Source organism: Streptomyces sp. NPDC037054 (genome assembly GCF_055606745.1).
Genome location: NZ_JBVJSJ010000014.1, coordinates 53107 through 165852, shown reverse-complemented (window position 1 = coordinate 165852; position 112746 = coordinate 53107). Strand labels below are relative to the sequence as shown.

Below are 112746 nucleotides of genomic sequence, written 5' to 3'. Positions count from 1 at the left end.
CGCTCGCCAGCGACCTCGCGCTGCGGCTGGGCCGGTAGCCGAGCGTCCGCATCGCCTCCAGGACCGCTTCGCGGGTCGTGGCGCGGACGGCGGGGTGGTCGTTCAGCACCCGGGACACGGTCTGCTTCGACACACCCGCCAGCCGGGCCACGTCGTCCATCACGGGACGCGACCCGGCGAAGTTGCGTCTGCTGCGCCACGGGGGGACGGAACCTTCGTCGGCGCTTCGGGTCATGACGGGTGTTTCCTTGATGGGCTCACGGCGGGCACGGCCGGCCCGGCAGGACCACAGCATAGGACGCCGGGGCAGCGGTGCGCCGCCCCGCCGGCCGTCGTATCGGGCGTGCGTTCAGACCTTCGCCGGTCCCAGGTCCGGCCTGTCGGTGAGCAGCGCACGGGCCGCGGTGGTCCCGTGCAGCTCCAGCACGACCAGCTCGTTGCCCCCGGGGCGCAGCACCGGACCGGGGACGTACAGGGCGCGCTGCGGGCCGCGGTTCCAGTAGCGGCCGAGGTGGAAGCCGTTGAGCCAGGCCTGGCCCTTCGTCCAGCCCGGCAGGGACAGGAAGGCGTCGGCGGGCGTGGTCACCTCGAACGTGCCCCGGTGGAAGGCCGGTTCGGCCGACGCCCGCCCGGCGGCCGGCGCGAACGGCACCGCGCCCGGGGTGTCCAGGGGCAGCGGGTGGCACTCCCAGCCGCGCAGGACGGTGCCGTCGAACGAGACGGGACCGAGCAGACCCTTCGGATCGCCGATCCGCGGCCCGTAGTTGACGCCGCCCATGTTCTCGACCAGGACCTCCAGCGCGGCCCCGGCGCGCGGGACGCGGACCGGCAGCGTCTCCTCGTGACGCTCCCGCTCCAGGACGCCCGCGGGGGCGCCGTCGACGAACACCTGGGCGCGGTCGCCGACGCCGCCCGCGAAGCGCAGCAGGCCGGTGCCGGCCGTGGGCACGGTCGTGCGGTACAGGGCGTGTCCGGCCGGCTGGCCGAGGTCGCCCATCGTCAGCGGGTCCTCGGCACGCACCGGTTCGGACAGCGCGCCGGCGTGCGGCAGCAGCGGCGCCGTGTGGTCCAACTCGACCTCCGTGTACGGCAGTTTGGCGCCCGGGGCGGGGACCGGCTCGTCGGGGACCTCGGCGTGCCGGGCGATCACCTCGCGGAAGGCGTGGTACTTCGGGCCCGGGTCGCCCCATTCGGTGAGCGGGGCGTCGTAGTCGTACGAGGTGACGACCGGCGCGTAGGCGTGATCGTGGTTGGCGCCGCTGGTGAGGCCGAAGTTGGTGCCGCCGTGGAACATGTAGATGTTCACGGACGCCCCGGCCGACAGCAGCCGGTCGAGGTCGGCGGCGGCGTCGGCGCCGTCCCGCGTGTGGTGCGGCTCGCCCCAGTGGTCGAACCAGCCGACCCAGAACTCGGTGCACATCAGCGGGCCTTCGCCGACGTGGGCGCGCAGCCGTTCCAGGGACTGCTCGATCCGGCTGCCGAAGGTGCCGGTGGCGAGGGCGCCCGGGACGCTTCCGGCGGCGAGGTGTTCGGCGTTGGCCTGGTCGCAGGTGAACAGCAGCTCCTGGACCCCGCGCGAACGCAGGCCGTCGGCGAGGTGCTTGAGGTACGCCGCGTCGTCGCCGTACGCCCCGTACTCGTTCTCCACCTGCACGGCGACGACCGGACCGCCGGACGCCGCGAAGTGCGGCAGCAGCGGAGGCAGCAGCAGGTCGAGGTAGCGGTCGACGGCGGCGGTGAAGCGCGGGTCGCCGCTGCGCAGCCGGATGTCCCGGTCGGCGGTGAGCCAGGCCGGCAGCCCGCCGCCGTCCCACTCGGCGCAGATGAACGGGCCCGGCCGCAGCAGCACGTGAAGGCCTTCCTCGCCCGCGAGCCGCAGATAGCGGGGCAGGTCGAGCAGACCGTCGAGGACCAGCGGGCCGTCGGGGTCCGGCTGGTGCAGGTTCCAGGGCACGTACGTCTCGACGGTGTTGAGCCCCATGAGCCGCGCCTTGCGCAGCCGGTCGGCCCACAGGTCCGGGTGGACGCGGAAGTAGTGCATCGCGCCGGAGATGATCCGGAACGGCTCGCCGCGCAGCAGGAAGCCGTCGGCGCTCGTGGTCAGGGCGGACATGCGGGAGATTCCCTTCGTGGGCGGGCGGTTGGCGCGGGTGCGGTGGTCGGGTGGCCTCATGGTTCAGTGGCGTCTCGTGCCGCGGATCAGCCACAGCGTCGCGGCCAGGCACAGCGCCGAGGCGCCGCACAGCAGGAGCGGTACCGCGCGGACCCCGGCCCACTCGATGGCCCGCCCGAGCGCCGGACCGGCCGCGACACCGCCGACCATGGAGGCGGCCACGACCAGCGCCCCGGCGCGCCGGGCGCGCGGCGCGGCCCGGTGCAGCCAGGGCAGCCCCGTCGGGAACAGCGGCGCGATGAACAGACCGGCACCGGCGTACGCGTACGGCGCCAACTCCGGTACGGAGGCGGCCAGCAGGCTGAGCGTCAGGCCGGCGCAGGAGACGGTCATGATGGCCTGCGCCGAGAAGCGCAGGGCGAGCGGCGCGACCAGGAAGCGGCCGACGGTCATCATCAGCCAGTACGCGGAGGTCGCGGTGGCGGCGACCCCGGCACCGTGGCCCACGGCCTCCAGGTGGGTGGGCTCCCAGCCGCCGATGCCTGCCTCGACGCCGACGTGCAGCACGTACAGCGCGACGAACACGGCGAGCACCGAGCCGAGGCTGCGCGCGAGGACCCCGCCGCGCTCCCCGTCGTCCTCCCTCACCTCCCCGGCGCCGTCCCCGCCCTCCCCGGCGCCGCTCGTGCCGGCCGGTTCCGGCGCGGGTGTCCGGTCACGCACGCCCCGCAGGCACAGCAGCAGCGGCAGGTTGAGGACGGCGAAGCCGAGGAAGAGCGCCGGGTAGTGTTCCGCGCCGACGACGCCGATCAGGGCGGGGCCGAGGATCGCGCCCACGCCGAAGTGCGCGTTGAGGATGTTCAGCATGGCGGCCGAACGCCGCCCGAAACCGGTGGCGAACAGCTGGTTGAGGCCGTAGTCGACGCCGCCGAAGCCGAGCCCGGCCGCCAGCGCCATGACCAGCGCGAGCGGCCAGGCCGGCGCCAGGGCGAAGCCGGCCGCGCCGGCCGCCATCAGCAGGTAGGAGGCGCCGAGGACCCGGCGGTTGCCGAGCCGTCCGTGCAGCCGGTCGAAGAGCAGCACACCGGCCACCCCGCCGACGAAGTGGGCGCTGAGCGCGAGACCGGCCGCCGAGGGGCTGAGGCCGAACTCCTCCCGCAGCGCGGGCAGCGCCGGACCGTACAGGGCCTGGAGGACGCCGATGAGCACGAAGCCCACGCAGGACGCCACCACGGCGGCGGGACTGAAGGCCGGGATGCGCGCCACCGTCGGCGGGCGGGCGACGGGCGGCGCGGGGGAGGGCTCGGTCACCCGATGAGTGTTACCGGTAACATTCAGCCCGTCAATGGTCCGCGCGAACCCGCGCGAACCCTTGCGCGAACCTTTGGATTTCCCGTCCCCCGATTCCCCTGCTGAAGCGCGCGCGAGTCGCCGCGCCGCCCGGCGTGGGGAACTGATCCGCGAGCCCCGCGGAACCCGCCGCTCCGGAGACGATTGCGCGGAGCCCGCACGGGTACGCGAGGCACGACCGAACCCGGCGACGATCATGCCCGGGCGGTCCGCACGACCGCTGCTACCTGGGGACCTGCCATGGACATACCCGCGAACGACAACAACACCACGCCCGCTCAGCGAGCCCTGGACGCGCTCGCCCTGGACACCGAGGACAGCACGGCGCTGGACACCCTCGCGGGCAGCGACGTGCTCGTGCCCGTGCCGGACGACGCGAGCGACGAGGACGCGGCCGACCCCGGCGCGCTGGCCCTGCCGGTGCTGGAGGAGCCGGGCGGCGAGTCGGTGGTCCCGGTGTTCACCTCGGAGCTGGAGATGGCCGGGCTGCTGCCGTTCGTCTCGCGCTACCGCCTGGTGCCGCTCGGGGCACTCGCCGCCCAGTGGCCCGCCGACGACCTGTCGCTGACGATCGACGGCAGTTCCGCGCACCGGCTCACGCTGACGTCCGAGGGCGTGCGCACCCTGCTCGCGCGCCCCTGAACGGGCCGCCCGGGCGCCGTCGGCGCCACGTCGCCGGCGGTACGGGCCGTCAGCGCACCGCGTCGCCCAGCGTGCGCTCCAGAGCCGCGCGCTGGAGCGGCAGCACCCGTGCGTGCAGGTCACGCCCCTTGGCGGTCAGGGCGACCCACACGCCGCGCCGGTCCTCCTCACAGACGGACCGCTCCACCAGGCCGTCCTTCTCCAGACGGGCGATCAGGCGGGACAGCGCGCTCTGACTGAGGTGGATGCGCCCGGCCAGGTTCTGCACGCGGCACTGGGCGCCCGTCTTCGGCGGCTCGGACGCGAGAATGTCGAGCACCTCGAAGTCGCTCGCACCCAGCCCGTGCGGGTGGAGCACCCGGTCGATCTCGCACATCGTGCGCGCGTGCGCCGCAAGGATGCCGCGCCACCGTTCCTCCAGCCGCGCACCGGCCGTCTCCACTGCCATACCTGCACGGTAACACCGCCCGGGTGAATCATTTACCGTGCAACTACCAAGTGTGCGGGGTCGTGACCGGATCAGGCCGCCGTGTCCTGTACGAGACCGATCAGGTTGCCGTCCGCGTCCCGCACGGAGGCGATCCGCCTGCCGCCGCCCACCTCCTGGACGTCCTGCAGCGTCTGCGCGCCGGCGCCGAGCAGCGCGTCCAGCGTCGCCCCGATGTCGGACACGTGCCAGTAGGGGACGGGACCCGTCATGCCCTTCGCGTGCCCGTTGGGGTCGAGGCCGACGTCCTGCCCGGCGTCCTTGTAACCGACGTAGTACGGCTCGTCCGCGTACGGCTCCACGCCGAGCAGGGCGCCGAACACCGCCTTGGCGCGGTCGAGGTCCTTGACGGGGTAGACGATCGTCCTGAGGCCGTCGGTCATGGCGTGCTCCTGTCGTGAGAGGTGCGGTCGGCGCCCGTTGCGCGCCGTGCTGTCACGTTAGGACGGGGCGGTGCCGGACGGCTTCTCGAAAACTGACCGGTTGCTCCCGTGGCGGCACACCGGCCGACCCAGAGGTCAACGCCGCCCAGGAGGTCACGCCGCCCAGGAAGTCACGTCGACGCCCGCTTCACCAGTTCCGTCGGCAGGATGACCGCGGCGGCCTCCTCGCCGCCGATCTGGGCGAGCAGCACCCGGACCATCTCGGTGCTGATGCGGTCCCAGGGCTGCCGGATCGTGGTGAGCTCGGGGCGGGCCGCGAGCGCGGCCGGCGAGTCGTCGAACCCGCCGACGGCGACGTCCTGCGGCACGCGCCGCCCGGCCCGCTCCAGTGCCGTCAGCACGCCCTGCGCCATCAGGTCGGACGCCACGAACACGGCGTCCACGTCCGGCGCCTGCGCCAGCAGCCGCTCCCCGCCCGCCTCGCCGCTGGCCCGGCTGTAGTCGCCGGACACGATCAGCCGCTCGTCGATCCCGATGCCGGCCTCGGCGAGCACCTCCTTGTAGCCGGCGAGGCGCTCGACACCGCCCGGGGTGTCCAGCGGTCCGGTGACCACGCCGATGCGGCGCCGGCCGGTCGACAGCAGGTGACGGACCATGTCGCGGGCGCCGTCCCGGTCGTCCGCCGCCACGTAGCTCACCTTCGAGCCCAGCCCGATCGGCTTGCCGCACGCGACGAGCGGCACGCCCGCCTCGCGCAACTGCTCGGCCACCGGGTCGCCCGAGTGGCTGGAGACCAGCAGCACCCCGCCCACGTGCCCGGCCGTGATGTAGCGCGTTATGCGCCGCCGTTCGTCCTTGGTGCCGGCCAGCATCAGCAGCAGCGGGATGTCGTGCGCGGCCAGCGCCTGGGTGCAACCGCGCAGCAGGACGTTGAAGTTGGGGTCCTCGAAGAACCGCTCCTGCGGCTCGGTCAGCAGGAATCCCACCGAGTCCGACCGGCCCGTGATCAGCGAGCGGGCGTGCCGGTTGACGACGTAACCCGTCTTGCGGATGGCGGCGTTGACCGCCTCCTGCGCGGCCGGACTGACGTAGTGGCCGCCGTTGAGGACGCGTGACACCGTGCCGCGCGAGACGCCCGCCTCGCGCGCCACGTCGTGGATCGTCGGTGGCTTCTTCCGGCCCCCCGTGGTGCTCATGGTCATGACTTTACGGCCCCGGACAGCAGATCCAGGCTCCAGAACCGCTGGACCACGAGGAACAGCGCGACCAGCGGCAGCACCGCGAGGAAAGCGCCCGTGATCACCAGGGTGTACAGGGCCGGGGTGTTGGCGCCCTGCTCCAGCAGCGTGTAGAGACCGAGCGTGATCGGGAACTTCTCGTCGTCGCTGAGCATGATGAACGGCAGCAGGAAGTTGTTCCACACCGCCACGAACTGGAACAGGAACACCGTCACCAGTCCCGGGACCATCATCGGCAGCGCGATCCGCGTGAAGATCCGCCACTCGCCCGCCCCGTCCATCCGCGCCGCCTCCACCACGTCGCCGGGCACGGCCGCCGCCGCGTAGATCCGCGCGAGGTAGACGCCGTACGGCGAGAGGATCTGCGGCAGCAGCACGGACAGGTGGGAGTCCGTGAGGTCGGCCTCCGCCAGCAGCAGGTACTGCGGGATCGCGAGGATCACCGGCGGCATCAGCACACCCGCGAGCAGGACGTTGAACATGGTCTCGCGCCCGCGGAAGCGGTACGTCGCCAGGGCGTAGCCGCTGCACGCCGACACGGCCGTGGACAGCAGCGCGCCGAGCACCGCGTAGAGGGCGGAGTTGCCCATCCACTGCCAGTACACGCCGTCCCGGTAGGCACTCAGGTCGGACAGGTTCCCGGCGAACCCGGTGCCGGGCAGGAACGTGAACGTGGAGAACAGCTCACGCCCCGACTTGGTCGACGCCATCACCACCCACGCCACGGGCAGCAGGCAGTACAGCGCGCCGATCAGCAGCGTCACCGTCGGGACCAGCGCCACACGGCGCCGCGGCGGACCCTGCGCCGTGCCGGGGGTGGTGCCCGCGGCGGGCTCCGCCTTGCGGACGGCAAGAGAACTCATCGTGCTGCCTCCTGCTTGTTGCGACGGTTCGCGGCCCGCAGGAAGCCGAAGGACAGCAGCAGCGTGGCGAGCGCGATGAGCGTGGCCTCGGCCGCCGCCGCGTGGATGTCACCCTTGCCGAAGGCGTCCTGGTACACCTTCATCAGCGGACTCCACGTCGTGGACACGGAGTTGGTGAGGGGCTTGAGGGTGGTCGGCTCGTTGAACACCTGGAGCGTCGCGATGATCGAGAAGAAGAAGGTGAGCACCAGTGAGGGAGCCACCATCGGGATCTTGATGCGCAGCGCGATCTGCAGTGGTGTCGCGCCGTCCAGCTTCGCCGCCTCGTACACCTCGGCAGGGATGGCCTGGAGCGAGGTGTAGATGACGATCATGTTGAAGCCGGTGCCGCCCCAGACCGCGATGTTCGACAGGGCGAGATACAGCGGACCGCCGTCCAGCAGGTCCGGCTGCGGCAGTCCGAGCCCGTCGAGCGCGTAGTGGAAGGGGCTGACGTCCGGCAGGTACAGGAAGCCCCACAGCAGCGCGGCCACGACACCGGGGACGGCGTACGGCAGGAAGATCGCGAGCCGGGTGAAGGGGGCGAGCCGCACCTCGTCGGAGTCGAGCATCAGCGCGAACAGCAGGGCGAGGCCGAGCATCACCGGTACGACGATGCAGCCGTAGCCGAGCACGCGCAGCGTGCCGTCCAGCAGTTCGCTGTCGGTGAGGGCGGCCGTGTAGTTCTCCACGCCGGCCCAGACCTCCGAGCGGGCCCCGGACCCGAGCCCGAGCCCGGAGACCTTCACCTTGCGGAAGCTGAGCCACACGGCGTAGCCGATGGGCAGTGCGAAGAACAGGACGAAGAGGAGTGTCGCCGGCATCAGGAAGGCGTACGGAGCCCCCTTGACCCCGTACGTTCCCCGGCGTGCCGCGGATTTCACGGAGCGACCTCGAAGCCCTGCTTCTTCAGGTCGGCGACGGTGTCCTCCTGCATGGTCCTGAGGGCGGCGCCGAAGTCCGACTTGTTCTTCGCGGCGGCGCCGAAGGCGTCCTTGAAGGACGTGTAGGCGACGTTCACGTTCGGACCCCAGGCGGACGGCGCCGTCGTCTTCGCGATCTCGGCGGCCTGCGTGTAGAAGTCCGGCTGGTTGGAGAAGTAGGCGGGCGGCTTGGTGAAGGCTCCGCTGAGCTGCGCCGACGTGGACGCCGGGTAGATGCCGCTCTCCTTGGCGAGGGCGTTGAGGGCGTCGCCGTCGGTGTTCAGCCACGCGGCGAACCTCGCGGCGGCCGCCTTGTTCGTGGAGTCCGTGGTGACCGCGGTGGAGGAGCCGCCCCAACTGCCCGTGCGATTCTCGCCCTTGGACCACTGGGGGAGCGGGGCCATGGCCCACTTGCCCTTGGTGTCGGGCGCGGCCGTGGTCAGTGTGCCCGGCGCCCACACGGCGCTGACCCAGGCGATCTGCTTGCCGGTGTTGAGCGCCTTGTTCCAGGCCGGGGTGTACATGGGCTGGTTGTCGACCGCGCCCTCCTCGACGAGGTCGCCCCAGAACGCGGCGACCTTCCGCGTCGCCGCGTCGTCGATGCCGACCTTCCACTGCTCGCCGGTGGTCGTCCACCACTGGGCGCCGGCCTGCTGGGCGAGACCCGCGAACAGACCGGAGTCGTTCGCGGAGAAGGTCGTGAGGTCCTTGTCGGGGGCCTTCTTCTTCAGCGCGCGGGCGGTCTCGGCGAACTCGTCCCAGGTCGTCGGCACCTTCAGGCCGTACTCCTCGAACAGGTCGGCGCGGTAGTAGAACATCATCGGCCCGATGTCCTGCGGCACCGCGTACACCGCGTCCGTGCCGAGCGTGGTCTGCTGCCAGACGCCCTCGGCGAACTTGCCCTTCGCGTCGCCGACCTCACCGGATATGTCCGCGAGCGCGTCGTTGCTGACCAGCGTCGGCAGCGCCTGGTACTCGGCCTGCACCAGGTCGGGGGCCTTGCCCGCCTTGTGCGCGGTGAGGATCTTGGTGACCAGCGTGTCGCCGGACGCCTGCTTCTTCACCGTGACGGTGATCTGCTCCTCCTTGCCCGGGCCCTTGTTCCACAGGTCGACGACCTTGTCCATGCCGGGCGCCCAGGACCAGTACGTGAGCGTGACGGGGCCCGACCGGGCCTCGCCGTCGTCCTCGGACGAGCCGCAGGCGGCGAGCGTGGTGGCGCCGAGCGCGACGGCGACGGCGGAAGTCACGAGGCGGCGGCGCTTCGTGTACGGCATGGATCTCTCCCCTGACCTGGGCCTCCGCCGGTGGCGGAGACCGTGCCATGCTTCTGTGAGCGTTCACAGTAGAGAAACATCCCGGACACTTGTCAATGGTTGTTGCTGTGCGGTTATGTTGGCCTCACGCCACCCGTAACGTGTGTGCACGTTCCCAAAATGATCGATGACCCGGGAGACTTTGATGCCGGACACCACCCCCAGGGGCCTCACCGGGCTCGCCTTCGGTGGGGACTACAACCCCGAGCAGTGGCCGGAAAGCGTCTGGCAGGAGGACGTCCGGCTGATGCGCGAGGCCGGCGTCACGATGGTGAGCGTCGGGATCTTCTCCTGGGCCCTGCTGGAGCCCGAGCCCGGCCGGTACGACTTCGGCTGGCTCGACCGGCTCCTCGACCTGCTGCACGACGGCGGCATCCGCGTCGACCTCGGCACCCCGACCGTCGCGCCGCCCGCCTGGTTCTACCGCGCCCACCCCGAGGCACTGCCCGTCACCGCCGAGGGCGTCCGCCACGAGTTCGGCTCCCGCGGGGCCATCTGCCACAGCAACGCCGACTACCGCGCCGCCGCCGCGAACATCACCACCCGGCTCGCCGAGCGCTACGGCGACCACCCCGCGCTCGCCCTGTGGCACGTCCACAACGAGTACGGCGTGCCCGTCTCCGCCTGCTACTGCGACTCCTGCGCCGCCCACTTCCGCCGCTGGCTGACGGCCACCTACGGCGGCGTCGACGCCGTCAACGACGCCTGGGGAACGGCCTTCTGGGGCCAGCGCTACGCGGACCTGGACCAGATCAACCCGCCGCGCGTCACGCCGACCGTCGGCAACCCGGCCCAGGCGCTGGACTACAAGCGGTTCGCCGACGCCACCATGCGCGAGAACTTCGTGATGGAGCGCGACATCCTGCACCGCCTGTCACCCGGCGTCCCCGTCACCACCAACTTCATGACCGCGCTCAGCCAGTGCGACTCCGTCGACTACTGGGCCTGGGGCCGCGAGGTCGACCTCGTCACCAACGACCACTACCTGATCACCGACGGCCGCCGCACCCACGTCAACCTCGCCATGGCCGCCGATCTCACCCGCTCCGTCGCCGGCGGCGCGCCCTGGCTGCTCCTCGAACACTCCACCTCCGGCGTCAACTGGCAGCCCCGCAACCCCGCCAAGGCACCCGGCCAGATGGCCCGCAACTCCCTCGCCCACGTGGCACGCGGCTCCGAGGGCGCCATGTTCTTCCAGTGGCGCCAGTCCCGGCGCGGCGCCGAGAAGTTCCACTCCGCGATGGTCCCGCACGGCGGCACCGACACCCGCGTGTGGCGCGAGGTCGTCGAACTCGGCGCCTCCCTCGAGTCGTTGACGGAGATCCGCGGCACCCGCACCGCCGCCGACGCGGCCGTCCTGTGGGACTGGCACTCCTGGTGGGCGCAGAACCTCGACTGGCGCCCCAGCGAGGACCACGACGCCCGCGAGCGCGCCGACGCCTTCTACGCGGCCCTCTACGACCGCCACCTCACCGTCGACTTCGCCCACCCGGAAGCCGACTTGACGACTTATCCCCTTGTCGTCGTCCCGGCCCTCTACCTGATGACCGAGGCGGCCGGCCGCAACCTCACGGCGTACGTCGAGAACGGCGGCACGCTCGTCGTGTCCTACTTCTCCGGCATCGTCGACGAGCACGACGGCGTGCACGAGGGCGCCCACCCCGGCGCGCTGCGCGATGTGCTCGGCCTCACGGTCGAGGAGTTCTCGCCGCTGCTCCAGGGCGAGCGGGTGCGCCTGACCGGCCCGGACGGCTCCGAGCTCGACGCCGACGTGTGGACCGAGTTCGTCGTGCCGCGGGGCGCCGAGACCGTGTGGACGTACGCCGACGGCCTCACCGCGGGCCGGCCCGCCGTCACCCGGCACCGCCTCGGCGAGGGCACCGCCTGGTACGTCTCCACCCGGCTCGGCGCCCAGGGCCTGGACGCCCTGATCGGCTGGGCCGGAGAGGACGCCCGCATCACACCGCGCGCCGACCTGCCCCGGGACGTCGAAGTGGTCCGCCGCACCGGCGAGTCGGGCACCTACCTGTTCGTCATCAACCACACCGCCGCCGACGCGAAGGTGCCGCTGGAGACCTCCGGCACCGAACTGCTGACCGGTGAACGCGCCGCGGGCCGCCTCGCGGTCCCGGCGGGAGCCGTCCGGGTCGTACGACTCGACGGCTGAGCCGCGACTCCCCTCCGGCCGCGAGAGCACCCCGAGCCGCGGCCGGAGGGGCTCCCGCCGCAGGCCCTGTTCACTCGGGAGACCCCGAGCGGCGCGGCCCCGCGGTGGGAACACCTCAACCCCCTCACGTCGAAGGGACGACGGACGACGATGTTCCATCCCAGACGCACACTCAGGGCCCTGCTGCTGCCGCTCGCGGCCGGGCTCGCCCTCACCACCCTGCCCGCCCAGTCGGCGCAGGCGGCGAGCACGCTCACCAACGGCGGCTTCGAGTCCGACGGCGCCGGCTCGGCCACACCGGCCGGCTGGTCCGAGTACGGTTCGGCCGCGGCCTCCTTCTCGGAGTCCGGTGGCCACAGCGGCGGCTACCGCCTCAGCCACTGGTCCTCCGCCGCCTACAAGGTGGAGACCTACCAGTACCTGTCCGGACTCACCAACGGCAACTACAAGTTGACCGCGTGGGTGCGCTCGGGCGGCGGCCAGAACGCGGCATACATAGCCCTGAAGAACTGCGGCGGGGCCGAACAGCGCACGGATCTGCCGGTGTCGGCCGGCGGGTGGATCAGGATCGTCGTGCCGGTCAACGTGACCAGCAACCAGTGCACGATCAGCATCAACAGTGACGCGAACGCGGGCAACTGGATCAATGTTGACGACCTGACCTTCGCACCGGGCACGTCCGGCACGTCGATCAAGGGTGCCGACATCTCGTCCGTGCCCAAGAGCGAGGCCAAGGGCGGTGTGTACCGGACCGGTTCGGGCACGGCCGGCGATCCCGTCGCGATCCTCAAGTCCGCCGGCATGAACTACGCGCGCCTCAAGGTGTGGGTCAACCCGGCCGACGGCTACAACAACAAGGCGCGCGTCCTCGCCATGGCCAAGCGCGTCAAGGCTCAGGGCATGAAACTCCTGGTCGACTTCCACTACTCGGACACGTGGGCCGACCCCGGCGCGCAGTCCAAGCCGACCGCCTGGGCGGGCCATTCGTACAGTCAACTCAAGACGGACGTGTACAACCACACGTACGACGTGTTGAACGCGTTGAAGGCCCAGGGGACCACCGCCGACATGGTCCAGGTCGGCAATGAGATCAATGGCGGCATGCTGTGGAACGAGGGTTCCACCAACAACTGGACGCAGCTCGCCGGACTGCTCAACAGCGGCTACAACGCGGTCAAGGCGGTCAACCCGTCCACCAGTGTCGCCCTGCACCTCGCCAAGGGCGGTGACCTGTCCGGCACCCGCTGGTGGTTCGACAGCGCCCTTGCCAACGGCGTGAAGTTCGACGCGATCGGCCTGTCCTTCTACGGCTACTGGCACGGCACGCTCCACGACTTCCAGACCACCCTGGACGACGCCGCCGCCCGTTACGGCAAGCCGGTCTTCGTCGCCGAGACGGCCTACCCCTTCCGTCTGGACAGCAAGGACACGCACGAGAACATCATCGACACGGCCGACGAACTGGTCCCCGGCTACCCGGCGTCCACGTCCGGGCAGACCCGCTGGATGAACGACATGGCCAGCATCGTCGAGGCGGTCCCGAACGGCCGCGGGCTCGGCCTCTTCTACTGGGAGGCCACCTGGACCGCGGTCGACGGCAACGGCTGGGACCCCGCCGATCCGTCCTCCGGAAACGGCTGGGAGAACCAGGCGCTGTTCGGCTACGACGACAGGGCACTGACGTCCATGTCGTGGTTCCGCCACCGCTGAGCCCCCGACGCCCGACGTCACACACCGGGCCCGGCCGCGCACCAGCGGCCGGGCCTGCCCGTTTCCCGGCGCCGGCCGGGCCGCGCGGACGCCCGGCTGCCCGGTGTCGGACAAGCGCACGGAGTCCGGGACGCGGCGGCTTCGGCCGCGGGACAGTGGGAGGACGCGGTTCGAGGAGGCGCCGCGAAGGACGGAGGCCACATGCTGAGAACTCCCGTCGGCGACACCCGGCTGCGCATCCTCGCGTGGCTGCGCGAACCACTCCACGACGAACACGGCCGACGCGGCGCCACCGCGGACGCCGTCGCCGCCCACTTCGGGCTGTCCCTCCCGGTGGCCGTCACCCACCTCCGCCTGCTGACGTCCCTGGGGCTCCTGCACTCCGACACCGGCACCGACGCCGCCGAGGGCCCGCCGCACTACCGGCGTGACGAGGTGCGCATCGCCCAAGTCACGAGGATGCTCGAAAAGGGCTGGTAGAGGCGCCGCACGCCCACACCGGCCGGAGCCGGCCACCGGACGACCCGACCCGACGAAGGGCAGGCGACGCTCACCATGAACGCCCCGGCAGCGAGCCCCGCGACCCCGACCCGCCCCCACACACGCGTCCCGCGCCACTACGTCGCCGTCGGCGGCCGGGGCCCCGAGGACGTCGTCACCGACCGGCGCGGGAGGGTCCTCACCGGCGTCGCGGACGGCCGGATCCTGCGCCTGGACCACGTGGCCGACCCCACCGCCGTCCGTGTCGAGGAACTCGCCGACACCGGCGGCCGGCCGTGGACGACGAGGGGACCGTCGTCCAGTACCTCACCCGGCGCCGTTCCGGCTTCCGCATGGTCACCAGCGTGTGCGAGGCCGACGGCCACCTCGTGCTGGGCAGCGTCCGGGAGCCGGGAGTGGCGGTGTGCGAGGCACCACCCGGGAGATGAACCGGGCCGAGCCGGTCACGCCGCGGGAAACCCCGCCGCGCGGGGCGCCGCCGGATGCCCGGCATTACCCTGTTGACCGGCCGCGACCGGCGTCGCGGCGCGGCGGTGGGGCCCGCCGTACCCGAACCGCGGCATCCGCGCCGCCAACGGTCCCTGCTTGCGACGGAGGGCACGCGCGTGCCCGAGCCCCGGCGAGTGGGAGACGTACGACCATGACAGTCCCGGAAACCCGGAGCGCCGGCCCGCGGCCCGCGGCGCCGCGCCCCACCGCGTGGCGCGAGCAGGCGCCGGTGGTCGCGGCTGTGGCGCTCGGCGGGGGAGCGGGAGCGGCGGCCCGCTACGGGGCCTCCCTGGCCTGGCCCGTGCCGCCCGGCGGATTCCCGTGGACGACGATGTGCGTCAACATCGCCGGCTGCGCCCTGATCGGCGTCCTCATGGTGGCCGTCACCGAGATCCGGGCCACGCACCGCCTCGTGCGGCCCTTCCTCGGCACCGGGGTACTCGGGGGCTTCACCACCTTCTCGACGTACGCCGTGGACGTCAGGAACCTCCTCGACGGCGACCGGGTCGCCACGTCGCTGGCCTGCCTCACGGCGACGCCGGTCGCCGCGCTCCTCGCGGTCTGGTGCGCGGTCACGGCGACCCGGCGGGCACTCGGGGGAGGCCGGTCATGAACTGGCTGCTGGTCGTCACGGGCGCCATGATCGGCGCCCCGCTGCGCTATCTCACGGACCGGGCCGTGCGGTCCCGGCACGACTCGGTCTTCCCCTGGGGAACTTTCACCGTGAACGTCGTCGGCAGCCTGGTGCTCGGTCTGCTGACCGGCGCCGCTGCGGCGGGCGCAGCGAGCTCCCACGTCCAGCTGCTCCTCGGCACGGGCCTGTGCGGCGCGCTCACGACGTACTCGACCTTCTCCTACGAGACCCTGAGGCTCGCCGAGGACGGCGCGCCGGGGTACGCAGTCCTGAACGTGGCCGGGAGCGTGGCGGCGGGCCTGGCGGCGGTCTTCGCTGGCGCGGCGCTGGCCGAGTACCTTTGGTGACGATCAACATTGACCGACGTTGACGGACGTTGAACGGGCCGGCGGTGACGGGCGCCGTGGTTGACAGCGTCGGCCTGTGACCCGCAGGATCAACCACTGTGAACCTGTCAGACAGCCAGACAGGTGGCCGTCCGCGGCGCGTCAGCGCCATGGAAGCGGTGCTCGGCCACCTGCGCGGCAGCATCGAACGCGGCGACTACGCCATCGGGGACAAGCTGCCCTCCGAGGCCGAGCTGTGCCGCACGCTGGAGGTCTCCCGGCCCGTGCTGCGCGAGGCGCTGCGCGCCCTGCAGACCATGGGCCTGACAGTGTCCCGGACGGGGAAGGGCACCTTCGTCGTCGCCAACGCCGTGGAGGACCCCAGGTTCGGCGACTACGCGGCCAGCGACCTGCTGGAGGTGCGCCGCCATGTCGAGATCCCGGTCGCCGGATACGCGGCACGCCGCCGCACCCCGGAGAACCTCGACCACCTGAACCACCTGCTGGACCGGATGGAGCGGGAGACCGACACCACCGCGTGGGTCGCGATGGACACGCTGTTCCACCTGGCGATCGCCGAGGCCTCGCAGAATCCGGTGTTCCGCCGGGTCATCGAGGAGATCCGGGACGCCCTGGCCCGCCAGTCCGCGTTCCTCAACGAACTCGGCGGCCGGCGCGAGCACTCCAACCGCGAGCACCGGGCGATCGTCGAGGCCCTGACCGGCGGCAGCGAACACGACGCGGAACAGGCGATGGCCCACCACCTCGACCGCGTCGAGACCACCCTCACCGCCCTCGTACGGGACCTCGGCACGTCCTTGCCCTCTTGACCCCTTCGACCCCTAGGCAGTCATGCACAGCAGTACCCCCGCGGACGCACCCCGGATCCGCGAGCCCCGCCACGCGCCCGTCGCCCACCTCATACGCGGCGGCGTCGTCGAGGGCGTCCACTACGGTTCCGTCGTCGTCCTCGACGCCGACGGGCACGTACGCCTCCAGCTCGGCGACATCGAGGCGGCCTGCTACCCGCGCTCGGCGCTCAAGCCCGTCCAGGCGGTCGCCATGGTGCGCGCCGGTCTGCCCCTGACCGGCGAACTGCTCGCGCTCGCCGCCGCGAGCCACTCCGGAGAGGACCGACACCTCGCGGGCGCCCGCCGCGTCCTGGAGACCGCCGGACTCACCGAACAGCACCTGCGCAACGTCGAGGACCTGCCGCTCGATCCGCCCGTCCGCGATGCCTGGGTGCGCGAGGGCCGCACCCGGTCCCGGCTCGCCCAGAACTGCTCCGGCAAGCACGCGGCCATGCTGCACACCTGCGCGCTCAACGGCTGGTCCCTCGACGACTACCTCGACCCCGGCCACCCGCTCCAGCGGGCCGTCGCCGAGACCGTCGAGGACCTCACCGGGCAGCGCGTCGCCGGGGTTACCGTCGACGGCTGCGGCGCGCCCCTGTTCGCGATCTCGCTGCACGGCCTCGCCCGCGCCGCCGCCCGCATCGCCACCGCCGCCCCCGGCAGCCCCGAGGCCCGGGTGGCGGACGCGATGCGCGCGCACCCCGAGATGGTCGCCGGCTCCGGCCGGGACGTCGCCGCCCTGATGCGGGCCGTGCCCGGACTGCTGACCAAGGACGGCTACGAGGGTGTCCAGGTCGCCGCCCTGCCGGACGGCCGGGCCGTCGCCGTGAAGATCGCCGACGGCGCGAGCCGGGCCCGCGTCCCGGTCACCGCCGCGGCCCTCGCCCGCGCCGGCGTCGACCCCGCGCTGCTCACCGAATTCGCCGGCGAAGCCCTCCTCGGCGGCGGCCGCCCCGTCGGCGAGATCCGCGCCGTACGCGCCCTCGACGACGTCGCGCCCAGGCCGACGCTGGGCTGAGCTACCGCGGCGTGATCGGCACATGCCCGGTGCCGATCACACGCCGGACACACGCAGTCCGCCCACCGGGCAGCGGCGTGTCAATTCCCGGCCATCCTGTGTTGTCACGCTGCGCGGGTGCTGGCCATGGCTTTCCCCGTCGATCTCCGCCGCTGCCAGGTGCTCGGACTGGCCGGTACCGCCTGCCTCGCGGCGGGGGGTGAGACGGCCGGAGCCCTGCCCGTCCGCGAGTTGCCGGCCCCGTCCTCCGCGCACGCCGCCCTCGGCCTGGTCGGCGTGTACTTCGGCGTCGTCCTGCTGATCGCGGCCTGGGCACTGCTCGGGCGGCTGGTCCGGGGGCCGGAGCCGCCGACGCCGCGCGCGCTGCTGCTGGTCCTCGCCGTGTGGGCGGCGCCGCTGCTGCTCGCGCCGCCCCTGTTCAGCCGGGACGTGTACAGCTACCTCGCGCAGGGCGCCATGGTCGAGGCGCAGATCGACGTGTACGCCCACGGCCCGTCCCGGCTCGGCGGTCCGCTCGCCGACGAGGTCGCCCCGCTCTGGCAGCACACCGGCGCCCCGTACGGCCCGGTGTTCCTCGCCGTGGCCGCCGCGCTGTCCGCGCTGACGGAGGGCGACCTGCCCGCCGGGCTGGTCGGCATGCGGCTCGTGGCGCTGGCCGGCGTGGCGCTGATGGCGGCGGCGCTGCCCCGCCTCGCCCGGCACAGCGGCGCCGACCCGGCCGCCGCGCTCTGGCTCGGCGCGCTCAACCCGCTGGTGCTGCTGCACCTGGTCGCGGGCGCCCACAACGACGCCGTCATGCTCGGCCTGCTCGGCGTCGGCCTGGTCGCCGCGCTCGGGCGGTGGCCGGTGCTCGGGGCCGCCCTGGTCACCCTCGCGGCGCTGGTGAAGGCGCCCGCCGTGCTCGGTCTCGCCGCCGTCGTCGCGCTCCAGGTGCGCGCGGGCCGCCGACCCGCGCGAGCCGTCCTGACGACCACCGCCGCCGCCGGTGCCACCACCGTCGCCGCCACCGTCGTCGCGGGCACCGGCTACGGCTGGATCGCCGCCCTCAACACCCCTGTCTCACCGCAGAACTGGGCTTTGACGAGCCTGCTCGGCCGGGCGACCCGCGCGCTGCTGGAACGGCTCGGCAGCGACCTCGCGCCGCTCGCCGTCCCCGCCTGGCACACCGCGGGCATCGCGACGGCCGTCGTCGCGGTCGTCGTCATATGGCTGCGGCTGCGCCCGCACCCCGTGTACGCGCTGGGCCTCAGCCTCGCCGCTGTGGCGGCCCTCGGACCGGCCCTGCGCCCCTGGTACGCGCTGTGGGGGCTGTTCCTCATCGCCGCCGCCGCGCCCAACGCCTCGGCCCGGCACCGCACGGCCGCCGTGACCGGGGTCCTCGCACTGTCCGTCCTGCCGAGCGGCGGGCAGGCCGACACGGGCCAGCTGGTGCTGGCCGTCTCGGGCGGAGTCCTCGCCGTGGTCGTTCTCTGGCAGGCCCACCAGGCGCAACTCGCCCCGGCGTTGGGACGCACGGCATGACGCCCCGCACCGACCGGGGCAGGCTCGTCACGGCCCTCGCGGCCGTCCTCGCCGTGGGTGTCTTCACGGCGACCGTGCCGCTGCTGCGCGACTGGTTCGACCTGCGCGTCTACCACGGCGCCGTCGACCACTGGATCCACGGCGGCGGCCGGCTCTACGACTACCGGGTGCCCGGCACGACGTACGGCTTCACGTACCCGCCGTTCGCCGCCGTCGCCATGCTGCCGATGGCGCTTCTCGCGCTGCCGGCGGCGATCGCCGCGGCCCTGCTGCTGAACCTGGGCGCGCTGGCCCTGGTGGTGCGGGTGCTGGCGGGCCGGGTCCTGCGCCGGTACGGCTGGTACGGCTGCGTCCTCGGGGCGTGCGCGCTCGCCCTGTTCGAGCCGCTGCGCGACACGTTCAGCTTCGGTCAGGTCAACGTCCTGCTGCTGGCCCTCGTCCTCGCCGACGCCTGGCTGCTGGCCACCGGCCGAGGCCGGTTCGCGGGCGTCGGCATCGGCCTGGCCGCGGCGGTCAAGCTCACCCCCGCGCTGTTCATCGGCCTGCTGCTGCTCGCCCGGCGGTGGCGGGCGGCCGGCGTCGCCACCGGGGTCGCCGTCGGAGCGACCGCCTTCGCGGCGGCGGTGGCTCCGGACGCCTCCCGGTTCTACTGGACCGTGGCGATGTGGGACACCACGCGCGTGGGCCGCCTCGACTACGTGTCGAACCAGTCGGTTCAGGGCGTCCTGGCCCGGCTCGGCGAACCGGACCGGGCGGTGTGGGCGGCAGCGGTGCTCCTGGTCCTGACCGTCTGGGCGGTACGGGCCCGCCGCGCGGTGGCGGCGGGCGACTGGACGGCGGCGTTCGCGCTGACCGGGCTCACCGCGTGCCTGGTCAGCCCGATCACCTGGGTGCACCATCTCGTGTGGCTGCTGCCGTCGTTCGCGGTGCTGTGCCGCGCCGGGCACCCGCGCGTGGCGGGCGCCCTGTACGCGATGCTGTGCACGAGCGTGGTGTGGCTGTGGTTCGACGACGCGTCCGGCGTGGACGGTTTCCTCGGAAGCAACACCTACGTATGGATCACGCTCGGCCTGCTGCTGTGGCTGCCGGCCGGTCAGCTCCCCTCCGCCGGCGGCACCTTGGCCCGCAGCACGAGTGACACCGCCGCGGCGCCGAGCACCGCGGCGCCCGTGATCGCCGCGGCCTCCGGCCAGGACGACCCGGGGTCCGGCGCCACCGCGGCGGCGGGCACGGCGGCCGGCGGCCCGGCCTGCGGCGCGACCTTCCGCGCGTCCAGCGAACCCACCGGTTCGACGCGCCCCGCGGCGGCGAAGCCCCAGTCGAGCAGCTGACGGCTCTCCTCGTACACGGCACGGGCGCCGCCCGACTGAGGGTTCATCACCGTCACGACGAGGGTGCGCCCGCCGCGCTCGGCGGCGGAGACGAGGGTGTGGCCCGCCTTCGACGTGTAGCCGTTCTTGACGCCGATCAGGCCGGGGTAGCGGTCCACGCCGCCGGCGCCGGTGAGCAGCCGGTTGGTGTTCTGGATCTGGTACGCGCCCCGCCGTCCGCCCGGGAAGGTGGTGCGGACCGTGGCGCAGTAGCGCGCGAAGTCGGGGTTGCGCAGCCCCGCCCGGCCGAACACCGCGAGGTCGAACGCGGACGACACCTGGCCGGGCGCGTCGTAGCCGTCGGGCGACACCACGCGCGTGTCGTGGGCGCCGAGGGCACGCGCCTTGGCCTGCATCCGGGCGGCCGTGGAGCGCCAGCCGCCGCTGAGTTCGGCGAGGACGTGCACGGCGTCGTTGCCGGAGTTGAGGAACACGCCGTGCCACAGGTCGGCGACCCGGTAGGTGGTGCCCTCGGCGATGCCGACGAGGCTGCTTCCGGCGCCGATGCCGCGCAGTTCCCGTTCCTCGACGGTGTGCCGGACACCGCCGGGCAGGACCGGCAGCACCGTGAGCGCGAACAGCGTCTTGAGGGTGCTGGCCGGCGGCAGTCTGCGGTGCGCGTCGTGGGCGGCGAGCACCTCGCCGGTGTCGGCGTCGGCGACCAGCCACGACAGTGCGGAGACGCGCGGGACCTTCGGTGCGTCGGCGCCCGGCTGGACCTGGATGCCGGGACGGTGCAGCCGGGACGGCTGCTGTGCCGCGGCGTGGCGGCCGTCGGGCCCGGCGGGGTCCGACGCCTCCGCGCGGGAGGCCGCCGCCGCGGGCGTGAGCGCGAGCAGACCCGCGGCGCAGAGCGCGCAGGCCGACACGACAGCCCGGGAAGTAAGTCCGATAGTCATACCGCAAAACGTAGGAACGGACGTGCCGAACACCGTGACGACCGGGCCGGACGACGCTCGCGAGCACCCGGATGCCGCACGCGGCGGCGGGCCGGTCCGTGGACGGCGGGTCAGTCCGCGGGCAGGGTGGGCTGGACGAGGCGCAGGAAGGACGCGTTGTCGGGGGTCTGCCGCATCCGTTCCAGGAGCGTCTCGAGACCCGTCTGGCCGTCCCGGCCCCGCAGTACCCGGCGCAGCCCGTGCACGGCGGTCAACTCGGCGCGCGTGAGCAGGATTTCCTCGCGGCGCGTGCCGGAGCCGTCCAGGTCGACGGCGGGGAACACGCGGCGGTGGGCCAGCTCGCGGCTGAGCCGGAGCTCCATGTTGCCGGTGCCCTTGAGCTCCTCGAAGTAGAAGTCGTCGGCGCGTGAGCCGGTCTCCACGAGAACGGTGGCGAGGATGGTGAGCGAGCCGCCCTCCTCGGCCTGCCGGGCGGCGCCGAAGAACCGCTTGGGGCCGTGCAGGGCCGCCGCGTCGACGCCGCCGCTCAGGGTGCGGCCACCGGAGGCGGCGGCGTTGTTGTGGGCGCGGCACAGCCGGGTCAGGGAGTCGAGCAGGATGACGACGTCCTCGCCGGCCTCGACGAGCCGCTTGGCCCGCTCGATGACGAGCTCGGCGAGGGCGATGTGCTCCTTGGGCGCCTTGTCGAACGTCGAGGCGTACACCTCGCCGCGCACGGAGCGCCGCATGTCGGTGACCTCCTCGGGCCGTTCGTCCAGCAGGACGACCATCAGCCGGCAGCCGGGGTGGTTGCCCGCGACGGCGGCGGCGAGCTGCTGGAGGAGGACGGTCTTGCCGGTCTTGGGCGGGGCCACAACGAGCCCGCGCTGGCCCTTGCCGACGGGCGCGATCAGGTCGGTGACCCGTCCCGTGAGGGCGGCCGCCGGGTGTTCGAGCCGCAGCCGCTCGTGCGGGTGCAGCGGCGTCAGGTCGTGGAAGCGGCGACGGCCGCGCGCCTCCTGGGCGGGGCGGCCGTTGACCCGGTCGACCTCGGTGAGGGAGCGCCGGTCGCCGCGCACGCCGTCGACCAGGTCGCCCTTGCGCAGGTCGTACCGGCGGATCAGCGCGGGCGCGACCTGCGGGTCGGCGGGGCCGGGCAGGAAGTCCGCCGCGCGCAGGTGTCCCTTCCCGGCCGCGTCGATGTCGAGGACGCCGGTGACGGCCCGCACGGGAGCCTGCTGCTGGACGGGAGGGTGTTCGAGCGTGGTGGTCATGAGGGTCGGTCCTTTCACGGACGGAAGGGGTGAGGCATGCGCGGAGCGAAGGGGGAGAAGCCGCGCGGGAGGCTGACAGCGCTCCTTCGGGGCGGCGGGAACAGCACCTCGACGCGTACTGCTTGCTGCGGAAGGTGCTCGGAAGCCGCTGAGCCGGTGCGTGTGGCGACCGCGGTCAGCGAGCTGAAGGAGAGATGATCGGCACCGGCGCCCGAACGGGGGCGTGCACAGGTGCTGACTGCACTTTACCACCGGACGGGCCGGTTCAACCGTGAAGCCGGTCTCAGCGGGTCTCAGTCGGTCTCGGCGTCTCGGCCGGTCTCAGCGGCTCGCGAGCATGCCGTACATGAGCGGGATGCGCGGCTCCGGCAGCCGCCACCAGCCCGAGTCGGTGCGCCGCATGTGCGGCCAGCGCGGCCAGGGGAGTTCGTCCGTCTCCCGCAGGGCGCGGACGGTGAGTCCCGCCCGGGTCAACGCGTTGAGGACCTCGCCCATTCCGTGCATCCACTCGTAACTGTCCGTGGCGCCCTCGACGGCGGGCCCGTCGGTGTAGGTGCGCGTGGCGTCCCGGTGCACGGGGCCGGCGCCGCCGAGGTAGTCGTGGCGCAGCAGCAGCTCGGGGCCCTCGCCGGGCGCGGGGACCGGGCCCAGGGCGTTGAGCAGGGGGTGGAACTCCACGACGTAGAACCGGCCGCCGGGGCGCAGGAGCCGGGCGACGACGTCCGCCCAGCGGTCGAGGTCGGGCAGGTAGCACAGCGCGCCCTTGCCGGTGTAGACGACGTCGAACTGCCGTCCCTCCAGGGCCTGGACGGCGTCGTACACATTGGCCCGGACGTAACGCACGTCCAGGCCCGCCCTGTTCGCGATGTCGGTGGCGGCGGCCACGGACGCCGCCGAGAAGTCCAGGCCGGTGACGCGCGCGCCGCGCCGGGCGAAGGCGAGCGTCTCGGTGCCGAGGTGGCACTGGAGGTGGAGCACGTCCCGGCCGGTCAGTTCGCCGAGGTCGGCCCACTCGAAGGGCGCGAACCAGCGGGCGGGGTCCAGGTCCTGGTCGAGCCCGTAGAACCGGCTGGCGAGGTGGACGGGGGTGCGGGCGTCCCAGTTGGCCTGGTTGGCCCGCATCATGCGCGCGAGCTCGTCGGAGGTCATGCGGCCATCAAACACCCCGTGTCCGGCGCGCGGGGCGCGGAACGCCGGAACGGGCCGCGGGAGGCGAGTGGTTCAGGCCGACTTGGCCGCCGCCTCCTCGGCGATCCGCTCGAAGCGCGCGCCCATCGCCTCGGCCAGCGCCTGGGCGCCGGACAGCGGGCGGACCATGACCATCAGCCGGTCGATCCGGCCGTCGTCGTCGAGGTGGATGAAGTCGCAGCCGTCGAGCCGGCGGTCGCCGACCCGGGCGGTGAACACGAGGGCGTGGTCGCGGCCGTCCGGGCTGCTCGTCTCCGTCACGTAGGCGAAGTCCTCGAAGACCCGCGCGACGTTGCGCAGGATCGCCGTCGTGATCGCCTTGCCCTCGTACGGCTTGAACACCACCGGGCTCGTGAAGACGACGTCCTCCGCCAGCAGCGCCTCGACGGCGTCGAGGTCCTGGGCCTCGACCGCCTCGCGGAACGCGCGCATCGGATCACCTCATAGTCAATTAGTTGAGTAGGTGCGAAGGAGAATAATCGACGACTGTTACCGTGTCCACATGTCCCTCAAGTACGCCGTTCTGGCCGCCCTGCTGGAAGGCGAGGCCTCGGGCTACGAACTGTCCAAGGTCTTCGACGTGTCCCTGGCGAACTTCTGGCCCGCGACCCCGCAGCAGCTCTACCGCGAACTGGAGCGCCTGGAGCGGGAGGGGCTGATCCGTGCCCGGGTGGTGCAGCAGGAACGGCGGCCCAACAAGCGGATGTTCACGCTCACCGAGGCCGGGCGCGAGGACCTGCGCGCCTTCGCCGTCGAGCCGCCCCGGCGGCCCCTCGCCCTCCGCGACGAATTCATGATCAAGATCCAGGCCATGGACGGCACCGACCCCGAGCGCACCCGCGCCCTCGTCGAGGAGCGCATGTCCTGGGCGCGCGGCAAGCTCGGCCGCTACCAACGGGTCCGCGAACGGCTGCTGGACGGGCGGACCGAGGAGGAATACCTGCGCGAGGGCGAGCGCGTCGGCCCCTACCTCACCCTGCTGGGCGGGATCGCCTTCGAGGAGGAGAACCTCCGCTGGTGCGAACGCGCCCTCGCCGTCCTCGCGCAACGCGCCCCGCTGGTGTGACGCCGATGTTCGGCCCCGAAGGCCCGAGCCTGCGCGAACTCGCCGTCCAGGCGCTGTCGTCCGTCGAGCGCGGCTACGACCTGCTGGCCCCGAAGTTCGACCACACGCCCTTCCGCACACCCGACTCCGTACTCGACGCCGTCTCCGGGGCGCTCGCACGGCTCGGGCCCTTCGACGCCGGACTCGACCTGTGCTGCGGGACGGGCGCCGGACTCGACGTGCTGGCCGGGGTGTGCCGGGGTCGCGTCACCGGCGTCGACTTCAGCGCGGGCATGCTCGACATCGCCCGGGACCACGCCCGCGCCGCGCGTCCGCCGGTCTCCCTGGTGCGCGCCGACGCCCGCGCCCTGCCGTTCGGGCCGGCCTTCGACCTCGTGGTGAGCTTCGGCGCGTTCGGGCACTTCCTGCCCCGCGAACTGCCCGGACTCTTCACCCAGGTCCACTCCGTGCTGCGCCCCGGCGGCGTCTTCGCCTTTCCGGTGCTCGCCCCGCCGAGGCCGAGCAGCCCCGTGTTCTGGATGCTGCTCGGCTTCGACGCCGCGATGCGGGTGCGCAACGCCGTGTGGCGCCCGCCGTTCGTCATGTACTACCGCGCCTTCCGACTCGGCGACGCCGCACGGGAGTTGGGGCGCGCCGGCTTCGACGTCGGACACCAGCCCCTGCCGGAGTTCGGGCACCGCCCCGACGGCAGCCCCCGCGCCCGGCTGGTGGTGGCCCGGCGTACGGCGTGAGCCCCGGCGGCTCCCCGGACGGAACGTCACCCCCGCCCCGCCCGCTCACAACGCGCCGTACACCGCCTCGACCAACGCCATCTTCCGCGGGTCGTCCGCGATCCGCGGACCCATGCTGTTCATCACGTACCCCAGGGCGACGCCCGCCTCCGGGTCGGCGAGTCCGCAGGAGCCGCCGGCGCCGTCGTGTCCGAACGCCCGCGGGTTGGGGCCGTACGAGCCGTGCGGGCCGCTCAGCCACAGGCCGAGGCCGATCTCCATCTCGCGGTCGAGCCCCATGCCCAGCACCAGGTCCCGGCAACTGCCCTGGCCCTCACGGACCCGCTCGGCGGCGTCCCGGGACAGGACGCGGTGGCCGTCGAGGGCGCCGAGGCCCGCGAAGACGCCGTACAGCGCCGCGACGGCCCGTGCCGTTCCGTGCCCGTTCGCCGCCGATATGTCGGCCGACCGCCACTCGGGCGAGTTGGCCTGCGCCGCGCCCACCGGCGGGTTCGCCAGCGCGGCGATCGCCACCGGCGGCAGCTTGGCGAACGCCTCGGCCCGGCCCGGCGCCGGCGCGTGCGTCAGCTCCGCCGCGCGCCCCCACTCCTTCTCCGGCAGGCCGACCGTGAAGTCGATGCCGAGCGGCCCGGTCACCTCCCGCGCGAGGAACGCCCCCGGCAGCAGCCCCGACACGCGGCGCACCACCTCGCCGACCAGGAAGCCGAACGTCAGCGCGTGGTAGCCGGAGACGGTGCCCGGTTCCCACCAGGGTTCCGTCGCCGCGAGCCGCTGCGTCGTCAGTTCCCAGTCGCAGAGCTGCGCGAACGAGTGCGGTTCGCGCAGCCCGGCGAGCCCCGCCCGGTGCGACAGCAGATGCCGCACGAGGACGTGCTCCTTGCCCGCGGCGGCGAACTCCGGCCAGTACGCGGCCACCGGCGCGTCGAGGTCCAGCAGCCCCCGGTCGGCCAGAATGTGCGCGCACAGCGCCACCGGGCCCTTCGTCGTGGACCAGACGTTGACCGGCGTGTCCCGCTCCCACGGCCGGGTGCGGCCCGGGTCGGCCCATCCGCCCCACAGGTCCACGACCGTCGTGCCGTCCACCACGACGGTCGCCGCGGCGCCCAGCTCGCCCCGGTCCCTGAAGTTCTCCTCGAACGCCGCGCGCACCGCCGCGAACCGCGCGTCGCAATGACCGTGAACGTGTGTCTCGTGCCCGGGCACGGGCCCTCCCTCGTCGCAGGAACCATTCAGCAGGAACATCGCGGAAACATCCGCGCGAAAGACCCGGGCCGCGAACGCGACCCGGGCCGAACGTACCGACTGGTCGGACTGGAGGGAAGTCCGGCGACGCGACCGGGGCCTGAATCAGATGCGCGACGCCAGCCAGCGCAGCTTGGCCGCCTCCTGGAACGGACCGCCGCCCTCGTGGTCGTTGAAGTCGTACACCTCGATCCCCTTGTCCTCGTGAGCCCAGGCGTTGAACGCCGCGAACACCGTCGACGGCGGGCACGTCTGGTCCTCCAGCGCGGCCGAGAACAGCGCGGGGGCCGTGCCGCGCGACGCGAAGTGCACGCCGTCGAAGTAGGAGAGGGTGCGCAGGATGTCGTCGGTGCGACCGCGGTGCGTCTTCAGGTAGAGGCCGATCTCCCGGTACGGGTGCTTGTCCGTGAGAGTCACCGCGCGCGGGTAGTCGCACAGGAACGGCACGTCCGGCGCGATGCCCGCGAGGTCCGGCACCAGGCCGCCCACGGCGATGGTGATGCCGCCGCCCTGGCTGCCGCCCACCGCGACCGTGCGCGCGGCGTCGGTCAGCGGGTGCGAGCGGGCCGCCTCGACGGCACGCACCGCGTCCGTGAACACGCGCCGGTAGTAGTAGTTCTCGGGGGCGTCGATGCCGCGGGTCATGAAACCGGGGTACGCGGGCGCGCCGCCCACCGGGTCCGGGGTGTCCCCGCCGGCGCCCCAGGCGCTGCCCTGGCCCCGGGTGTCCATCACGAAGTGCGCCCGCCCCGAGGCCGCCCACAGCAGATGCTGGTGGGGCAGGCCCCGGCCGCCGCCGTAGCCGATGAACTCCACGACCAGCGGCAGCGGTTCCCCGGCCCCGGCGGGCAGCGTCAGCCAGCCCTTGACCGGGTGTCCGCCGAATCCGGCGAACGTCACGTCGTACACCCGCACCTCGGTCAGCCCCGTGTCCACGGGTTCGAAGCGGGCGTCCAGGTCGTGCGCGCGGGCCTCCTCGAGCGTCTTCGACCAGAACGTGTCGAAGTCCTCCGGCTCGGTGGACGCGCTGCGGTAGGCGCGGAGTTCGTCGAGAGGGAGGTCGAACAGGGCCATCGGGACCGCCTTTGAGGAAGGGACCGGTGAGTGATCGCTCACACCGTACGTGGGCGTTCGCGACGCTCACCAGCCCTTTCTCGACTGATGGAACGACGGTCGACAGGTCGAACGGTGGTGAGGGCAGCGGGCCCCGGCGGGGGGAGTGGGTTACCGCCGTCCTCGCCCGTCACGCCCGCCGGCGGTGCGTCCACTGGGGCTCGGTGCGCGCCCAGGCCTCTTCCCACTCCGCCAGCCGGTGCCGCATGGCGGTCCGGCGCACGGCCCAGTGCCCGCACAGCACCACGGCGACCGCGCCGCCCGCCGAGCAGACGCCGAAGCTGATCGCGTGCTGCCAGACGGCGGCGCCGTCCACCGGCGGCGGCGCGGTGCGGCCCTCGGAGTCGAGCCAGACGTCGACCTTCTCGCCCTCCCGCGTGCCCGACGGCACCCGTGCCGTGGCCGTCCGCGGTTCCTCGCCCGGCTCGCTCCAGCGCACCGTCGCGCGGTACGAGTGCTGGGTGCCGGTCTGCGCCGACGACAGCGAGTCGGCGGTGGCGGCCCGCCCGACCACCTCGGCGCGGACGAGTTCCCGCTCGGCGCGCTGCTCGGCGGCCACCGCCCGCGCCTCGCCGTACGCCCACCACGCGGTCAGGGCCCCGACGAGGGGCGCGCCCACGAACAGCAGCACGGCGACGGCCAGCGCCGTCCACGCCTCGACGACGTCCGACCGGCGCCGCAGGGGATTGGGCCGGCTGCGCCGGCCGCGCACCCGGGTTCGCATGTCGACCTCCTCGCCGTCCGAGCGGTCGGAGCTGCGGTGCCGCCGCACAGGGCGGCGCACCGGCTCCGCACCGCGCACACGAGCGCCCGCCCCCTGCGGGTACCCCGTCCTGGAGGATTTCCCCCGCCCTCGCGGGCACGCGTTCGCGCGCGCTCCCCGGCCGGGGTGCCCGGGCAGGCCGCGGCGAAACGGACCGGACCGGCCGCGCCGTTCGGCCGGTGCGGCGGTCAGCCGAAGCGCTCGATGCGGATGCGGTCGACGGGTTGCCCGGCCGCCACCAGCAGGCGCGAGGCGTGCTCGGCGAACGCGTTGGAGCCGCACACGTAGGCCTCCCACCCGCCGGGCGGGGACGCGGCCAGGGCCGGTGCGAGGTGCGCGGCCGCCAGTCGTCCCACGGGTACGCCCTCGGGCGCGCTCCGGGTGAACACGGGCGTGGTCTCCGCGCCGAACTCCCGCGCGTAGATCAGATCCTCGGGGCTGCGCGCGGACACCAGCAGCCGCAGCGGCACGTCGAGGCCGCGCGCCCGGTGGTGGCGGACCATCGACATCAGCGGGACGACCCCGGACCCCGCGCCGACCAGCAGCGCGGGCCGGTCGCCGGGCCAGGCGAAGAAGCCGCTCACCGGGCCGCGCACCTCGACCCGGTCGCCGACCCGGGCCGCCGTGTGGAACCAGCCGGAGACCTCGCCGTCCGCCACGTGATCCAGCGTCAGCTCGACGTGCCCGCTGTCGTCCGGCGCGGACGCGAGGGAGTAGTGGCGCTGGGCCGTGTAGCCGTCCGGGGCGGTCAGCCGCAGCAGCAGGTGCTGGCCGGGCAGGTGTCCCGGCCAGCCGGGCACGGCGAACCGGAAGGTCGCGGCCCTGGGCGTCTCGCGGCGGATCTCCGTCAGCGTCGCCGTCCGCCACACGGCGGCCGTCTGCTCGCCGACGGCGATGCGGCCGGGCACGGCGAAGCCGGTCGGCGGGGTGAAGGTCTCCGTCATGGCGCGTGTCTCAGTCACCCGCGTACCGCTGTTCTTCCCAGGGGTTGCCGCGGTCGTGGTAGCCGTTGCGCTCCCAGAACCCGGGTTCGTCGTGGTCGAGGAGGTGGATGCCGGCGATCCACTTGGCGCTCTTCCAGAAGTACAGGTGCGGCACCAGCAACCGCGCCGGCCCGCCGTGCTCGGCCGGGAGCGGCCCGCCGTCGTACTCCCAGGCGATCCAGGCCCGGCCGCCGGTCAGGTCCGCGAGCGGCAGGTTCGTGGTGTAGCCGGTGTGGGAGTAGGCGACGGCGTGGGTGGCCGACTCCTCGGGCCGTACGGCGTCCAGGAAGACGTCCAGGGACACGCCGCCGAACCGCACCCCGAACTTCGACCAGCTCGTCACGCAGTGGATGGCGCCCTCGTACGCCGAGGCCGGCAGCTCGTGCGCCTCCTGCCAGGTCCAGGTGCGGGGCGCCGCCACGAGGCCGTCGATGCGGAAGGTCCAGTCGGCGGGGGCCAGCTCCGGGGTGACCTCGGCGGACAGGACGGGCCAGGTGTCGCCCGCGTCGTACTGACCGGGCGGCAGCCCGGGGTCGGGGACGCGCGGGCGGCCGGTGAAGCCTCGGGTGACGTGCATGCCGGTGGTGCCTCCAGGCCGCCGCGCGGGCGGCCCGCCGATCGACGAGTTGCTTACATGTTCAACCGTACGGGGCGAGGCGCCGTGCCCGCACACCGGCGCAGGGGAGCGGCGCCGGAGGGCCGGTCAGCGCCGAGGGCTCTCCGGCGGGTCAGTGCCGGGGGCGCTCCGGCGGGTCGGTGCCGGGGCCCTCCGGCGGTTGCCACGCGGTGTATCGCAGCAGGTACGCGGCGAACCGCTCCAGGTCCTCCGCCGGCCCGCCTGGCGTCAGGTGCGGCACATGGTGCGACTTGGTCTGCCGGGCCCGTGCCCGAGCCGACGGCCGGGTACGATCGCTGCACCCCGGCCTGAGGAAACGTCCCGGCCGCCCAGGGACACGAGGAGGTGAGACCCGTTGACGCCGTGTCAGACAGGGTGCGCTCACCTCGACGCAGGACGGATCGCCGACGGCAGGTGATCGTCAGGGTCCGACCGACCCAGGGCGCGCCTCGGCTTCCGAAAGGCTCTCGTTCACCATGCCCGCCGTTTCCCCCTCGTCCCCGTCCTCGCCGCCCTCCCCGTCGTCCGTCGTCGCCGCGCTGCGCGCCGCGGGCTGTGTCTTCGCGGAGGAGGAGGCGGACCTCCTCCTCTCCGCCGCCCGCACCCCTGAGGAACTCGCCGCCCTCGTGGACCGCCGCGTCGCGGGCACACCCCTCGAACACGTCCTCGGCAGGGCCGAGTTCCGCGGCCTGAGCATCGCCGTCGAACCGGGCGTCTTCGTGCCCCGCCGCCGCACCGAGTTCCTCGTGGAACAGGCCCTGGCGCGGGCGCCGCACGCCGCGGTCGTCGTCGACCTGTGCTGCGGCTCCGGAGCCGTCGGCGCGGCCCTCGCCGCCGCCCTCGACGGCGTCGAACTGCACGCCGCCGACGTCGACCCGGCCGCCGTGCGCTGCGCCCGCCGCAACCTCGCCGCCGCCGGCGGCCGGGTGCACACCGGTGACCTGTTCGGGGCGCTGCCCGACGACCTGCGCGGCCGCGTCGACGTCCTCGCGGCCAACGTGCCCTACGTGCCGTCCGGCGAGGTGCCCCTGCTGCCCCCCGAGGCGCGCGAGCACGAGCCGCTCGTCGCCCTCGACGGCGGCGCCGACGGCCTCGACGTGCTGCGCCGCGTCGCCGCCGGGGCCCGCGACTGGCTCGCGGCCGGCGGCTGCCTGCTGGTGGAGACCGGCGAACGGCAGGCCCCGGCGGCCGTGGCGGCCTTCACCCGGGGCGGCCTCACCACCCGCGTCGCGGTCTGCGACGAGCTGTACGCCCACGTCGTCGTCGGCGTCCGGCCCTGAGCGACGTCGGCGGCGCCGGGCCCCGGACGACCGCGTGCCTACGGCAACTCCCGCGCGCACGCGATGAGCAGGGCCACGTCGTCGGAGTTGTCGGGCTCCCGCAGCGTCCGCAGGAGGAGGTCGCACACCTCCTCCAGCGGGCGGTCCGGGCCGTCGAGCAGCGTCAGCAGCCGGTCGAGCCGCTCGTCCAGTGAGTGCCGCCGGGTCTCGACCAGCCCGTCGGTGTAGAACACCAGCCGGTCGCCGGGCTCCAGGTCGACGGTGGTGGTCGAGAAGGCGACCCCGCCGACGCCCAGCGGGGCCCCGGTGGGCAGGTCCAGCAGTTCCGGCGGCCGTCCGGCGCGCACCCGGACCGGCGGCAGATGCCCGGCGTTGGTGATGCGGCACTGCCGCAGGTGCGGGTCGTGCACGGCGTACACGCAGGTCGCGAAGGCCTGGTCCAGGCCGGAGACGATCCCGTCGAGGTGGTCCAGGAGCCGCTCCGGCTCCAGGGACAGGGAGGCGAGCGTGTTGGTGGCGGTGCGCAGCCGGCCCATCGTGGCGGCGGCGGGGATGCCGCTGCCCATCACGTCGCCCACCACCAGCGCGGTCCGGTCCCCGTCCAGGGGGATCACGTCGAACCAGTCGCCGCCGACCTCGCTGGTGGCGCCGGCCGGCTGGTAGCGGGAGGCGACCTCCAGACCGCCCGTCACCGCAGGATGACTCGGCAGCAGACTGCGCTGCAGCGTCAGGGCCGTCTCGCGGGCGTTCTGGTACCAGCGCGCGTTGTCGATCTGCACCGCCGCGCGGGCCGCCAGTTCGCGGGCCAGCAGCAGGTCGTCGGGGCTGAACGGCAGCGGGTTGCGGGTGCGCTTGAGATCGAGGGCGCCGAGCACCTCGCCGCGCGCGATGAGCGGCACGGCGAGATACGAGTGCACGCCCGCGCGGGCGAGCAGCGCGGCGGCCTGCGGCGAGCGGGCGATGCGCGGCAGGTCCTCGGCTCGGACCTCCGGCACCACCACCGGGTCGCCCGTGCGCACGCACTCGGTCACCAGGCGGTCGGGCTCGTAGCGGGCGACCTTGCCGGGCGGGTCGGCCGCCGCGAGGGCGTCCGGCGCGTCGTTCGCCCGGACGGCCAGGGCACGGATCGCCGCCGGCTCGGAGGGCCCCAGACGACAGCTGCGGCCCTCCACCACCGACTCCAGCAGGTCGACGGCGGCCACGTCGGCGAGCTCCGGCACCGCGACCTCGGCCAGCTCGCACGCCGTGCGCTCCAGGTCGAGCGTCGTGCCGATCCGCGCCGAGGCGTCCGCGATCAGCGCCAGCCGCCGCCGCGCCGCCTCGGCCTCCACGCCGGCCCGGTACTGCTCGGTGACGTCCACGACCGAGCAGGCCACGCCCAGGACGTTCCCGACGGTGTCCTCCAGGCGGTACAGCGACGCCGCCCAGGCGTGCTCCTCGTCGGGATGCGCGGGGCTGCGGCCGATCCACTGCCGGTCGATGAGGGGCCGTCCGGTCTCCAGCACCTGGCGCAGCGCGGCCTCCACGGGCGCGGCGTCCAGCGCCGGCAGGACGTCGCTCACCCGCCGTCCGATGTGCTCGGCGGCGGGCACGCCGTTGAGGCGCTCCAGCGCGGGGTTGACCGAGACGTACCGCAGATCCGGGTCGAGCACGGCGAGGCCGATCGGCGACTGCGCCACCATCCGCGTCGACAGCGCCACGTCCTGCTCCAGCTTCAGCACCGTCGACTGGTCGGCCGCGAGACCGAGGGCGTACACGTCGCCCCGGTCGTCCAGGAGCCGCATGTTGCGGAACTCCACGAGGCGGGTCGTGCCGTCCCCGCGCCGGATCGGGAACGCGCCGGCCCAGCCCTCGCCGGTCGCCATGACGTCGGAGAACAGCTTCACGACCAGGTCGAAATGCCGCTCGTGGACCATGATCCGCGCGGCGTACTGCCCGAGCGCCTCCTGCGCCGGATGGCCGAACAGCTCCTCCGCCTGCGGACTCCACAGCACGATCCGTCCCTCGGCGTCCAGCACGATCGAGGCGACACCGAGCACGTCGAGCAGCCCGCTGGGCCCCACGGCCCCGCGAGGCGTCCCGCCACGGGACTCCGGCCCGGTGGCACCGGGGGCCGGGCCCGGCGCGCCGCGGCCCTGGTGCGCGGCACCGTGGCCCGGGCCGCCCACGCCCGCCCCCGGGCGCGGCGGTCCGCCGGCCCGCCGGAACCCCGCGCCGTGGTCCATGGGAGACCCGGCGCTTCCCGGGGGAGACCCGGCTGCACTCATCGCACGCCCCGCCTTCGCCGTTCCTCGCGGCACGCCTCCCGGGTGCCGATCCCCTTGTCCTGCCGTGCGCGGCGCGGTTCCTCCGCCCGATCCGCTGTCTTCCTCCACCATCCCCCAACGGCGCGGTGAGCGCCGCGCAAATTCCTCCGGACAGGACGAGGCATGGCCCTCATTGGTCTGTACATGACCGACGGTGCGGGCCAGACTGGCGCCGCACGCCTCCCACCCCCACAAGGAGCCGCCCCATGCCGCTGCGCGCCCGGCAACGTTGTCGTGCCGTCCTGGCCGGACTCGTCACGCTCGCCACCGCCGCCGTCCTGGCCGCCGCCCCGCCCGCCTCCGCCGCCGACGTCTGGACCGAGGTCGGTTCCGACCGCGCCGATCCGCTGACCGAGAGCCAGGGTCTGACGTCGGTGGAGGTCCCGGCGAACAGCCCCAACCGCTACACCGGCATCGGCACCATCCCCGTCGGCGTCTCCGGCCGCGGCTGGAACCACGTCGGCGACCCCGACGCCTCCTACGACGGCCACTACATCGAGCCGTACCAGCGGGACTCGGGCGGCGCGAAGATGTTCCGCGTGCAGGCGCCGGGCGGCGGCTGGGCGGAGTACGTGCACGCCCTGAGCCCCGGCGAGGCCCTCAACAACTCCTGGGTCGCGATCTCGCCCGACGGCCAGTGGATGCTGTCGGGCGAGTGGGGCACCATGAACCGCCTCCTGGTCTTCCCCACCCCGGGCGTCAACGCCGCCACCTCGCCGTCGGCGAACCTCCCGCAGGCCGCCACCGTCCACCTCGACCGCGCCGTGCGCGACGTCCAGGGCTGCGACTTCGTCACCGCCACCCGGCTGCTGTGCTCCTCCGACGACCCGGAGGGCGCCCTGTTCGGCATGACCAAGCCGCTCCTCCAGATCGACCTGTCCGCCGCGCCGAGCGGCGCCTCGGACGTGTCCGGGCAGGTCACGGCGGTGCGTCAGGTGCCCCTGCGCAGCTCCTGCTCCGGCAGCTTCGAGACGGAGGGCATCGACTACGACCGCCGCAGCGGCACCCTGCGGGTGATCGTCGTGTCGCCCGGCTTCTGCGTCCTCACCGACAGCAAGACCTATCGCTTCACCCGCGGCTGACGGCCGCACCGCCGCTCGGTAGTGGCCGGACGCGGATGGTGCTTGGCTGGGGGTGGGGCGGGCGTCCCGGGGCACTCGGGGCACCGCACCACCCGGCCACGGAAGGAGCGATTCCGATGGACAGCGAGCGACCGCACCCGGACCACGTCTCGGTGGAGATCAGCGGCTGCGACAAGGACGACGCTCGGGTCGTGTTCGACGCGCTGTGCGCGTGCTTCGCGTCCGACCGGTGCGCCGACGACGTGCCGGAGGAACTCTCGGACACCCGCCCGACGGTGTGGCTCGGCACGTTCGACGTGACCGACACCCGCGAGGCCGCCCGGCCCGCCGCCCGGCTGTCGTCCCCCGTCGTCGCCGACGCGCACGGCGGCTACTGGGCGATCGACCGGTTCCGCACCACCCTCGACTCCCTGTTCACCGTGCACCACCTGAGCACGGTGCCCGGCGACCAGGAGGAGGAGCTGCACGTACGGCTGGAGAGCCGCTGAATACGTACCGCCGGTAATGCCGGCACCGGGTCCGCCCGCAGGTCCGTCACGGGCCCGCGGGCGGACCCGCTCCGTGTCCGGAGTCACCCCGGACCCATTGTGCAACTAGTTGCAAAAGGTGTCCGCCCTGCCTTAGAACTGAGGGCACGACACCGCGCACGGAGGGTCCGATGAGCCGTTTCCCGCATCTGCTGAGCCCGCTCGACCTGGGTTTCACCACACTGCCCAACCGCGTCCTGATGGGCTCCATGCACGTCGGCCTCGAGGAGGCCGAGCGGGGCTTCGAGCGCATGGCCGCGTTCTACGCCGCCCGCGCCCGCGGGGGAGTGGGCCTCATCGTCACCGGCGGCATCGCGCCCAACGACGAGGGCCGGCCCTACGAGGGCGGCGCCCGGCTCACCACCGAGGACGAGGCCGAGCAGCACCGGGTCGTCACCGACGCCGTGCACCGCGAGGGCGGCCGGATCGCCCTGCAGATCCTGCACTTCGGCCGGTACGCCTACCACCAGGACCTCGTCGCCCCCAGCCCCCTCCAGGCGCCGATCAGCCCCCACGTGCCGCGCGAACTCACCGACGCCGACGTCGAGCGGACCATCGAGGACTACGCCCGCGCCGCCCGCCTGGCCAAGCGGGCCGGCTACGACGGCGTGGAGATCATGGGCTCCGAGGGCTACCTCATCAACGAGTTCATCGCCGCGCGCACCAACCACCGCACCGACCGCTGGGGCGGCTCGTACGAGAACCGGACGCGCTTCCCGGTCGAGATCGTCCGGCGGGTCCGCGAGGCGGTCGGCGACGAGTTCATCGTCATCTACCGGCTGTCCATGCTGGACCTGGTGCCCGGCGGCTCCACGCTGGACGAGGTGGTCACGCTCGCCAAGGCCGTCGAGGCCGCCGGGGCGACCCTCATCAACACCGGCATCGGCTGGCACGAGGCCCGCATCCCCACCATCGCCACGTCCGTGCCGCGCGGCGCCTACACCTGGGTCACCAAGCGGCTCATGGGCGAGGTGTCCGTCCCGCTCGTGACCACCAACCGCATCAACACCCCCGAACTCGCCGAGCAGTTGCTCGCCGACGGCGTGGCCGACATGGTGTCGATGGCCCGCCCGATGCTGGCCGACCCCGACTTCGTCGCCAAGGCCGCCGCGGGCCGCTCCGACGCCATCAACACCTGCATCGGCTGCAACCAGGCCTGCCTCGACCACACCTTCAGCGGCAAGATCACCTCCTGCCTCGTCAACCCGCGCGCCTGCCACGAGACGGAACTCGTGCTGTCCCCGACCCGGCGGCGCAAGAGCGTCGCCGTCGTCGGCGCCGGACCGGCCGGCCTCGCCTGCGCGGTCACCGCGGCCGAACGCGGCCACGACGTCACGCTGTTCGACGCCGCCGCCGAGATCGGCGGCCAGCTCAACGTCGCCCGCAAGGTCCCCGGCAAGCAGGAGTTCGACGAGACGCTGCGCTACTTCCGCACCCGCCTCGCCGAAGAGGGCGTCGACGTCCGCCTCCACACCCGGGTCGGAGTCGACGACCTCACCGGCTACGACGAGGTCGTCGTCGCCACCGGCGTCACCCCCCGCACCCCCGACATCCCCGGCGTCGACCACCCGAGCGTCGTCGGCTACCTCGACGTGCTCCGCGACGGCGCCCCTGTCGGCGACCGCGTCGCGATCCTCGGCGCGGGCGGCATCGGCTTCGACGTCGCCGAGTTCCTCACCGACGGCGGCGACAAGGCCCACGAGGACCCCGAGACGTACTTCCGGCTCTGGGGCGTCGACATGGACTACCGCGCGCCCGGCGGCCTCGCCGAGCCCGAGCGGCCCGCCCCGCCGCGCACCGTCCACCTCCTCCAGCGCAAGCCCACCAAGGTCGGCGCGGGACTCGGCAAGACCACCGGCTGGATCCACCGCACCGAGCTGAGGCACCGCGGCGTCACGATGGTCCCCGGCGTCCGCTACGACCGCATCGACGACGCCGGACTGCACGTCACCGTCGGCGGGGAGAGCACGGTCCTGGAGGTCGACACCGTCGTGCTGTGCACCGGCCAGGAACCGCGCCGCGACCTGTACGAGGCGCTGCTCGCCGCCGGGCGTACCGCGCACCTCATCGGCGGCGCCGACGTGGCCGCCGAACTCGACGCCAAGCGCGCCGTCAAGCAGGGCACCGAGCTGGCGGCGGCCCTCTAGTGCCCCGGCAGGGCTCCCTAGGATGAGGCCATGTCACTCCCGCACGCCATCCTCACCGCCCTGCTGGAGAAGCCGTCGTCGGGGCTGGAGCTGACCCGTCGGTTCGACAAGTCGATCGGGTTCTTCTGGCCGGCGACGCACCAGCAGATCTATCGCGAGCTGGGGAAGCTGGAGGCCGAGGGCTTCATCCGCGCCCTGCCGTCCGAGCAGCCGGCCCGCGGGCAGAAGAAGAACTACGAGGTACTGCCCGCCGGCCGCGCCGAACTCGCCCGCTGGACCGCGATCCCGCAGGACCCGAGGCCGATGCGGGACCCGCTGGCGGTGCGGCTGCGGGCGGCGGCCGTCGTCGGCACCGCCGGCATCGAGGACGACCTGAGGCGCCATCTGGAGCTGCACCAACGGCAGTTGGAGCGGTACCGGGAGATCGAGGAGCGGGACTTCCCACCCGGGCAGGACGGCGCGGAGGACCGGCTCAGACACCTCGTGCTGCGCGCCGGCATCGACCTGGAGACGTTCTGGACGCAGTGGCTGCGCCGGGCGCTCGCGGACTTCCCTGACGTCCCGGGCGAGGAGCGCGACGACGTGCCGGGCGAGGGCCACGCGGACATCCGGGGAGAGGACCGCGACGCGACCGGGAAGGACCCGGCATGACGGCGGCCGCCCGTCCGGAGCACCTCGGACGGGCGGCCGCCGTCATGCCGGACGCACTGTGCACATCGGTACCGCTCACCTGCCGAACCGTCAGAAGCGGTACGGCTTCTGACGACGCTTCAGGTACCAGGCCGTGGCGAGCACGCCGGACCCCACCAGGAGTCCGCCGCCCACGAGCGTGACGGTGCCGTAGTCGCGTGCCGCACCGCCGATGCCGCCCATGACGCCGCGCGACGGTGACGGCGAGGCCGTGGGCGATGCCGTGGCCGAGATCGTCGGCGTGGCGGGCGGTGAGACGACGACGGACTGGGTGCCCGCCGTGCTGTTGTTGGAGCACTGGACGATCACGGTGTAGGTGCCCGGACTCACGTTCGTCCAGGACGCCGACTGGCCCGAGCTGGTGCCCGACAGAGGGGCCTGACGCCCCTGGGCGAAGCTCGACTGGCCGCTGCTGAGCAGGGAAGCCGTGCCCCAGTTGCCGTTCAGCTGGGCGCAGGCACTGGTGTTGACCGAGACCGTGGACCCGGTGGTGCTCACCGAGATGCCGGGCCCCGCGTGCGCGGACCCGGCGGCCAGGGCGATCGGCAGCGCGGCGGCGGCCGCCACGGCCAGGCCGGTGCGAAGGTGTGGCGATGAGTTGCGCATGTGGACTGCCCTCCGGCGGCACGGTTGGCGGTACATCCCTTGCGCCGCCGAGGTCGGGGTCGCCCGTGCTGCCTCGGGGCCAGCCAACGCGCCGCCGGGCGGGACCGCACTCCGACCGCACCCGTGCAGGTGACGCGTTCCTTCGGCCGGCGCATTCCGGCGGGCGTCAGCGCGCGCCCGTCGTCACCGTCCGCTCCGCCGAGAAGCCGCCCCACGTGCCGTCCGGCAACTTGGCCCGGACGCGCACCCGGTGGGTGACGCCGGCCTCCGTCCCGGCGTAGAAGCTGTGCGTGGCCCGCCCGCGCGGCACGGTGCCGCCGAAGACGAGCGAGGTGGCCGGGCGGCCGTCGAGCTGGATCTGGTACTCGGTGACGACCCCGTCCGTGCGCGGCGGCACCCAGCTCAGGTCGATGTGGTACGCCCCGTCCGCCCGGCGGACGGACGCCCGGAAGTCGCCGGGGGCGGTGGCGCGTCCGTCGTCGGTGCCCGGCGTGGTGAGCCGGACGGCGGCGCCCGCGGGGGAGAGGTTGTCGGCCGCGTCCCGGGCCCGGACCGTGAACGCGTACCGCGTGCCCGGCCTGAGCCCCGTCACCACGGCCGCCGTCTGGGTCCCGCCCACACTGTGGACCTTCGTGTCGCCCTGATAGATGTCGTACGACACCACGCCCCGGTCGTCCCTCGACGCGGACCAGGACAGCTGGACCACCCGGCTCCCGACCGCCCGGCCCCGCGCCGAGCCCGGCCGGGTCGGAGCCGAACGGTCCGCCTTCCCGGCCGCGGGAGTGGTCGCCCGCACCTCCCTGCTGGGCGGCCCGAGCCGCCCGTCGGCGTTCCGCGCCCGCACCGAGAAGGCGTACGCGGTGGACGGCCGCAGCCGGGTGACGTCCACCATGTGCCGGGAGGCGGGCACCTCCACCACCTTCCTGGCGCCGCGGTACACCTCGTACCGGCTGATGTCGTCGGCCTCGGGCAGCGCGTTCCACATGACGTGCACGCTGGTCGCGCTGCCCGCCTCGGCGGTGACGCCGGTGGGCGCGCCGGGCAGCCGGCCGCCCCCGCCGTCGTCCGCGCCGGCCCAGCCGCAGGACGCGACCAGCACGAGCGCCGCGCAGCACGCGGCGCGGCGGTGGCGGACAGGGGGAGAGGGCACGCCTCGCACGACTCGGCCTCCCGGTACGGGTCCGACGCTCACTGCAATGGTCCGGACCAATATGGACTGCCTGGCGCGCTCACATCAAGAGGGCGGCCGTTGGTGACCACCCGGACGCGTTACGTATGCTGAAGCTCCGTACGGCTGAACTCGTCGGCTGCGCCGCCGAGTTCACGCCCATGGGCGCGGACCGCTGTCGTCGCTGTCACCGCGCCGACGCGGGCGGCCGGGGGCCGGAGCCGGCACCGGCTCGGGCCCCCGGCCCCCGCCGGGACGACCGGGGATGCACCGTACGGCCCTCCAGCGGTGGCCGGGCCGACGGGCCGGGGCCAGATTGGGCCGAGTGTCCCTCAGTGTCCCCCGGAGAGGCCCTACATCGTGCGTGCCCAGTACCTGATGCTGGCCGCGGCAGGTGCCGTCCTGCTCGCCCCCACGGCGCTGCCCACCCCGCCCCCGCACCCCGCGGCGGAACCCGTGCTGCCGCGGGCGGGCGCCGTCCGCGCCGCCGACCTGCTCGCCAGGGCGCGCGACTGCGCACCGGTCTCCCGCGGCCGCTACCGCAGCGACTTCGGCGAACCGGCCGACATCCCGGTGTGCGGCACCCGTGACACCGTCCACTGGAAGGCCGACCTCGACATCGACTGCGACGGCCGGCCGGGGCCCCGCTGCAACGCCCGCACCGACCCGCTGTTCTCCGACGCCACGGCCTACGCCCAGTCCGACGGCCGCCCGCCCAGCGCCGAACACCTCCCCTACGTCGTCGTCCCCGGGCCGAGCCGCGTCTGGGACCACCGCGAGCACGGCGTGGGCGGCGGGGCCGTCGTCGCCGTCGTCCACCGCGACCGCGTGCGGTACGGCGTCGTCGCCGACGTCGGCCCGCGGGAGGTGATCGGCGAGGCCTCCCACGCCATGGCCCGCGCCCTCGGCATCCAGCCCGACCCGCACGGCGGCGGAACCGACGACGAGGTCACGTACATCGCCTTCAAGGGCAGCCGCGTGGCGCCGATCGAGGACCACCGGGCGGCCGTGCTGACCGGAGAGCGGCTGGCCCGGCAGTTCCTCCGCGGCGGCTGAACCGCCCCCGCCGATCGCCTCAGACCTTGCGGTAGGCGTACGCCTCCGCTGCTGCCGCCTCCACCGCCGCGAGGTCCGCACCGGTGGCCGCCGTGACGACCGCCGCCACCGCGCCCTCGACGAACGGGGCGTCGACGAGACGCGTGCCCTCGGGGAGTTCGTCGCCCTCCGCGAGCAGCGCCTTCACCGTGAGCACCGCGCTGCCGAGGTCCGTCAGCACGGCGACCCCGGCGCCGCGGTCCACCGACGAGGCCGCCGCCGCGATCAGCTCGGCGCTGGTGCCGAGACCGCCGTCCTCGGTGCCGCCCGCCGGGGCGATCGGCACATGGCCCCCGCCCCCGGCCAGCCCCTTCGCCAGTTCGGCCACGGAGGCCGCCACCTGCGCGCTGTGCGACACCAGCACGATCCCGACCAGCTTCTCGTCACTCACCGCGGTCCTCCGCCGTCTCGGCCAGCGCGGCGACGAGCAGCGCCGCCGACGTGGCACCCGGGTCCTGGTGACCGATGCTGCGCTCCCCGAGGTAACTCGCCCTGCCCTTGCGGGCCTGCAACGGCGTCGTCGCCTCCGCGCCCCGCTCGGCCGCGGCCCGCGCCGCCGCGAAGGACTCGCCGAGGGCGTCCACGGCCGGCACCAGCGCGTCGATCATGGTCTTGTCGCCCGGGGCGGCTCCGCCCAGCGCCATGACCGCCTCCACCCCGGTCCGCAGCGCCCCGGCCAGCTCCTCCTCGCCGACCTCCGCACCGTCCCCGAGCGCCTTGCCGGTGCGGCGCAGCAGCGTTCCGTACAGCGGGCCCGAGGCGCCGCCGACCGTCGACACCAATTGCCGCCCGGCCAGCATCAGCACGGCGCCGGGCGTGCCGGGACCCTCCTTCTCCAGCACGGCCGCCACCGCCCGGAAACCGCGCTGGAGATTGCTGCCGTGGTCGGCGTCGCCGATGGGCGAGTCGAGCGCGGTGAGGTGTTCCGCCTCGCGGTCCACGGACGCGGCGGTCGCCGTCATCCAGCGGCGGAAGAAGTCGGCGTCGAGCACGGGATCTCCTTGCCTGGTGGGTACGTCGTGGTCGCTCACGGCTTCACATGCCCCAGCGCAGGCCCGGCGTGCTCACCGGCGCGTCCCACAGCCGCAGCATGTCCTCGTCGATCTGGCACAGGGTGACCGAGGCGCCCGCCATGTCGAGGGAGGTGACGTAGTTGCCGACGAGCGTGCGGGCGACGGCGACACCGCGGGCGGCGAGCACCCGCTGCACCTCGGCGTTGAACCCGTACAGCTCCAGCAGCGGCGTGGCGCCCATGCCGTTCACCAGGACCAGGACCGGGTTGCTCGGCGTCAGGTCGGCGAGGATCGCCTCGACGGCGGCGTCGGCGATCTCCCCGGACGTCATCATCGGCCGCCGCTCCCGGCCGGGCTCGCCGTGGATGCCGATGCCCAACTCCAGCTCGCCGGGCGGCAGGTCGAAGGTGGGGCTGCCCTTGGCGGGCGTGGTGCACGCGCTGAGCGCCACACCGAAGCTCCGGGAGTTCTCGTTGACCTGACGGGCCACGGCCTCCACCCGCTCCAGCGGCTGCCCCTCGTCGGCCGCGGCGCCCGCGATCTTCTCCACGAACAGCGTCGCGCCGGTGCCGCGCCGCCCCGCCGTGTAGAGACTGTCGGTCACCGCCACGTCGTCGTTGACCAGGACCTTCGCGATCTGGATGCCCTCGTCCTCGGCGAGTTCGGCGGCCATGTCGAAGTTGAGGACGTCCCCGGTGTAGTTCTTCACGACGAACAGCACCCCGGCCCCGCTGTCCACGGCCGCCGCCGCCCGCACCATCTGGTCGGGCACCGGCGACGTGAACACCTCACCGGGACAGGCCGCCGACAGCATGCCGGGACCCACGAAACCGCCGTGCAGCGGCTCGTGCCCGGAGCCGCCGCCCGACACCAGGGCGACCTTCCCGGCCACCGGCGCGTCCCGCCGCACGATCACCCGGTTCTCCACGTCGACGGTCAGCTCGGGATGGGCGGCCGCCATGCCGCGCAGCGCGTCCGCGACCACCGTCTCGGGAACGTTGATCAGCATCTTCATGGGTACCTCCTGAAGAGATCGGCAGGCCCTGGATCCGCGTTTCACCAGGTCAGAGCGGCATGGTCATGAGTGCCCGTCAGGTCCTGCCGGTGGTCGACCGCCGGGCGGCTGCTTCTCCTGTCTACGGCAGTATCCGTCTTGCCGCGGCGAAGGTCACGCCGTCGGTGCCCCGAGCGGCGACGGAAGGGCCCGCGAATCCGGAGGATCAGCGGTTCGGGACTGCCGACGGCTGCCCGGGCAGGAAGGTCACCTGAGGTGCGCCCGTGCGTGGATGGACGGCCACCTCGCTCGACACGCCGTACACCTCGGCCAGCAGCCGGGGTGTGAGGACCGCTGCCGGGGGGCCGTCGGCGGCGATTCTGCCGTGGTCGAGCACGTAGAGGCGGTCGCAGAAGTGGGCGGCCAGGTTGAGCTCGTGCAGGGAGACCAGAACCGTGGCCGGCAAGTCCCGCAAGGCACCCAGGACTTCGAGCTGGTGACGTATGTCGAGATGGTTGGTCGGCTCGTCCATGACGAGGAGGGACGGTTGCTGGGCGAGGGCACGGGCGATGAGCACCCGCTGGCGTTCGCCGCCGGAGAGCCGGTCGAAGGGGCGGTGGGCGAGGTCGGCGGCGTCCACCGCCGCGAGCGCCGACCGGATCAGGCCGGCGTCCTCGCCGGTGTCGCCGTCGAGCAGCCGCTTGTGCGGGGTGCGGCCCATCGCGACGACCTCCCGCACGGAGAGGTCGAACTCGGCGCCCGGCTCCTGTACGACCGCCGCCACCGTCCGGGCGAGCCGGCGCACGGGCAGCGACCAGGCGTCGGTGCCGTCGACCCTGACCCGGCCGCTCGCGGGGCGCAGGACGCGGTAGACGGCGCGCAGCAGGCTCGACTTGCCGCTGCCGTTCGGCCCGACCAGGCCGATGACCTCGCCGGGCCGGGCGCTCAGGGAGACGTCCTCGATCAGACGGTGGGCGCCGGCGGTGAGGGTGACCCCGTCGACGACGAGTTCCGTGCCGGTCATGCCGCGCCTCGAACGGTGCCGCGCCGGGCGTCGCGGCGCATGAGCCACAGGAAGAACGGGCCACCGCACAGGGCGGTGAGCACGCCGACGGGGATCTCCATGGGCGCGGCCACGACGCGGGCGGCGATGTCGGCCCAGATCAGGAAGACCGCGCCGCCGAGCGCGGCCGTGGGCAGGACGCGCCGGTGGTCGCCGCCGACGACGAGGCGCACGATGTGCGGCAGCATCAGCCCGACGAAGCCGATCGGTCCGCACGCCGCGACGAGGACGCCGGTGACGAGGGAGAGCAGGACGAACATGCGGGCGCGGAAGCGGGCCACGTCCAGACCCATGGTGGTCGCGGCCTCCTCGCCGGCGAGCAGCAGGTTCAGGTTGCGGGCCTGGACCGTGAGGATGCCGATGCCCAGGAGCAGGGCGGCGCCGGGCAGCCACAGGGCGCCCCAGTCGACGCCTCCGAGGCCGCCGAGGGTCCAGGCGAGGACGGCGCGGGTCTCGTTGCCCCGGTCGGTGGTGAGCAGCACCAGGTCCAGCACGGCGGTGAGCACGGCGGCGACGGCGACACCGGAGAGGACCAGCCGCGCGGACGTGATCCGACCGCCGGTGCGGGCGGTGGAGTAGACGAGCAGCAGCGCTCCGAGCGCACCCGCGAACGCGGCGACCGACAGCGACACCGGCCCGAACCAGGTCACCCCGAACACGATCACCGCGACGGCGCCGAGGGACGCCCCGGAGGAGACACCGAGCAGGTAGGGCTCGGCGAGGGGGTTGCGGATCAGGGCCTGCAGGGCGGTGCCCACGACCGCGAGTCCGGCGCCCGCCACGGCCCCGAGGAGCACGCGCGGCGCGCGCACGTCCAGCACGATGGTCTCCCGCGCGCGAGACCAGTTGGGTGCCGACCAGTCGGCGCCCAGCGCGTGCGTCACGATGCCCCACACCTGCCCGGGCGGGACCCGCACCGAGCCGATGGCGAGACCGGCCGTGACGGACACCACCAGCAGGACGGCCAAGAGGACGAGCGTGACCGCGAGACCGGCCGGGCCCACCCGTCCGTCGCCCTGCCGCCGCCCGCTCACGGTCCGCTCGGTACCGGTACCGGTACCGGTACCGGCGACCGGGGCCGTCACGCGAAGCTCTCGGGGTGCAGTCCGCGGGCCAGATCCTCCACCGCGTACGCGGACCGCACGCCGACCAGGGTGGCGGTCAGCGGCAGGACGACGAACCGCTTGTTCTTGATCGCGGGGACGTCCTTGAGGGCGGGCCGGGAGAGCAGGAACTCCTTCTTCCGTTCGACGCTTCCGGCGCCGGCGTAGTCGTAGACGGCGATGACCTCCGGCTTGCGCTCGACGACCTGCTCCCACGAGACGTCACCGAAGACGTCGTCGAGGTCGGCGAAGACGTTGCGGCCGCCGGCCAGCCGGATGAGGTCGGTGCCCAGGCTCTTGCCGCCCGCGGTGAACGCGGCCTTGTCACCGCTGTCGTAGACGAAGACGGGTACCTCGGTGGCGCCCTCGACGGCGGTGGTGGCCTTGTCGACCCGCGCCTGAAGCGCGGAGACCAGCTTGTCCGCCCGGTCGGGCACGCCGAAGATCCGGCCGATCGTGCGGACTTCCTCGTAGGTGTCCTTCATCGTGACCCGCTCCTTGCCGCAGTATTCGCGGTTGAGGTGGGTGTCGATGCCGGCATCGGCGAACGCCTCGCGGGAACGGCCCTCGTTCTCGGTGAAGGCGCTGCCGTAGCCGCCGTAGACGAGGTCCGGCTCGGCCTCCAGGACCGTCTCGAACGACGGTTCCCTCTGGGCCAGTTGCGGGATCGCCTCGTAGTCGTCCTTCAGTTCGGGCAGGACGGGGGAGTCGGGGAAGGCGGTGCCCACCATGCGGTCCTTCAGACCGAGGGAGAGCATGAGTTCCGCCGGGTGCTGGTGGATGGTGACGACGCGGGAGGGCGGCCCGTCGTACGTCGTCCTCACACCGCAGTTGTCGATGGTGACGGGGAAGCCGTCGGCCGGAGACGCCGTGGCCTTCGCGTCCTGGCCGGTGTGCTGCGACGAGCCGCAGCCGGCGCTCAGCAGGGCCGCCGACAGGGCGACGGCCGCGGCGCGCAGGGCGTGGCGCCTTCGGACACGGGTGAACAGCGGGGGACGGAACGTGCCGTCGTACACGTGAAGCCTCCTGGGGAGTCCGCGCTCCTCGGAACGGGCCCGCGACAGGCCAGTGTCCTGACTCCCGGATCGACGCTCCCCCCTGCCTTCCCGCGCGGTGCGCAGTGGCGTGGAGAAGGGGTGCACTCCCCGGTCACAGTGGCGGGACCGTGCCGGATTCGCACCGGCTTCCTGTTCTCCCGTCGCGGCGATGACCCGGTGATACTACGGTCCGTCGAGCTCAGGTCAAAAGGGCGCGGGGGCTCGCTCGCACGCCCCGAGCCTGCCGTCAAGCCTCGCGGACCGCCCGCAGCACCAGCCGTCCGGCGTGCTCGTCGTGGGGGAAGCACGAACCGGGCTCGGTCGGCCCCGAACTCCAGGTCCCGCGCCCGAAGGGCCCAGCCTGGGTCACGGTCATGCTCGGTCTGCTGCGGTCCGGGCCGGGCCCCGCCCGGTTGCCGATGTCCCCGCGGACAACTGGTGCGCTGCGAGGCCCCGTTGGCGTGGGCCGAGCGACTGTGGGTGGGTTTCGCGGACACTCGGCGGAGAGCGACGTCTGCGTCGAACCGGGCTCGCAGTTCGTCATCAACCGCCAGGGGTGAGGCCCATGAGAACCTCGGAAACCTGACAACCCCGACGGGACTCCGCCCTCGGGTGAGCAGACCCGGCGCCCGCCGCACCACGCGGCGCCCGCCGCACCACGCGGCGGGCGCCGTACTGCTCACTCCTTCGGCAGCTCCAGCTCGAACCACACCACCTTGCCCGTGCTCACCCGCGTCGCGCCCCAGCGGTCGGCCAGCTGGTCGACCAGCCACAGGCCCCGGCCGCCCTCGTCGCTCAGCTGCGCCTCGCGCATCCTCGGCACCTGCGGCGAGTCGTCGCCGACCTCGCAGCGCAGCACGTCCGTGCGCAGGATCCGCAGGCTGATCGGGCGGTTGGCGAACCGCACGGCGTTCCCGATCACTTCGCTGACCAGCAACTCGGTGGTCTCCAGCAGGGAGTCGAGGCCCCAGCGGCGCAGCGCCCTGCGGGCCAGCCGGCGGGCCTGGCCGGCGGTCCGCGGATGGGGCGCCAGATACCAGTACGTCACGGTCGCCGGCTCCACGCCCTCCAGCCGGGCGGCGAGCAGCGCCACGTCGTCGTGCCGGTCGCCGTGGCCCAGGGTGCGCAGCGCCTCGTCGCACAGCGACTCCAGGGGCGGCGGCCCGGCCGGGTGGGCGGCGGCGTGGTCGTCCAGCCGCGCGACCAGCTGCTCCACGCCGGTCTGGAGGTCCGAGCCGCGCGACTCGACGAGGCCGTCCGTGTACAGCAGCAGCGTCGCCCCGGCCGGCGCCGGCATCTCCGTCGACTCGAAGGCGCAGCCGCCGACGCCGATCGGCACGCCGGTCGGGATCTTCATGATCTCGGCGGTGCCGTCCGGGTGCACGAGCAGCGGCGGGGGGTGGCCCGCGTTGGCCATCAGCAGCCGCTGCCGCACGGGGTCGTACAGCACGTAGAGGCAGGTCGCCATGTGCTGGCCGCCCAGCCGCTCCGCCTGTTCGTCCAGGTGGTGCATGACCTCGGCCGGGGGCAGGTCGAGGCCGGCCAGGGTCTGCACGATGGTGCGCAGCTGGCCCATGATCGCCGCGGAGGTCACGGAGTGCCCCATCACGTCGCCGATGACGAGGGCGACGCGGCTGCCGGGCAGCGGAATCGCGTCGTACCAGTCGCCGCCGACCTGCGCCGTGCGGGAGGCCGGGAGGTACCGGCTGGCGAGCCGCACGCCGGTCGGCTCGGGCAGCGACTGGGGCAGCATCGTGCGCTGCAGCGCGTCCGCGACGAACGCCTCGTGCCCGTGCCGCTCGGCCTTGTCGATGCCGAGGGCGGTGAGGGTGGCGAGCTGGGAGGCGACGAACAGGTCGTCGTCGGTGAAGGCCGGGCGGTGGGCCTCGCGGGTGAGGACGACGACGCCCATGGCGTGGTCGCGGCCGAGGAGCGGCGCGACGATCGAGCGGCGCCCGCGCGGGCCCGCCTCGGCTCCCAGCATGTCCGCCAGGACGGCGGCGGTCGCCGGGGAGTCCCCGAACACGGGCCGGCCGCCCCGCAGCAGCCCGGCGAGGCGGCGGGCCACGTCCGGGGGCACGGCGCCACCCGGGTGCGACGTGCCGTGCGCGCGCAGGACGACGGCGGTGTCCGGGGCGCCGTCGGCCAGCGGCAGGGGATGACGCAGGTAGACGTGCGCCCGGTCGGCGTACCCGGGCACGGTCGCGGCGGTCAGCTCGCGCAGCGTCTCGTCCAGCTCCATGGAGCGGGCGATGCGCCGCGTGGCCGTGTCCAGGAAGCGCAGCCGGTCCGCGCGGGCCCGCTCGACCGCCGTCCTGTCACCCGTCGTGCGCAGGGCGTGCGTACCCGCGGCCCGGATCCGGATGACCGAGCCGTGCGGCCGCGCGGGGCCCGCCCCGTCGGGGTGCGGCGGCATCGCGCCGCGGCCGACGGGCGCGGCCGGCGCTTCCGCGTCCGGCCCGCCGTGCGGTGGCAGCGACGCGGGGGAGAGGGGCGCCGCCGCGGGGCCGCCCGGGCGGCCGGCCCCGTCGGCCCCGCTGCCGGGGTCCGCGTGTGCCGAGCGATGGTGCGTCACGCGTGTCCTTCCCTCAGTGCTGCGCCCGTACGGCGGGCGGGAACCGGTGTGTCAGTCGCGTCGCCTGCAGCGGAGGAAGATGTGCTCCTCCGGCTGCACCTCGGTGCTGGCCGGGGCGTACGAGTAGGAGGACTCGTCGACGACCTCGAAGCCCGCCGACTCGACCACCTGGCGCAGGTCCTCGCGAAGATAACCGGAGACCCGGATGCGCCGCCCCAGGAACGGGATCGGATAGTCGTCCACGTCGGCCTCCACCATCGACAGGGCGAGCAGCCCGCCCGGCGTCAGCAGGTCGTGGACCGTGCGCAGCGCCAGCGGGATCTCCGCGCGGGGCAGCATCAGCAGCGAGAAGAACGCCACGGCGGCGTCGAAGCGCCCCAGGTCGAGGGGTCCGCCCGGCCGCAGGTCCGCGATGTCCGCCCGGTGGAACGTGGCGCCAGGGACGTGCGCCTCGGCCAGTTCGACCATCCGGGCCGACAGGTCGACGCCGACGACGTCCAGACCGGCCTCGGTCAGCTGGCGCGCCGTGGGCACTCCCGTACCGCAGCCCACGTCCAGCACGCGGGCCCCGGCGTCCAGGGAGCCGACGAGCCACTCGGCGGCCGCGAGCTGCCCTTCCTTGTGGGGGAAGGCCTCGTCGTAGCGGTCGCCGATGACGTCGAAGGCTTCTGCCTGGCCCGTGCGGTCGAGCTGCAGGTCGCCGTATTCGAGACGGCCAGCGGGGTCACTCATGTGTGGTATCCACCCTTATGGGCTCGTGATGTGATTTTGTCACATTTCGCTTGATCGCGAGATGTGTGGCGCCGGGCAACGAGGGAGCAGGGCCCGCATCCCGGGGGCACGACCTTATTGCCCCGCTCGCGGAAACTCCCGCGGTTCGTCCGACCAGCTCTGCCGGGTACCCGGCAAACGGCACAGGGTGGGACGTAAGGACCCGCCGACGACCCGGCCGCCCCCGACCCGGAAGGGAACCCACGATGTCCGCCGACCCGCAGCAGGCGCCCCTCGCGCCCTCCCCGCTCACCGACGACGAGCTGAGGACGCTGGACGCCCACTGGCGCGCCGCGAACTACCTGGCCGTCGGCCAGATCTACCTCATGACCAACCCGCTCCTCACCGAACCCCTGCGCCCGGAACACGTCAAGCCGCGGCTGCTCGGACACTGGGGCACCTCGCCCGGCCTCAACCTCGTCCACACCCACCTCAACCGGGTGATCAAAGCTCGCGACCTGGACGCCCTGTGCGTCTGGGGCCCCGGCCACGGCGGGCCCGCGGTGGTCGCCAACTCCTGGCTGGAGGGCTCGTACACCGAGAAGTACCCGGACGTCACACGGGACGCGACGGGCATGGCCCGGCTCTTCAGGCAGTTCTCCTTCCCCGGCGGCGTGCCCAGCCACGTCGCGCCCGAGACACCGGGCTCCATCCACGAGGGCGGCGAGCTCGGCTACGCCCTGTCGCACGCCTACGGCGCCGCCTTCGACAACCCGGACCTGCTCGTCGCCTGCGTCATCGGCGACGGCGAGGCCGAGACCGGCCCGCTGGCCGCGTCCTGGCACGGGAACAAGTTCCTCGACCCCGTGCACGACGGTGCCGTCCTGCCGATCCTGCACCTCAACGGCTACAAGATCGCCAACCCCACGGTGCTCGCCCGGCTCCCCGAGGCCGAACTCGACGCGCTCCTCAAGGGCTACGGCCACGACCCGATCCACGTCACCGGCGACGACCCCGCCGCCGTGCACCGCGCCATGGCCGAGGCCATGGACCTCGCCCTGCACCGCATCACCGCCTTCCAGCGCGCCGCCCGCGACGACGGGGCCACGCAACGGCCGCGCTGGCCCGTGATCGTGCTGCGCACCCCGAAGGGCTGGACCGGCCCCGCCGAGGTCGACGGACTGCCCGTGGCCGGCACCTGGCGCGCCCACCAGGTCCCGCTGGCCGCCGTCCGCGACAACCCCGAGCACCTGCGCCAGCTGGAGGCCTGGCTGCGCTCGTACCGGCCCGAGGAACTCTTCGACGCGGACGGCCGCCCTCGCCCCCACGTGCTGGCCTGCGTCCCGGACGGCGAACGCAGGCTCGGCGCCACCCCGCACGCCAACGGCGGACTGACACTGCGCCGACTGCCCCTGCCCGACCTGGAGCCGTACGCCGTCGCCGTCGCCGAACCCGGCGCCACCCTGCACGAACCGACCCGCGTCCTCGGCGACTACCTGGAGGAGGTCATGCGGGCCACCGCCGACCGGCGCGACTTCCGGCTCGTCGGCCCCGACGAGACCGCCTCCAACCGCCTCCAGGCCGTCTACGGCGCCAGCGGCAAGGCCTGGCAGGCGGGGACCCTCCAGGTCGACGAACACCTCGACCGGCACGGGCGCGTGATGGAGATCCTCTCCGAACACACCTGCCAGGGCTGGCTGGAGGGCTATCTGCTCACCGGCCGGCACGGACTGTTCTCCTGCTACGAGGCGTTCGTGCACATCGTCGACTCCATGGTCAACCAGCACATCAAATGGCTGCGCGTGACCCGCGGGCTGCCCTGGCGCGCGCCCATCGCCTCCCTCAACTACCTGCTCACGTCCCACGTGTGGCGCCAGGACCACAACGGCTTCTCCCACCAGGACCCCGGCTTCGTCGACCACATCCTCAACAAGAGCCCCGAGGCCGTACGCGTCTACCTGCCGCCGGACGCCAACACCCTGCTGTCGGTCGCCGACCACGCCCTGCGCAGCCGGGACTACGTCAACGTGATCGTCGCCGGCAAACAGCCCTGCTTCGACTGGCTGCCCCTCGACGCCGCCCGCGCCCACTGCGCACGCGGCGCCGGCGTCTGGGACTGGGCCGGCACCGAGGACGGCAGCCGCGAACCCGACGTCGTCCTCGCCTGCGCCGGCGACGTGCCCACCCAGGAAGTGCTGGCCGCGGCCCGCCTGCTGCGCGAACACCTCCCGGAACTGGCCGTGCGCGTGGTCAACGTCGTCGACATCGCCCGCCTCATGCCCAGTGAGGAACACCCGCACGGCATGAGCGACTTCGAGTACGACGGACTGTTCACCCGCGACCGGCCGGTGATCTTCGCCTACCACGGCTACCCCTGGCTCATCCACCGCCTCGCCTACCGCCGCACCGGACACGCCCACCTCCACGTGCGCGGCTACAAGGAGATCGGCACCACCACCACGCCGTTCGACATGGTGGTCCGCAACGACCTCGACCGCTACCGGCTCGTCATGGACGTCGTCGACCGCGTCCCCGGACTCGCCGTGCGCGCCGCCCACGTACGCCAGCGCATGGCGGACGTCCGCACCCGCCACCACGACTGGATCCGCGTCCACGGCACCGACCTGCCCGAGGTCGCCGACTGGACCTGGGACGGCTGAACACGCCACCCGGCCGGAATCCGCCCTGCTCACAGCGGTGCCACACGGCGCACGGGCGGGGCGGACCGGCGCAGGGCGGGAGCAGAGGAGCGGCCGGCCGTGCGCCCTGGCAGGTGCCCCACCGGGCGCCTACAGTGAGGCCCCCGCCGATGACAAGCCCACGCGAGACGCACCACCCCGTGAGTCGCCCGGGCCGCGTCACCCAGGGCGCGGCCCAGGCGCGTCGATCGTCGCTGGAGGCTGCCGTGTCCCGACCCCGCATCGCCCTGATCGCGGACCCCACCTCGTCCGAAGGCTGCCGGGAGTACCTCGCCCGCGCCGTCGAACTGCTCACCGGCGCACCGCCGGTCCGCGTGGCCGCCCGGCACTTCGCCGCCGGCGGAACCGGCCGCGCGATCCCCGCCGGGAGCCGCTTACGGCTCCAAGTGCCCGAAGAAGACCTGGACTTCGTGCCCGACGTCGTCCTGCTCTACGAGATCCCGCCGCACCGCAGGGCCGCGCTCGCCGCGTTCCAGAACCTCCTGCACCGGCACGGCGTGGTCACGCTCGACGCCGGCCCCGAGGCCTGGCGCACGGCGACCGAGAAGAACCTGACCGTCGAACGCCTCCAGCGCGACGGCGTCGCCCAGATGGAGACCGTCGTCCTGTCCCGGCCCACCGCCGAGGAGGCCGAGGCCGCCCTCGACAAGCTCGGCGGCGACGCCTGGGCCCGGCCCGTGGTCGGCACCGGCGGCGACGACACCTTCCACGTCACCACCCCCGACGCCCTGCACGGCGCCGCCGCCTACTACGCCGCGCGCGGCAGCGACTGGCTGCTGTCCCGCGACGCCGGGAACATCACCGCGAGCGGCGGCCGCCACCAACTGCGGGTGTTCGTCCTGCACGGCCGCGTCGTCCACGCCCGCGAACACCTCCAGCCCGCGCCCGACACCCCCTGCAACACCTGCCGCGGCGCCACCCCCGTCCACCTCGCCCCCGGCGACCTGCCCGCGCACCTCGCCGCGCTCGCCGTCGCCGCGACGGAATCCGTCGGCCTGCCGTTCGCCGGTGTCGACCTGGCGCCCGAGAACGGCGGCGTCGTCTTCGAGGTCAACGTCCACCCGGCGTTCGTCGACGGGGAACTGGAGAAGGTCGCCGTGCCCTACGTCCGGGCCCACCTCGACGCCCTCGCCCGCGGCGGCGACCCGGCGGACGTGTTGCCGCGCCAGGCGGGGGAACCCAGGACGACGGGCGCGCCCACCGGGTGACGACAGCCGCGGGGGCGGCACGACACGACGGCGGGAAGGACCCATCCGCTTCTCGCGGATCCTGATTGCGCGGTGCGCGGCTCGAGACCGCTTCTCCGCGTCTTCGCAAGGGCCCTTCCCGTCTTCTTTCAGCAGACCACACCCGCCCCGGAACCGCCAGGCCGGGTGCGGGACGGGGCCGTCCGGCCCGCCCCGGCTGCGTACGGCCCGCCGACGGTGGACGCTGGTTCTGCGCACACGACCCGGCAGGACACGTGAACCGACCCCGACCGGCGAAAGGCGGTGCGGACGATGGAACAACCCGCGCACCCCACCGGCACCACCGGCACGCCGTCCGACGTGCTCGCCCCCGAGCTGCGGGACGTGCGCGGCGTCGTCCTCGACACCGACGGCGTGATCACCGACTCGGCCCGGGTGCACGCCGCCGCCTGGAAGGAGGCCTTCGACGCCTTCCTGCGGGACCACCCGCCCGCCGACCCCGCCATGCGGCGCCCGTTCGACGCGCGGGACGACTACCTGCGGTACGTGGACGGCAAGTCACGGCTCGACGGCGCCGCCGCGTTCCTCGCCTCACGCACGCCCGATCCCCCCGACGACGCCGTACGGGCCGTGGCCGAGGCCAAGGAGGCCCTGTTCACCCGGCGGCTGCGCGAGGACGGCGTCGACGCCTACCCGGGCACCGTGCGGCTGGTGCGGGCCCTGCGCCGGGCCGGAATTCCGCGCGCGGCGGCGTCCGCGTCCCGGCACGCCGGGGAACTGCTGACCGGGGCCGGGGTGCTCGACCTCTTCGACGTCCTCGTCGACGGCGGCGAGGCGGCCCGCCTCGGCCTGCCCGGCAAGCCGCGGCCCGACCTCTTCCTGGAGGCGGCGCGGCGGCTCGGCGTCCCGGCCGGGAGCGCCGCCGTCGTCGAGGACGCGCTGGCCGGCGTCGCGGCCGGTCGCGCCGGAGGGTTCGCCCTCGTCGTCGGGGTGGACCGCGCCGCGACCGAGGAGACCCGCGAGGACCTGCTGCGGCACGGCGCCGACCTCGTCGTGCGCGACCTCGCGGAACTGCTCGGCCCGGCCGACGGCCGCCGACCGGGCCCCGGGTGAGGGAATGAGGAGCACCGACGTGACCGAACTGACCGAACCGACGGGGACGACCGGCGTGACCGACCCGGCAGGACCGACCGACCCGACGGACCTGACCTGGGAGTACGAGGGCTACGACGCCGCCGAGGAACGGCTGCGGGAGTCCCTGTGCACCCTCGGCAACGGCTACTTCGGCAGCCGGGGCGTCCTGCCCGAGTGCACCGCCGACGACGTGCACTACCCGGGCACCTACGTGGCCGGCTGCTACAACCGGCTCACCTCCGAGGTGTCGGGCCGCCGCGTCGAGAACGAGGACATGGTCAACGTGCCGAACTGGCTGCCGCTGCGGTTCCGCCTCACCGGCGGAAAGTGGCTGACCCCGGACACCACGAGCGTCCTCGACCACCGGCAGGTCCTGCACCTCGGCCTCGGCGTACTGGAGCGCCGTACGCGGTTCGACCTCGGCGACGGCCGGGTGCTCGCCGTGCGCCAGCAGCGGCTCGTGCACATGGCCGACCCGCATCTGGCGGCGCTGCGCACCGAGTTCACCGCCGAGGGCTTCTCCGGCGAACTGGACGTCGAGGCGGCCCTCGACGGCGGCGTCACCAACGACGGCGTGCGCCGCTACCGGGACCTGGACGGCCGCCACCTGACCCACGTGCACGCCGGCACCGCCGCCCCCGACCGGGTGTGGCTGCGCTGCCGCACCCGCACCTCCGACATCCGCATCGGCATGGCCTCCCGCCTCACCGCGGGCGCACCCCTGACCATCCGGCACGAGCCGCCCGTCACCCGCCAGCTCGTCCGGCTGGCCCTGGAGCCGGGGCGCACCGTCACCGTCGACAAGACCGTCGCCCTGCACACCTCCCGCGACCCGGCCATCAGCGACCCGCTGTACGCGGCGGTCGACCGGGTCGGCCGCGCGCCAGGATTCGACGCGCTGCTCGCCTCCCACCGCACGGCCTGGGACCAGTTGTGGCGGCGCGCCCGGCTCGACGTCCCCGGCGACGCGGGACGCATCCTGCGCCTGCACCTGTTCCACGTCCTGCAGACGCTGTCCCCGCACACCGCCGACCTCGACGTCGGCGTACCCGCCCGCGGACTGCACGGCGAGGCCTACCGAGGCCACGTCTTCTGGGACGAGCTGTTCGTCCTGCCCTTCCTCGACCTGCACTTCCCCGAGGTCGCCCGCGCCCTGCTCCGCTACCGCCACCGGCGCCTGGAACGTGCCTGCACCGCCGCCCGCGACATCGGCCGCCGGGGCGCGCTCTACCCCTGGCAGAGCGGCAGCGACGGCCGGGAGGAGACCCAGCAACTGCACCTCAACCCGCGCTCCGGCCGCTGGCTGCCGGACCACACCCACCTCCAGCACCACGTGGGTTCGGCGATCGCGTACAACGTGTGGCAGTACTGCGAGGCCAGCGGCGACACCGAGTTCCTGCACACCAAGGGCGCCGAGATGCTGCTCCAGATCTCCCGCTTCTGGGGCGACTCGGCCACCTGGGACAACACCCTCGGCCGGCACCGCATCCTGCGCGTGATGGGCCCCGACGAGTACCACGACGCCTACCCCGGCGCCACGGAACCGGGCCTGGACGACAACGCGTACACCAACGTCACCGCCGCCTGGGTGCTGTCCCGGACGCTGGAGCTGCTGGAGACCCTGCCCGAGCCGCGCCGGCGCGAACTCGTCGAACGCATCGGGCTGGACGACGACGAGACCGAGCGCTGGCAGGAGGTCTCGCGCACCCTGCACGTGCCGTTCCACGAGGGCGTCGTCAGCCAGTTCGAGGGCTACGGCGACCTCGCCGAACTCGACTGGGACGGCTACCAGGAGCGCTACGGCGACATCCGCCGCCTTGACCGGATCCTGGAGGCGGAGGACGACACCGTCAACCGCTACCGGGCCTCCAAACAGGCCGACGTCCTGATGCTCGGCTACCTGTTCTCACCCGCCGAACTCCAGGGCCTGTTCCGGCGGTTGGGGCTGCGGCTCGACGAGGACACCTGGCGGCGCACCGTCGACCACTACCTGCACCGCACCAGCCACGGCTCCACCCTCAGCGGCCTGGTGCACGGCTGGGTCCTCGCCCGCGCCCGCCGCGCCGAGGCGTGGAGGTTCTGCCAGGAGGCGCTGCGCGGCGACATCGCCGACGTGCAGGGCGGCACCACCGGCGAGGGCATCCACCTGGGCGCCATGGCCGGCACCCTCGACCTGGTGCAGCGCGGCCTCACCGGCATGGAGACCCGGGGCGGAGCGCTCTGGCTGGACCCGGTGCCGCTGCCCGAGCTGTCCTCGTACGGATTCTCCGTCCGCTACCAGGGCCACTGGGGCGTCCGGCTGCGACTGGAGTCCGGGCACATGGAGGTCGCCGTGCCGTCCTCCGACCTGCCGCCCATCGACCTGCGGCTGCCCGGCCGGGCGGTGCGCCTGGAACCGGGCGAGACGACGACGCTCGCGCTGTCGCAGTGAACACGGGGGCGCACCCACGCCGGAGGGCCCGGGCAGCCGCCCGGACCCTCCGGCGTGACGATCGGCCAAGTAGCGGCCAGGTGGCGGCCACGTAGCCAGTGGCGGCCGAGCAGCGGGCCGAGTACCGGTTACGTGCGGTCGCCCTTCGGCTTGCCCCGCTGGTCCGGGGTGCCGTGCGGCGGCGGGCTGAACGGCTGCGGCGACGTCGCCGGCGACACCGGCGAACCCGTACGGGCCGCACCGCTCTCGGGCCGCAGCGCGCCCGGATCGCCGGACGTCGGCTCGGCACCGGACCGCAGCTGCTCCAGGCGTGCCGACAGCAGCTCCGTCACCGGCAGCCGGTCGGCGTGCGACCGCTCGTAGGCGAGCAGGTCCTCCACCTCCTCGGCGGACAGCGAGCGCACGCGGCTCTCCAGCCCACCGATCGGCAGGTGGTCGTAGTCGGGCAGCGGCAGGGTGTTGCGGGCGGGGTCGGCCATGGTTCTCACTTCCCTCTGTACGACGGGCCCCCGGTACGACGGGTGCGGTCAGCGGCCGCCGGGGCCACCGCTGCCGAACGATCCGCTGCTGCCCTCGTCCCAGCGCGGCCGGTCCGCGGACGGGCTCGTGCGGCTGCCGGCGGTGCCGTGCGACGGCAGGTCGTGCGGCGACAACCGCTCGTCGCCGCGCGGCATCCCGCCCGGCTCGCGGTTCTCCCGCACTTCACGGACCGGGCCGTCGGCGGGCATGCGCGGCTGCTCCTCGCGCCGGGGCCGTCGCGACTCGCGGCGCATGACACGGACGCCGAACACGAACGCGCCGATCAGGACCGCGACGACGATCAGACCCGCCACCAGCAGTCCACCGCCGATCGCGCCCCGACCTGCGGCGATGTCCATCCATACGGTGTTCATGCGCGGCGAGTACCCCGGGCGGACACCATGAACCCGATCACCGGGACCGGGCCTCGCGGGTCTTCGAACGGTTCGCCTTACGGATCGCGTCCAGCAGTTCCGCCTTCGACATCCGGGACCGTCCGTCGATGCCCAGGTCACGGGCCAGGCCGTACAGGTGCTGCTTCGACGCCTGCTCGTCGACGCCCTCACCGCTGCGGCCGCCCCGCCCGCGCGGTCGCGCCGACTGCGGGTCCGAGGGGCCCTTGCGGCCGGCCTCCTTGCGCTGCCAGTGGTCGCCGACCTTCTCGTATGTGTGCTTCAGCGCCCCGAACGCCACCCGGTGGGCGCGCTCGCCCTCGCCGTACTGCTCCACCGCCGAGTCGTGCGCCTTGATCCAGGTGCGCTGCGCGTCCTTGGCGGACCGCTCCAGGGTCGACGGGAGTTCCTGTCGTCCGGGCACGGGAGCCACCTCCGTCCGTCGTGCGTTCCGTCCCGCCCGAGTGCCCGGCCGGGGGCCGCGAAAACGGTCCGCGGCCCTTGCGAGCACCGGGTTTGACGCCGTCGGCGGCGGCTACCCGCGCGGTGTGACCACGACATCCCAGCAGGAGCTCTTCCGGTTCCTGGAGGACCGCTTCGCCTGTGCCCAGGCGTGCACCGAGTGCGCCAGGGCGTGCGCGCTGCGCGCGAGCCTCGTGGAGCCGGACGGCAGCGAGAAACAGGAACTCGTACGACGCAAGGCGATCATGTGTGCGGAGGTGTGCGACGCGACGTGCCGCGTGCTCTCCGAACAGAACCAGGTGGACGAGGGCGCCATCCGGATGCAGCTGGAGTGGTGCCGGACCGTCTGCCTGGAGGGCGCCCAGGTGCTCGACGGGCACCCGGGCGCGGAGGACACCGCGAAGGCCTGCCGCGAATGCGCCCAGGCCTGCACGGACTTCCTGGCCACGCTCAGGTGACGAGGAAGGGGCGGCCGGAAGCCCCGGCCGCCCCTTCGCTGTCTCACGTTCCCTGTCTCACGCGCCCGCCAGCAGGGCCTCCAGCGCGACGGCGGTCCCGGGATGCCGGCCGAGCAGGGCGACTCCTTCCCCTCCGGCGTCCGGCGCCGCCCACGCGCCGTCGCAGCCCAGCAGCCGGGCCACCGCGTCGCACGCCGCGGGATGCGCCGCGAGCAGGGCGACGCCACCGGCCTTCGCCGGCCGTCCCGGCCGCGCGGCAGCTGGGGACGGCGCCTCCAGCCACGGCGGCACCCACGTGTCCAGCGCCGCAAGCCGGCCGGGGAAGATCCGCCCCGCCTCCCGCACGAGCAGCGGGGCCAGTTCGGCGCCGCCCGACCGCAGTGTGGTGATCAGCGTCGGCAGCCACGGCAGCAGCACCGGGTCCGGCAGCCGAGCGAACGCGTTGGACACCGCCTCCACCACGAAGTCGGTCAGCCCCGGCACCGGCACGAGCGCGTGCAGGAAGCCGCTGAGGTACTGCGGATAGGCGGGCAGCACCAGCGGGTTTCCCAGCAGCTCGTCGCACCGCTCCCGCAGCCGGGCCCGGGACTGCGTGCCGAGGTGGGTCTGCGCCGCCCACAGCAGCGCCGACTTCGCCGGATCCTCCGGATGCGACTGGCCGACCGCCAGCTCCAGCTGGGTGCGGTCGCAGCCCAGCGACAGCGCCAGGCTCTCCATGCCGAACAGGAAGCCCAGCATCGCCGCCACCTGCCCGACCGTCGCGTCCTCGTCGGTGAACGCCGTCGGCAGCAGCGTGCAGTAGTGCGCGTAACCCGCCTTGGTGAACCGCTCGATCCACTGCGGCAGTTCCGGCTCACTGGTGCGGTAGTACGCCAGCAGTCTGCGCACCCGGCGCAGCACCTCCGGCGCGCCGTCCACGCTGCGCTCGGCCGACAGCACCTCCAGCGCGCGCGTGCCGAGCTCGTCCGCGAGCCGCCGGCTGCGCAGGTACAGCGTGGCGTCCTCGACGGTCCCCAGCACGGTGGCCGCCGTGGCCCGAGGCGCGTACGCCGTGCGGCGCAGCCGCTGCTCCAGGACCTGTTCGATGCTGACGCCCTCGTAGCCCAGCTCGATCAGCGCCCGCTGGTGGGTGCCGAGCGCCAGGTCCCAGGACTCCTGGATGGGCCGCTCGCCGAGAGTGCGCTCGCCCATGATCGGCCGTGCGGCCCCGTGCGGCATGAGATACCGCAGCATCCACAGCACGTCCGAGCAGGCCTCCAGCTCCGGCCGGCCCGCGATGTCCAGCAGGGCCCGCTGCACGCCGCGCTGCTGGAGCTTCAGCCCGAGCGCTTCGAGACGGTCGTGCACGTCACGCGCGAGCGGCGGCAGCGCGTCGTAGCCGACCTGGCCGATCCGGTCGCCGCCCATCATGATCTCGACCAGCCTGCGCACGTCCCGCCGGCCCGGCACGACGTCCTTCTCGATGCAGGTGACGGCCGCGTCCTGGAAGTCGTACGGCGTCGGCTTGGCCCGGTCGCGCATCCCGGCCAGCAGGATCGACGTCTCGAACACCGCGATCGCGTCGGCGGTGGAGGCGAGGTAGCCGTTGCGCCGGGCCGCGCGCACGATCTCCACCGACCAGCCGAGCAGCTCCGCCTCGTCCAACCGGTCGATGACCGGCGGGCGTCGCAGGAACCCGGTCAGCCGGTCCGAGGCCTCCTCGGCGGCCACCGGAGCCGCCGCGGCCACGGCCTTCTTCGCCCGGGACTTCTTCGTGCCGGCCTGACCCTCCAGCCGGTACGGCCGCACCCTCGTCCGCTTCAGGTTCTTCGCCCACAGCGTCGCCGCGATCGACACCGAACCGGCGGCGAGACCGAACTGCGCCTCGATCGCCGCGTGACTGGAGGGGATCAGGCCGTGCTGCCACTTCGTCGCCGAGCGCGGGGAGATCGCGAAGGTGTCCGAGCCCGCCACGCCGAACTCCTCGACGCGGCTGGCGGCGTGGAAGGCCCCGCACACGTACAGGCAGTCCTCCGGGTCGGTGCCCGTCGCCGCCAGGTGCTCGCGCATCCGGGTCCACATGTACCGCTCGCGGTCCTCGTCCACCCGCACGCGGTGCGGGTCGCCGGGGGCCAGCCGCCGGAACAGGCTGCCGATCAGCAGCATGACCTGACGGTAGGTGTCGTGGTCGCTGTCGCCGAGGGGCAGCTCCACGTACTGGTGCCACCACTCCGACCAGTGCCGCACCTTGCCGTGCCGCAGCAGGTGTTCCTCCAGCTCGGCGAAGCGCGGCCGGAGGTCGCCGATCTCCACGCCGACGGCGTCGCCGTGCAGCGCGGCCTCCTCCTCGGCGGGCGGCGCGTCCGGGTCGGCCTGCGCGGTCGCCGCCTCGCCGCGCGCGTCCCACTGGAACACGTGGTCCGAGGACCGGTCGACGAGGACGAGCTCGACGCCCGGCGTGTCCAGCGCGTAGGCGATCGCCTGGTACTCGGCGGACGCCTCCGTGATCGGGGCGACCACCGACAGCGGCGCCCACTCGGCCGGGAAGCCGTCGATCTCGGACGCGAACGCCTGGACGGCCACCGGCAGCCGGCAGTTGCGCAGCTCGGTCAGCAGCGGCGCCATGTCCTCGCACAGTTCCAGGTACACGACCTTGGGCTGCTTCTCGCGCAGCCGGCGGGCCATCGCCAGCGCGGAGGCGGGGGAGTGGTGGCAGACCGGGAAGATCTCCAGCGGCTCGGACACCGCCCGGTCCACGTCGTCGACGATGCCGAGCAGGATGCCCTCCAGGGCGCCCGGTCCGTCGGCGAACGTCGCGGCGGCCTCCCGCAGCTGGCCGCGCAGCGCCGCGAAGGCGCTCTCCTGGCCGCCGGTCACGACAGGGTGGCGATCGCGTCGCGGCCGCCCTCCAGGAACTCCGGCCAGGAGCCGCCCTCGTCCTTGCTGCGCGGCTCGACCACGCCGTGCAGGTACTTGTTGAGGATGGCCAGGTCCTCGGGCTCGCGGCGGGCCAGCGACCCCACGAGCGAGGACGCGAGCGTACGGGCGGTCAGGGCGCGCTCGCCGAAGAAGTTGCTGTGCAGGATCGCGTCCTCCAGGACGCCTATCTGCTCGGCGGTGGACAGCGCGGACTCCAGCTTCTCGTCGTCGCTGCCCGCGGCGGCGGCCGAGGCGCGCAGGTCGGCGAAGCTGCGCAGCAGCACGTCCAGCAGCGTCGGCGGCACGTCCAGCTCGATCCGGTGGCGGCGCAGCAGCTCCTCGGTGCGGAAGCGGACGATCTCCGCCTCGCTCTTCTTGTTCGTCACCACCGGGATGCGCACGAAGTTGAAGCGACGCTTCAGCGCCGAGGACAGGTCGTTGACGCCCCGGTCGCGGCTGTTGGCGGTGGCGATGATCGAGAAGCCGGGCTTGGCGAACACGATGTTGTCGCTGTCCTGGTCGCTGCCCAGTTCCGGCACCGAGATGTACTTCTCGGACAGGATGGAGATCAGCGCGTCCTGGACGTCACTGGTGGAGCGGGTCAGTTCCTCGAACCGGCCGATCGCGCCCGCCTCCATCGCCGTCATGATCGGCGAAGGGATCATCGACTCCCGCGACTGGCCCTTGGCGATGACCATCGACACGTTCCACGAGTACTTGATGTGGTCCTCGGTGGTGCCGGCGGTGCCCTGCACGACCAGCGTGGAGTTGCGGCAGATCGCCGCGGACAGCAGCTCGGCCAGCCAGCTCTTGCCGGTGCCCGGGTCACCGATCAGCAGCAGGCCGCGGTCGGAGGCGAGGGTGACGATGGAGCGCTCGACGAAGCTGCGGTCGCCGAACCACTTCTGCGAGATCTCCCGGTCCAGGCCGTCGGAGCGCTCGGAGCCGAGGATGAACAGCCGGACCATCTTCGGCGACAGCCGCCACGAGAACGGCTTGGGGTTGTCGTCGACGGACTCCAGCCAGTCCAGCTCCTCGGCGTACTTGAGCTCGGCGGGGGCGCGCAACAGGTCGGACATGACGGGCCTTTCGGGGTAAGTGGGCAAGAGGGAAGAAGGTGAGGAGCGACGGATTCTGGCGTCGCGTCAGGTGAGGAACGTCTTGAGTTCCTGGACGAGCTTGCGGATGTGCCCGGACAGCACCGGCGTGCCGAGGTCCTTGAACCTCTCCCGGAACCACGGGTTGACGCTGCCGCGGCCGGAGCTGGTCACCGAGCCGACCGGGATGAACTTCGCGCCCGAGCGGTGAAGGGCGGCCATGCTCTCGAAGAGCTGCTCCGTGCGCCATTCGTAGAAGTCGGAGATCCACACCACGACCGTGTTGCGCGGCTCGGCGATCTTGGGCTGGGCCAGCGCCATGGCGACCGTGCCGTCCGTGCCGCCGCCCAGGTTGGTGCGCAGCAGCGTCTCGAACGGGTCCTGCACCCACGGCGTCAGGTCGAGCGCCTGTGTGTCGTACGCGATCAGGTGGACGTCGACCTTGGGCAGCCCGGCGAAGATCGACGCGAGGATGGTGCAGTTGACCATCGAGTCGACCATGGAGCCCGACTGGTCCACGACGACGATGAGCCGCTGCGGGGTCGTTTTGCGCGCCGTGCGCCGGTAGTAGAGGCGGTCGACGTAGAGCCGCTCCTCCTCCGGGTCCCAGTTGGTGAGGTTCTTCCAGATGGTGCGGTCGAGGTCGAGGTTGCGGAACACCCGCTTGGGCGGCACCGACCGGTCCAGGGCGCCGACGCTGGTCTTCTCCACCTGGGTGCGCAGCACCTCGGCGACCTCGTCGACGAACCGGCGGATCAGCGCCTTGGCGTTGGCGAGGGCGACGCCCGACAGGTTGTTCTTGTCCCGCAGCAACTGCTCGATCAGCGACATGCTCGGCGTGAGCTGCGCGGCGAGCTTCGGGTCGGCGAGCACCTCGCGCAGGTGCATCCGCTTGACCAGGTCCGCCTCGATCGAGCCGAGTTCGGGGCCGATCGCCGGGATCAGCCGGCCGAGGTCGGGCGTCCTGCCGCCGCCGGTGCCGACCGGGCTCACACCTCCACCGAGGCCGCCCGTCGCCCGGCCGCCGCGCAGCTCGCCCGGCTTGCAGCCGAGGGCGCGCTCCAGCCAGCCCGCGTCGGACTGCCAGCGCGCGAGCTGACCGGCGGTGACCGTGCCGCTGCCCGTGGAGAACACGTTGAGCAGCACCTTCGACACGAGCGCGGCCCGGCGGACCTCCGCCTCGCGGTCGCGGTCCTCGTCGCCGTCGGGGGTCATCAGCCCGTCGAACTCGTCGGCCAGCTCCGGGTGGCGCTGCACGACGGAGTCGACGGAGGCCCCCGGGTCGAGCAGCGCGGCGGGCAGTCCGATGTCCTCGACGACGGCGAGGCTCGCGGACTCCAGCGTGGCCTGCTCCTCCTGGTCGAAGAGGCGGGCGAGGAGCCGCCAGTACAGGACCTGCCGCCGGTTGGCACCCGCGTCCACGGCGGGAGCTTCGGGCGACTCGGGCGAGTGGGTCGATTCGTGCGTCATTTCCGCAGCAACCTTCCGGCCCGCTCCCGCAGTACGGCCACGGCGTCGGTGGCGGCCTTCTCGGCCTTGACGCCGGCCTTGTCGGTGGTGCCCCCGGCCCACGCGCCCGCGTGCACCGTGACGGGCTTCTTGCGGACCGTCGTCTCCACCGCGAGCGGCTGCACGACGAACGCCCCGGCGTCCCAGCGCAGCAGCCCGAGGCACGCGCCGGACTTGGCGACGGCCTCCGGCGTGAGCGGACCGGCGACCGGGAGGCGGTCGGTGTCCACGGCGAGGGCGTGTCCGGCGAGGGTGAACGTGAGCCCGTCGTCGTCCTGTTGGGCGGCGTAGCCCTCCAGGAACACGGGGACCGCGATGCGCGCCGGGTGCCGGTCCAGGGGCGTGGCCGGTGCGCCGGTGGCCATGGGCAGGGCCACGCGGGCGGTGGCGAACGCGTCGGCGGGCTCGCCGGTGCGCGCCTGCTCGTCGCTCCACACGAGGTCGCCCTCGGCGGTGAGCGGCATGCCGGTGAGCTCCATGGCGCGGCCCTCGCCCACCGCGGCCAGCAGTGACATGTGCGGGCGCAGCAGCTGCCACAGGCCGGCGCCGACGACGGAGTCCGGCTTCGGCGCGGACACGCTCGCCCGGACCAGCCGGGGCGCGGAGCCGTCGGCGGGTTCGAACACGGCGTGCACCTGGGCCTGGACGGCCGTGGCGTGCTCGTGCAGGTCGACGCCGAGCGGCAGCAGCCGGCCGGTGACCGGGACGGTCCCGGGCAGGCCCGCGGCGCCGGGCACCGTCAGCAGCATCGCGCGGGACCACAGGTCGGCCCAGCGGCGCTCCGGGACGCGGTCCAGGGCGGCGCCCGGACAGCACGCGGCGAGTTCCGCCGCGAACCCGTCGAGGAGCGTGGCGAGCCGGCGCAGCGCCGGGTCGGGCAGCATCGCGGAGACGACCTGCGCGGCGCCGGACACCACGTCGTGGTCCATGCCCCGCCATCCGGCGCGCGCCAGGTCGGCGAGCCAGGAGCGGGCGGCGGCCAGCAGGTTCGCCCCGTGCGGCTCCCCGGTGCCCGGGTCCGCCTCGTCGCCCCCGGCCCGGCCGGTCGCCTCGCCGATCCGGGCGAGGAGGGCGTCGTGCACCGAGCCCAGCAGGGCGGTGCGGGCGGCGGCGAGGGCGAGGAGGTGGTCCTCGCCCGCGGCGCCGGTCGCCGCCTTCTCGGCCGCCTCGGCGACCCGGCCGGCCAGCGGCGTCCCCGCCACGGCGTCGGCGAGTTCCGCCAGGCCGGCGGCCTGCGCCGGCTGGGGCCGCAGGAGCCCCGCGACGAGGGCGCCGTCGAAGGCGTCGACGGCCGCGAGGGCCTCCTCGACACCGTCCACGGGCTCGGTCAGCAGATCGGCACGCATCACGCCACCGCCCTGGTCGGCGGGAACCACTGCATCTCCGGCAACGGCGCGGTCGCCGGCGCCAGTTCGAGGTAGGCGAGGTGGCGCAGGAACCGGCTGAACACCTGCGCCGCCGCCGCGCTGTCGCCCTGGGACGGGCGCGTGCTCGTCATGACGTTCATGAGCAGCGGGGCGCTCGGCTCGTGCTCCCCGGGGTCGACGCGCAGATGGCGGGCGACCCGCTCGGCGCCGTACTGCAGCACCGCCTCGTTGAGCAGGGCCCGTATGTGGTTGCAGAACGAACCCCGGGCGCCCCCGCACGGCCGGTTGTTGTTGGTGCTGCACGCGTACGCGTACGTGCCCGCGGCCACCGACGAGACGTAGACCCGCTCGATGTCCGAGCCGCTGGACACCACCCCCTGCAAGCGTCCGTCGGCCAGTTCGACGAACGGGACCTTGGCGAGCTTCCGCGGCCTGGCGGGCGACATCACCCGCGCCGTGCTCGACCTCTCCCAGACTGACAACGCAGCATCTCCTCAACGGCAGCACGAAAGGAAGTCCACGCCGGAGCGGCGCGACACGAATGAACCTATCGGCGACCACTGACAACGCGACGATCACCGCGGACACCGGCACGAGCGACGAACTCCCCCCGGCGCGGCACACCCCTGGCAGACGTGGATCACCCCGTGTTAGCAAGAGCCATGACCGCACACGCAGCACATCGCACCTATGACGCCGTGATCGTCGGCGGCGGCCACAACGGCCTCGTCGCCGCCGCCTACCTGGCCCGCGCCGGACGGTCGGTGCTGGTGCTCGAGCGGCTGGACCGCACCGGCGGCGCCGCCGTCTCCACGAAGCCCTTCGCCGGCGTCGACGCCCGCCTGTCCCGCTACTCGTACCTGGTCAGCCTGCTGCCCGCCAAGATCGTGCGCGACCTGGACCTGGACGTCCGGCTGCTCACCCGCACGGTGTCCTCGTACACCCCCGCCGAACGCGACGGACGGGCGACCGGCCTCCTCGTCGGGGGCGGCGAGCAGCGCACCCGGGAGGCGTTCGCCCGGCTCACCGGCTCGGACCGCGAGTACGAGGCCTGGCAGCGCTTCTACGCCATGACCGGCCACGTCGCCCGGCGGGTCTTCCCGACCCTCACGGAGCCGCTGCCCACCCGCGACGAGCTGCGCCGCCGCGTCGACGACGCGGAGGCCTGGCGCGCGCTGTTCGAGGAGCCCATCGGCGCCGCCATCGAGGAGCACTTCGCCGACGACCTGGTCCGGGGCGTGGTCCTCACCGACGCCCTCATCGGCACGTTCGCCGACGCGCACGACCCGTCGCTCGCGCAGAACCGGTGCTTCCTCTACCACGTCATCGGCGGCGGAACCGGCGCCTGGGACGTGCCGGCCGGCGGCATGGGCGCCCTCACCGACGCGCTGGCCGCCGCGGCACGCGCCGCGGGCGCCGAGATCGCGACCGGTCACGAGGCGGTGCGGATCGACACGGACGGCCGCTCGGCCGAGGTCGCCTACCGCACCGCCGACTCGGAGGGCACCGTCACCGCCCGGCACGTCCTGGTGAACGCAGCGCCGCGCGAACTGGCCGCCCTGACCGGCGAGGCGCCCCCGCCGCCCGCCGAGGGCGCCCAGCTCAAGGTGAACATGCTGCTCAAGCGGTTGCCCCGGCTCCGCGACACGTCCGTCGACCCGCGCGAGGCGTTCGCCGGCACCTTCCACATCGCCGAGGGCTACGAGCAGCTCGCCGTCGCGCACGCCCAGGCCGCGGCCGGGCGGCTGCCCGACGCGCCGCCCTCCGAGATCTACTGCCACTCGCTCACGGACCCGACGATCCTCGGCCCGGACCTGGTCGAGCAGGGCTGCCACACCCTCACCCTGTTCGGGCTGCACACCCCGGCCCGGCTGTTCGACCACGACAACGACGCCGTGCGCGAGGAACTGCTGGCGTCGACGCTGGCCCAGCTCGACGCCCATCTGGCCGAACCCCTCGCCGACTGTCTGGCCACCGACGCGGACGGGCGGCCCTGCATCGAGGCGAAGACGCCGCTCGACCTGGAGCGCGACCTCGGACTGCCCGGCGGCAACATCTTCCACCGGGAGCTGTCCTGGCCGCACACCCAGGACGGCACCGGCCGCTGGGGCGTCGAGACCCGGCACCCGAACGTGCTGCTGTGCGGCGCGGGCGCGGTACGCGGCGGCGGCGTCAGCGGCGTCCCCGGGCACAACGCGGCCATGGCGGTGCTGCAGACGCCGGGCGGCTGAGGGGCGCCGCCGAGGACGGCGCCCCGAAAGACCGCCGACTCAGTCGGCCGACGCCGTCCAGCCGACCGTCTCGACGCGCGCCGCGTCCGCCGGGCGCGCGTCGGCGAACAGCACGTCGCCGCCCGCCTCCACGCGCACCCCGTCGACGTACACCCCGCGGCCCACGTACAGCCGGTCCGTCGCGTACCGCCAGCGCAGGGTGAGCCGGCGGGCGGCCGGCAGGTCGGCGGCGAGGCGGTGCCAGACGCGGCCCGACCAGCCGGTGACCGACCCCGTCGGCCGCTCCTGCGACTCCCCGCCGCGCGGCGTGGTCGTGAACGGCACCGGCTGCCAGGCCTCTTCGCCGTCCGCTGCGGCCTCCAGCACCAGCGTGTCCGCGCGCGGCTCGGTGTCCCACCACAGCGCGCACACCAGCCGCGCGCCGCCCGCCGAGGTGTCGAGCGCGGGCAGCGTGAGCGTCGCGGCCGTGGCGTTCGCCATGCCGGAGAACCACGCCGACCGTCCGTGCGCCGGACGCACCGGCACCGCCCGCGCCAGGTTGTTCGCCGCCGCCACCCGGGGCGCCGAGCCGGAACGCCAACTGCGCACCGGATGCACCGAGTTGCCGAGCACCACCAGGAACGAGTCGGTCGTCGGGTCGAGGACCAGGCAGGTGCCGGTGAAGCCGGTGTGCCCGGCGGTGCGCGGCGTGGCCATCGCGCCCATGTACCAGTGCTGGTAGAGCTCGAAGCCGAGGCCGTGCTCGTCGCCGGGGAAGGCGGTGTTGAAGTCGGTGAACATCAGCTCCACCGACTCCGGGCGCAGGATGCGCGCCCGGCCGTAGGAACCGCCGTTGAGCAGCGCCCGGCCCAGCACCGCGAGGTCCCACGCCGTGGAGAACACCCCGGCGTGGCCCGCGACGCCGCCCAGGCTGAAGGCGTTCTCGTCGTGCACCTCGCCCCACACCAGACCCCGGTTCAGACCCGACCACGGCTGGCGCGCGTCCTCGGTCGCGGCGACGCGCGGCTTCCAGGACGCGGGCGGGTTGAAGCGGGTGCCGCTCATGCCGAGCGGGCCGGTGATCTCGTCGTGCAGCAGCGTGTCCAGGGCGCGGCCCGTGACCCGCTCCAGGACCAGTTGCAGGGAGATCAGGTTCAGGTCCGAGTACAGGTACACGGTGCCCGGCGGGTTCAGCGGCGCCTCGTCGTACACGCGCTGGATCCTCGCCTCGTACGTGGGCGCGCTGTAGAGCGGGATCCAGGCGCGGAACCCCGAGGTGTGCGTGAGGAGCTGACGGATCGTGATGTCCTGCTTGCCGGCCTTCCCGAACTCCGGGACGTACGAGGCGACGGTCGCCTCCAGGGCCAGCGCGCCGCGCTCGATCTGCTGCACGGCGAGGATCGAGGTGAACAGCTTCGACACCGACGCCAGATCGAACACCGTGTCCTCGGCCATGGGGATCTGCTGGTCGGCCGGGAACTCGACGCCGGTGTCGGTCTTCTCGTCGTACGCCCGGTAGCGCACCGCCTTGCCGATCGGCTGGTGCAGCGCGACGGTGCCGCCCCGCCCGGCGAGCAGGACGGCGCCCGCGTACCAGGGGTGCCTGGGGGAGGGGCCGAGGAATGTCTCGGCGTCGGTGACCAGTTGGCGCAGGTGGTCCGGGAGCAGCCCGGCCTCCTCGGCGGTGCCGCGCCGCAGCACGGTGTCCCGGCCGCCCGTCTCCTCCGCCGCCGCGGCCGGTCCGGCCGGCAGCGCGGCGAAGGCCACGGCACCGCCCAGCGCCACGGCCGCGCCGCCCAGTTGACGGCGGGTCAGGCCCCCGCCCGCTCTGCCGCTCACCGCGTCCTCGGTCATCGAGAGCCTCCCGTCGCACCTGACTGAAAGTATCTTTCGGAACTGCGTCGCGCGATGAAACTTTCATGTCAGTGGTGGGCGGTGTCAATGGTGCGTACGCGTCCGGATGTTGACGCACCGATGTCCGCGGCCCGCTTCTCAGCGTTCGCGCACCCGCACCACCCTCAGCTCCGGCGAGGCCAGGACGTCCTTCTCGCAGAACCGGGACGTCACCCACCGCCCCTGCGAGTACAGCCGCGTCTGGTCGCCGAAGTGGGGCGACGCGGGGTTCGAGGACTGGGAGTACGTCAGCAGCGTCCGGGCGACCGGGCAGCGGCCGCCGTCCCAGCCCACGGCCTGGATGTAGCTGGAGCCCGTCGTCACCTCCGTGTAGCCGCGCTCCCTGTCCCACACCGGCTCGATCTTGTTCCACACGCCCAGTGACTCCGTGCCGCCGTGCACGGGGACACGCACGCCGTCGCGCACCACGAACTGGTGGTCCCCGAGCGGCGCGTCCAACGGCACGCCCGCCGCCCGCAGTTCGGCCACCGCGTCCGCGAGGGCCGTCGCGAAGCCCGGCGCTGTCGTGTCGAGCGTGTGCGGCGTGCCGACCGGGTCGTCCGCCGAGAACGGCACCTTCCACAGCCGCGCCGCCGGCACCGTCGCCGTCAGCTTGCGCCAGAACCGGTCGAACAGCAGCGCGCCCCGGCTGCCGGTGTTCGTCGTGCGGTCCCAGGCGCCGAACACGGCACACGCCTCGGACACGTCGACCGCCCGGCGGTCGCTGCCCGTCGCCGTCCCGCCCGGCAGCGCGGCACACGCCGTCGCCGCGTCGGCGGCGGCCAGGTCACCGGCGGGCGCCCGGTTGGCGAACTGCTGCCGCTGCAGGTCCCGTACGCTCAGACCGCCCCGCTCCGCCATCGCCGCGACGTCCTCCAGCGCGCCCCGCGTCCTCAGCGACCGGGCCGTGCCGACCGTGCCGAACACCCGCTCGTAGCCGGTGAGCCGGCGGTCCGCGTTGGCCAGCCACGCGCTGTCGTTGGAGTTCTCCGCGTACGGCGCGTCCGTCAGCGTCGGCATGCGGGACGGACCGAAGATGCCCGCCTGCACGGCGTCCGGGTCGCGGCCGAGCGCGCAGTCGCCGCGCGAGCCGTCCAGGACGGCCACGCCGGACGCCGGGTACGTGGCCCGGCCGAGCGGCGTGGAGCAGCGCTGCGCCAGGTCGTCGGTGATGCGGGGCAGCACCTGCGACTGCGTGAACAGCGTGCCGCCGCGCGAGTCCGCCGCGATCGTGTTCACCCACGGCAGGCCCTGCGTGCGCCGCAGCGCGTCCAGCACGTCCTTCGTGTCGCGTGCCGTGCCGAAGCCGAGCGCGGTGTCGGAGGCGCGCAGGTTGGCGGCGTTGGGGTCGCCGAGCGCGTACGCCGTCGTGCCGGTCCAGGGCAGCGGCAGCGAGGCGCCGAGCGAGGTGACGACCGGGCCGTACCGGGTCCACCACTGGGTACGGGTCACCGGCGAGCCGTTGTTCACGGCGACGGTCACGGTCCGCTTCGTCATGCGCTCCGGCTCGCCGTCCACCAGGTAGGTCGTCGGGTCGGCCGGATCGAGCGTCAGCTGATGGAGGTTGAGCGTCACACCGGTGGCCACGGTGTGGCTCCACGCGACGTGCGCGTTGTGGCCGATGGACACCGTCGCCGAGCCGAGCAGCGAACCGCCCGCGACGTTCAGCCGGCCCGGGACCGTCTGCTGCGACTGCCAGAAGCGGCGCCCGCCCTGCCACGGGTAGTGCGGATTGCCGAGCAGCAGACCCCGGCCGTTCGCCGTGGTCCCGCCGCCGAACGCGACCGCGTTGGAGCCCATGCCGGACCGGTCGCCCGCGAACAGCTCACGCGCCGCGCGGGCCACCGACGCGGCGTCGGCCGCCTCGTCCCCGGTCCTGGCGTCACCGCGCGCGGCATCCCTCGTGGACGGCGGCTGCGCGGACGTGATGCCGTCGACCGCCCGGCCCTGACCGCCGAGCACGGCGAGCGCGTACCCGCGCGCCGCCACGTCCAGCGTCGTCACCGGCCGCACCCACGCCGCGCCCCGGCACGCAGGGTCGCTGACGCGGTTCTGCGCGAGCCAGGCGTTGTAGCCCGCCGCGAACCCCCGCATCAGGTCCTTCGCCGCACGGCTCGGGCCGCGCGGAGCCGGCTCGGCGAGCAGCTTCTCCACGGTGCCGGACTGCCGTACGCCCCGGAAGTACAGGTCGCTCGCGAGGTTCGTGCCGGCCGAGGAGAGCGCCGAGTCCGCGGGGGCGTCGTGCCCGAAGTACCGTGACCGTTCCCCGCGTACGGTCACGAAGCCGTCGGCGAGCGTGCACACCTGGTCGGCGGCCTGCGCCCAGCCCGTGCCGAAACCGAGGTTCGCGAAGTCCCTGGCGACGATGTGCGGGATGCCGAACTCGGTGTAGCGGACGACGGCCGACAGACCGCCGCGCGCCGGACGCTCCTGCCGGTCCTGCCCGTCGGCGGCCGCCGCCGGCAGCGTGGACAGGGCGGTGACCAGAGCCGCGGCCATGACACCGGCTCGTCTCAGACGGGTGCGCATCGTGCCTCCCAACATCATCGGGGGAAGGAGCGGTTGAGCGTAACAGCGCGTATCCGGCACGTCAGCGCTCCGGAGCGACTGTGGCAGCCTCCGGCCACGCGCGGTGTCTTGACCTGACCGGACGGCCCGCGCAGGATCGGCTGACATGACGTCCGGACACGGCAGCACGGTCGACGGGGTGCTGCGCCGCAGCGCCCGGCGCACTCCGGCCCGCACGGCGCTGGAATACGGCAAACGCACCTGGACCTACGACGCACTCGACACCGCCGTCTCCCGCGCGGCCGGCCTGCTCCGCGCGCGGGGCCTGTCCCCGGGCGACCGGGTCGGCGCCTACGGCCACAACTCCGACGCCTACCTCATCGCGTTCCTCGCCTGCGCCCGCGCGGGCCTCGTGCACGTGCCGGTCAACCAGAACCTCACCGGCGACGACCTCGCCTACATCGTGCGGCAGTCCGGCAGTTCGCTGGTGCTCGCCGACCCGGACCTCGCCGGCCGGCTCCCCGACGGCGTACCGGTGATGCCGCTGCGCGACACCGACGACGCGCTCCTGAACCGCCTCGCCACGGCGGCGCCGTACGACGGACCCGAGCCGTCCGCCGAGGACCTGGTGCAACTGCTCTACACCTCGGGCACCACCGCCCTGCCCAAGGGCGCGACGATGACGCACCGCGCGCTGGTCCACGAGTACGTGAGCGCCGTCACCGCCCTCGACCTGCGCGCCGGAGACCGGCCCGTGCACGCGCTGCCGCTGTACCACTCCGCGCAGATGCACGTGTTCCTCCTGCCGTACCTCGCGGTCGGCGCGACCAACGTCGTCCTCGACGCGCCCGACGGCGACCGCGTCCTCGACCTCGTCGAACAGGGCCGCGTGGACAGCCTGTTCGCGCCGCCCACGGTGTGGGTCGCCCTCGCCAACCGGCCCGACTTCGCCACCCGCGACCTGGACGGGCTGCGCAAGGCGTACTACGGCGCGTCGATCATGCCGGTGCCGGTCCTGGAGCGGCTGCGCGAGAGGCTCCCGCGCCTGGCCTTCTACAACTGCTTCGGCCAGAGCGAGATCGGCCCCCTCGCCACCGTCCTCGGCCCCGACGAGCACGAGGGCCGCATGGCCTCCTGCGGACGCCCCGTCCTCTTCGTCGAGGCGCGCGTGGTCGACGAGGACGGCAAGGACGTCCCCGACGGCACACCGGGCGAAGTCGTCTACCGCTCACCGCAGTTGTGCGAGGGCTACTGGGACAAGCCCGAGGAGACCGCCGAGGCCTTCCGGGACGGCTGGTTCCACTCCGGCGACCTCGCGGTGCGCGACGCCGACGGCTACTTCACGATCGTGGACCGCGTGAAGGACGTCATCAACTCCGGCGGCGTGCTGGTCGCCTCACGACAGGTCGAGGACGTCCTGTACACCCACGAGGCCGTTGCCGAGGTCGCCGTCGTCGGCCTCCCCGACGAGCGCTGGATCGAGGCGGTCACCGCCGTCGTCGTCGCCCGCGGCGAGATCACGGAGCCGGACCTGATCGCCCACGCCCGCGAGAGGCTCCCCGCGTTCAAGGCCCCGAAACGCGTCCTGTTCGTCCCCGAACTCCCCCGCAACGCGAGCGGCAAGATCCTCAAACGAGAACTGCGGGACCGCTTCGCGGACACGGCCTAAGGGGCTTCGGGCGCTTCGGGGCCGTACGCCCTCATGAAGCGGTCGCGGAAGTGGTGCATGCCCCAACGCGGCGCGTCCGGCGCCGGTTTGAGGCCCTCGGCCCAGCCCCAGTCCGCGACGCGGTCCAGCACCTCGGGGTCCTTGGCGACGATCGTGACCGGCACGTCCCGGCTGGTGCTGCCCGCCGTGACCGTCGGCACGGGCTGGTGGTCGCCGAGGAACACCATCACCGTGTCCTCGTCGCCGTAGCGCTCCAGCCACTCGGTGATGCTGCGCAGCGAGTACTCGATCGCCTTGCGGTACTCCGTCCGCACGCTCTCGGGGTCCTTCCAGACCTCCTTGGGGTCCTTGCCCTGCTTCTTGATCCCGTGGAACACCGAACCGTCGCCCAGCTCCTCCCAGTCGATCATCCGCGCCATCGGCGCCCACGGGTTGTGGCTGGACGCCAGGATGATCTCCGCCATGATCGGGTCGCGGTCCTTCCTGCCGTGCTCCAGGCGCTCGAAGGCCTCCATGCTGAACTGGTCGGGCACCGGCGTCCAGCTGAAGTACGGCCCCCGGTAGCCGAGTCGCTCCGAGTCGTAGACGTGGTCCAGGCCGAAGTACTCGCCCTCCGGCCAGGCCCGCCGCACCCCCGGCACGATGCCGACCGTGCGCCACGCCCCGGCCTTGCGGAAGTAGTTCGTGAGGGTCATGCGGTCACTGGTGGTCAGGGTGCGGTACCGCTGCTGGTTCTTGATCCACAGGCCGGACAGGAACGTCGAGTGTGCGAGCCAGCTCCCCGCGCCCGTCACCGGCGAGGTGAGCCAGCCGCTGCGCGCCGCGAACCCGGCCGCCTCCAGCGACGCGGTGCCCTCCCGCAGCACCGCGTCGGTGCGCTCCGCCATCGCCGGGTCGTCGATCGCCGTACGGCCGTAGGACTCGATGAACGTGAACAGCACGTCCTTGCCGCGCAGCCCCGTCAGCAGCCGGTCCGGCGGCGTCCCGGCGAACGCGTCGACGGCCGCCTGCCGTTCGAAGACCCGCGCGTCCCGCAGCCCCGCCCGCACCTGCCTCACGCGGTTCTCGAGGAACTCGGCGTTGCCCTTGGTCGCCACCTGCACGCCCCCGACCTGCACGCCCAGCGTCACGCAGGTGATCCACGCCGTGCCGAGCACCACCGTGGTGCGTCCCGCGACGGCGCGGTGGCGGACCATCAGGTTCGTCAGCCGCACCACGGCCAGCGTCGTGAGCACGAGCAGCGCCACGAACAGCAGCAGCACCCCGGTCACCGCCAGCACCTGCCCGGTGCGCCCGAACGACTCCCGCAGGAAGTCCGTCGCGTGGCCGAGCAGGATCCAGTCCAGCACCAGGTCGAAGGGGCGCGCCAGCACCTGGTGGAAGCCCATGTCGACGAGCTTCAGCACGGTGAGCAGACCGAGGAACACCCCCGCGAGCACGGCCGCGATCCGCCGGGGCCTCGGCGGCAGCACCAGCAGCAGCCCGGCGAGCAGGACGCCCTCGGCGGGGAGGCGCAGGAAGGTGCCGGCCCCGAGCCGCTCCAGACGGTTGGGCAGCAGCAGCGCGAAGAGGACCAGCGCGCCGGCCAGGACCGTGGTCGCCACCCCCGCGCCCCGCGCGAGCCCCGGCCACCTGCGGCGCGGGTCGAACCGGCCGAGAAGCCCCCCGCCCACCGCGCCCTTCGCGCCGTCCACGTCCTCCCCGGGGGAGGCCGGGGAATCGTCCGACGTCTCCGCGAGACCGGTCTCCACACGCGACACCCGAAGTCCTTCCCTGCCCGGCGACGGCACGACGAGCGGGCCCGTCCGGTCGGGCCCGCCACCTCCAGTACGTCGGCGCCCGCCCCGTCGTTCAACCACCCCACGAGCCGATTCACCCGCTCGCCGCGCCCAGCCGGACACCTCGGCGACCACACGACCCGAAGGGTTCGCGAAGGAGCCCTTCACACGGCCTGTCCGCGTCACGAACCGATCGCTAGGCTGACCGCGGACGACGCAATCGGGAGGAGCACGGACGTGGCCGAGAGCATCACTCAGCAGCGCCCGCTCACGGGCTGGGACAAGCCGGAGCTGGACCTCAGCAACGCGCAGTGGCAGTCGAGCAGCCGGGGCCTGGGGGACGTCCAGATAGCCTTCGTCGAGGGCTTCATCGCCATGCGCAACAGCGCCCGGCCGGAGAGCCCCTCCCTGATCTTCACCCCGGCCGAGTGGGGCGCCTTCGTGTCCGGCGCGCGAGAAGGCGAGTTCGACCTCACCTGACCCGCCCGAACCGGGTGTGTCACGGCCGAATTTCCGGAACACGCGACCTCGAGCGCCGCCCCGGGGCCACGCCTTTGCGAGGCTGGCCCCAGGCCGCGTCCTCGACGGGCGCGGAACAGCGTGATCCGGAGGTGAGGGACCATGAGCACTCTGCCGGTCGTCGCGGCGGTCGACGGTTCGGACGACAGCCTGCGTGCCCTGGACTGGGCCGTCGACGCCGCCCGACGGCGCGGCGCCCCGCTCCGGGTGGTCCACGTACGGCAGTACGCCGCGTGGTCCCAGCTCGACACCCTGTCCACCGCGCCGCCCGCCGCCGACGACGACCCGGTCCTCGACCGGGCCCGCGACCGGCTCGCGGAGCACGCGGACGCCCCGGCCGCCGAGTACGTGCTGCTGGACGGCGCCCCGAGCGCCGTCCTGCCCGAACTGGGCGCCACGGCCCAGCTGTTGGTGCTCGGCTCCCGGGGCCGGGGCGGCTTCGCCAGTCTGCTGCTCGGCTCCAACGGCATGGCCGCCGCCCGCGACGCCGAATGCCCCGTCGTCGTGGTGCCCCGCCCCGGCCGCGAGGTGCACGGCACGCGGCCCGCCGGACCCGGCCCCCTCGTGGTGGCGGGCCTGAACGTGGACAGCCCCGACGAGGCCACGCTCGCCTTCGCCTTCGCCGAGGCCGCCCTGCGCGGCGCCCGCCTGCTGGCCGCCGTCGCCTACGCCTGGCCCCCGCCGGCCTGGCTCGTCCCGGGCGAACTCGCGCCCCCGCTGATCGACCAGGCGGCCATCGAGAGCGAGACCCGCTCCCTCGCCGAGGGCTTCCTCGCCCCGCACCGCGCCCGCCACCCCGACGTGCGGGCCGAGGCCCACGTCGTGCCGGGCGACGCGGCCGGCGCGCTCGTCGCCGCCTCCCCGGGCGCCGACCTGGTCGTCGTCGGCCGCCACCGGCGCCGGCTGCTCGCCCCGGCCCGTCTGATGGGCTCGGTCACGCACGCCGTCCTGCTGCACGCGGCGAGCCCTGTCGCCGTCGTACCGCCCACGCCGCCGGAGGAGTGAGGCACCCCGGCCGCGCCCCCCGCGGACCGCGCCGGACCTGCCGTTCGCCGTCCGCCCGGACGACACCGAGCGGCCTCCTGCACGTACCATGTCGGCATGTCGTTCCTCCGCCGCCGCAGCGCAACGCCCGCCGGGCCCGACTTCGACGTACTGGCCATGGACCCCGGCGACTGGCCCGGGAACCTGGGCGCCGGCCTGCTGCCCGCCCCCGACGGCACCTGCCAGGGCGTCTTCCTGCGCTACGACCTGTTCGGCGGCCGCGGCCCCGCGATGATCATCGGCAATCTGCCGGAGGGCTCCCCGGCCCGCGAGGTCCCGGAGGGCCAGGTCCCCTTCGAGGTGGCCCAGCTGCTGCTGGCCCTGGAGAACGACGAGGAGATCACCGTCGTCGGCACCGAGGACGTGCCGGTGATGCAGGGCGACAACCTCCTGATCGTGCGGCGCGTCAAGCTCTCCGAGAGCCGGATCTCCTGCGTCCAGTTCGACCGCAGCGACAACGTCCTCGTGACCATCGCCGCCTGGGACCGCCCCATCACCGACGACCTGTACGCGCTGCTCAAGCCGCTGCCCGCGGAACTCTTCCAGCAGGGCTGACCCCCGGGACCGCACCCACCCGACCGCGCCCACCGGACGGCACACCACGGGCCGGGACCCCCGCGAGGGTCCCGGCCCGGGTACGTGCGCGTGTCCGCGTGCGTGTCCCGACGGGGCCTAGCCCGCCGACGGCATCAGCCGCACGTCCGCCGCCCGGACGAAGCCCACCCGGTGACCGAACTGGATCTCGTAGTACATGTCCTTGCCGGTGACGACCTTGTGGGACGCCTCGTCGAAGGTGACCGCGTAGTAGTACTGGCCGGGCACCTTGTCGCCCACGACGTACTTCTGCCCCGCCGGCAGCTTGTACTGCAGTGGCGACACCGACTGCGCGGGCACCCCCTCCGGATAGGCCTCCGCCTCCGGGTAGGCACGCCCGTACACCGGCACGCTCTCCCGGCCCTCCTTCGGCGTCACGACCAGGCCCTTCGCGGGCACCGCCGTGGGCTGCTTCGGCGGGTTGCGGAACCAGGCCTTCTGGCCCAGGTACCAGATCGCCGTCCAGTCGCCCCAGCGGTCGGCGACCGCGTACTGCTGGCCCGTGGACACCCGCGAGGAGATGTCGTTCACGCCCTTGGTCGGAGCCGTGCCCCGGCCGATGTCCGTGATCAGCGGGGAGTTCTCGTCGTGGTCCGAGTACAGCCGCACCGCGCTCGACCCGTGCGTCGCGCACGGTTCACCGGCGGTGGCGCAGCCCGTGAACACGGGCCGGTTCGCCGCGTAGTCCGGGCGGATCGTCACCATGCCGCCGCCCGGGCCCGCCGTCGGCTCGAACGGGCGGCCGAGCAGCTGGAAGTAGTGGTCCCAGTCCCAGTACGGGCCGGGGTCGGTGTGCATGCCCCGCACCGTCGAGGCGGTCGGGCCCGGCACGTTGTCGTGGCCGAGGATGTGCTGCCGGTCCAGCGGCACGTCGTACTTGGCCGCGAGGTACCTCACCAGGCGGGCCGACGAGCGGTACATCGCCTCCGTGTACCAGGAGTCCGGGTTCGCCAGGAAGCCCTCGTGCTCCAGGCCGACCGACTTGGCGTTGACGAACCAGTTGCCCGCGTGCCAGGCCACGTCCTTCGCCTTCACGTGCTGGGCGATGTGGCCGTCCGTGGAGCGCAGCGAGTAGTGCCAGGACACGTAGGTCGGGTCCTGCACCATCTTGAGGACGCCCTCCCAGGCCCCCTCCGTGTCGTGCACGATGATGTAGTCGATCGACTGGGACTCCGGCCGGTTCGCCCGGTCGTGGTTGCCGTAGTCGCCGTCGCCGAGCTGCTGGTAGGGCGCCGGGATCCACTCGCAGGACACCGTCGTCGGGCACTCCGTCCCGGCGGCGGAGGCCCGGCGCAGGCCCGTCCGCGCGAGCTGACCGGTGTCGGGCGCCAGGTCCGGGCGGGCCGCGAGGGCGATCCGCTGGCCGGCGTCCGTGGTGCGTTCCCCGCCCGACCGGATCAGCTCGAACACGTCGTTCGCGTACGCCGACGCCGTCGAGGTGTCGTCGGCGCCCGAGAAGCGGGCCACCGCCCCGTACCAGTCGGCCGGGTCGTCGCTCAGCGGCTCGCCCAGCTCCTTCTGCGCGGCGGCCAGCAGCGCGGCACCGCCCGCCACGTTGGCCGCCGGGTCGGTGCGCAGCCGCTCGGGGCTCAGCCCCGTCAGCTCGGCCGCCTTCGGCAGGGTCCGCAGCCGCGCCGGGAGTTCCGAGGTGTCCGGAAGATCGGCCTCCGGGTACAGCGGCGGGCGGGCGCTGTCGCCGCGCGGGTCCTCGGTGCCCTCGCTGTGGTGCGGGGCGGCGGAGGCGAGCGCGGTCCGGGCGTCGGTGAGGTGCATCGGGCCGTAGCCGCCGGTCACGCTCGGGGCGCCGGCGTGCGCGTCCCAGCGGGACTGGAGGTAGGAGACGCCGAGCAGCACGCTCTGCGGCACCCGGTACTCGGCGGCGGCGGACGCGAACGCCCGCTGGAGGCCCTCGCCAGCCGGCGCCGCGCCGGACGGGGCGGCGCCGATCAGCGGCAGCAGCAGCGCGGCCGCCGCGACGGCGCTCGCGGCGCCACGGGCGCGTCTGCTCCCGGCTGCTCGGACGGGGTCGGTGGTGGTTCCTCGCAATGCAGCCTCCTGGGACGGACGGGCGCGATGAGCCGTACGGGGCCGGGTGTGCGTCAGTGGTACCGGCTGGCCGACGATCCGTCAATCATGCCCAGAGGCAGGCGTTTTCCCACGTCAATCGCTACGCCCGGGAGTTTCGCTCCGACCCGTCCCGGGCCTGCGGGGCGTCAGTGGAGTACACCAGTGGCTGCGGCGGCGCGGCCCGTGAAACCCGTGGCGGCGACCGCACGGCGAAGGCCCGCGCCGCGTCCCTGTTCCGGACGTGCCGCGGGCCTGCGCGCTCCGTCAGCGAGTACCGACCGCCGCCCGTACGGCCCGCCGGGCCATCTGGACGTCGTCGTGCAGCCGCCGCAGCAGCAGCCGCTGCTCCTCACCGGACGGCACGGCACCCGGGTGAGCCGTCCCCGGGGCCGCCGGAGCCGGGTCGTGCATCGAACGCTGCACCGCCGTCTCGTACGTACGGATCTCGCGGGTCAGCACCAGCATCAGGTTCACCAGGAACGCGTCGCGCGACGCCGGTCCCGCCGACTGCGCGATCTGGCTGATCTGACGCCGTGCCACGGGCGCGTCCCCGAGGACCGACCACAGCGTCGCCAGGTCGTAGCCCGGCAGGTACCAGCCCGCGTGCTCCCAGTCGACCAGCACCGGACCGGCGGGCGACAGCAGGACGTTGGAGAGGAGGGCGTCGCCGTGACAGAACTGCCCCATGCCGTGCCGGCCCGCGGAGTGCGCGATGCCGTGCAGCAGCTTCTGCAGGTCACCGAGGTCCCGGTCGGTCAGCAGGCCCAGTTCGTGGTAGCGGGAGATGCGGGCCGCGTAGTCCAGCGGCGCGTCGAACATGCCCGCCGGGGGCCGCCAGGCGTTGAGCCGGCAGATCGCGCCGAGCGCCGCCCTGATGTCCGCCCGCGGCGGCGCCTCCACCGGGTGGCGCTGCAGGGCCGCCGTCCGTCCCGGCATCCGCTCGATGACGAGGGTGCAGTTGTCCGGGTCCGCCGCGATCAGCCGGGGCGCACGCACGGGCGGGCGGTGCCGGACGAACGAGCGGTATGCCGCTATTTCGTGCCGGATGCGCTCGGCCCACGCGGGGGAGTGGTCCAGTAAACACTTGGCGACCGCCGTGCTGCGCCCGGTCGTTCCGACCAGGAGCACGGACCGGCCGGTGCGGCGGAGCACCTGCACCGGGGCGAACTCCGGGCAGATCCGGTGCACCGACGCGATCGCCGTGCGCAGCTGCGCGCCTTGCGGGCCGGACAGGTCGAGTCGGCCGCTGAGCGGCTGCGTGCCGGGCCCCGAGGGGCGTCGCGTCCTGCCCGTCCCGAGGCCGGGGGCCGCCGTTCGCGCGGGGGCCAGGTAGGGGCCGCTCCCCGCCGGACGGGCGTGCAGCGACCGGGGCGGGGCGGACACGGAGGACGATGCTGCGTACATGGGCGATACAGATCCCTTCGTGTGCCTGCTGTGCCTGCCTTGCGTGCACGCCGTCCCGGCCCGGCCCCGCGGGGTGCACCCTGGGGAATGCCCGGCGGAGACCGGGTCGGGGTGGCGCATTCCTACCTGACACCCGGGGGCCACTGGCACACCATCTGGCGCACCCTGGCGAACCGTGGCGAACCGTGGCGAATAGTCGCCCGGCATGTCTGCCGGGGCTACTGTCAACTCAGCCGAGAACCTGGGGGCTTGACGTGAGCGGACAACCCAACACCCGGCTCGCGGACCTGTTCGGCCTGGCCGGCTGGTCCAAGGGCGAACTCGCGAGGCTGGTCAACCGGCAGGCGGCGGCCATGGGCCATCCCCAGCTGGCGACCGACACCTCACGGGTCCGGCGGTGGATCGACATGGGAGAGATCCCGCGCGATCCGGTGCCCCGGGTGCTGGCGGCCCTGTTCACCGAGCGTCTCGGCCGTGTCGTGACCATTGAGGACCTCGGTCTGGTCCGGCACCGGCGTGCGGGGAAACGGCAGGGCGCCGGGAGCGAGGAACATCCCGACGGTGTGCCGTGGGCGCCCGAACGGACTGCCGCGGTCCTCACCGAATTCACGGGAATGGACCTCATGCTCAACCGACGCGGTTTGGTGGGCGCGGGTGCCGCGCTCGCCGCGGGATCCGCACTCAGCAGCGCCATGCACGACTGGCTGCGCACCGACCCGGCGCTGGCCGCCGACGCTCCCCGACTCGATCCGTCCCTGCACGCCGACCCCGCTGGGTACGACCGTTACGAGGCCGCCCCCATCGGGTCGCAGGAGATCGAGGAACTGGAGCGCTCGGTCGAGGTGTTCCGGGCCTGGGACGCCGCCCGCGGCGGCGGGCTCCAGCGCAAGGCCGTCGTGGGCCAGCTCAACGAGGTGGGCGGCATGCTCGCCTACCGTCACCCACCCCATCTCCAGCGCCGCCTGTGGGGCGTCGCCGCCAACCTCGCGGTCCTCGCGGGCTGGATGTCGCACGACGTCGGCCTGGAGCCCACGGCGCAGAAGTACTTCGTGATCGCCGCCCACGCGGCCCGGGAGGGCGGCGACCGGCCGCGCGCCGGGGAGGCGCTGTCCCGGGCGGCCCGGCAGATGGTGCACCTGGGCCGGCCCGACGACGCGCTGGACCTGATGAAGCTCGCCCAGTCCGGTTCCGGGGAGCGCGTGATGCCCCGGACCCGGGCGATGTTCCACACCATCGAGGCCTGGGCGCAGGCGTCGATGGGCAAGGGCCAGGCGATGCGCCGCACCCTCGGGCGGGCGGAGGACCTCTTCGTCTCCGAGCAGACCGACATCGAGACGCCGGACTGGATGCAGACCTTCAAGGACGAGGACCTGTACGGCATGCAGGCCCTGGCCTACCGCACGCTGGCGGAGTTCGAGCCGGGCGCGGCGGCGCACGCGCAGTACTACGCGGAGAAGGCCCTGTCGCTGCGCAACGACGGGCGCGAGCGGTCGAAGATCTTCGACCATCTGTCGATGGCGTCGGCCTGCTTCATCGCGGACGACCCCGAACAGGCCGACCGCTACGCGCGGCTGGCGCTGATGTCGATGGGCTCCAACTCGTCGCGCCGCACCTGGGACCGGCTGCGCGAGATGTACCGGCTCACCGCCCAGTACTCCGGCTACCCGAAGATCCAGGAACTGCGGGAGGAGATCCAGTTGGCGCTGCCCAAGCAGAAGGGCAGGCCCGGCGGCGACGCGAAGGCGTAGGCGGGTGGTGTGGTCACCCGTCCCGTCCCGTCCGGACGCCGGTCACCGCGGTGACGGTGTCACGCCGTCACCCTGGCGACGAGCACGCAGGCACTGGTGTCGCGTTCGGTGCCGCCGAACTCCTCCGCGACGACACGTACGCAGTCCTGGGCCTCTTCGGCCCGGGCCAGTCGTGGGGCGAGGCCGAGGAGGCGGTCCGCGGCCGTCGCGCCGCCCGCCGGCGGCAGTCCGTCGGTGTGCAGGAGCAGCAGGTCGCCCGTGCGGAGAGTCTCCTTCGCCTCCGCGTGGGCGGAGGCCGGGTCGTCGCCGGGGACGGTCAGCGCGCGTCCGGTTCCGGCGCGGAACAGCAGGGGGGCGGGGCGCCCGGAGCGCGCCCAGGTCAGGGTGCGGGTGCGGGGCCGGTAGCGGCAGCACACGGCGCCCGCCGGGTCCGGCTGCGCGGACGCCCGCAGTAACTGCTCGGCCAGCTCCAGCAGTCGGCCGGGCGAGGTGCCCGCCAGGGCCATGCCGCGCACGGCGCCGAGCAGCATCGTCACGCCCGACGTGACGGCGACGCCGTGCCCGGTCAGGTCGCCGACGCCGAGCAGGGTCTCGCCGTCGGGCAGGCCGAGCGTGTCGTACCAGTCGCCGCCGGCGAGTCCGCTCGTGGTCGCCGGCAGCCGTCGGGCCGCCACGTCCAGCCCTCGCGTGTCCTGATGCGGGAGCCGCGGGGAGCCGTGCCGCACGGGCACCGCTCCCCGCGGCTCGACCGCGAGCCCGTGCGCGGAGTCTGCGCGCTCCAGCCGGGGCGGGAGCGAGTCACGGGTCTCGCTCACCGCCCGCCGGCGGCGGCGCAGTTCGCTGACGTCGCGCAGCACGGCCCACATGGAGACGGTGCTGCCGTCGGCGGCGAGCACGGGCTCGCCCATCATGTGCACGGTCCGTACGTCGCCGTCCGGGCGCACCACGCGGAACTCCCCGTCGATGGGCCGGGCGTCGACCAGGCAGCCGGTGACCATCGTCGTCAGCTTCGGCCGGTCCGCCGCGGGCACCACGGAGGGCAGTTCGTCCAGGGTGAGCGGGGGAGCGGCGGGATCCCGGCCCAGGATGTCGTACAGTTCGGCGGACCAACGGGCCTCGTCGGTGCGCAGGTTCCACTCGGCGCTGCCGACGCGACTGAGCAGCGAGCCCGGCGACGGAGTGTCGGCTCCGGCTCCGGGGTCGGCCGGCGCGGGCAGCGGCCCGTCCCGCAGCTGCCCCAAGTGCTCGTCCAGATCGTCGAGTTGGTACAGCGCCAGTTCGCACAGGGCACGCTGCCAGCGGCCCCGCGGGTCCGAACCGTCGGCGGGCGTGTCGCGCCGTACGGCGTCCACGTCACCCTTGAGCCGCCGCGTCTGCGATATCAGCGCGTCCACGGGGCCGCGCCCCGGAGGCTGGGCGGCCGGGCGGCCCGCAGACTGAGGGGACGGCATGACGCACTCCGATGAGGGACGGTGGGGCCGGGGTTGACGGGGGTGTTACGACTGTCGCACAGCCCGCGACGCCCTGTAAGGGATTTGGCAAGACACGATACGGCGGTGCATCCGGCATATGCCACAGTCTTCGCGGAGCGCTGTCCGGACGCCCATCGCCGTAGTCCGGCCCGGCCTCAAGTCGTAGGAAATGTACGGCACTTGGCGGGTGACCTCGAAGGAACACCCGGCGCTGCCGCAGGTGTTCGGGGGTCAGGTGTTCCCCTCGGGGTGTTGTCACGCAGCGTCACGCGTACAGGTCCGGTCGCGGGGCCAGGTCGACGGGGGTGCGGAGCCCGGACTCCAGGGACGCGATCCCCGCCTCGGCGACCGCGGCCGCCGCGTAGCCGTCCCAGGCGCTCGGACCCGTGACCGCGCCCCGCCGCACGGAGTCCACCCAGGACTGCACCTCGCGGTCGTAGGCGTCCGCGAACCGGACGAGATAGTCCTGCGGCACCTCCGCGCGGGCGCCCGAACCGGCGGTCACCGTCATCGCCCGCTCCTCGCCGATCCGCGCGGCGCCCCGCTCGCAGACCGCCTCGCAGCGCACCTGGTAGCCGAAGCCGCAGTTGACGAACACCTCGACGTCGACCAGGGCGCCGCCCGCGGTCTCGAACAGCACGAACTGCGGGTCCAGCAGCCCCGAGGGCGCGCCCGAGGAGGAGGCGGGGCGCAGCACCGTCACCGCCGTGACCTCCTGGCCGAGCAGCCAGCGGGCCGCGTCGATCTCGTGCGAGACGGAGCTGTTGATCAGCATGTCGCTGGTGAAGCCGGGCGGCGACGACACGTTGCGGTGCGTGCAGTGCAGCATCAGCGGCCGGCCCAGCCGCCCGCTGTCCAGCAGCGCCTTGAGATCCCGGTACTCGGCGTCGTAGCGCCGCATGAAACCGATCTGCGCCAGCCGCCTGCCCAGTCGCGCCTCCGCCTCCATCACGCGCAGCGCACCCGCCGAGTCGGACGTCATCGGCTTCTCGCACAGCACGGGCAGGCCCCGGGCGAACGCGGCGAGCAGCGCCTCCTCGTGCGCCGGCCCGGGCGAGGCGATCAGTACGGCGTCCACGCCGGGCGCGTCGAGCGCGGCCCCGGTGTCCGCGTGCACCGGGACGCCGTCGATGCCGGTCACGGCGTCGCGGGCCCGCTCGGCGTCGGGGTCGGACACGGCGGCGACCCTGGCTCCGCTCACCACTCTGTCGAGGCGGCGAATGTGATCGGCGCCCATGTGTCCCGCGCCCAGGACCGCCACACCCAGCAGTTCGGCCATGTTCCGTCGACTCCTCTCCCGGCCCGCCCCGCAGACCGGGCCGCGGCCTGCGTGACGATCAGGTTTTCACGGCCGTCAAGTCCCGGTCGGTGGCCGTGGCCGGGGCTGTCGCCGACGCAGTGGCCGTGGCGGCGGTCGTGCCGCCGCCGGCGCCCCTCAGTCGTCGTCCTCGTCCGGGCCGCAGGAGCTGCCGTGCGGCGGCAGCGTGCCGTACAGCAGGAACGCGTCGATCTTGCCGTGCACGCACTTGGAGGACGCGTAACCGGTGTGGCCCTCGCCCTTGTTGTCGAGCACCACGGCCGACGGACCGAGCCGGCGCGCCGTCTGCTCCGTCCAGCGGTACGGCGTGGCCGGGTCGCCGCGCGTGCCGACCAGCAGCATCTTCGGGGTGTCGACGTCCTTGACCCGCTCGCGGATGAAGTCGGTGCCCTTCGGCCGGCCGTGGCACATCAGTACCTGCGTGAGCCGGTAGCGGCCGAACACGGGCGAGGCCTGCTCGTACTGGCCGCGCAGCCGCCGCAGGTTCTCCGCGACCTTGCCGGGGGCGGGGCGGTCGGGGTCGTCCGCGCAGTTGATCGCCATCAGCGCGGCCGGCAGGTTGTCGACCGGGACGTCCTCCTCGTCCACGAGCCCGCGGTGCTTGCGCCCGTCACGGTCCCGCTCGTCGCCGTGCTGGCGGCCGGCCGCCCCGGTCCGCATCGGGATGGCGAAGCCGCCCGACGTGAAGGCCTCCACGCCGCGGGTGTCGCCGTCCTCGACCAGTTGCGCGAGGGCCCGCTCCAGCAGCGGCCACATCTCCTTGCTGTAGAGCCCCTGCCCGATGGCGCCCACCAGGTCCTGGCCGGAGAACGGGGCGCCGAAGCCGGTCGGCACCGGATCCTGGTCGAGCGACTCGACGAGCTGCACGATCTGCACGCGGGCGTCGCGCGCGTCCTGGCCGAACGGGCAGGCGATGTCCTCCACGCACCAGTCGAGGAAGTTCTCCAGCGCGGTCTGCTGCCCCAGCGCGCCCACCCGGCCCTGCTCGGTCAGCGGTTCCGTCAGCGTGTCCACGCCGTCGAACGCCAGCCGGCCCACCTTGTCCGGGAACCGGGCCGCGTACACCGCGCCGAGCCGTGTCCCGTACGAGAAGCCCAGGTAGTTGAGCTCGTCGTCGCCGAGTGCCGCGCGGATCACGTCCAGGTCGCGGGCGCTGTTCACGGTGCCGATGTGCCGCAGGACCGGGCCCGAGTTCTTCTCGCACTCCGCGGCAGCCTTGCGCAGCTGGGCCAGTTCGGGGTGCGGGTCGTTGACGTCGCCGTCCCCGTCGGTCGCCTCCGCGAGGTCTTCGAAACCCTCGCCGCAGCTGACGGGCGAGGACCGGCCGACGCCGCGCGGGTCGAAGGACACCACGTCGTAGCCGTCCGTGAGCTCCATGAAGTCCTTGCCGCCGGCCGCGAGTTCGCTGACGCCGGAACCGCCGGGGCCGCCGAAGTTCAGCACGACCGAGCCGCGCGGCTCGCCGGTCGCCCGGTAGCGGGCCACCGCCAGGTCGAGTGTGCCGCCCTTCGGCCTGGCGTAGTCCAGCGGGACCGTGACCTTCCCGCACTGGAGGTCCTTCGGCGCGTCCTGGCCCTCGCACGCCGTCCACTTCACCTTCTGGCCGTAGAACCGCGACAGGTCGGGCCCGTCGCCCTCCGCCACCGCGGCCGGCAGCCCCGCGCCGAGCAGGGCCAGGCCGACCGCCCCGGTGACCGCGCAGCGCCGGACCGAGGGCCGCGTTGACAGCTTTGCGGGCATGGATGCCTCCAGGGGCGCCCCGGGGGCCGGGTGTGCGGCGCCCTCGATCACCATAAGCGGCCCCCGAAAGCCTCGCCTCCGGACGGGCCCCCGGCCCTCCGTGCCCGCACCCCCGTGAGCAGCACCATCCCGGAATCGCCGTAGTCCGGCAGCGTCGGGTCGGTGTCGATGCGGGTGACGGAGAGCTCGCTCGTCAGGGGGCCGAACACCTCCCTGACGATCTCCGGGCCCACCGGACAGCCCGGCCAGCGGGACGCGGGCCCGATCCGGTACGTCGGCATGTTCTCCATGAACGCGGCCACCAGATGCCCGCCCGGCCGGACGCACCGCGCGAACGCCCGGCAGAACCCGGTGAACTCCGCGACGTCCTCGGTGGCGCCCTCGGCGACGAAGTGCATCGACGCCAGCCCGTACCCGCCGGCCGGCAGCGCCCGCACGTCGCCGTGCAGGACCCGCACGCGCGCCAGCGCCGCGCCCGGCGTTCCGGGGACCGCGGGGTTGAGCCGCCGGCACAGCGCGTGGAACGGCAGCCAGCTCGCGTCCGGCGCGGCGAGCTGCCCGCGCAGATACGCGACGTTCCCGGCCCCGGCCTCCACGGCGTCGATGCGGCGGCAGGTGCCGGACGCCAGGAGCAGCGGATACAGGTTCGGCCCCGCCCCGAACTCCACACCGCGGTCGACGCCGCCGGGCGGCAGCTTGCGGTAGAACGCCGAGTGATGGGCGATGACGGCGGCGTCCGAGGGGTGCAGTTCCCGGTAGTTCTCCGCGAGGTAGTCGGCGACCGGCCAGCCGTCCCAGTCCACATCGTCGTTGTGCGTCGTCATGACCGGCTCAGCCCGTGGACCGCAGCGGGAACCGCGCCGACAGCCGGCTCAGCGTGCCGTTCAGCCGGTCGATGTCGTCGTCCGAGTTCAGCGCCGTGATCTGCACGCGGAAACCGACCCGGTCGCGCGGTACGAGCGGATAGGCGGCCAGCGTCACATAGATGCCCTCCCGCCACAGGAACTCCGCGACCGCGTCGAAGTCGGCCGGGTCGGCCAGCGGCACCTCCACGATCGGCAGCCGGTCCCGGTTGAGCGTCGCCACCCCCAGGTCGGCGAGGTGGTCCAGCACCCGCGCCGTCCTGCGGTACAGATCGGCCCGCAGGGCGTCGCCGCGGCGGTCGTTGGCGTCCAGCCCGGCCAGCGCGGTGGCCAGCGACGCCGTCGGCGAGGGCCCCGAGTACAGGTAGGGGGCCGCGAGCGTCTTCAGCCGGTTCTTCAGCTCCGAGGGCAGCGCGACGAACGCGAGCAGCGAGGAGTACGCCTTGGAGAAGCCGCCGACGAGGACGATCCCCTCGTACGACTCGCCGGTGTGCCGCACCACGCCGTTGCCGCGCAGGCCGTACGGGCAGGGCTCGTCCGGGCCGCGTTCGCCGATCACGCCGAAGCCGTGCGCGTCGTCGACGTACAGCGTCGCCTCCCGCGCCCGGCACACGGCGGCGAGCGCCGGCAGGTCGGGGACGTTGCCGGACATGCTGTCGACCCCGTCCAGGCAGACCAGCCGGGGTGCGCCCGGGGGCGTCGCCGCGAGCAGGGCGTCGAGCTCGGCGGGACGCTCGGCGTGGAAGCGGTGCAGGGTGGCGCCCTGGCCGCGGGCGGTGAGGCACCCGTCGTACACGGTGCGGTGCGCGGTCGCCTCCACGAAGACGTGTCCGCCGTCGGCCAGCGCCGGGATCACCGAGTTGTGCACCAGGGTGATGGTCGGCAGCAGCAGGGTGTCCGGCGCGCCCAGCAGGGCGGCGAGCCGCTCCTCGATCTCCGGGTAGAGGCGCGGACTGCCCAGCAGCCGCGACCAGCTCGGATGCGTGCCCCAGCGCCGTACGGCGGGCTCCACGGCCGCGATGATCTCCGGGTCCCAGTCGAAGCCCAGGTAGTTGCAGGAGGCGAAGTCGACGAGCCAGTGGTCGCCGCTGCGGATGTGCCGGCCGCGCACCTCGTCGAGGACCGCGTCGCTCATGGGACTGGTCCGCCGCAGCCGCTCCAGGTCCGCCAGCCGGGCCTCGCGGCGGGCACGCGCCGCGGCGGCCCTGCGCGGAGGTCCGCCGTCCGGCGGGGCGGTGGACCGGAGGACCGCGTCGCGGTGCCGGAGCGGTGGTGCGGAACGGCCGCTGCCGCGTACGGTCGGAGGCACGCCGTTCCGCCGGTGCAGCACTTCGGCGCTCTGCTCGATGGTCATGGGCCGGGCGAAGAGATATCCCTGGCCGAAACGGCACCCCATGCTCGCCAGCAGGTCCCGCTGGCCCGCCTGCTCGATCCCCTCGGCGATCACCTGGAGCCCCATCGTGTCCGCGATACGCACGATGCCCTCGACGAGCGCCACCTGCTGGGTGTTGCGGGTGATGTCCTCGATGAACGACTTGTCGATCTTCAGGGTGTCGATGGGGAAGTCCCGCAGATACCGGAGCGAGGAGAAGCCGGTGCCGAAGTCGTCGACGGCGATGCGCACCCCGAGGTCCTTCAGGGAGTGCAGCACCGTCTGGATCCGGTCGTCGTGCCGCAGCAGCACCGTCTCCGTGAGCTCCAGCTGGAGCGAGCCCGGCGCCAGCCCCGGCGTGCGCAGCGCCTGCCCGACCTGGTCGACGAACCCGGCCTCGCGGAACTGCCGCGCGGAGACGTTGACACTGATGTACGGCGGCCTGCGCGGCCCCGGCAGCGTCTGGAGGCCCACGATGTCGGTGACCGCGTTGCGCAGCACCCAGGAACCCAGCGGCGCGATGTGCCCGGTCTCCTCGGCCAGCCCGATGAACTGCTCCGGCGTGATCGGCCGCTGCCCGGAGTGCGGCCAGCGCACCAGCGCCTCGAAGCCGACGATCTCTCCCGCCGTGATGTCCACGACCGGCTGGTAACGCAGCGTGAACTCCTTGCGGGCGATGGCGCGGGCGAGCCGGGACTGCATCTCGTGCCGCTCCAGCATGCGGGTGCGCAGCCGCGGCTGGAAGCGCCGCCACTGCCCCTTGCCCGCCTCCTTCGCCGCGTACAGCGCGAGGTCGGCGTGGCTGAGGAGCTCCTCGGCGCTGCCGCTGTCCTGAGCGGTGGCCAGGCCCACACTGGCGGAGACGGTCACCGACTCGTCGCCCAGGCCGAAGGGGCGGCTGAGGGTCTGGAGCACCTGGGCGGCGAGCAGTTCGGCGTCGACCGGGTCGCGCGAGTCCTCCATCAGCACGGCGAACTCGTCGCCGCCGAGCCGGGCCGCGGTGTCGGTGCGGCGCAGCGACCGGGACAGCCGGTCCCCGACGGCGACGAGCAGGTGGTCGCCCGCCGCGTGCCCGAGGGTGTCGTTGACGAGCTTGAAGTCGTCGAGGTCGATGAAGAGCAGGCAGGTCAGCGACGACTCGCGGCGCCCGCGCAGGATCGCGCGCTCGACCCGCTCCATCAGCAGCGTCCGGTTGGGCAGCCCGGTCAGCGAGTCGTGGAAGGCCCGCTGGGTCAGCTCGTGCTCCAGCCGGCGCTGCTCCGTCACGTCCCGCAGGGTCACCACCAGCCCGGCGACGGTGCGTTCCCGCCGGAAGTCGCTGCACCGCACCTCCACCTCGGCCTGGTCGCCGTGCCGCCGCACCCACCAGTGGTCGTGGGCTGCGCGCGGCTGCCCGGCCCGCACGGCGGCCAGTTCCCGTACGGCCCGCTGCCGGTCGCGCGGGTCGAGCAGGTCCGGCAGGGACGTGCCCGCCAGCTCGGCGGTGCCGAACACGGAGCGCGCGGACGGACTGGCGTACCGGATCGTGTCGTCGTCCTCGAGGATCAGGATGACGTCGGAGGCGTTGCGGACGAGGGTGCGGAAGTGCGCCTCGCTCTCCCGGCGGATGATCTCCTGGCGCAGCAGGACGCGTTCCATGGCGAGGCCCGCGTGCGAGGCGAGCAGTTCCAGGGAGCCCCAGGTCTCGAGGAGCGCCTGCTCGGGTCCGGCGACCAGCAGCAGGCCGGGCAGCTCGGCGGTCGGCCGGTCGGGCCGGGTCATCGGGCAGACCAGGACGGACGGCAGCCCGTCGACCTCGGCGGCGACGGCGGGGGCGAGGCGGTCGGGCGTGGTCAGCAGGGTGTGGGGCGGCCGGGCGTCCACCGCGCGCTCGGCGGACAGCAGCACCGTGTGGTGGGGGTCGGCCGGGCCGAGCAGCCGGTCGACGGCCGCCCCGCACGCGTCGGAGACGTCCTCCGGGCGGGTCGCCGCCAGCAGGGACGCCGCCGCGCGGCGCAGCGACAGCTCCCGCGCCACGGCTCTGCGGTGGGCCACGATCATGCCGCCGAGCCGCAGGATGACCAGCACGAAGAGCACGGCCGAGAACACGGCGACGGCGGCGGTGCCGTGCGCCTGCCGGGTCAGGCCCTCGTACAGCATGATCGCCGGGGCGATCAGGGTCGCGAGGGCCAGCATCACCAGCCGGTGCCGCGGCGGCACCAGAGGCTCGCGCTGCCGCGCGGACGCGGTCAGTTCCACCATCGACGGGTGCAGCGCGGCCAGCCCCCAGGCCGTGTAGAAGACGATCCAGCCGGCGTCCAGCAGGGTGCCCGCCTGCCACATGAAGTTCAGCTGGAGCAGGCCGTACGCGATGTCGAAGACGAGCAGCGTCATGGTGCCGACGACCAGCAGCCGCACCGACCGGTGCGAGCCGCTGGGCGGCACGGGCGTCAGCAGCCGGGTCAGCAGCGCCAGCACCAGGATGTCGCCGAGCGGGTAGGCGATGCTGATGGCCCGCTGCTGCCAGGTCAGTCCGTCCGTCGTGGCGAGGGGCTGCACCAGGAACACCCACACCGGCAGCGCGAGAGCCGCGGTGAAGATCAGCGAGTCGAGGAGGCTGGGCAGGTCCCGCCCCGCCCACCGGTACCGCACCAGCCCCGAGAGCCCCACCGCGAACAGGGGATAGGTCAGCAGGTAGCAGGCGTCGGCGGGCGACGGGAACGGGTTGGCGGCGTCGAAGTACTGCTCCAGGACGTTGTAGTACGTGTCGCCCGTGACGAAGGCCAGCAGCCCGGCGGCGAGGAACCACCAGGGCCACCGACGCGCCGGCCGGTGCAGCACGGTCCCGGCGACCACCGCGCCCGCACCGGTGACTCCGATGACGGCCCACAGGGGGGCACGCGCCGCGGGAACGGTCATGTACAGAGCCGTGGCGACGGCGACCAGCGTGAGATGTGCGGCCATGAGCCGCTGGGCCGGCAACAAGGAGCAAGCGCCTCCCCGGAGGGGACCGGGCGGCGAGCCCGGTCCGGCTCTCGATCGTAGGCACCGTGCGGAGCCCGCCGCATCTCGGCGGCGACGGCCAGGCGACCCTCGTCAGCCGCGTCCGCGGTGGAAGCGGCGGTGCAGTTCCCGGACCTCGTCGGCGAGTTCCGGCACCGGGCCGGCCACGGCGACGCCGGGTGCGACCTCGTTGACGGGCAGTGTCCGCACCGGCGGCGGGGGCACGTCCAATTCGGCGAGCCAGACGCCCAGTTGTTCCGACGAGGCGACGTACACGATGCGGCCGAGGCCCACCCAGGCGTGCGCCGCCGCGCACATCGGGCAGTGTTCGCCCGAGGTGTAGACCGTCGCCGCCGCCCGCTCCTCGGGCGTCAGACGGGCGGCCGCCCAGCGCGCGAGCTCGAACTCGGGGTGCCGGGTGCGGTCCCCGGACGCCACCCTGTTGTGGTCCTCGGCGAGCACCGTGCCGTCCGCGCCGACCAGCACCGACCCGAACGGCTCGTCCCCGGCCTCCAGCGCCTCGGCCGCGAGCTCCACGCAGCGGCGCAGGTACGGCAGTTCGGTGTCCTTCACAACCATCGGCCCGGACCTCCTCGGCAGTCGGCGATCACGCACACACTACGTCCGTCGCCGCGCGGCGCGCCGTCACCCGGCAAACCCCGTTGCCGCGCGCCGCGCACGCCTGTTGCACTGGGCGAATGGATCACGGAACGGATCACACCGCCCTGCTCGCCCTCGTCGACCGCGACCTGCGCGAGCGGGCCCGGCCCGACGCCCCCGACGCCCGTGTGGAGCGCACCGGGGACGTGGTGCGCCAGACGGCTCCGGCGCACGGCTGGAACGGCGTGCTGTGGTCCCGCCTGGACGAGACCGGCGCCGACGCGGCGATCGCGGTGCAGGTCGCGCACTTCACCGGCCTCGGCCGCGAGTTCGAGTGGAAGGTGTACGGCCACGACCGCCCGGCCGGCCTCGGACGGCGGCTGACCGGGGCCGGCTTCGTGCCCGGCCCCGAGGAGACGCTGATGGTCGGCGAGGCCGCGCGCCTCGAACCCGGCCCCGAACTGCCGGGCGGCGTCCGTGTCCTGCCCGTCACCGACGCGGCGGGCGCCGGCATGGTGGCCGAGGTGCACCGCGAGGCGTTCGGCTCGGACAGCGGGTGGCTGCGCGAGCGGTTGCTGGCCCGGCTGGCGGCCGAGCCGGGCACCGTCGTCGCCGTCGTGGCGCTGGCCGGTGAGCGGCCGGTGAGCGCCGCGCGGCTGGAGTTGGTCCCCGGTACCGCGTTCGCGGGCCTGTGGGGCGGGGGCACCGTACCGGCCTGGCGCGGGCGCGGCATCTACCGCGCCCTGGTCGCCCACCGTGCCCGCGCCGCCCTGCGCCACGGTCACCGCTACCTCCAGGTCGACGCGAGCGACCGGTCCCGGCCGATCCTGAGCCGCCTCGGCTTCGCGGCGCTGACCACGACGACGCCGTACGTGTACACGCCGTAACCGCACCGCCGTGCGTCCCGCGACAGGGCCCGTCCCGGCTTGACATGCAGGTGATTGCCTGCGTAACTGAGGGTGTGGGATCGGGCGACGACATCAGGATGGACAGCGTCTTCAAGGCGCTGGCCGACGGCACGCGGCGCAGGCTGCTGGACCGGCTGCGCGAGGCCAACGGGCAGACGCTCACCGAGTTGTCCGGGCACTTCGCCATGGCCCGGCAGTCGCTGACCCAGCACCTCGCCGTCCTGGAGGCGGCCCACCTGATCAGCACGGTGCGCCGGGGGCGGGAGAAGCTGCACTACCTCAATCCGGTCCCGCTCCACGAGATCCAGGAGCGCTGGATCGACCAGTTCGAGCGCCCGCGCCTCAGCGCGCTCGGCGCCGTGAAGCGACGAGCCGAGGAAGCCATGACCGAGAAGCCGACGTACGTCTACGTCACCTACATCGAGAGCACGCCCGAGAAGGTGTGGGACGCGCTCACCGACGCCGACCTCACCGCCGACTACTGGGGCCACCGCAACGAGTCGCCGGACTGGGAGGCGGGCTCCCGCTGGGCGCACGTCCGGACGGACGGTTCCGGCGTCGCGGACGTCGTCGGCACCGTCGAGGTGAGCGAGCGGCCCACCCGCCTCGTCACCACCTGGGCCGACCCGGAGCGGGAGGCGGACACCGACAGGCACTCCCGGGTCACCTTCGACATCCAGCCGCACGGCGCCATCGTCCGCCTGACCGTCACCCACGAGAACCTCGCCGACGAGCGCGAGCGCGACGACGTGGCGTCGGGCTGGCCCGCGGTGCTGTCCAACCTCAAGTCGCTGCTGGAGACGGGCAGTCCGCTGCCGCAGGAGCCCTGGTCGGTACCCGTCGACTGACCGTCCGGCGCGAGGAGGCCGGTCCGCGCGACGCGGACCGGCCCTGTCGATCCGACTCCCTTCCGGCGTCCGGTTCCCGGTGCGACGGTCCCTAGGGCTTCGGCGTGCTCCTGGCCGCCGTGCCGGCGCACACCAGACCGAGGATCACGGCCAGGGCGCCGATGACGATGTTGTTCCACACGACGCCGGCGTCCGGGCTCTCGCCGACGATCCACGGCGCGACGATCATCCACACGCCCATCGCGCAGAACGCCCAGCTGAGGCCGTACATCCGCTCCGGAGCGCGCGTGAAGCCGAGGGCCAGCAGGCCGATCGCGATGCCCATGATCAGGTTGTGGGTCACGAGCGCGGGCTGGCTCGTCGTGTAGTGGAGGATCCACGGGGACGCGGCGCAGTACAGACCGAGCAGGAACACCGGTCCGTCCACGAGCGCCACGTCACGGCCGCCGAGCATGCGGTCGTACCGTGCCCGCATTTCGGAGGCGTCGGGGTGGGTGGTGATGTCACCTCTGGTGGGCGAGACGTTGGCCATGACTCGTCTCCTTTGACTGGCAGGCCGACCGCGGTCCCGGCACGGGGTGCGCCGAGCGCCGCGTATCTGAATTGTGCGCTTATATCGCCTTTATGTGTAGAGGTGGCGGGCTGTGCGTGGCCGGAATCCGAGGGGCGCGACGATGACTGGTCTACACCCTTGACTGGTACAGACCAAAGCGGTTGAGTGTGCCTCCACACCCCCCCACCCCGGCCGCCCCCACGCCGGGGCGGCCTCCTGTCGCGGGCCCGTACCGGGCTCCGCGCCGGGCTGCCCCGTGCCGGGAACGGCCCCGCTCCGCAAAGGAGTTGATCCTGTGCCGAGGCGTCGCACATCCGCCCTGCTGGCCGCGCTGGTCATCTCGACCGCAGCGCCGGTGCTCCTGCCGGCCGCCCCCGCCGCCGCCGCGGCCTGTTCGAGCTACCCGAGCTGGGTCGCCGGCAGGTCCTACGCGGCCGGTGACATCGTCCGCTACACGGACGGCAAGGCGTACATCGCCGAGCACGCCAACCCGGGTTACGACCCGACCATCAGCACCTGGTACTGGGAGCCGTACGCCTGCGACGGCGGGTCCGGGACGCCGGTCGGCACCTTCGTGGTGACCGAGGCCCAGTTCAACCAGATGTTCCCGAACCGGAACTCCTTCTACAGCTACAGCGGACTCACCGCCGCGCTCAGCGCCTACCCCGGCTTCGCGAACACCGGCAGCGACACCACCAAGAAGCAGGAGGCCGCGGCCTTCCTCGCCAACGTCAGCCACGAGACCGGCGGCCTGGTGCACGTGGTCGAGCAGAACCAGGCCAACTACCCGCACTACTGCGACTGGAGCCGGCCGTACGGCTGCCCGGCGGGCCAGGCGGCCTACTACGGGCGCGGCCCGATCCAGCTCAGCTGGAACTTCAACTACAAGGCCGCGGGCGACGCGCTCGGCATCGACCTGCTGAACAACCCCTGGCTGGTCGAGCGCGACTCGGCCGTCGCCTGGAAGACCGCGCTGTGGTACTGGAACACCCAGACCGGCCCCGGCACCATGACCCCCCACAACGCCATGGTCAACGGCGCGGGTTTCGGCCAGACCATCCGCTCCATCAACGGCTCCCTGGAGTGCGACGGCAAGAACCCGGCGCAGGTCCAGAGCCGCGTGAACAACTACCAGCGGTTCACCCAGATCCTCGGAGTCTCCCCGGGCGGCAACCTCTACTGCTGACCCGGCCCGCACACCGCGAAGGCGGCGCCCCGCGACCTGCGGGGGCGCCGCCTTCCGCCGTGTCCGCGCATCCCCGCGAACGGATCGCCCGAGGTGACTGGCGCCCGTCAGGTTTTACGTATAACCTCACCCGTCAATCGCACCGCCCGGAAGGTCCGCATGAGACGCATCGCCCTGGTCACCCTCGTCGTCGGCGACTACGACGAGGCGATCCGCCACTACACCGAGGCCCTCGGATTCCGGCTCGTGGAGGACACCCCGCGCCCCGACGGCTCCAGGTGGGTCGTCGTGCGGGCCGGTGCCGACGGACCCGGCACCGACCTGCTGCTCGCCCGCGCCAAGGACGAGGCACAGCGCGGCCGGGTCGGCGACCAGACGGGCGGACGCGTCGGCTTCTTCCTGCACACCGACGACTTCGCCCGCGACCACGCCCGCATGCTCGCCGCCGGCGTGACCTTCCTGGAGGAGCCGCGGCACGAGCCGTACGGCACGGTCGCCGTCTTCCAGGACCTGTACGGCAACCGCTGGGACCTGCTCCAGCCCGCCGCGTAACACCCCAGCACCCACCCGAACGCCCCGCCGAGGAAGCACCACCCATGAACTCTACGCGCATAGACACCGACGTCCTCCGCCGTCTGCCCAAGGCGGTCCTGCACGACCACCTCGACGGCGGCCTGCGCCCCGCCACCGTCGTGGAACTCGCCGAAGCGGTCGGCCACACCCTGCCCACCACCGACCCCGACGAACTGGCCGCCTGGTACGTCGAGGCCGCCGGCTCCGGTGACCTGGTGCGCTACATCGCCACCTTCGAGCACACCCTCGCCGTCATGCAGACCCGCGAGGGCCTGCTGCGCACCGCCGAGGAGTACGTCCTCGACCTGGCCGCCGACGGCGTCGTCTACGGCGAGGTCCGCTACGCCCCCGAGCTGATGCTCAAGGGCGGGCTCACCCTGCCCGAGGTCGTCGAGGCCGTGCAGGAAGGGCTCGCGGCGGGCATGGCCAGGGCCGCGGAGGCCGGCACGCCGGTGCGGGTCGGCACGCTGCTGTGCGGGATGCGGATGTTCGACCGTGTCCGCGAGGCCGCCGACCTGGCCGTCGCCTTCCGGGACGCCGGGGTCGTCGGCTTCGACATCGCCGGCGCCGAGGACGGCTTCCCGCCCGCCGACCACCTCGACGCCTTCGAGCACCTGCGCCGCGAGAACGTGCCGTTCACCATCCACGCCGGTGAGGCCCACGGGCTGCCCAGCATCCACCAGGCCCTCCAGGTGTGCGGCGCCCAGCGCATCGGGCACGGCGTGCGCATCACCGACGACATCCCCGACCTCGCCTCCGGCAAGCTCGGCCGCCTCGCCGGCTGGATCCGCGACCGCCGGATCGCGCTGGAGATGTGCCCGACGTCCAACCTCCAGACGGGCGCCGCCGGCTCGATCGCCGAGCACCCCATCACCGCGCTCAAGGACCTCGGCTTCCGCGTCACCCTCAACACGGACAACCGGCTCGTGTCCGGCACGACGATGACCCGCGAGATGTCCCTGCTGGTCGAGCAGGCGGGCTGGACGGCGAAGGACCTGCGCACGGTCACGGTGAACGCCCTCAAGAGCGCGTTCATCCCCTTCGACGAGCGCACCGCCCTCATCGAGGACGTCGTCCTGCCGGGCTACGCGGACGTGCTCTGAAGCAGTCCCCGGACGTAGGCGGCCTGTCCGACGTGCTGGAGATCGTCGGACAGGACGCTGACCAGCCGGACCCCGAGCGTGACCGGCGGGTCCCAGCGCTCGTCCACCACGCGCTCCAGGTCCTTGGCGGACAGCCCGCGCAGCGCCCCGAGGGTCTGCTCGTGCACGGCGTCGTAGTACCCGGTCAGCAGCTCACCGGAGTCGACCCGCACCTTCGCGACCTTCGCGGCGCTGTGCCCGAACCCGGTGTCGTGGCGGGGCAGGTCGAGCCCGAACCGCTTCGCCCAGTCCCGGGTCAGCCACACCTGGTCGAGCCCGAAGGCGTCGGCGACGTGGTCGTCCTGGACGCGCGTGAGGTGCCAGACGAGCCAGGCGATCGAGTTCGTCTCGTCGCCGGGGCGGGCGTTGAGGTCGTCGGGGCCGAGGTCCTCCACGGCGGCGTGGACCTCTTCCCGGATGCGGCCGTAGGCCTCGATGAGGATGTCCTTGGCATGCATACCGTCCACCATCGCTCACCCCGCCGTCACGCGCTCCCCGTTCCGGCGGGGCCGTCGGCCTCCAGCAGGGCCATCAGCGCCCGGGCCGCCGGACTCGTGGCCTGCGGCGGCGGCAGCAGCGCGATGGTCTCGTAGGCGGTCTCCCCGGTGCCCTTCAGCGGCAGCGAGGCGAGGGTGGCGCGCTTGTTCCGGAAGTGCCGGGGCACGACGGCCACGCCGAGGTTCTCGCCGATCAGGTCCAGCAGGCCGTGCACGTCGTTCACCTCCAGCGCGACCGTCCGCCGTACCCCGGCCTCGGCGAACGCGGTGTCGGTGACGCGGCGCGGCCCCCAGTCGGGGTGGAAGTCGACGAAGACCTCGTCGGCGAGGTCCCGCGGGGTCAGCGCCGCCCCGCCCGCCGCCAGCGGATGGCCGGGGTGGCACAGCACCGTCATCGGCTCACCGGCCAGCGAGACGGAGCGCAACTGGTCGGTGTCCGCCTGGGTGCGGTAGGCGAAGGCCAGGTCGAGCCGGCCGGCCGCGACCTCCTCCGCCAGCTCGCCCGAACCCGCCTGCCGCAGCCGGATCTCCACGTCCGGATGACGGCGCCGGAACGCGGCCAGCAGCCCCGCCACGTCGACCCCGGCGATGCACTGCTCGGTGCCCAGCGACAGCGTGCCGCGCAGCACGCCCTGCACCGCGGCCACCGCCTCGTGCGCCGCCCGCACCTGTGCGAGGATGCGCTGCGCCTCGCCCAGCAGCGCCCGCCCGGCCTCCGTCAGGGTCACCCGGCGGGTCGTCCGCACGAACAGCGGCGCCCGCAGCTCCCGCTCCAGGGCGCGGATCGACGCCGACAGGCCCGACTGGGAGACCAGCAGCCGTTCCGCCGCGCGGGTGAAGTGCTGGTCCTCGGCGACCGCCACGAAGTGCTGGAGATGGCGCAGTTCCATGATTGAGAAGCGTAGCCGCTGAATCCCATCGCATTCTTCTGTTGGACCACTGCCCGCGGGCCGGGTCAGAGTGGGACCCGGTTCCGTCAAGCCCGGCACCTCCGTGCCAACCCCTCTGGAGTCGCGTTGTACACCGCACACCCCGACCGCTACGCGGACATGCCCTACCGGCGCACCGGACGCAGCGGCCTCAAGCTCCCCGCGCTCTCGCTCGGCCTGTGGCACAACTTCGGCCCGGACCGGCCGGTCGACACCCAGCGCGCCATCCTGCGCCGCGCCTTCGACCTGGGCGTCACCCACTTCGACCTGGCCAACAACTACGGCCCGCCGCCCGGCGCCGCCGAGTCCGCCTTCGGCGAGGCGCTGCGGGCCGACTTCGCCTCCTACCGGGACGAGCTGGTGATCTCCACCAAGGCCGGCTACCTGATGTGGCCCGGCCCGTACGGCGAATGGGGCTCGCGCAAGTACCTGCTGTCGTCGCTCGACCAGAGCCTCGCGCGCATGGGCGTGGACTACGTCGACATCTTCTACTCGCACCGTCCCGACCCGGAGACTCCGCTGGAGGAGACGATGGGTGCCCTGCACTCCGCGGTGCAGCAGGGCAAGGCCCTCTACGTCGGCGTCTCGAACTACTCCGCCGAGCAGACCCGCGAGGCCGCCCGCATCCTCGGCGAGCTGGGCACCCCGCTCCTCATCCACCAGCCGCGCTACTCGATGCTCGACCGGCGCCCCGAGGACGAGGGCCTGCTCGACGCCCTGGACGAGCTCCAGGTCGGCTCCATCGCCTACTCGCCGCTGGAGCAGGGCCTGCTCACCGGCCGCTACCTCGACGGCATCCCCGAGGACTCCCGCGCCGCGAGCGACAGCCCCTTCCTGAACTCCGACGCGGTCACCGAGGAACTGGTGGGCCGGCTGCGCACCCTGAACGACCTCGCGAAGTCCCGCAGCCAGTCCCTGGCGCAGATGGCGCTCGCCTGGGTGCTGCGCGGCGGCCGGGTCACCTCCGCCCTGGTCGGCGCGAGCAGCCCGCAGCAGCTGGAGGACAGCGTCGCCGCGATCCGGAACCTGGAGTTCGACGCGGACGAGATCGCCCGCATCGACGCGGTGGTCCGGGCATAGCCGGGCGCCGGACCGCGTCCACGGCGGTCCGGCGCGAACGGCCGCGCGGCGGCCCGGTGGTGAAGCGCGTCGGAGGGGGCGGCTCTTTGCGGAGTCGCCCCCTCCGGCATGCGCCGCTCCCCGGGGCGCCTCCGGCGCGTACGGGGGCGCACGATCGGGCCCTCCGGTGCGCCGCCGGATTTCGGCCAGTTCGGGCGGTGAATATGCCAGGAGACTGGCCGGAAAGGCGTGGTGACAGTGATTCAGCAGTGAACATACTCAACTGCGGGAGCGCTTCACACCGCGCGACAGCGCCCTCACGCACCGCACACGAGCCCACGGCACGAGAACGCGCAGCACACCCGCCGCACGGACAACCATGCCCGACGCGCGCGGGTGGGCGCTGCGACGGGGGAGGGTACCGTGCACGACGAATTCCTGTGCCATGTCACCGCGTACGGCGTCTGCGACGGCAGACGCATCGGCGTACCCCTCGGCACCTATCGCGCGCCCACCCTGGCCCTCGCCCTGTGGTGGCTGCGGGACCGGGCCTGCTGGATCGCCGACCGCCTCGACCCGAGGCCCGACGCCGAGCACTTACCCTCGGGCGCGCTCGTCCCGGTCGCCGCCACGGTGCCCGACGTGCCGGCGGTGCTCCGCGCCTGGTGCGGCGACGTCGCCCAACAGGAGCTGATCGCTGAGGAGTTGGCGGCCGGGCGGCTGGTGCGCATCGCCACCGGCGACGACACCACCGAGTACGAACTGCTCGCCGAGTCCGTCGACGCCCTGCGCATGCAACGGACCATCCCGGCACTCGTCGTACCCGTCGGCTGAGGCCCCCGCGCAGCCCAGGCGCACCTCTGGGCCAATCGGTAGAATCCAGTCATGGCAGAGCGGCCGTCCGCGCCGATCCCGCCCGAACTCGTCCTGGAGACCGAAACGGGCTCCACGGTGATGACCCCGGGCCGTGACTACCACGTCGGACGCGACCCACTGAGCGACATCGTCATCGACGACGCCCGGGTCTCCTGGCACCACGCCGTGCTGCGCCCCGAGAACGGCCACTGGACCCTCGAGGACGAACACAGCACCAACGGCACCTACGCCGACGGCCGCCGCGTGGACGCCCGGGACGTCGGCCCCGGCAGCGTCATCCGCTTCGGCAGCCCCGCCGACGGCCCCCGCGCCGTCCTCCTCGGCCGCACCCGGCCGCCGCCCGAGCGCCCCTCCGCCGTCTCCAACCCGGCGGGCACCGGGACCTACCGGCAGCCCACCACCGTACGGCCGCTGCCCACCCGTACCGTCCGCATCGGCCGCGCCCCCGACAACGACCTCGTCGTGGACGACCTCGTCGTCTCCCGCCGCCACGCCGAACTGCGCGCCCTCCCCGACGGCGGCTACGAGATCGCCGACCTCGGCAGCCACAACGGCACCTACCTCAACGGCCGGCCCGTCACCGCCGCCCCCATCGGCCCCGGCGACATCGTCGGCATCGGCCACTCGGCGTTCTGCCTCGTCGGCGACACCCTCCAGGAGTACGTCGACACCGGCGAGATCTCTCTCGACGTCCAGGACCTCACCGTCGCCGTGGACCACGGGCGCAAGATGCTGCTCGACCACGTGTCGTTCCCGGTGGGGGAGAAGTGCCTGCTCGCCGTGGTCGGCCCGAGCGGCGCCGGCAAGTCCACGCTGCTCGGCGCCCTCACCGGACAGCGGCCCGCCGACCACGGCACCGTCGTCTACGACGGCCGCGACCTCTACCGCGACTACGCCGAGCTGCGCCAGCGCATCGGACTCGTCCCGCAGGACGACATCCTGCACGCCCAGCTCACCGTCCGCAGCGCCCTCACCTACTCCGCCGAACTGCGCTTCCCGCAGGACACCGCCAAGGCCGAGCGCCGCGCCCGGGTCGACGAGGTGATCCGCGAACTCGGCCTGGAACAGCGTGCCGAGCAGCCCGTGCACAGCCTCTCCGGCGGACAGCGCAAGCGCGTCAGCGTCGCCCTGGAACTGCTCACCAAGCCGTCCCTGCTCTTCCTCGACGAACCGACCTCCGGCCTCGACCCCGGCATGGACCGCTCGGTGATGCACATGCTGCGCGGCCTCGCCGACGACGGCCGCACCGTCATCGTCGTCACCCACAGCGTCCTCAGCCTCGACGTCTGCGACCGGCTCCTCGTCCTCGCCCCCGGCGGCAAGGTCGCCTACTACGGGCCGCCCGACGAGGCGCTGGAGTTCTTCGGCTTCGAACAGTGGCCGGAGGCCTTCGAGGCCTTCGAACGGGACGCCGACCGCGACTGGGCCGGCGACTTCCGCCACGCCCCGGAACACCGCCGGTACGTCGCCGACGCCTCCGCCCAGCCCGCGCTGCCGCGCTCCGGACCCGTCGTCATCACCGCCCCGCCCCGGCCCCGCAGCCGCACCGCCCAGCTGCGCACCCTGGTGCGCCGCTACGCCGCGGCGCTCGGCGCCGACCGCACCTTCCTCGCCATCATGATCGCGCTGCCGTTCGTCATGGGCGCCATGGCCCGGGCCCTGGCGGGCGGCAGCCTGACGCGGGAGACGGCGATGAACGCGCTGCTGATCCTCTGCGTCGGCGGCGTGCTCACCGGCGCGGCCAACGCCGTGCGCGAACTCGTCAAGGAACGGGTGATCTACCAGCGGGAGAGAGCCGTCGGCCTGTCCAGATCCGCGTACCTGATGTCCAAGGTCGTCGTCCTCGGCACCGTCACCGTGCTCCAGGCCGTGGTGCTCACCCTCGTCGCCCTGCTCGGCGTGGATCTCAACGCCCCCGGCGGGGAAGGCGTGCTGCTGCCCCCGCTCGTGGAGATCATCGTCGCCGTCGCGCTGCTCGCGTTCACGGCGATGATGCTCGGCCTGCTGGTGTCCGCGCTGGTGCGCAAGGAGGAGGTCACGATGCCGCTGCTCGTCCTCCTCGCCATCGTCCAGGTGGTGTTCTGCGGCGCCCTGCTGAAACTGGACGGCGTGCCGGGCCTCGAACAGCTGTCGTGGCTGATCCCGTCGCGGTGGGCGCTCGGGGCGATGGCCGGCACCGTCGGACTCGCGCGGATCGTCCCCGGCGACCTGACCGCCGACCCGTTGTTCCGGCACTCCGCCGGGGTCTGGCTGCTCAACGTGGGCATGCTGCTCGTGCTGTCGGCCGCCCTCGCCTTCCTGGTCTCCCGGCTGCTGCGGCGCCACGAACCCGCCGTGATGCGGAAGTAGGCGCCCATGACGACCCCCGGCTTCCGGCCCACGCACGTCGTCCCGCCGGACGGCACGGCCGCCTGGGACGCCCCCGACCCGGCCCGGCCCACCGTGCCCCTCGACCCGCTGCTGCCCGTCCAGCTCCTGGAGCGGCGCGGCGACTGGGCGAACGTCCTGTGCTCCAACGGCTGGTCCGCGTGGGTCGACGGCCGCTTCCTGATCGCCGTACCGCAGGACCCGCCCGCCGCCGAGAGCCCGCTCACCCGCACCGCCGACCCGCGCCCGCTCCTCGCCCGCGCCGGACAGGCCCTGGCCCGCTACGCCGCCGCCGTCGAGGACCTCGCCTCGGGCGCCCTGGACGGCGAGGCCTTCCGGGCCCGCACCCGCGGACTGCGCGTCGGCGTCGTCGTCGACGGGGAGTCCGTATGGCTGTACGACAGCGACCACGGCCGCTGGGTGTACGCCGACGGCACCCGCCTGGCCACCTACGCCGCCGACGAGCCGCTCCGGGCCGAGTCGCCGGACGGCGCGCCCGTGGCCGCCGCCGACCAGGGCCACGCCCCCACGCGCGTCGTGGCGCCCGACGGGGACCGCCGATGACCGACGGCACCGGCGCGTTCTCCGGCCGGCCCTCCGAACTGGTCGGCCGGCAGATCGCGGCGTACCGCATCGAGGACGAGATCGGCCGCGGCGGCATGGCCGTCGTCTACCGCGCCCGCGACCTCAGGCTCGACCGGACCGTCGCCCTCAAGCTGCTCGCGCCGGAACTCGCCCGCAACGACACCTTCCGGCGCCGCTTCACCCACGAGTCCCGGGTCGCCGCCGCCATCGACCACCCGCACATCGTGCCCGTCTTCGAGGCGGGGGAGACGGACGGCGTCCTGTACATCGCCATGCGTTACGTCGCCGGCAGCGACCTGCGTCATCTGCTCGACCGGCAGGGCCCGTTGCCCGCCGCGACCGCCGTGCGCATCGCCGCGCAGGTCGCCTCCGCGCTCGACGCGGCCCACGCCCACGGCCTGGTCCACCGGGACGTGAAGCCGGGCAACATCCTCGTGTCGCAGGGCACCGACAGCGACCACCCCGAGCACGTCTACCTCACCGATTTCGGCCTGACCAAGAAGTCCCTGTCCCTGACCGGCTTCACCACGGTCGGCCAGTTCGTCGGCACCCTCGACTACGTGGCGCCCGAGCAGATCTCCGGCCGCCCGGTCGATGCCCGCTGCGACGTGTACGGCTTCGCCTGCGTCGTGTACGAGACCCTCGCCGGGCACCCGCCGTTCCGCCGTGACGACGACATGGCCCTGCTGTGGGCCCACCAGTACGACGAGCCGCCGCCGCTGACGGCCGCCCGGCCCGAGCTCGCCCGGCAGGTCGACGCGGTGTTCGCCGGGGCCCTCGCCAAACGCCCCGACGACCGCCACGACTCCTGCCTGGCCTTCGTCGCCGCCCTGCGCACCGCCCTGACCGGGGCCGCGGCGACGGACCATCCCGCGACCCGGGTCGACCTCAGGGTCGCGGCGGCGGCCGACCGCCCGGCCCGACCGCCACGCTGGGCCGAGCCGGTCTTCCGGCCCCAGGGATCCTAGGAAACCGTCTCGCCCCGGCGCCGCACCGGACGCGCCAGCAGGCCGCCCAGGAAACCGGCGACCAGGCCCCACAGCAGGGCCAGACCCACCGCCGTCCACAGCCGGGGCCGCAGGAACAGGTCACCGGCGAGATCGCCGCCCAGGTCGCCGATGCCGAGGACGGACAGGCCGTACCGCGCGGAGATCCGGCCGACGAGGCACACCATGAGCACCGTGAGGGCGAGCGCGACGGCCATGTGCACCGCGTGCTGCCACAGCCGCGTCCGGGCCGGCGACCGCGTCGCCATGAGGAACGCGGCGCCGACGACCAGCACCGCGGCGACGACCACCAGCCACCACGCCCGGCCGTCCCGTTCGGCGAGCGTGCCCACGTCGATCGTGGCGACGCCGGGCACGCGCAGCACCTCGTCCAGCACCCGCGGCATCGGCAGCCCGAAGGGGCCCTCGACCCTGCCCTCCCAGGTGGCACCCAGACCGAGCGTCAGCGCGAGCCACACCAGGTTCGGCAGGCCGAGCAGCAGCACCGCGAAGGTCTCCGCCGCGTGCCCCCGCGTCGCCGCGACGATCAGACCGACGACCACCCCGATCACCACGTACGCCAGCAGCAGCACGACCATCGCGTACGCCGCCGGCCGCACCGCATCCGCGAACCGCAGCAGCCGGCCGGGCAGCGGCGCGCCGGGCGCCACCAGCATCGCCAGCACCAGCACGCCGGCCAGCCACAGCAGACCGAACAGCAGCGTCACCGGCGCGTCGGCGCGGAAGCCGACCCGGGGCGACACCCCGAACAACTCCGCGACGTCCGCCGGCGCCCCCTCGCCGAGCGACACCTCGAAGGTGTGCCGCGCGGCGAGGGCCAGGGCGAGCAGCGCCACGAACCACAGGGCGGCGATCCGCCCGGCCCACCCCGCGAGTTCCCGGGCGCCCGCGACCGCGCGGTGCCGCAGCGGACGGAGGAACCCGGCGCCGACGACGAGCGCGCCGGTCAGCGTGACGGACAACGGGACGACGGTCAGCCCGACGTCGGTGTCGGCGAGCCCGCCGGCGTTCCCGGACATCTCCACGCCACCGCCGACCGCCGTGACGACGGTCGCCGCGACGACCCGCCAGAAGGCGCCGTCCGGAAGGCCGGTGGCGCCGGCCGCCCACAGCCCCAGCGCCGCGACCACGGCCATGGCGACCAGCCCGGCCAGCACGGTGACGAGGGCCTGCACCCAGCCGTGACGGGCGGAGACGGCCTGATCGGAGGGGGTTCGTGAGCTCACGCTGCCACGCTAGGCAGCCCTCGGGAGGCGCGCCCGCCGGGCTCCGCCGTCCGCGTCGGCTTGCGGACGGGACGGGAGAAGAGCACACAATGAGGGTGTTGTGAATAAAACGGCACGTATTGCGCACATCTCCCTTTCGGTCGCATACGAAGCCGCTCGGATCCCCCGCGGGAAGAAGAGCTCGATGAGCGCCGAACCGCCGTCATCCGGCCGCCCCACAGGCCCGCCCTCCGGCCCGCTGTCCGGTCCATCCCGGGGCCCGGAGCAGCCGTCGTCCGGACCGCCCTCGGCGCCGCCCCCGTCGTCCGGCCCGCCGTCGCAGCCGCCCTCCGGACCGCCACCGCCCCCGTCGGGCGGCGCCCGGCGCGAGCCGCCCGAACCCGGCAGGTCCTGGTGGCGGTCCGTGCCCCGGGTGGCGACGATCGCCGCGGTCGTCGTCGCCGCCGTGCTCGTCGCCGTCATGTTCAGCCGCCCCGGCGGCGGCTCGGGCGAGGCCGGCGGCGAGATCTTCCTCCAGGCAGCGGGCAGTTCCGGACCCGACCCGTTCACCGCTTCGACGGCGAAGGACGACTCGGCGCCGCCCGTCACCCCGTCCCCGACGACCCAGTCGCCGTCCCGCAACGCGGTGCGCGGCGTGGACGGCGGGGCACCGGGTCTCTACGGCGGCACGCGCAACGCCGCCAGCTGCGACGTCGAGAAGCAGATCAAGGCCCTGGGCGCGGACCCGGCCAAGAACCGGGCGTTCGCCTCGGTGGCCCGCGTCGCGCCCGCCGACGTGCCGTCCTACCTGCGCTCCCTCACCCCCGTACAACTGCGCATGGACACCCGTGTCACCAACCACGGCTACCGCGACGGCGCCGCCACCGGCTACCAGGCCGTCCTCCAGGCGGGCACCGCCGTGCTGATCGACGACCGCGGCGAACCCCGCGTCCGCTGCGCCTGCGGCAACCCGCTGGCCCCGCCCGTCGCCCAGCAGGGCACCCCGCGCCGGACCGGCGACACCTGGCCGTCGTACGACCCCGCGGGCGTCGTCGCCGTCTCGCCGGCGAAGAAGCCCGTCAAGGCCTTCGTCGTCCACGACGCGGAGAACGGCACCTGGTTCACCCGGCACAAGGGCGACACCGGCCACAAGGACCGCGAGACCGAGCCCCCGGCCGACCGGCCCACCCCGTCGGCGAGCATCACCACCCCGTCGTCGCCGTCCTCGCCGGACGACCGGACCTCCCGGCCGGACGACGCGACGACCTCCGAGCCGCCCGCGTCCGATCCCCCCGCGCCCCCACCCGAACCCCCCGCCTCCGAGCCCGAGTCGCCGGGCCCGCGGACGGCCGAGGAGCCGCCGCCCGCGGACTCGCCGGCCGGCTCGGCGCCCGCGCCGGACACGCCGCCGCAGCCGGAGTCGGCGCCCGGCTCCGTCCAGGAGCAGCCGGCGGACTCCCCGGCGCTGTGACCGCTCAGCCCGCGAGGACGACCAGGGCGTAGTCGCCGAGCCCGAGCAGCCGGCCCGGCGACACCTCGCCGAACGTCGTGAAGACCGCCTCAAGGCGCCCGGTGACCTCGTCGAACGCGACGTCCAGGACCACGCCGTGCCGGTCACCGGTGTCGGTGAGGATCCGCCGGTCCAGGATGTCGTGGTGCGGCGGCACGGGGCCGGGGGAGGGGAGCGCGCCGACGACCACCGCGTCGGGCCCGAAGGACCGCAGCGCCGGCCACGGCACGGCCTTCTGCCCGAGCGGGCCCGTACGGACGCGCAGGTGCGTGACGGTGCCGGCGGCGGCGTCGACGGTCAGCGCCCGCAGGACGCCCACCTCGGCGTGCTCGTCCGGGCCGGTCACGGGCAGACCGCCGACCTGCGAGAAGAGCATCACGGCGGCGAGGCCTTCCGGGACTGCCGGAACGCGCCCGCGCGCACCGCGAAGCCGGACAGGTCGTCCGCCATGAATCGGGTCACCTCGGACTCGACCACGAGGGTCCGGCCGGCCACGGCGACCGTGCCGCCCCGCGGCAGGTACATCCGGCGGCAGCGGCGTCCGGACAGCAGCGGCAGCGCCCGCGACCCCGCGACCCGGAACCCCGCCACCCGGCCGCTCGCGCCGCCCACCACGATCACGTCGAGCACCGTGCCGACCTCGTCGCCGTCGTCGGTGCGGACCCGCGCGCCGACGAGCCGGCCCCGCAGGGGACCGCCGTAGGCCGCGACGACGTCCGCGCGCACCAGCCGGCGCGGATCGCGGATCATGACCGCGTCGTGCCCGAGGGAGTGCACCGCCGACCACGGCAGACCGTGCTGGAGCGGGCCCGAGAGCAGGCCCAGACCGCTCAGCGTGAACCCGGCGATCCGCTCGGCCCGGCCGTCGAAGACCACTTCCTTGACGTGCGCGACGGCGTCCCCGCCCAGCGTCACCGCCGGGCGCGTCGCCAGGCTCCGCGCGGCCATGAAATCGTCCATCCCACGCCCTTCCCGCCGGTCGGCGCGCCCGCGCGCACCGCCCCGGCAGTGCCGGCCGGACCCGGTCCCGGTGCTGTGCCGGGTGCCCCGAACGGATGGGAAGATGCCCTTGGTGACAGGCTCGGCCGCGCGGTGGGGACTGCGCGGGCCCGCACGGGGTACGAGCAGAGTTGCAGCAGTGTCCGGCCTGGCCGGCTTCCGAGAGAGAAACGCATGACCCAGCACGTGGGCGGGACAGTGATACCGACTGGTTTCGACGTGCCCGTGGAACCGCTTCGGCGGGCGGCGCACTACACCGGAGAACCCGGATGCATCGCCGAGGCGCGGACCTTCGCTGCCCAGTTCCTGGAGCAGCTCAGGACCGAGTGGTGCGCCGCGATCGACGAGCGGACCGAGGGCGCGGTGCTCCTGGTCGTCAGCGAGCTGGTCACCAACGCGGACCGGCACAGCAACGGCCCGTACATCCTGGAGCTGGAGGGCACCGACGCGGCGGTGACCGTCTACGTCTACGACAGCAGCGCGGCGCTGCCGCGGCGGTTCCCTCGCGATCCCGAGCGCATCGGCATGCACGGCCTGGAGATCGTCCACGCGCTCACCCAGCAGGTCGCCGTCGAGCGGGTGCCGGTGGGCAAGCGGGTGCGGGCCACGCTGGAACTCGCGGGCTGAACACCGCCGGCGAGGGCGTCGGCGCAAGGGCGTCGGGCGAGGGGCGGTCGGACCCTTTTTCCGGCGAATCTTTCCGGCTTTTCCCCGGCGAGTCTTTCCGGGTTTTTCCGGCGAGTTTTTTCCGGGCATGCGAGAGCGCCGGGCGCAGCCGCACGCCGACGGCGGCCCCGCCCGACGCGGTCCTCTCCCTCAGGCGCAGCCCAGCTCGCCCAGCATCCCCTCGCGCAACCGTGTGATCAGCCGCTTGATCAGCCGCGACACATGCATCTGCGAGCAGCCGAGCCGCTCACCGATCTCCGCCTGCGTCGCCTCCTCCACGAACCGCATGTGGATGATCTGCCGGTCCCGCTCGCTGAGCTCGGCCATCAGGGGTGCCAGCGAGTGGAAGTCCTCCACGAGCCGCAGCCCGTCCTCCTCGACGCCGATGAAGTCGGCCAGCACGGCCTCGCCGTTCTCCGGCCCGTCGCCGGTCAGCGCGGCGTCCAGCGACGACGAGTTGTAGCCGTTGGCGGCGATCTGCGCCTCCACGACCTCGTTCTCGGCGATGTTCAGCAGCGTGGCCAGCTCGGCGACCGTCGGCTCGCGGTCCAGCCGGCTGGCGAGTTCCTCGCGCGCCTTGGCGAGCTCGACGCGCAGCTCCTGGAGCCGGCGCGGCACGTGCACGGCCCACGTCGTGTCACGGAAGAAGCGCTTGATCTCGCCCACGATGTACGGGAGCGCGAACGACGTGAACTCCACCTCTCGCGACAGGTCGAACCGGTCGATCGCCTTGATCAGGCCGATCATGCCGGTCTGGACGATGTCCTCCATGTCGTCGCCGCGGCCCCGGAACCTGCCCGCCGCGAACCGCACGAGGGACATGTTCATCTCGATCAGGGTGTTGCGCGCGTACTGGTACTCGTACGTGCCCTCCTCCAGCTCCGTCAGCCGACGGAAGAACTGGCGGGACAGCTCCCGCGCGTCACGCGGTGCCACGGTCCGCGGGTCGTCGACTCCCGGCAGCATCCCGTCCTGCGTCCTGGTCCCGGCGGTCTCCTCGACGCCTCGTACCTCCGGCCGGATCACGGCGGTGTCCATTGCCTCTCCCCACGAAAAGTCTCGGCATGACGTCTGCCTGGGTCCTTCCCCCAGTCCGCGTACCCCCGGTTCGCCCGCGCATGCCCCCCGCTTTTCGCGGGCGGTGCGAAACCGGGCGTGCCCGGCGCCTCGATTCACCCAGGGCGGAACGCCGGACCCTTCCCCCGCCGGGCCGGACTCCTAGGCTTGAGGGGTGAGCAACCAAGCGACGAACCACGCCCGCGTCATCCCGCTGCGCCCGGCCGCCGCCCCCGAGGCCGGGTCGCCCGAGCAGAGGTCTCCCGCACCGCGTCACCTGCCGTCGGCTCCCGCCCCGAAGGAACCCCTCTGGCGCGACCTGGTGGGCGACGTCCTGCGCCAGGAACGCCTGGCCCAGGAACGCACGCTCAAGGACGTCGCCGACGCCGCCCGCATCTCCATGCCGTATCTGTCGGAGGTGGAGCGGGGCCGCAAGGAGGCCTCCTCGGAGGTTCTCGCGGCCGCCGCCCGCGCCCTCGGACTCGGCCTCGGCGACCTGCTGTCGCGGGCCCACGGCGAACTGGCCAGGATCACCGCGGTGCGGACGTCCGGCAGCCGCGCCGCGTCCGCCCCGCGCCACGGCGGACTCTGCCTGGCCGCCTGACGTCCGGCCCGGGCCGGCGCCTCAGACCGTCATCAGGCGCCGGCTCAGCACCTCGTCGGCCAGGCCGTACGCCACCGCCTCCTCGGCGGTGAACACCTTGTCGCGGTCCATGTCCGCGCGCAGCGTCGCCACGTCGTGGTGCGTGTGCCGCGACAGCACCTCCTCCACCTGGGAGCGGATCCGCACCAACTCCTTCGCCTGGAGCGCCAGGTCGGACACCGTGCCCTGCCGGCCGCCGCTGGCCGGCTGCCCGAGCAGCACCCGAGCGTGCTCCAGCACGAACCGCCGCCCCGGGTCCCCGCCCGCCAGCAGCACGGCCGCCGTCGACGCCGCCTGGCCCACGCAGAACGTGGAGATCGGCGCCCGCACGAACGTCATCGTGTCGTAGATCGCCATGAGCGAGGTGAACGAGCCGCCGGGGGAGTTGATGTAGATCGCGATCTCGTTCTCCGGCGCCGCCGACTCCAGGTGCAGCAGTTGGGCGATGACGACGTTGGCCACGCCGTCGTCGATCTCCGTGCCGAGGAAGATGATCCGCTCCGACAGCAGCCGGCTGAACACATCGTAGGACCGCTCGCCCTGCGGGGTGCGCTCGACGACGTTCGGAATCGTGTACGTCCCCATGCCTACAGCCCCATCCTGCGTCGTGAGGAGGCCGGGCGGACGTCCGTGAGGGACTCCACGACCCGGTCCACCATGCCGTACTCCCTCGCCTCCTCGGCCGTGAACCAGCGGTCCCGGTCGCCGTCCCGGGAGATGGTCTCCGGGCTCTGCCCGGTGTGCTCGGCGGTGATCCGCTCGATGGTCCGCTTGGTGAACTCCAGGTTCTCCGCCTGGATCTCGACGTCGGCCGTGGTGCCGCCGATGCCCGCGGACGGCTGGTGCATCATGATGCGCGCGTTCGGCAGGGCGTACCGCTTGCCGGGCGCGCCGACGCTGAGCAGGAACTGGCCCATGCTGGCGGCGAATCCCATCGCGAGCGTGGAGACGTCGTTCGGAATGAGCCGCATCGTGTCGTAGATGGCCAGGCCCGCGTGCACCGAGCCA

99 protein-coding genes, 2 pseudogenes and 1 riboswitch (2 of these 102 cut by a window edge) are annotated in these 112746 nt (G+C 73.6%); of the genes and pseudogenes, 44 read left to right on the top strand and 57 right to left on the bottom strand.

Annotated elements, in window-relative coordinates; translation table 11 throughout:
- The 3 genes from ACZ7D7_RS29055 to ACZ7D7_RS29045 form a co-directional block, all read right to left on the bottom strand.
- Window positions 1–235: the beginning of a LacI family DNA-binding transcriptional regulator gene (locus ACZ7D7_RS29055; RefSeq protein WP_470828113.1), read on the bottom strand. It extends 836 nt beyond the left edge of the window; 235 of the gene's 1071 nt are visible here — the first part of the coding sequence; it begins with the start codon at window positions 233–235; its stop codon lies off the left edge, out of view.
- Window positions 236–349: 114 nt separating this feature from the next.
- Complete coding sequence (locus ACZ7D7_RS29050) at window positions 350–2113, bottom strand: glycoside hydrolase family 35 protein (RefSeq protein WP_470828112.1); 1764 nt, start codon at window positions 2111–2113, stop codon at window positions 350–352.
- 63 nt (window positions 2114–2176) lie between these two features.
- The gene (locus tag ACZ7D7_RS29045) at window positions 2177–3424 is read right to left on the bottom strand and encodes an MFS transporter (RefSeq protein WP_470828111.1); all 1248 of its coding nucleotides are present in this window, start codon (window positions 3422–3424) and stop codon (window positions 2177–2179) included.
- 279 nt (window positions 3425–3703) lie between these two features.
- Here ACZ7D7_RS29045 and ACZ7D7_RS29040 point away from each other — a divergent pair, with 279 nt between their 5' ends.
- Window positions 3704–4105, top strand: a complete 402-nt coding sequence (locus tag ACZ7D7_RS29040) for an SseB family protein (RefSeq protein WP_470828110.1) — start codon at window positions 3704–3706, stop codon at window positions 4103–4105.
- Window positions 4106–4154: 49 nt separating this feature from the next.
- Here ACZ7D7_RS29040 and ACZ7D7_RS29035 read toward each other — a convergent pair whose 3' ends face one another.
- The 6 genes from ACZ7D7_RS29035 to ACZ7D7_RS29010 all read right to left on the bottom strand — a co-directional run bounded on the left by ACZ7D7_RS29035 (window position 4155) and on the right by ACZ7D7_RS29010 (window position 9315).
- Window positions 4155–4553, bottom strand: coding sequence for a MarR family winged helix-turn-helix transcriptional regulator (locus ACZ7D7_RS29035; protein WP_470828108.1), 399 nt, complete (start codon window positions 4551–4553; stop codon window positions 4155–4157).
- Between the two features lie 71 nt (window positions 4554–4624).
- The gene (locus tag ACZ7D7_RS29030; protein ID WP_470828107.1) at window positions 4625–4975 is read right to left on the bottom strand and encodes a VOC family protein; all 351 of its coding nucleotides are present in this window, start codon (window positions 4973–4975) and stop codon (window positions 4625–4627) included.
- Between the two features lie 170 nt (window positions 4976–5145).
- Window positions 5146–6177: a LacI family DNA-binding transcriptional regulator gene (locus tag ACZ7D7_RS29025; protein WP_470828105.1), complete on the bottom strand. Its 1032-nt coding sequence runs from the start codon at window positions 6175–6177 to the stop codon at window positions 5146–5148.
- Window positions 6174–7076, bottom strand: a complete 903-nt coding sequence (locus tag ACZ7D7_RS29020; protein ID WP_470828103.1) for a carbohydrate ABC transporter permease — start codon at window positions 7074–7076, stop codon at window positions 6174–6176. The genes ACZ7D7_RS29025 and ACZ7D7_RS29020 overlap by 4 nt, the downstream gene beginning before the upstream one ends.
- Window positions 7073–7939: a carbohydrate ABC transporter permease gene (locus tag ACZ7D7_RS29015; RefSeq protein WP_470828102.1), complete on the bottom strand. Its 867-nt coding sequence runs from the start codon at window positions 7937–7939 to the stop codon at window positions 7073–7075. Before ACZ7D7_RS29015 ends, ACZ7D7_RS29020 begins: the two co-directional genes overlap by 4 nt.
- Window positions 7940–7995: 56 nt before the next feature.
- Window positions 7996–9315, bottom strand: coding sequence for an ABC transporter substrate-binding protein (locus tag ACZ7D7_RS29010; protein ID WP_470828101.1), 1320 nt, complete (start codon window positions 9313–9315; stop codon window positions 7996–7998).
- A 184-nt stretch (window positions 9316–9499) separates the two neighbouring features.
- Here ACZ7D7_RS29010 and ACZ7D7_RS29005 point away from each other — a divergent pair, with 184 nt between their 5' ends.
- From ACZ7D7_RS29005 to ACZ7D7_RS28955, 11 genes and pseudogenes are all read left to right on the top strand, one after another.
- Window positions 9500–11521: a beta-galactosidase gene (locus tag ACZ7D7_RS29005; RefSeq protein WP_470828099.1), complete on the top strand. Its 2022-nt coding sequence runs from the start codon at window positions 9500–9502 to the stop codon at window positions 11519–11521.
- 150 nt (window positions 11522–11671) lie between these two features.
- Window positions 11672–13231, top strand: a complete 1560-nt coding sequence (locus ACZ7D7_RS29000; protein WP_470828097.1) for a glycosyl hydrolase 53 family protein — start codon at window positions 11672–11674, stop codon at window positions 13229–13231.
- Between the two features lie 201 nt (window positions 13232–13432).
- Complete coding sequence (locus ACZ7D7_RS28995) at window positions 13433–13711, top strand: ArsR family transcriptional regulator (protein WP_470828096.1); 279 nt, start codon at window positions 13433–13435, stop codon at window positions 13709–13711.
- 75 nt (window positions 13712–13786) lie between these two features.
- A pseudogene (locus ACZ7D7_RS28990) lies at window positions 13787–14008 on the top strand (SMP-30/gluconolactonase/LRE family protein); the annotation flags it as partial.
- Window positions 14008–14160 (top strand): hypothetical protein, encoded by a 153-nt coding sequence (locus ACZ7D7_RS28985; RefSeq protein WP_470828208.1) that lies wholly within the window; start codon window positions 14008–14010, stop codon window positions 14158–14160. The pseudogene ACZ7D7_RS28990 and the gene ACZ7D7_RS28985, both read left to right, overlap by 1 nt.
- Before the next feature lie 212 nt (window positions 14161–14372).
- A complete protein-coding gene (crcB, locus tag ACZ7D7_RS28980; RefSeq protein ID WP_470828094.1) occupies window positions 14373–14834 on the top strand; it encodes a fluoride efflux transporter CrcB in 462 nt (153 codons plus the stop codon).
- Window positions 14831–15202 (top strand): fluoride efflux transporter CrcB, encoded by a 372-nt coding sequence (gene crcB, locus ACZ7D7_RS28975; RefSeq protein WP_470828092.1) that lies wholly within the window; start codon window positions 14831–14833, stop codon window positions 15200–15202. The genes crcB (ACZ7D7_RS28980) and crcB (ACZ7D7_RS28975) overlap by 4 nt, the downstream gene beginning before the upstream one ends.
- Before the next feature lie 149 nt (window positions 15203–15351).
- Entirely contained in the window at window positions 15352–16011 is a 660-nt protein-coding gene (locus ACZ7D7_RS28970) for a FadR/GntR family transcriptional regulator (protein WP_470828205.1), read from the top strand.
- A gap of 22 nt (window positions 16012–16033) precedes the next feature.
- A complete protein-coding gene (locus ACZ7D7_RS28965) occupies window positions 16034–17053 on the top strand; it encodes an asparaginase (RefSeq protein WP_470828091.1) in 1020 nt (339 codons plus the stop codon).
- 126 nt (window positions 17054–17179) lie between these two features.
- On the top strand, window positions 17180–18574 hold the full coding sequence (mptB, locus tag ACZ7D7_RS28960; RefSeq protein ID WP_470828089.1) for a polyprenol phosphomannose-dependent alpha 1,6 mannosyltransferase MptB: 1395 nt from the start codon (window positions 17180–17182) through the stop codon (window positions 18572–18574).
- Window positions 18571–19905 (top strand): glycosyltransferase 87 family protein, encoded by a 1335-nt coding sequence (locus tag ACZ7D7_RS28955; protein ID WP_470828088.1) that lies wholly within the window; start codon window positions 18571–18573, stop codon window positions 19903–19905. The genes mptB and ACZ7D7_RS28955 overlap by 4 nt, the downstream gene beginning before the upstream one ends.
- A 98-nt stretch (window positions 19906–20003) precedes the next feature.
- Here ACZ7D7_RS28955 and ACZ7D7_RS28950 read toward each other — a convergent pair.
- From ACZ7D7_RS28950 to ACZ7D7_RS28935, 4 genes and pseudogenes are all read right to left on the bottom strand, one after another.
- Window positions 20004–20843 (bottom strand): annotated as a pseudogene (locus ACZ7D7_RS28950) (D-alanyl-D-alanine carboxypeptidase family protein); the annotation flags it as partial.
- A 110-nt stretch (window positions 20844–20953) separates the two neighbouring features.
- On the bottom strand, window positions 20954–22096 hold the full coding sequence (gene rho / locus ACZ7D7_RS28945) for a transcription termination factor Rho (protein WP_470828086.1): 1143 nt from the start codon (window positions 22094–22096) through the stop codon (window positions 20954–20956).
- Between the two features lie 321 nt (window positions 22097–22417).
- Window positions 22418–23245 carry a class I SAM-dependent methyltransferase gene (locus ACZ7D7_RS28940; RefSeq protein ID WP_470828085.1) on the bottom strand — a complete coding sequence of 276 codons (828 nt, stop codon included), beginning with the start codon at window positions 23243–23245 and terminating at the stop codon, window positions 22418–22420.
- Window positions 23246–23317: 72 nt separating this feature from the next.
- On the bottom strand, window positions 23318–23716 hold the full coding sequence (locus ACZ7D7_RS28935) for a nuclear transport factor 2 family protein (RefSeq protein ID WP_470828084.1): 399 nt from the start codon (window positions 23714–23716) through the stop codon (window positions 23318–23320).
- 70 nt (window positions 23717–23786) lie between these two features.
- Between ACZ7D7_RS28935 and ACZ7D7_RS28930 the strand changes: the two genes are divergently transcribed.
- Window positions 23787–24350 (top strand): PadR family transcriptional regulator, encoded by a 564-nt coding sequence (locus ACZ7D7_RS28930; protein WP_470828083.1) that lies wholly within the window; start codon window positions 23787–23789, stop codon window positions 24348–24350.
- Between the two features lie 5 nt (window positions 24351–24355).
- A complete protein-coding gene (locus ACZ7D7_RS28925) occupies window positions 24356–25081 on the top strand; it encodes a class I SAM-dependent methyltransferase (RefSeq protein WP_470828082.1) in 726 nt (241 codons plus the stop codon).
- Window positions 25082–25126: 45 nt separating this feature from the next.
- On the opposite strand, the gene ACZ7D7_RS28920 is transcribed toward ACZ7D7_RS28925, so the two are convergent.
- From ACZ7D7_RS28920 to ACZ7D7_RS28900, 5 genes are all read right to left on the bottom strand, one after another.
- Window positions 25127–26284 carry a serine hydrolase domain-containing protein gene (locus tag ACZ7D7_RS28920; protein WP_470828080.1) on the bottom strand — a complete coding sequence of 386 codons (1158 nt, stop codon included), beginning with the start codon at window positions 26282–26284 and terminating at the stop codon, window positions 25127–25129.
- A 144-nt stretch (window positions 26285–26428) separates the two neighbouring features.
- Window positions 26429–27397, bottom strand: a complete 969-nt coding sequence (locus ACZ7D7_RS28915; RefSeq protein ID WP_470828078.1) for an acetylxylan esterase — start codon at window positions 27395–27397, stop codon at window positions 26429–26431.
- Between the two features lie 169 nt (window positions 27398–27566).
- Window positions 27567–28160 carry an Rv1733c family protein gene (locus tag ACZ7D7_RS28910; protein WP_470828077.1) on the bottom strand — a complete coding sequence of 198 codons (594 nt, stop codon included), beginning with the start codon at window positions 28158–28160 and terminating at the stop codon, window positions 27567–27569.
- 227 nt (window positions 28161–28387) lie between these two features.
- Window positions 28388–29143, bottom strand: coding sequence for a ferredoxin reductase (locus ACZ7D7_RS28905; protein WP_470828075.1), 756 nt, complete (start codon window positions 29141–29143; stop codon window positions 28388–28390).
- A 10-nt stretch (window positions 29144–29153) separates the two neighbouring features.
- Complete coding sequence (locus ACZ7D7_RS28900; protein ID WP_470828073.1) at window positions 29154–29759, bottom strand: sulfite oxidase-like oxidoreductase; 606 nt, start codon at window positions 29757–29759, stop codon at window positions 29154–29156.
- A 515-nt stretch (window positions 29760–30274) separates the two neighbouring features.
- Between ACZ7D7_RS28900 and ACZ7D7_RS28895 the strand changes: the two genes are divergently transcribed.
- A complete protein-coding gene (locus ACZ7D7_RS28895) occupies window positions 30275–31078 on the top strand; it encodes a putative protein N(5)-glutamine methyltransferase (RefSeq protein ID WP_470828071.1) in 804 nt (267 codons plus the stop codon).
- 38 nt (window positions 31079–31116) lie between these two features.
- On the opposite strand, the gene ACZ7D7_RS28890 is transcribed toward ACZ7D7_RS28895, so the two are convergent.
- Entirely contained in the window at window positions 31117–33141 is a 2025-nt protein-coding gene (locus ACZ7D7_RS28890) for a SpoIIE family protein phosphatase (RefSeq protein ID WP_470828070.1), read from the bottom strand.
- Window positions 33142–33590: 449 nt separating this feature from the next.
- Between ACZ7D7_RS28890 and ACZ7D7_RS28885 the strand changes: the two genes are divergently transcribed.
- From ACZ7D7_RS28885 to ACZ7D7_RS28870, 4 genes are all read left to right on the top strand, one after another.
- On the top strand, window positions 33591–34466 hold the full coding sequence (locus ACZ7D7_RS28885; protein ID WP_470828069.1) for a hypothetical protein: 876 nt from the start codon (window positions 33591–33593) through the stop codon (window positions 34464–34466).
- 116 nt (window positions 34467–34582) lie between these two features.
- Window positions 34583–34954: a hypothetical protein gene (locus tag ACZ7D7_RS28880; protein ID WP_470828068.1), complete on the top strand. Its 372-nt coding sequence runs from the start codon at window positions 34583–34585 to the stop codon at window positions 34952–34954.
- Window positions 34955–35124: 170 nt separating this feature from the next.
- Window positions 35125–37140: an oxidoreductase gene (locus ACZ7D7_RS28875; RefSeq protein WP_470828067.1), complete on the top strand. Its 2016-nt coding sequence runs from the start codon at window positions 35125–35127 to the stop codon at window positions 37138–37140.
- 30 nt (window positions 37141–37170) lie between these two features.
- Window positions 37171–37791: a PadR family transcriptional regulator gene (locus tag ACZ7D7_RS28870; protein WP_470828065.1), complete on the top strand. Its 621-nt coding sequence runs from the start codon at window positions 37171–37173 to the stop codon at window positions 37789–37791.
- Between the two features lie 90 nt (window positions 37792–37881).
- Here the strand turns inward: ACZ7D7_RS28870 and ACZ7D7_RS28865 are convergent, their stop codons facing one another.
- On the bottom strand, window positions 37882–38436 hold the full coding sequence (locus ACZ7D7_RS28865; protein WP_470828063.1) for a hypothetical protein: 555 nt from the start codon (window positions 38434–38436) through the stop codon (window positions 37882–37884).
- Window positions 38437–38602: 166 nt separating this feature from the next.
- On the bottom strand, window positions 38603–39595 hold the full coding sequence (locus ACZ7D7_RS28860; protein ID WP_470828062.1) for a fibronectin type III domain-containing protein: 993 nt from the start codon (window positions 39593–39595) through the stop codon (window positions 38603–38605).
- Between the two features lie 369 nt (window positions 39596–39964).
- Between ACZ7D7_RS28860 and ACZ7D7_RS28855 the strand changes: the two genes are divergently transcribed.
- Window positions 39965–40660: a glycoside hydrolase family 75 protein gene (locus ACZ7D7_RS28855; RefSeq protein WP_470828060.1), complete on the top strand. Its 696-nt coding sequence runs from the start codon at window positions 39965–39967 to the stop codon at window positions 40658–40660.
- 19 nt (window positions 40661–40679) lie between these two features.
- Here ACZ7D7_RS28855 and dhaM read toward each other — a convergent pair whose 3' ends face one another.
- The 8 genes from dhaM to ACZ7D7_RS28815 all read right to left on the bottom strand — a co-directional run bounded on the left by dhaM (window position 40680) and on the right by ACZ7D7_RS28815 (window position 49216).
- Window positions 40680–41090: a dihydroxyacetone kinase phosphoryl donor subunit DhaM gene (gene dhaM, locus ACZ7D7_RS28850; RefSeq protein ID WP_470828058.1), complete on the bottom strand. Its 411-nt coding sequence runs from the start codon at window positions 41088–41090 to the stop codon at window positions 40680–40682.
- Window positions 41083–41691: a dihydroxyacetone kinase subunit DhaL gene (gene dhaL / locus ACZ7D7_RS28845; RefSeq protein WP_470828056.1), complete on the bottom strand. Its 609-nt coding sequence runs from the start codon at window positions 41689–41691 to the stop codon at window positions 41083–41085. The genes dhaM and dhaL overlap by 8 nt, the downstream gene beginning before the upstream one ends.
- 43 nt (window positions 41692–41734) lie before the next feature.
- Window positions 41735–42727: a dihydroxyacetone kinase subunit DhaK gene (gene dhaK / locus ACZ7D7_RS28840; protein WP_470828054.1), complete on the bottom strand. Its 993-nt coding sequence runs from the start codon at window positions 42725–42727 to the stop codon at window positions 41735–41737.
- Between the two features lie 205 nt (window positions 42728–42932).
- Entirely contained in the window at window positions 42933–43730 is a 798-nt protein-coding gene (locus tag ACZ7D7_RS28835; RefSeq protein WP_470828053.1) for an ABC transporter ATP-binding protein, read from the bottom strand.
- The gene (locus ACZ7D7_RS28830) at window positions 43727–44803 is read right to left on the bottom strand and encodes a FecCD family ABC transporter permease (protein WP_470828052.1); all 1077 of its coding nucleotides are present in this window, start codon (window positions 44801–44803) and stop codon (window positions 43727–43729) included. The genes ACZ7D7_RS28835 and ACZ7D7_RS28830 overlap by 4 nt, the downstream gene beginning before the upstream one ends.
- Before the next feature lie 47 nt (window positions 44804–44850).
- The gene (locus ACZ7D7_RS28825) at window positions 44851–45888 is read right to left on the bottom strand and encodes an ABC transporter substrate-binding protein (protein ID WP_470828051.1); all 1038 of its coding nucleotides are present in this window, start codon (window positions 45886–45888) and stop codon (window positions 44851–44853) included.
- 30 nt (window positions 45889–45918) lie between these two features.
- Window positions 45919–46097: riboswitch (cobalamin riboswitch) on the bottom strand.
- A gap of 491 nt (window positions 46098–46588) precedes the next feature.
- Window positions 46589–48325 (bottom strand): SpoIIE family protein phosphatase, encoded by a 1737-nt coding sequence (locus tag ACZ7D7_RS28820; RefSeq protein WP_470828204.1) that lies wholly within the window; start codon window positions 48323–48325, stop codon window positions 46589–46591.
- Between the two features lie 210 nt (window positions 48326–48535).
- Window positions 48536–49216 (bottom strand): class I SAM-dependent DNA methyltransferase, encoded by a 681-nt coding sequence (locus tag ACZ7D7_RS28815; protein ID WP_470828049.1) that lies wholly within the window; start codon window positions 49214–49216, stop codon window positions 48536–48538.
- Window positions 49217–49461: 245 nt separating this feature from the next.
- On the opposite strand from ACZ7D7_RS28815, the gene ACZ7D7_RS28810 reads away from it, so the two are divergent.
- From ACZ7D7_RS28810 to ACZ7D7_RS28795, 4 genes are all read left to right on the top strand, one after another.
- A complete protein-coding gene (locus tag ACZ7D7_RS28810; RefSeq protein WP_470828047.1) occupies window positions 49462–51855 on the top strand; it encodes a phosphoketolase family protein in 2394 nt (797 codons plus the stop codon).
- A 245-nt stretch (window positions 51856–52100) separates the two neighbouring features.
- Window positions 52101–53102 carry an ATP-grasp domain-containing protein gene (locus tag ACZ7D7_RS28805; protein ID WP_470828045.1) on the top strand — a complete coding sequence of 334 codons (1002 nt, stop codon included), beginning with the start codon at window positions 52101–52103 and terminating at the stop codon, window positions 53100–53102.
- 291 nt (window positions 53103–53393) lie between these two features.
- Window positions 53394–54194, top strand: a complete 801-nt coding sequence (locus tag ACZ7D7_RS28800; protein WP_470828043.1) for an HAD-IA family hydrolase — start codon at window positions 53394–53396, stop codon at window positions 54192–54194.
- Between the two features lie 55 nt (window positions 54195–54249).
- Complete coding sequence (locus ACZ7D7_RS28795; RefSeq protein WP_470828202.1) at window positions 54250–56646, top strand: glycoside hydrolase family 65 protein; 2397 nt, start codon at window positions 54250–54252, stop codon at window positions 56644–56646.
- Window positions 56647–56774: 128 nt separating this feature from the next.
- On the opposite strand, the gene ACZ7D7_RS28790 is transcribed toward ACZ7D7_RS28795, so the two are convergent.
- From ACZ7D7_RS28790 to ACZ7D7_RS28780, 3 genes are read right to left on the bottom strand one after another with little or no spacing between them, the layout of a single operon-like run.
- Window positions 56775–57125 (bottom strand): DUF8129 domain-containing protein, encoded by a 351-nt coding sequence (locus ACZ7D7_RS28790; protein ID WP_470828042.1) that lies wholly within the window; start codon window positions 57123–57125, stop codon window positions 56775–56777.
- 48 nt (window positions 57126–57173) lie between these two features.
- Complete coding sequence (locus ACZ7D7_RS28785) at window positions 57174–57539, bottom strand: DUF6479 family protein (protein ID WP_470828041.1); 366 nt, start codon at window positions 57537–57539, stop codon at window positions 57174–57176.
- A 37-nt stretch (window positions 57540–57576) separates the two neighbouring features.
- Window positions 57577–57981 (bottom strand): ChaB family protein, encoded by a 405-nt coding sequence (locus ACZ7D7_RS28780; protein WP_470828039.1) that lies wholly within the window; start codon window positions 57979–57981, stop codon window positions 57577–57579.
- 124 nt (window positions 57982–58105) lie between these two features.
- Between ACZ7D7_RS28780 and ACZ7D7_RS28775 the strand changes: the two genes are divergently transcribed.
- A complete protein-coding gene (locus ACZ7D7_RS28775; RefSeq protein WP_470828037.1) occupies window positions 58106–58477 on the top strand; it encodes a four-helix bundle copper-binding protein in 372 nt (123 codons plus the stop codon).
- A gap of 57 nt (window positions 58478–58534) precedes the next feature.
- On the opposite strand, the gene ACZ7D7_RS28770 is transcribed toward ACZ7D7_RS28775, so the two are convergent.
- From ACZ7D7_RS28770 to ACZ7D7_RS28750, 5 genes are all read right to left on the bottom strand, one after another.
- A complete protein-coding gene (locus ACZ7D7_RS28770) occupies window positions 58535–61333 on the bottom strand; it encodes a DUF5682 family protein (RefSeq protein WP_470828035.1) in 2799 nt (932 codons plus the stop codon).
- Window positions 61330–62454 carry an ATP-binding protein gene (locus ACZ7D7_RS28765; RefSeq protein WP_470828033.1) on the bottom strand — a complete coding sequence of 375 codons (1125 nt, stop codon included), beginning with the start codon at window positions 62452–62454 and terminating at the stop codon, window positions 61330–61332. The genes ACZ7D7_RS28770 and ACZ7D7_RS28765 overlap by 4 nt, the downstream gene beginning before the upstream one ends.
- A 66-nt stretch (window positions 62455–62520) precedes the next feature.
- On the bottom strand, window positions 62521–63942 hold the full coding sequence (locus ACZ7D7_RS28760; RefSeq protein ID WP_470828031.1) for a vWA domain-containing protein: 1422 nt from the start codon (window positions 63940–63942) through the stop codon (window positions 62521–62523).
- Window positions 63939–65357, bottom strand: coding sequence for a hypothetical protein (locus ACZ7D7_RS28755; protein ID WP_470828029.1), 1419 nt, complete (start codon window positions 65355–65357; stop codon window positions 63939–63941). Before ACZ7D7_RS28755 ends, ACZ7D7_RS28760 begins: the two co-directional genes overlap by 4 nt.
- Window positions 65327–65794 (bottom strand): hypothetical protein, encoded by a 468-nt coding sequence (locus tag ACZ7D7_RS28750; RefSeq protein ID WP_470828201.1) that lies wholly within the window; start codon window positions 65792–65794, stop codon window positions 65327–65329. The genes ACZ7D7_RS28755 and ACZ7D7_RS28750 overlap by 31 nt, the downstream gene beginning before the upstream one ends.
- Before the next feature lie 216 nt (window positions 65795–66010).
- On the opposite strand from ACZ7D7_RS28750, the gene ACZ7D7_RS28745 reads away from it, so the two are divergent.
- Entirely contained in the window at window positions 66011–67579 is a 1569-nt protein-coding gene (locus ACZ7D7_RS28745) for a phytoene desaturase family protein (protein ID WP_470828028.1), read from the top strand.
- A gap of 39 nt (window positions 67580–67618) precedes the next feature.
- Here the strand turns inward: ACZ7D7_RS28745 and ACZ7D7_RS28740 are convergent, their stop codons facing one another.
- On the bottom strand, window positions 67619–69412 hold the full coding sequence (locus tag ACZ7D7_RS28740) for a serine hydrolase domain-containing protein (RefSeq protein ID WP_470828026.1): 1794 nt from the start codon (window positions 69410–69412) through the stop codon (window positions 67619–67621).
- A 138-nt stretch (window positions 69413–69550) separates the two neighbouring features.
- Window positions 69551–71980 carry a penicillin acylase family protein gene (locus ACZ7D7_RS28735; RefSeq protein WP_470828024.1) on the bottom strand — a complete coding sequence of 810 codons (2430 nt, stop codon included), beginning with the start codon at window positions 71978–71980 and terminating at the stop codon, window positions 69551–69553.
- A 145-nt stretch (window positions 71981–72125) separates the two neighbouring features.
- Here ACZ7D7_RS28735 and ACZ7D7_RS28730 point away from each other — a divergent pair, with 145 nt between their 5' ends.
- Window positions 72126–73628: an acyl-CoA synthetase gene (locus tag ACZ7D7_RS28730; protein WP_470828022.1), complete on the top strand. Its 1503-nt coding sequence runs from the start codon at window positions 72126–72128 to the stop codon at window positions 73626–73628.
- Here the strand turns inward: ACZ7D7_RS28730 and ACZ7D7_RS28725 are convergent.
- Window positions 73625–75322: an alkaline phosphatase family protein gene (locus ACZ7D7_RS28725; RefSeq protein WP_470828200.1), complete on the bottom strand. Its 1698-nt coding sequence runs from the start codon at window positions 75320–75322 to the stop codon at window positions 73625–73627. The genes ACZ7D7_RS28730 and ACZ7D7_RS28725 overlap by 4 nt on opposite strands.
- Window positions 75323–75643: 321 nt before the next feature.
- Between ACZ7D7_RS28725 and ACZ7D7_RS28720 the strand changes: the two genes are divergently transcribed.
- The 3 genes from ACZ7D7_RS28720 to ACZ7D7_RS28710 all read left to right on the top strand — a co-directional run bounded on the left by ACZ7D7_RS28720 (window position 75644) and on the right by ACZ7D7_RS28710 (window position 77524).
- Complete coding sequence (locus tag ACZ7D7_RS28720; protein WP_279549971.1) at window positions 75644–75886, top strand: DUF397 domain-containing protein; 243 nt, start codon at window positions 75644–75646, stop codon at window positions 75884–75886.
- 141 nt (window positions 75887–76027) lie between these two features.
- Window positions 76028–76930, top strand: coding sequence for a universal stress protein (locus tag ACZ7D7_RS28715; RefSeq protein WP_470828021.1), 903 nt, complete (start codon window positions 76028–76030; stop codon window positions 76928–76930).
- Between the two features lie 96 nt (window positions 76931–77026).
- Window positions 77027–77524, top strand: a complete 498-nt coding sequence (locus tag ACZ7D7_RS28710) for a hypothetical protein (protein WP_470828020.1) — start codon at window positions 77027–77029, stop codon at window positions 77522–77524.
- A gap of 117 nt (window positions 77525–77641) precedes the next feature.
- Here the strand turns inward: ACZ7D7_RS28710 and ACZ7D7_RS28705 are convergent, their stop codons facing one another.
- Together ACZ7D7_RS28705 and ACZ7D7_RS28700 are read right to left on the bottom strand one after the other, a co-directional pair.
- A complete protein-coding gene (locus ACZ7D7_RS28705; RefSeq protein WP_470828019.1) occupies window positions 77642–79609 on the bottom strand; it encodes an N-acetylmuramoyl-L-alanine amidase in 1968 nt (655 codons plus the stop codon).
- Between the two features lie 285 nt (window positions 79610–79894).
- Entirely contained in the window at window positions 79895–81034 is a 1140-nt protein-coding gene (locus ACZ7D7_RS28700) for an aminoglycoside phosphotransferase family protein (protein ID WP_470828018.1), read from the bottom strand.
- 254 nt (window positions 81035–81288) lie between these two features.
- Here ACZ7D7_RS28700 and ACZ7D7_RS28695 point away from each other — a divergent pair, with 254 nt between their 5' ends.
- On the top strand, window positions 81289–82782 hold the full coding sequence (locus tag ACZ7D7_RS28695) for a DNA-binding protein NsdB (RefSeq protein WP_470828017.1): 1494 nt from the start codon (window positions 81289–81291) through the stop codon (window positions 82780–82782).
- 59 nt (window positions 82783–82841) lie between these two features.
- Here ACZ7D7_RS28695 and ACZ7D7_RS28690 read toward each other — a convergent pair whose 3' ends face one another.
- The 6 genes from ACZ7D7_RS28690 to ACZ7D7_RS28665 form a co-directional block, all read right to left on the bottom strand.
- Window positions 82842–84233 carry a PP2C family protein-serine/threonine phosphatase gene (locus tag ACZ7D7_RS28690; protein WP_470828016.1) on the bottom strand — a complete coding sequence of 464 codons (1392 nt, stop codon included), beginning with the start codon at window positions 84231–84233 and terminating at the stop codon, window positions 82842–82844.
- A gap of 286 nt (window positions 84234–84519) precedes the next feature.
- Window positions 84520–85533 (bottom strand): Gfo/Idh/MocA family protein, encoded by a 1014-nt coding sequence (locus ACZ7D7_RS28685; RefSeq protein ID WP_470828014.1) that lies wholly within the window; start codon window positions 85531–85533, stop codon window positions 84520–84522.
- A gap of 156 nt (window positions 85534–85689) precedes the next feature.
- On the bottom strand, window positions 85690–87312 hold the full coding sequence (locus ACZ7D7_RS28680) for an alpha/beta hydrolase (protein WP_470828013.1): 1623 nt from the start codon (window positions 87310–87312) through the stop codon (window positions 85690–85692).
- A gap of 47 nt (window positions 87313–87359) precedes the next feature.
- Window positions 87360–88136 carry a class I SAM-dependent methyltransferase gene (locus ACZ7D7_RS28675; protein ID WP_470828011.1) on the bottom strand — a complete coding sequence of 259 codons (777 nt, stop codon included), beginning with the start codon at window positions 88134–88136 and terminating at the stop codon, window positions 87360–87362.
- Between the two features lie 7 nt (window positions 88137–88143).
- Window positions 88144–92490, bottom strand: a complete 4347-nt coding sequence (locus tag ACZ7D7_RS28670; RefSeq protein WP_470828010.1) for an aminotransferase class I/II-fold pyridoxal phosphate-dependent enzyme — start codon at window positions 92488–92490, stop codon at window positions 88144–88146.
- A 132-nt stretch (window positions 92491–92622) separates the two neighbouring features.
- Complete coding sequence (locus ACZ7D7_RS28665) at window positions 92623–93108, bottom strand: nucleoside deaminase (protein ID WP_470828009.1); 486 nt, start codon at window positions 93106–93108, stop codon at window positions 92623–92625.
- Window positions 93109–93227: 119 nt separating this feature from the next.
- On the opposite strand from ACZ7D7_RS28665, the gene ACZ7D7_RS28660 reads away from it, so the two are divergent.
- Both ACZ7D7_RS28660 and ACZ7D7_RS28655 read left to right on the top strand, forming a co-directional pair.
- Window positions 93228–94016 (top strand): GNAT family N-acetyltransferase, encoded by a 789-nt coding sequence (locus ACZ7D7_RS28660; protein ID WP_470828008.1) that lies wholly within the window; start codon window positions 93228–93230, stop codon window positions 94014–94016.
- A 98-nt stretch (window positions 94017–94114) separates the two neighbouring features.
- Complete coding sequence (locus ACZ7D7_RS28655; RefSeq protein WP_470828006.1) at window positions 94115–94885, top strand: ArsR/SmtB family transcription factor; 771 nt, start codon at window positions 94115–94117, stop codon at window positions 94883–94885.
- A 91-nt stretch (window positions 94886–94976) separates the two neighbouring features.
- Here ACZ7D7_RS28655 and ACZ7D7_RS28650 read toward each other — a convergent pair whose 3' ends face one another.
- Window positions 94977–95417: an SPW repeat protein gene (locus ACZ7D7_RS28650; protein WP_470828005.1), complete on the bottom strand. Its 441-nt coding sequence runs from the start codon at window positions 95415–95417 to the stop codon at window positions 94977–94979.
- A 316-nt stretch (window positions 95418–95733) separates the two neighbouring features.
- Between ACZ7D7_RS28650 and ACZ7D7_RS28645 the strand changes: the two genes are divergently transcribed.
- The 3 genes from ACZ7D7_RS28645 (at window position 95734) to ACZ7D7_RS28635 (ending at window position 98300) form a co-directional block, all read left to right on the top strand.
- Entirely contained in the window at window positions 95734–96624 is an 891-nt protein-coding gene (locus ACZ7D7_RS28645; RefSeq protein ID WP_470828004.1) for a glycoside hydrolase family 19 protein, read from the top strand.
- Between the two features lie 159 nt (window positions 96625–96783).
- A complete protein-coding gene (locus tag ACZ7D7_RS28640; protein WP_470828003.1) occupies window positions 96784–97176 on the top strand; it encodes a VOC family protein in 393 nt (130 codons plus the stop codon).
- Window positions 97177–97220: 44 nt separating this feature from the next.
- Complete coding sequence (locus ACZ7D7_RS28635; protein WP_470828002.1) at window positions 97221–98300, top strand: adenosine deaminase; 1080 nt, start codon at window positions 97221–97223, stop codon at window positions 98298–98300.
- On the opposite strand, the gene ACZ7D7_RS28630 is transcribed toward ACZ7D7_RS28635, so the two are convergent.
- Both ACZ7D7_RS28630 and ACZ7D7_RS28625 read right to left on the bottom strand, forming a co-directional pair.
- On the bottom strand, window positions 98282–98797 hold the full coding sequence (locus ACZ7D7_RS28630) for a mycothiol transferase (RefSeq protein ID WP_470828001.1): 516 nt from the start codon (window positions 98795–98797) through the stop codon (window positions 98282–98284). The genes ACZ7D7_RS28635 and ACZ7D7_RS28630 overlap by 19 nt on opposite strands.
- Before the next feature lie 26 nt (window positions 98798–98823).
- Complete coding sequence (locus ACZ7D7_RS28625) at window positions 98824–99726, bottom strand: LysR family transcriptional regulator (protein ID WP_470828000.1); 903 nt, start codon at window positions 99724–99726, stop codon at window positions 98824–98826.
- Between the two features lie 126 nt (window positions 99727–99852).
- Here ACZ7D7_RS28625 and mgrA point away from each other — a divergent pair, with 126 nt between their 5' ends.
- From mgrA to ACZ7D7_RS28600, 5 genes are all read left to right on the top strand, one after another.
- On the top strand, window positions 99853–100845 hold the full coding sequence (mgrA, locus tag ACZ7D7_RS28620) for an L-glyceraldehyde 3-phosphate reductase (protein WP_470827999.1): 993 nt from the start codon (window positions 99853–99855) through the stop codon (window positions 100843–100845).
- 402 nt (window positions 100846–101247) lie between these two features.
- Window positions 101248–101658, top strand: coding sequence for a hypothetical protein (locus ACZ7D7_RS28615; RefSeq protein ID WP_470827998.1), 411 nt, complete (start codon window positions 101248–101250; stop codon window positions 101656–101658).
- Between the two features lie 51 nt (window positions 101659–101709).
- Window positions 101710–104049, top strand: coding sequence for an ABC transporter ATP-binding protein/permease (locus ACZ7D7_RS28610; protein ID WP_470827997.1), 2340 nt, complete (start codon window positions 101710–101712; stop codon window positions 104047–104049).
- A gap of 6 nt (window positions 104050–104055) precedes the next feature.
- Window positions 104056–104631, top strand: coding sequence for an SH3 domain-containing protein (locus tag ACZ7D7_RS28605; protein WP_470827996.1), 576 nt, complete (start codon window positions 104056–104058; stop codon window positions 104629–104631).
- Window positions 104628–105620 carry a serine/threonine-protein kinase gene (locus tag ACZ7D7_RS28600; RefSeq protein ID WP_470827995.1) on the top strand — a complete coding sequence of 331 codons (993 nt, stop codon included), beginning with the start codon at window positions 104628–104630 and terminating at the stop codon, window positions 105618–105620. Before ACZ7D7_RS28605 ends, ACZ7D7_RS28600 begins: the two co-directional genes overlap by 4 nt.
- Here the strand turns inward: ACZ7D7_RS28600 and ACZ7D7_RS28595 are convergent.
- Entirely contained in the window at window positions 105617–106885 is a 1269-nt protein-coding gene (locus tag ACZ7D7_RS28595) for a streptophobe family protein (RefSeq protein WP_470827994.1), read from the bottom strand. The genes ACZ7D7_RS28600 and ACZ7D7_RS28595 overlap by 4 nt on opposite strands.
- Window positions 106886–107069: 184 nt before the next feature.
- Here ACZ7D7_RS28595 and ACZ7D7_RS28590 point away from each other — a divergent pair, with 184 nt between their 5' ends.
- Window positions 107070–108335, top strand: coding sequence for a DUF6777 domain-containing protein (locus tag ACZ7D7_RS28590; protein WP_470827993.1), 1266 nt, complete (start codon window positions 107070–107072; stop codon window positions 108333–108335).
- A 4-nt stretch (window positions 108336–108339) separates the two neighbouring features.
- On the opposite strand, the gene ACZ7D7_RS28585 is transcribed toward ACZ7D7_RS28590, so the two are convergent.
- Complete coding sequence (locus tag ACZ7D7_RS28585; RefSeq protein ID WP_470828198.1) at window positions 108340–108750, bottom strand: hypothetical protein; 411 nt, start codon at window positions 108748–108750, stop codon at window positions 108340–108342.
- Window positions 108750–109322, bottom strand: a complete 573-nt coding sequence (locus ACZ7D7_RS28580) for a PRC-barrel domain-containing protein (protein WP_470827991.1) — start codon at window positions 109320–109322, stop codon at window positions 108750–108752. The genes ACZ7D7_RS28585 and ACZ7D7_RS28580 overlap by 1 nt, the downstream gene beginning before the upstream one ends.
- A gap of 225 nt (window positions 109323–109547) precedes the next feature.
- Here ACZ7D7_RS28580 and ACZ7D7_RS28575 point away from each other — a divergent pair, with 225 nt between their 5' ends.
- Complete coding sequence (locus ACZ7D7_RS28575; RefSeq protein WP_470827989.1) at window positions 109548–110000, top strand: ATP-binding protein; 453 nt, start codon at window positions 109548–109550, stop codon at window positions 109998–110000.
- Window positions 110001–110189: 189 nt separating this feature from the next.
- Here ACZ7D7_RS28575 and ACZ7D7_RS28570 read toward each other — a convergent pair whose 3' ends face one another.
- On the bottom strand, window positions 110190–111077 hold the full coding sequence (locus ACZ7D7_RS28570) for an RNA polymerase sigma factor SigF (RefSeq protein WP_470827988.1): 888 nt from the start codon (window positions 111075–111077) through the stop codon (window positions 110190–110192).
- A gap of 193 nt (window positions 111078–111270) precedes the next feature.
- Here ACZ7D7_RS28570 and ACZ7D7_RS28565 point away from each other — a divergent pair, with 193 nt between their 5' ends.
- Window positions 111271–111699, top strand: a complete 429-nt coding sequence (locus ACZ7D7_RS28565) for a helix-turn-helix domain-containing protein (protein WP_470827987.1) — start codon at window positions 111271–111273, stop codon at window positions 111697–111699.
- A 21-nt stretch (window positions 111700–111720) separates the two neighbouring features.
- Here the strand turns inward: ACZ7D7_RS28565 and ACZ7D7_RS28560 are convergent, their stop codons facing one another.
- The gene (locus ACZ7D7_RS28560) at window positions 111721–112323 is read right to left on the bottom strand and encodes a ClpP family protease (protein ID WP_470827985.1); all 603 of its coding nucleotides are present in this window, start codon (window positions 112321–112323) and stop codon (window positions 111721–111723) included.
- Between the two features lie 2 nt (window positions 112324–112325).
- Window positions 112326–112746, bottom strand: partial view of an ATP-dependent Clp protease proteolytic subunit gene (locus ACZ7D7_RS28555; RefSeq protein ID WP_470827984.1) — the 3' portion only. 233 nt of this gene lie beyond the right edge of the window; the window shows 421 of its 654 coding nt (coding positions 234–654); its start codon lies beyond the right edge, outside the window — the gene reads right to left on this strand; the stop codon is at window positions 112326–112328.

What these genes read in the sequence shown, in the direction of transcription:
- ACZ7D7_RS28665 (WP_470828009.1), bottom strand. Translation starts at nt 93,108, where the DNA reads ATGGTTGTGAAGGACACCGAACTGCCGTACCTGCGCCGCTGCGTGGAG.
- ACZ7D7_RS28970 (WP_470828205.1), top strand. Translation starts at nt 15,352, where the DNA reads ATGGAAGCGGTGCTCGGCCACCTGCGCGGCAGCATCGAACGCGGCGAC.
- ACZ7D7_RS28905 (WP_470828075.1), bottom strand. Translation starts at nt 29,143, where the DNA reads ATGACGGAGACCTTCACCCCGCCGACCGGCTTCGCCGTGCCCGGCCGC.
- ACZ7D7_RS29005 (WP_470828099.1), top strand. Translation starts at nt 9,500, where the DNA reads ATGCCGGACACCACCCCCAGGGGCCTCACCGGGCTCGCCTTCGGTGGG.
- ACZ7D7_RS28790 (WP_470828042.1), bottom strand. Translation starts at nt 57,125, where the DNA reads ATGGCCGACCCCGCCCGCAACACCCTGCCGCTGCCCGACTACGACCAC.
- ACZ7D7_RS28640 (WP_470828003.1), top strand. Translation starts at nt 96,784, where the DNA reads ATGAGACGCATCGCCCTGGTCACCCTCGTCGTCGGCGACTACGACGAG.
- ACZ7D7_RS28700 (WP_470828018.1), bottom strand. Translation starts at nt 81,034, where the DNA reads ATGTACGCAGCATCGTCCTCCGTGTCCGCCCCGCCCCGGTCGCTGCAC.
- ACZ7D7_RS28685 (WP_470828014.1), bottom strand. Translation starts at nt 85,533, where the DNA reads ATGGCCGAACTGCTGGGTGTGGCGGTCCTGGGCGCGGGACACATGGGC.
- ACZ7D7_RS28750 (WP_470828201.1), bottom strand. Translation starts at nt 65,794, where the DNA reads ATGTCGCCCGCCAGGCCGCGGAAGCTCGCCAAGGTCCCGTTCGTCGAA.
- ACZ7D7_RS29025 (WP_470828105.1), bottom strand. Translation starts at nt 6,177, where the DNA reads ATGACCATGAGCACCACGGGGGGCCGGAAGAAGCCACCGACGATCCAC.
- ACZ7D7_RS28625 (WP_470828000.1), bottom strand. Translation starts at nt 99,726, where the DNA reads ATGGAACTGCGCCATCTCCAGCACTTCGTGGCGGTCGCCGAGGACCAG.
- ACZ7D7_RS28880 (WP_470828068.1), top strand. Translation starts at nt 34,583, where the DNA reads ATGGACAGCGAGCGACCGCACCCGGACCACGTCTCGGTGGAGATCAGC.
- ACZ7D7_RS28710 (WP_470828020.1), top strand. Translation starts at nt 77,027, where the DNA reads ATGTCGTTCCTCCGCCGCCGCAGCGCAACGCCCGCCGGGCCCGACTTC.
- ACZ7D7_RS28870 (WP_470828065.1), top strand. Translation starts at nt 37,171, where the DNA reads ATGTCACTCCCGCACGCCATCCTCACCGCCCTGCTGGAGAAGCCGTCG.
- ACZ7D7_RS28630 (WP_470828001.1), bottom strand. Translation starts at nt 98,797, where the DNA reads ATGCATGCCAAGGACATCCTCATCGAGGCCTACGGCCGCATCCGGGAA.
- ACZ7D7_RS28900 (WP_470828073.1), bottom strand. Translation starts at nt 29,759, where the DNA reads ATGCACGTCACCCGAGGCTTCACCGGCCGCCCGCGCGTCCCCGACCCC.
- ACZ7D7_RS28605 (WP_470827996.1), top strand. Translation starts at nt 104,056, where the DNA reads ATGACGACCCCCGGCTTCCGGCCCACGCACGTCGTCCCGCCGGACGGC.
- ACZ7D7_RS28800 (WP_470828043.1), top strand. Translation starts at nt 53,394, where the DNA reads ATGGAACAACCCGCGCACCCCACCGGCACCACCGGCACGCCGTCCGAC.
- ACZ7D7_RS28915 (WP_470828078.1), bottom strand. Translation starts at nt 27,397, where the DNA reads ATGGCCCTGTTCGACCTCCCTCTCGACGAACTCCGCGCCTACCGCAGC.
- ACZ7D7_RS28910 (WP_470828077.1), bottom strand. Translation starts at nt 28,160, where the DNA reads ATGCGAACCCGGGTGCGCGGCCGGCGCAGCCGGCCCAATCCCCTGCGG.
- crcB (WP_470828094.1), top strand. Translation starts at nt 14,373, where the DNA reads ATGACAGTCCCGGAAACCCGGAGCGCCGGCCCGCGGCCCGCGGCGCCG.
- ACZ7D7_RS28575 (WP_470827989.1), top strand. Translation starts at nt 109,548, where the DNA reads ATGACCCAGCACGTGGGCGGGACAGTGATACCGACTGGTTTCGACGTG.
- ACZ7D7_RS29035 (WP_470828108.1), bottom strand. Translation starts at nt 4,553, where the DNA reads ATGGCAGTGGAGACGGCCGGTGCGCGGCTGGAGGAACGGTGGCGCGGC.
- rho (WP_470828086.1), bottom strand. Translation starts at nt 22,096, where the DNA reads ATGACCACCACGCTCGAACACCCTCCCGTCCAGCAGCAGGCTCCCGTG.
- ACZ7D7_RS28935 (WP_470828084.1), bottom strand. Translation starts at nt 23,716, where the DNA reads ATGCGCGCGTTCCGCGAGGCGGTCGAGGCCCAGGACCTCGACGCCGTC.
- ACZ7D7_RS28940 (WP_470828085.1), bottom strand. Translation starts at nt 23,245, where the DNA reads ATGACCTCCGACGAGCTCGCGCGCATGATGCGGGCCAACCAGGCCAAC.
- dhaK (WP_470828054.1), bottom strand. Translation starts at nt 42,727, where the DNA reads ATGAAGATGCTGATCAACGTTCCCGAGACGGTGGTCGCGGACGCGCTG.
- ACZ7D7_RS29010 (WP_470828101.1), bottom strand. Translation starts at nt 9,315, where the DNA reads ATGCCGTACACGAAGCGCCGCCGCCTCGTGACTTCCGCCGTCGCCGTC.
- ACZ7D7_RS28995 (WP_470828096.1), top strand. Translation starts at nt 13,433, where the DNA reads ATGCTGAGAACTCCCGTCGGCGACACCCGGCTGCGCATCCTCGCGTGG.
- ACZ7D7_RS28735 (WP_470828024.1), bottom strand. Translation starts at nt 71,980, where the DNA reads ATGCGCACCCGTCTGAGACGAGCCGGTGTCATGGCCGCGGCTCTGGTC.
- ACZ7D7_RS28925 (WP_470828082.1), top strand. Translation starts at nt 24,356, where the DNA reads ATGTTCGGCCCCGAAGGCCCGAGCCTGCGCGAACTCGCCGTCCAGGCG.
- ACZ7D7_RS28835 (WP_470828053.1), bottom strand. Translation starts at nt 43,730, where the DNA reads ATGACCGGCACGGAACTCGTCGTCGACGGGGTCACCCTCACCGCCGGC.
- ACZ7D7_RS28865 (WP_470828063.1), bottom strand. Translation starts at nt 38,436, where the DNA reads ATGCGCAACTCATCGCCACACCTTCGCACCGGCCTGGCCGTGGCGGCC.
- ACZ7D7_RS28655 (WP_470828006.1), top strand. Translation starts at nt 94,115, where the DNA reads ATGGACAGCGTCTTCAAGGCGCTGGCCGACGGCACGCGGCGCAGGCTG.
- ACZ7D7_RS28570 (WP_470827988.1), bottom strand. Translation starts at nt 111,077, where the DNA reads ATGGACACCGCCGTGATCCGGCCGGAGGTACGAGGCGTCGAGGAGACC.
- ACZ7D7_RS28590 (WP_470827993.1), top strand. Translation starts at nt 107,070, where the DNA reads ATGAGCGCCGAACCGCCGTCATCCGGCCGCCCCACAGGCCCGCCCTCC.
- ACZ7D7_RS28745 (WP_470828028.1), top strand. Translation starts at nt 66,011, where the DNA reads ATGACCGCACACGCAGCACATCGCACCTATGACGCCGTGATCGTCGGC.
- ACZ7D7_RS28610 (WP_470827997.1), top strand. Translation starts at nt 101,710, where the DNA reads ATGGCAGAGCGGCCGTCCGCGCCGATCCCGCCCGAACTCGTCCTGGAG.
- ACZ7D7_RS28930 (WP_470828083.1), top strand. Translation starts at nt 23,787, where the DNA reads ATGTCCCTCAAGTACGCCGTTCTGGCCGCCCTGCTGGAAGGCGAGGCC.
- ACZ7D7_RS29030 (WP_470828107.1), bottom strand. Translation starts at nt 4,975, where the DNA reads ATGACCGACGGCCTCAGGACGATCGTCTACCCCGTCAAGGACCTCGAC.
- ACZ7D7_RS28875 (WP_470828067.1), top strand. Translation starts at nt 35,125, where the DNA reads ATGAGCCGTTTCCCGCATCTGCTGAGCCCGCTCGACCTGGGTTTCACC.
- ACZ7D7_RS28580 (WP_470827991.1), bottom strand. Translation starts at nt 109,322, where the DNA reads ATGGCCGCGCGGAGCCTGGCGACGCGCCCGGCGGTGACGCTGGGCGGG.
- ACZ7D7_RS29040 (WP_470828110.1), top strand. Translation starts at nt 3,704, where the DNA reads ATGGACATACCCGCGAACGACAACAACACCACGCCCGCTCAGCGAGCC.
- ACZ7D7_RS28965 (WP_470828091.1), top strand. Translation starts at nt 16,034, where the DNA reads ATGCACAGCAGTACCCCCGCGGACGCACCCCGGATCCGCGAGCCCCGC.
- ACZ7D7_RS28760 (WP_470828031.1), bottom strand. Translation starts at nt 63,942, where the DNA reads ATGACGCACGAATCGACCCACTCGCCCGAGTCGCCCGAAGCTCCCGCC.
- ACZ7D7_RS28885 (WP_470828069.1), top strand. Translation starts at nt 33,591, where the DNA reads ATGCCGCTGCGCGCCCGGCAACGTTGTCGTGCCGTCCTGGCCGGACTC.
- ACZ7D7_RS28730 (WP_470828022.1), top strand. Translation starts at nt 72,126, where the DNA reads ATGACGTCCGGACACGGCAGCACGGTCGACGGGGTGCTGCGCCGCAGC.
- ACZ7D7_RS28820 (WP_470828204.1), bottom strand. Translation starts at nt 48,325, where the DNA reads ATGCCGCCGCACCCCGACGGGGCGGGCCCCGCGCGGCCGCACGGCTCG.
- ACZ7D7_RS29020 (WP_470828103.1), bottom strand. Translation starts at nt 7,076, where the DNA reads ATGAGTTCTCTTGCCGTCCGCAAGGCGGAGCCCGCCGCGGGCACCACC.
- ACZ7D7_RS28600 (WP_470827995.1), top strand. Translation starts at nt 104,628, where the DNA reads ATGACCGACGGCACCGGCGCGTTCTCCGGCCGGCCCTCCGAACTGGTC.
- ACZ7D7_RS28670 (WP_470828010.1), bottom strand. Translation starts at nt 92,490, where the DNA reads ATGGCCGCACATCTCACGCTGGTCGCCGTCGCCACGGCTCTGTACATG.
- ACZ7D7_RS28650 (WP_470828005.1), bottom strand. Translation starts at nt 95,417, where the DNA reads ATGGCCAACGTCTCGCCCACCAGAGGTGACATCACCACCCACCCCGAC.
- ACZ7D7_RS29015 (WP_470828102.1), bottom strand. Translation starts at nt 7,939, where the DNA reads ATGCCGGCGACACTCCTCTTCGTCCTGTTCTTCGCACTGCCCATCGGC.
- ACZ7D7_RS28815 (WP_470828049.1), bottom strand. Translation starts at nt 49,216, where the DNA reads ATGAGTGACCCCGCTGGCCGTCTCGAATACGGCGACCTGCAGCTCGAC.
- ACZ7D7_RS28660 (WP_470828008.1), top strand. Translation starts at nt 93,228, where the DNA reads ATGGATCACGGAACGGATCACACCGCCCTGCTCGCCCTCGTCGACCGC.
- mptB (WP_470828089.1), top strand. Translation starts at nt 17,180, where the DNA reads ATGGCTTTCCCCGTCGATCTCCGCCGCTGCCAGGTGCTCGGACTGGCC.
- ACZ7D7_RS28635 (WP_470828002.1), top strand. Translation starts at nt 97,221, where the DNA reads ATGAACTCTACGCGCATAGACACCGACGTCCTCCGCCGTCTGCCCAAG.
- ACZ7D7_RS28740 (WP_470828026.1), bottom strand. Translation starts at nt 69,412, where the DNA reads ATGACCGAGGACGCGGTGAGCGGCAGAGCGGGCGGGGGCCTGACCCGC.
- crcB (WP_470828092.1), top strand. Translation starts at nt 14,831, where the DNA reads ATGAACTGGCTGCTGGTCGTCACGGGCGCCATGATCGGCGCCCCGCTG.
- ACZ7D7_RS28585 (WP_470828198.1), bottom strand. Translation starts at nt 108,750, where the DNA reads ATGCTCTTCTCGCAGGTCGGCGGTCTGCCCGTGACCGGCCCGGACGAG.
- ACZ7D7_RS28765 (WP_470828033.1), bottom strand. Translation starts at nt 62,454, where the DNA reads ATGTCCGACCTGTTGCGCGCCCCCGCCGAGCTCAAGTACGCCGAGGAG.
- ACZ7D7_RS28715 (WP_470828021.1), top strand. Translation starts at nt 76,028, where the DNA reads ATGAGCACTCTGCCGGTCGTCGCGGCGGTCGACGGTTCGGACGACAGC.
- ACZ7D7_RS29000 (WP_470828097.1), top strand. Translation starts at nt 11,672, where the DNA reads ATGTTCCATCCCAGACGCACACTCAGGGCCCTGCTGCTGCCGCTCGCG.
- ACZ7D7_RS28690 (WP_470828016.1), bottom strand. Translation starts at nt 84,233, where the DNA reads ATGCCGTCCCCTCAGTCTGCGGGCCGCCCGGCCGCCCAGCCTCCGGGG.
- ACZ7D7_RS28895 (WP_470828071.1), top strand. Translation starts at nt 30,275, where the DNA reads ATGCCCGCCGTTTCCCCCTCGTCCCCGTCCTCGCCGCCCTCCCCGTCG.
- ACZ7D7_RS28955 (WP_470828088.1), top strand. Translation starts at nt 18,571, where the DNA reads ATGACGCCCCGCACCGACCGGGGCAGGCTCGTCACGGCCCTCGCGGCC.
- ACZ7D7_RS28560 (WP_470827985.1), bottom strand. Translation starts at nt 112,323, where the DNA reads ATGGGGACGTACACGATTCCGAACGTCGTCGAGCGCACCCCGCAGGGC.
- ACZ7D7_RS28810 (WP_470828047.1), top strand. Translation starts at nt 49,462, where the DNA reads ATGTCCGCCGACCCGCAGCAGGCGCCCCTCGCGCCCTCCCCGCTCACC.
- ACZ7D7_RS28785 (WP_470828041.1), bottom strand. Translation starts at nt 57,539, where the DNA reads ATGAACACCGTATGGATGGACATCGCCGCAGGTCGGGGCGCGATCGGC.
- ACZ7D7_RS28680 (WP_470828013.1), bottom strand. Translation starts at nt 87,312, where the DNA reads ATGCCCGCAAAGCTGTCAACGCGGCCCTCGGTCCGGCGCTGCGCGGTC.
- ACZ7D7_RS29050 (WP_470828112.1), bottom strand. Translation starts at nt 2,113, where the DNA reads ATGTCCGCCCTGACCACGAGCGCCGACGGCTTCCTGCTGCGCGGCGAG.
- ACZ7D7_RS28675 (WP_470828011.1), bottom strand. Translation starts at nt 88,136, where the DNA reads ATGACGACGCACAACGACGATGTGGACTGGGACGGCTGGCCGGTCGCC.